Source organism: Neobacillus terrae (assembly GCF_011393025.1).
GTDB lineage: Bacteria > Bacillota > Bacilli > Bacillales > Cytobacillaceae > Neobacillus_A > Neobacillus_A terrae.
The window spans coordinates 1-115,343 of the sequence record NZ_JAAOEO010000009.1 but is presented as its reverse complement, the minus strand read 5'-3'; the positions used below and the strand labels follow the sequence as shown (position 1 = coordinate 115,343).

Sequence of the window (115,343 nt, the reverse complement as noted above, 5' to 3'; positions counted from 1 at the left end):
TATAAAATTGGGTTTGAGGTTCTGTCTGAAGAAGGTGAGCCTGTAAGAGGTGAAAATTTACACGGCGGGATGGATCAAATTTTAACATTGGATATTGTTTGTGCTCTTTAATGTACTGGTCGACTGCTTGCTGGATAATATCCATTTCACGAGGAATATGTTTTTCTTCTTCCTCGAAAATATCATAGGTTTCCCTTGACATATAAAAATTTTTAGAAGGGATTCCGCCAAGCAAATGGCCAAGCAGTTTAAAATCAATGCTGTGATCATCTTGAATATTAAAGTGGTACAAAACTGTTCCATGATATTAATCACGAATAAAAATTTAAATGGCCTAAAATAACCAAGTATATAATGCTTAAATCCATGAAGGCGAATATCGATAAAATGAGTGTAAGCCATGATTATGATCTCAAGTGTCATAGTGACATGAGCATCAGCTGTGGGGGACTTCCACCATGAAATAGGATGCTCAATCCGGGTTACAAAGGTAAAAGGAAGACCTAGCAGTAGTATGTTGGAAATGAAGATAAACATTAGAAGTGCAATACCAGTGGATAAAATAAATAGGTTATCTGCCTTGCCTATGGCGCTTTTCATAATATCCTGCACATACTCTACAATCCACTCCATAAAATTTTGCCATTTTGCAGGTGTTTTAGAGAAAGATTTCTTACCGAAAGTAATGGTATGAGGAAAACAGCGCATGAAGCAAATGTGCTTGTGAGGATGATTGAAATGTCAAAGGTATGATTGAACCAGGTGAATAAGGGTCTTGAGTAATCCATCATATCCTTCCCCCTTCTATTAAAAGATGGGAAACAATTAATAAAGTGATTAAGCTGTAAATTGGTTTAAAAGTATTATTTGAATCCTATTTTCGTAATATAATATGTCTCTTCAATTATATTGTAACTAATTTCACAATTATTTACTATTTTTTGGAAAAAGATAGATTAGCACGATATAAACATTTAAAAGAAGCAAAAAGACTGGGCTTTTCATTTGCCTTTTGGCATATTCTTTATCGATTTTTATTTCCTCTGCATAACTATTGGAACATGATAAAATGGTAGTAAACATGGATGCAATTTAATAATGATAGCTATAATTGAGATAGATGTTAGTATAATCCGAAGGCAGGTTGCGTATATGAATATTTTAGTCATTGAGGATAATGAAAGTGTTTGTTCGATGCTGGAAATGTTTTTTATGAAAGAGGGATATAAAGGAGAGTTTGTCCATAATGGGCTCATGGGCTATGATCGATTTCGGGCAGGAAATTGGGATTTGCTGATTGTTGACTGGATGCTTCCAGGGATGGATGGGGTAAATCTTATTAAAAAGATAAGAGAGACCAGCAATGTACCAATTATTTTATTGACTGCTAAAGATAGTGAATCGGACCAGGTCCTTGGTTTAGAGATGGGAGCAGATGATTATGTAACGAAACCTTTCAGTCCCCTGACTTTGCTGGCCAGAATAAAAGCAGTTTCCCGCAGGTTTCAGCAGGATGTAAGGAATCAGGAGAACCATTATATCGAAACTGAGCATTTTAAAATCAGCAAGGAAACAAGGGAAGTTTATTTTAATGGGGAGAAAATGCCAAATCTCACTCCAAAGGAATTTGATTTGCTTTATTTTTTTATCCAGAATCCCCGCCAGGTTTTTTCGAGGGAACAGCTTCTCGATAAAGTATGGGGTTATCAATTTTACGGAGATGAAAGAACAGTAGACGTTCATGTGAAACGATTAAGAAAGAAAATTGGAAGCCCAACCCAGCCATTCATTCATACCATTTGGGGAATAGGCTATAAATTTGATGAATCGGTGATTGAAAATGAGGTTTAAATACCTGTATCAATTACTACTTAGCCATATCAGCGTATTGCTTATTGCGATTTTGCTACTGTGGCTTTTGTTTTCCAGCTTTGTCGAGCGTTTTATTTATGAAAATAAAGTGGACGAGCTAAATTCATTTGGGGTACAGATACTCCATGATCTTTCCGACCCTGCTCAGGCAAGTCCACAATTTTTAAAGCATTATAGTAATTTGCTGCAGGCAAGGAATATCAGGTTTTATTTATTTGATGCCAATAGCCGGGTAGTGAATTATAAAAATCAATCAACTCTGCTTGTAAAATTAACGGATAAAGAATGGGCACAAATTGAAAAAGGCCAGAGGATTATGGTCAAACGTGATTTGAAGAGGTTTGGACAGGAGGTCACTCTTGTAGCAATTCCTTATATGCAAGAAAAAATTTTTATAGGTGGGGTATTGCTTGTTTCTCCCATAAGTGGAACAAAGGAAACAATTGATGAAATTATTCAGTTTTTCTTCTATGCTGTTTTGGCAGCTCTGGCTGTGACTATACTGCTTAGCTGGTTTTTATCAAAGTTCCATGTAAAACGAATTGACAGGATTCGTCACGCTACATCCCTTATTGCGAGTGGGAATTACGATATTAATATTCCATCGAGTGAATTGGACGAAATAGGGGACCTTGCAAAGGACTTCAATGGAATGGCGGGCAGATTACTTTCATCTCAGGAAGAAATTGAAATGCTTGAAAATAGAAGAAGGCAGTTTATTGCAGATGTATCCCACGAGCTTAAAACACCCCTTACTACAATAGGAGGGCTTGTAACAGGCCTAAAAAATGATTTGATCCCATCGGGGGAAAAGGAAAGATGCCTCGAGCTTATTGAAAAGGAAACAAAACGTCTTTCAAGGCTGGTAAATGAAAATCTGGACTACGAAAAAATCCGTTCAAATCAGATTGTTTTAAATATTGAACCCATCCAAATTTCAGAGGTCTTTGAGATTATCAAGGAGCAGCTAGAAATGCAGGCTGATGAGAAAGGCAACAGTCTTAAAACAGAATCAGCTGAAGACTTGGTCGTTTACGCAGATTACGACAGACTTTTTCAAATTCTAATTAATATCACCAAGAATAGTATTCAGTTTACAGCAAATGGAGAAATCTATTTAAGGGCGCGTGAAGATGGTCCAAATACTATTATTGAAATAGAAGATACGGGTATTGGGATAAAACCGGAGGAAATCGAGTCGATCTGGGTGCGGTTTTATAAAGCAGATATTTCTCGAACAAGCAATCCTTACGGGGAATTTGGGCTTGGCCTTTCGATTGTCAAAAAACTAGTGGAGCTTCATAAAGGGACAATTGAAGTTTCAAGCGGAATCGGGCAGGGGACAAGATTCAAGATTAAGTTTCCACGCCATACACAGAATAATTGAAGAAGAAGGAGGCCCTTGAAGAAAGGCCCTCCTTTTATTTAAATTGATAGGAAACTATAAAGTTTTACCTTTTAAATTGTCTAGCGCCAGCGCCCAGCGGTTTTCAACCTTGAAAATCGTCTTAGAATATCTTGCATCAAGTATGACCGTAGGTGATACTTGGTGCAGCTAGTGTCCATCCCGCTTCTCCCTACGATAGGTCAACATCGAACTCAAGTGCTCCTGCGCCAAAGCTTTTTCAAAGAAGCTTATGTTCAGATCGTCGCAAAGCGGCATGATGTCTATCAGAGAAGCATTAACAGGAAGTTACTCATGGAGTTGCTTCGCTGAACGGGCGCTTGCGCTTTCCTTAATGAACTCCCTCATATTTTACTAGAAGCTCTTTTATTCTCTCATCATAGGATAAAGATGTATTGGTATCTTCAAAAAACCAGGTATCACTTCCCTCTATGTAAAAGGTAATGCCGTTCTGTTCGTGAATAAAGCATGCATTGGCAGGTACTTCAGCAGAAAAGGCCAGACTGTATCCTTTATGCTTTTCTCCAAAGCCGGCGTATTGCGGAAACATACGAATATAAAATGGTCTATTTATTCCAAACTCATCAGTAAACCAAACCAATGCCTTTTCATCAATGGAAATCAACATAGTGCGCACCAACCTTTATTAATTTTGAATTTCAAAAAAAACAATTCATCCTATAACCAAATGGTATAAGCAAACAAGTTTTTTCACTATGATTTTTTTCACACTTTCTGGTTGATTCCGAATAAGTAATAAAATGTTCAAATATAAAACGAAGTTCCTACACAAGTTGTGCTGATTTTGTAACATCTTCATAGTGTTTAAGATGTTAAAATTGGTTTAAAGAAAACACTATGCTATAAGGAGAATGCCATCATGGATCAAAAAGTTAATCAGCTGTGGGACAGCGTTCACGATATAAAAAGCTTAATAGAATCTTTTCATGCTACTTTAGAAAATATTGAAAACAGGCTTGCACGGCTTGAGAAGGTTGACAGTATCGAACACCGGGTTGCAGTAAACCAGATCGATTTATCAGATATTAAAGACTCTCTTCAAAGGATTGAAGAATTCCAGGCGAATGTTTCCAAAAGAGTTATAGAATCCGATGAGGAAGTTGGGGCAGGTGGTCCTGATGACGTTAGATATGCACACCGCCGTCTGGATTCTCATCTTGTTAAGATAGCAAAACTTGAAGAAGAAATTCTTATATTAAAATCTAAATAAAGAAAACTTGGCGATTGCCGGGCCTTTAGGTGAGAGGAGAGCCGTAATTGCGCTTATCTCTCTTAAAACGGTATATCTGTTCAAAATTTATGAATATAAATATTCTGATTAGCAAAAAAAAATCTTCCCCTTATTTAAAGGGGAAGACAGCATGCCAAGTTACTTTTTGAGCAGAGCTCTAATACCTAGATAAAGTATGGCAAATGCAAAAACTACGACAGCAACAATAGCTATAATGGAAATAAGATGGCCTAAACCGGAAACCAAACCAATGCCGCCGGCAACTTTTAATAGTGCAAGACCTGCAAGGATACAAGCCAAGTATAAATATGCCAGTTGATTCATTTTTATCCCCTCCTTGTGAATAAACTATTCATTCGTAGTGAAAAATGACTGGTCTTTTGACTATTCATAAAAAGTTCATTTATAAATAGATAAAAACCCAGACCGATTTCTTTGGTCTGGGTTTTAGTTAGAAGAGAACCTCTGATTCTGTCAGGGGAATCTTCTGGGCGGAAGGCTCGCCGCCTTCTGCCATTTTTGATACTTCCAAATATTTTATATGGTGTTCTTCCATTTCAAGAATTTTAAAGGTGTAGGATTCATGCTGAATGTTGTCGCCTTCCTTAGCCTCGTAATTCTCTGTCAGAATCCACCCGCCTATTGTATCAATATCTTCATCATTAATTTCAATCCCTAGCAAGTCATTGATTTCGGTTACTAAAACTTTTGAATCGATAATGTAATGGTTGTCTTTAATTTTCCTAATCATTGGAATCTCATCCATATCAAACTCATCGCGAATTTCTCCAACAATCTCTTCTAGGATATCCTCTACTGTTACTAGACCGGAGGTTCCGCCATATTCATCCATTAAAATAGCCATATGGACTCTGTCCTTCTGCATTTTTACAAGAAGGTCATGAATAGGAATAGTTTCAATTACCCTTATTATCGGCCGTGTATAGCTTTCAAGTGTCTGGGATGACAGATTCTCATTACCAATAAGATCTGTCATCATTTCCTTAATATTTACAAGGCCAATAATATGGTCCTTATCTCCATCAATAATTGGATAACGTGTGAATTTCTCTTCTCTCAGCACTTTGAGGAAGGTTTCGAGCGTATCATCCTTTGATAAAGAAACCATTTCAGTTCTCGGAACCATTATTTCTTTAGCTATTCTGTTATCGAATTCAAAAATTTTATTTACATACTTAAACTCTGATTGGTTAATTTCACCACTTTTATAGCTTTCAGACAAAATGATTCGAAGTTCTTCTTCACTGTGTGCCAATTCATTCTCTGATACCGGCTTTAACCCGAAAATACCTGCTGTAAGGCGGGCTGAACCGTTCAGTGCCCAAATAAATGGGTACATCACTTTGTAAAATAGAATAAGAGGCTTTGACATGTAAAGAGTAATTGATTCTGCTTTCTGGATGGCCAATGTTTTAGGAGCTAATTCCCCGACAACTACATGGAGAAAGGTAATAGCAGCAAAAGCAATTGTAAATGATAGCACCTTAGCTACACCTTCCGGAATATTCACCCCGCTAAACAGGGGGTGAAGCATATCCTCGATGGTTGGTTCTCCAAGCCAGCCGAGGCCAAGAGCAGTAAGGGTAATACCTAATTGGCATGCCGATAGATATTCATCCAAATTGGTTACTACTTTTTTCGCAGAAATAGCAGATGTCCTGCCTTCCTCAATCAGCTGATCAATTCTAGAACTTCTCACCTTAACAATCGCAAATTCGGATGCGACAAAAAAAGCTGTTAAAGCAATTAAAATGGCTATTAAAACCAAGTTAAATATGTCCAATAAGTTTCCTTATCCCGCTAAAAGTCGGGTAAGGAGTCACCTCCCAGTGTAATCAAAAGTTAACCGTGAGATTCAAAAGAGATTTTATCAGGGCAGTTCCCTGCAGGTTTATGGTTTTTTCAAAATCTTCCTTTAGCTGTTGATCCATCTTTTCGATCAATGGTAATAATACAGATAAATCTTCGTGCAGCTGTTTCATCTGCTGGCTGACAGCACTGATATGTTTTTCCACTTCGGATTCACGGATTTTCTTTGCTCTCTTTATATCTAACTTTCTCTTAATCTCGTCCAATGGATAATGCAATACCTTGCAGTCCTCAATAAACTTTAAATCGGCTAATGCCTCTTCAGAATATACACGGTAATTGGACTTGGACCGCTCTGCATTCAGCAAACCAATCGATGTATAATAATCAATTGTGCGCTTTGAAACACTTGCGATACACGCTAATTCGCCGATACGATAGAATACCCCATCATATCACCTCTATATTAAAATTAAGAATAATTATAAAGAAATAAAAGTATACAGTCAAACGTTGCAGTTAGAAACTGTGTTATTTAAAACATTTTATGGAAATGCATAAAAACTTATGTAGGCTGAATAAAAAATATTTTTAAGGAGTATGCAAAAAAAGTATATGTTAACTTTTACCAAACAACCGATAGCACAAGATAAGCATCCATGAATTTCACTGCACGAAGTTATGCCATGCCATAATTGAGGATAATGGGGCATTTCCCAGGATTCTCCTGTCTTCCGCTCCGATCAACAAATACAAAGGTTTCACACGGCTAAGCCAAAAGAAGGAGAGTATGCGGATAAAAAAGCTGATCCCAAAACCGCAAATCAATGGTTTTTAGGATCAGCTTAACGGTTAACTATTGATCTTTAATTTGCTGGTGCACTGCTGGAATTTTCTTTACTTCAACATAAAGAATATGATGGCCTTCAATTTCTTTAATTTGAAAAATAAACCCATCCCGCTCAAGCGATTCTCCTTCTTGAACATCAAATTTCTGTGTCAAAATCCAGCCGGCAATTGTATCCACTTCTTCTTCTTCAAGGGATATTCCTAATAAATCATTCACTTCGGTTATCAATACTTTTCCCTCGAGAATGTAGTGCCCTTCACCCTTTTTTTGAATTAAAGGGAGCTCATCAAGATCAAACTCATCACGAATTTCGCCTACTATTTCTTCCAGGATGTCCTCAACTGTAACTAGTCCTGCGGTACCGCCGTACTCATCAGATAGGATAGCCATATGTGACCTGCTTTTTTGCAAACGTACAAGTAATTCCTGGATGGGAATATTCTCAATAACGTGGATGACAGGTTTTATATATGGTACAAGAGGCTGATCACCTTCACACTTTTGCTGCATACAGTCTGTTAGTACCTCTTTTACATTCACAATACCGAGAATATTATCCTTGTCACCTTCAATAACTGGATATCTTGTATATCTTTCTTCCTTGATGATGTCGAAAATTTCTTCCATGGTCATGTCTTTTGTCAGAGCGATAATCTCTGTGCGCGGGACCATAATTTCCTTGGCAATCCGGTTATCGAATTCGAAGATCTTATTCACATAGCTGAATTCGGACTGGTTGATTTCTCCGCTTTTATAACTCTCAGATAAGATCATCCTTAATTCCTCTTCAGTATGGGACACATCAAGCTCTGAAGAGGGCTTTAATCCAAAAATTCCCGTTACCGCTCTCGACGAATGGTTCAGTATCCAGATAAAAGGATACATGATTCTGTAAAACCAAATAAGTGGAGGAGCAAATGAAAGAATAATCTGTTCAGCTTTCTGAATCGCAAAAGTTTTCGGAGAAAGCTCACCAATAACAACATTAAAAAAAGTAATGATCGCAAAAGCTAAGATAAAAGATATGATATGTTTTATTGATCCCTGAAGTTCAATTTTATTAAACAAGGGGTTTAGCATTTTCTGAATCGTAGGTTCACCTAGCCACCCTAAGATTAGTGATGTAATGGTTATGCCTACTTGAGTAGCAGATAAATATCCATCCAGATTCATTAGTATTTTTTTTGCTTTTGTAGCTTTTCTGTTTCCTTCCGAAATTAATTGTTCAATTCTTGTAGTCCGGACTCTAATCATTGCAAATTCTGAGGAAACAAAAAAAGCAGTCAATGCTATTAAAATTGCGATAATCATAATATTTGTTAATATCATCCAATACCTTACAAAATCCTGTAAGGACGCACCTCCATTCCCAAAACCTCGATTTCCACTATTATACCCCTAAGTTACATTTTCTACTTTTTTGGGGCTTTGAAACATTTTTAGAGAAATTTCTTCTTTTTATATCTCATATTTGTCTCCCTTTACCGGGTAAAAGGTTAGAACAAGGAAATAATAATCAAAAAAATAAAAGGATGCAGACCTCATGACTGTATTTATTTTTACTTTATTTGCCTTAATACTGGGTGCTGTATACAATTATCAAAAAAAGAACATTCCTCTTATAGGAAATTTAATTGTTTTTTTCATTGTATCTATGCTTTTGATGAACGGAAGCACGATTCTTTGGCTGAATCTAAATTTTATAAAGGTTTCGGTATCAATCGAGAAATATATTGCATTTGTTATATCCAGAAACATTGTTTTACCGTTATTGTCTTTGATATGGCTTAATTTAAATGAAATCGCTAAGACCTTTCAAAGGAAAGTCATTATATTTATTATGACTCTTTTGGTTTCGATGGGAATTGAAATTCTTCAGAAGCTCTTAGGAATGTTAATTTATAATAAATGGAATCCAATCCTTTCAGTCATGCTGTTCTGTGTAAATTTAATTATATCGTTTTATGTATGGAAAATAGTAAAAAGGCAAGAAAGGGTGAAGGGTGTTGGTTCTGTATGACCAGTCATTTGATGCAAACGAAATTTTTGTTCTGCTGGTAACAGTCATTGGCTATTTGGCCGTCTATTTGGCCAGAATACAATTCTCCTTCAATATGCTGCTATTATCCCTGCTATTCGGGATATACACAGGCTTCTTTTTTGACCATACTATCAGCTTGTATCCCATGAACTATTATGATGTAAATGAGGTCTCGAAGTTTGAGGTTTTTGATTTTATTTCGTATATAATGTATGGACCATTTTCATACTTTTTTATATATTTATGGGAAAAGCTTCAACTGCAAACACGCCACACTGTTGCATATATACTTTGTTGGTCTTTATTTGGAATTTTGACGGAAAATGGAGCCCATAGATTGGGGCTTTATCATTACAAAGGTGGGTATTCTATTCTTTATTCTTTTACTTTTTATCCAATTGTCCAGCTAATATGGCTGAATGTATATTGGAAACTAAAAAAAGAGCCGGCCGCAAATTAATGCAGCCAATCTCTTGATAACATTCCGTATATAACCAGATTATGATAGCGCCCATACAGCTGTTCTCCATCTCGAATCAGGCCTTCTGTTTTAAATCCCAGCCTTTCAGGAATGGCACGGCTTTTAATGTTATTTTCGCCGCAGCGGATTTCCACCCGGTTTAGTCCAAGATCATAAAATATATAGTTTAACACTCCATGTACAGCTCTTGTCATAATTCCATGACCCTGAAACTTTTGACCAAGGTAATAACCAATGCTGGTTTGCCGGTTATGCCAATCAATTTGGTGGAGGCCCAAAGAGCCTGCCAGTTCTCCTTTATATACAATCCCAGCGTTAAACCCATTATTTTCGGCGAATTGTTTAAGCCACATTGGGATAATTCCGTGATATTGGAATGAGGAGGTCATACCATCCACCCAAGGCAGCCAATCCCTTAGATAGGTTCTATTTTCATCTACAAGTCTATACAATTTTTGTGAATCATGAATTTGAAATAATTGAAGTTCAATGTCCTGATCAATTTTCAAGGTAAACATTACAGAATAACTCCTTTAATCAAGTATCTAGTGCTATCGGAAGGATAATAGAAAAAGCTGTATTCTTCGGCAAGGATTTGCAGTAAAGTTCACCCTTATGTTTTTCGATAATTTCTTTGCACACAAATAGTCCGAGCCCCGTCCCCAACTTTTTTGTTGTGAAGAATGGTTCAAAAATTGTTTTTTGTATTTCCTCGGGTATCATTGGACCATTATTTGAGACCGTTATTTTGACGCTTGTCTCATCAAATGATTCCGATACAATTCCAATTAAGGGATTTTCACTGCCCTGGTGGCCGAGTACATCAATGGCATTAAAGATAATATTAATGAATACTTGCCTTATTTCATCCGCATATCCATATAGCTGAGGGTCACCAGCCAACTTTTTATCAATTTTAACTTTCCCATCCAGGATACTTGGATATAGAAAATTTAAAACTTCCTCAATTAAGGTATTCAGACTGAAATAACTCTTTTCTTTGCCAATCAGTTCCTTTTTTGATAGAAGAAGAAACTGTGAAATGCGGAAATTCAATTGTCCCAATTCATTCGAAATGATATCCAGATATTTCATATCAGGAAAGTCTGATTTTAACAGCTGAATGAATCCCTGAATGGATGTAAGTGGATTACGAAATTCATGAATGAAACTGGATGTCATTTGACCAAGGAGGGTAAGCCTGTCCTGATGTGTAGAGTCAATATACTTGGTTTTTTCCTCTATTATTTTATTTTTTTCCTCGGTATAGTGGGAAACGGCAAAGTAAAGGAATTTGTCAAAGCAGAAATTGATTAAATTAATTGCTTCCTGCATGTCGCTCCAGTCCAGTTCAGCTTTGGAAAGATAGCTGTACAGTACACTTCTGCCAAGATTAACGTTATAAACAAATTCCCCGATATTGATATTAGCTTCTGCACGCTCTAAAGATACGCTTGTAGCCAGATATTCTATGTATTCCAACAGTTCTTCCTGGGTCATTTTAAAAACCATTAACACCAAATTGAAAAGGGACTCGCCATTAGCGAGTATTTTGTCCCTAAAAGGATCCTCATCCGAAACAATAATAGATTTGTCCCAATCGTATAAAAGCTGTTTTTTCTGGCTTTTAAAAAAATTGAGTAAAGCCTCTTTTTTTTGAGTTAGCATGTTGGTCCTCCTATCGGGATAAATGAAAGCGGGCTTTAGATGAAATAATTCGATAGGATGGAGCAGAATTCCTTCAAAATAAAATCGTCCAATTTGCATGTTTTGCATAATCCATGTTTTTCCTTGTCGGAGATGATAAAAAGTAGTATAGTCGAAAAAGAATTAAATTTAATATTTCCACAGGGGGAGCTGCAAAAGCGGCTGAGAGTGAATGTTCGAGTTCTGACCCTATGAACCTGTTAGTTAACGCTAGCGTAGGGATGTGGTTTGAGGATATAGGCAATGCAGGGTCCCCAACCGTCCTGGATTGCTTTTTGCATTCCACTTTTATGCGGAGCAATAGCCAATAGGGAAAGACACTCTCCAAATTAAAAGGGGGAAAAGGTTTTGAATCAAAAAAGCAAAACATTGTTTTTAGTGGAGGTTGCAGTTTTTACAGCACTTGCTTATTTACTGGACCTGGCATCAGGATTTATTTTTTCTAGAATTTGGCCGCAGGGAGGATCTGTATCAATTGCAATGGTTCCTATTTTTCTAATGGCCTACCGCTGGGGAACCAAAGGCGGGGTGTTGACTGGCTTTTTATTAGGGCTGCTTCAATTAATTTTAGGGTTTTCGACCGTTGTTCATCCTATACAGGGATTCCTTGATTATATCCTGGCTTTTGCAACAGTTGGCCTTGCTGGATTAGTTGCTGCTGGCTTAAAGCAGTCATTGGCACAGAATCGAAAAGGGCAGTGGATGACGCTTGCAGTTGTCGGTGCGTTTATCGGAAGCTTGTTAAGATTTATCTGCCATTTTATTTCAGGTATCGTGTTTTTCGGCTCCTATGCACCAAAAGGCCAGCCGGTAGCACTTTATTCATTAATATATAACGGCACCTATATGCTGGCAAGCTTTGTTATCAGCGCAATTCTAGTAATTCTTGTTATTAGCGCAGCACCAAGAACCATGCTCTATCGTTCAGCTAAGAAAGAGTTTTAATAAGCTGAAAAAAGCCCTCATTCCATATGGAAGAGGGCTTTTTTATACTTATTTAAAAGAATAATTTAAACAGCGATGTCCGCCTGATGTGGCTGTTCCTTGGATTTTAATAAGAAAACAGCTGCTGAAAGCACCATAAATAATACAAAGAAGCCGAGCAGAATCGCAATGTTTCCAAAAGCTGCCCCTGAGTCATTAAGTGAAATAATCGACTTAAATCCTTCTATTGTATAAGTAAATGGAAGGTACGAGCTCAGGTTACGGAGATTTTCAGGCAGCATATCGATTGGGAGGTTAGCCCCAGTTGTAGAAAGCTGCAACACTACGAATGCAAGAGCAATGAATCTTCCGGCATTCCCCAACGATGCAAAGAATAAAATAATTCCTGAAAATATGATACTTACAATTACAGCAAATAAAACAAAAGCCACAGGGTTATCTACATTCATTCCTAAAAAGCCAAGGACAACTAGTGATAATAGAAGGGCTTGTCCTACCGCAAGAACCGAAAGATTTAAGAATTTAGCTCCAAACCAGCTGAGTGCGGAAACTTCTTCAGGCCTTCTGAAATTAATAAATAATGATAAAACCAGAATTCCAACAAATAAAGCTAAAGATAAAACATAAGGTGCAGTTGAATCCCGGTAGTGCGGATACTTATGAACCGTGCTTCCAGCCAGTTTAACAGGTGACGCAAACATTTTTATATTTTGATCATCTGCTTTAATGGCACTAGTTTTTTGCGCACCATCCTTCAGTCCGGAGGCGAGCTGGTTTGACCCATCATCAAGCTTGGCAGCTCCATCATTTAACTGTGTAACACCTGTTGTCATGTCACCCCAGCCTTTATTAACAGAGGCATTTCCATCGCTAACCTGAACCATGCCATCATGGATTTGTATAGCCCCAGCCGACAGGTCATGCCATCCCTTATCAACAGAAGCGTTTCCAGCAGAAATCTGAGCGGCTCCAATATCAAGCTTTGTTACTCCAACAGTCATATCACCCCAGCCTGTTTGGACGGCCTTTGTTCCATCGGCGATTTGAGTAGTGCCACCGTGAAGAAGTGTAACTTGATCAATCATTGTATTCCAGCCTGTCGCAAGGTCCGCTGTGCCTTTTTGAAGGGCAGGGGCGCTTGCTACCAGTAATGTAGCTCCATCATCAATATTTTTTTGTCCTGCAGCCATAAGATTAATTCCATCGATAAGGGAATTTTTGGGATCTGGTACTTTGTTTTCTGTGAATGCAGCAGATATTAATGCTGCCCCTGTTTTTAATTCCACAAGTTTAGGGGCGTTGTTGTTTGCCTCGTTAATCATAGTATTGACCGCACCAATAATCTGAATATAGTCTGTGTCACTTTCCAATTTATTCGAGGTTTTATAAGCCTCCAACAGTTGCAAAAGTCCCTGTAATCCGCCCCTTAACTTTTCTGACTTTTCTGCTACTTCGCTTGCTCCTTTCGACACCCCTAATGTTCCAGGACCAATTTTCTTTTTAATTGAATCCTGGGCAGCTGTAAGGCCTGCCAGTATTGTTGAAGTGCCAGCTTTTAGAATTGGTGCATTTTCTGCTAGGCTCTTCCCGCCTGCAGCAAGCTGCTGAACGCCAGGCTGTCCAGCTTTTAGAGCAGCAAGCAATTTTCCTGTACCATCATTAGCAGCAGCTGATCCTTGAGCTAAACGGGTAATGTCGCCGGATTTACTGTTTAAAGAGGAAAGGAGAAGTCCAGTTCCACTTTTTAATTCTTTGGAACCGCTTGCAAGTTTGGTTATATCACTTTGCTTGGAGGATAAAGAACTCGCCATCTCCGCAGTTCCTGCCTCAAGCTCTTTTGAACCGTCTGCAAGTTTTTTAATATCAGCTGATTTTTCTGTCAGTGAATCCAGCATCTGGCCAGTTCCATCATGAAGCTGAACGGTACCGTCATGCAGTTGAGCAGAGCCATCCGCAGCTGTTTTAAACCCATTTGCTACATCACCAAGATTTGCAAAAATATTCTTTACGTATTTCTCAGTAATTTTATTAGCAAGCTGTTCGCGGATACTTTCTGTTGCACTTTTAGTTACCTGTGCAGCCATGAAATTAAGACCTTCATTTTGAGTGAATTTAAGCTCCAGGTTTTTTGGGTTTGGTTCAAGTACAGTGGTTACTCTCTTAGAAAAATCCTTTGGAATTTCAATAATCATATAATACTTAAAATTATCAAGTCCGGATCGAGCTTCGTCTGAATCAACAAATTCCCAGCGCAAATCCTTGCCTTTTTTCAGATCAGCGACCAGGTCATTTCCTACATTAATTTTCTCATCGCCTGACATAGCACCTTCATCGTTGTTTACTACTGCTACTGGCAGGTTGGAAAGATTGTCATACGGACTCCATGTGGGAGAGAGAAGAATTCCGCCGTACACAACAGGGATCAGCAGAGCAGCTATAACAGACAGTAACACCCCTTTTTTTACTGCAAGTTTAGCTAATTCACTCCAAAATAAGCTAAAAACATTCAATTCATAATACCCCCTTTGTTTTTTGTTGAGAAAAAATGAATGACTATTCATTTTTCGCTCGATTTATATAATTCTACAAAAATGGTAAAAAATCCTTTAATTTACAGAAAATAAAAAATATTATAAATATTATTTTAGAATAATACTATTTACCTATGTATTGGATTGAGAATGGAAGTAGCTTTTTCTTAAACTTAGGCTTCGTTAAAAAGCAGTTTTGATTTTTATATGTGTTGATTGTAGAGCAAGATCACGAGACTCCTGCGGGAAGCGAGTGGCTTGGAGAAAATCCACAAGTAAGATTAACAGCGACTGAATTTAAAAGCCAAAAAAAACGAGTAAGAAAGTAAATATGTCAAACTTATAAACTTTTATCCTTTCTCAGCATATTCAAAGGAATTTCCCTTAATATTGCTTTTACATTTTTTTAGTTTTAGTGTTAAAATAACTACATAGTAAAGATAATCATTCTCAATTAAAGGGTGATAAACATGTTTGGTCATTTGAAAGCTGGAGAAAAAGCAAAGATCATTAATATCTCTCATGTAGGTCACCTTGTTAAAAGGCGTTTACTTGATTTAGGTATCACAGAGGGAACAGAGGTCTGTGTAAAATGTGTCATGCCTTTTGGGGGCCCCATCATGATTGAATCCTGCGGGCAGTGTGTTGGCATACGCCGTAAAGAAGCAGATTGTATTGAAGTGGAGCGGTTATAATGGAAGTTGCTTTAATAGGAAACCCCAATACTGGTAAAACTTCATTGTTTAATAACTTAACAGGGTCCTATGAATATGTCGGCAACTGGAGCGGCGTAACTGTAGAAAAAAAAGTAGGACTTTTTAAAAATAATATTGGCAAATTAATTGATTTACCGGGAGTTTATACTTTAAATCCCCTTTCAAAGGATGAAGGTGTGGTTACATCCTTCTTTTTAAATGAAAAGTTTGATCGATTATTAAATATATTGGATGCCTCGCAGCTCGAGCGTAATTTGCATTTAACTCTGCAATTGCTTGAATATGGAAAGCCTGCTCTAATTGGGCTTAATATGGTCGATGTAGCGGCAAGCCGAGGAATTAATATAGATATAGATAAGTTTTCCCATCTGGTTGGCGTAAAAGTGGTGCCGGTTGTAGCCAGAAGCGGTAAAGGCTGTGACCAGCTGGTTAATGTCATTTCCGATGAGAAGGAGACTTTAGAACGAAAAATCCTTGTTTACTATGGAAAAGATGTGGAGGACACCATTTTATTAACAGCAGGTGAATTAGAGGGGAAAACCAATCATTCACCAAGATGGCTGGCGCTTCAATGGTTTGAAGGTAACAAATATGTAGAAGAATATCTTCGTACTATCATTAATCCGCAAAAAATGGAAGCTCTCCTTAATGATGTTACAGAAAAAGTAAAAGTTAAAGAAGGCGGAAAGTCACTGCCTCATTTTATCTATTTAAAGAGAAAAATGGTTATTGAAAATATTTTGACTGAATCGGTCAGTAAGAAAAAAGCTGGAACTCCACTAACCGAAAAGATAGATAGCCTGGTAACAAACCGTTATCTTGGAATGCCTATTTTTCTGGCCTTAATGTATGTGATGTTTATGCTCACTTTTGACTGGCTTGGAACTCCTTTGGCTGATCTGCTAGATAAATTGCTCACAGGTCCTGTAACAAATGCAATTGAAAAATCACTGTCAGTTGTGGGAGCTTCTCCTTTTATCCATGACCTAATTATCCAGGGGCTTGTTGCTGGTGTAGGAGGAGTACTAGTCTTTGTACCGCAAATATTTATCCTATTCTTCTTCATATCACTTTTAGAAGACTCAGGTTATATGGCAAGGGTTGCTCTCGTTATGGACAGGATTATGGAATCTGTCGGATTAAACGGTAAAGCCTTTATTCCAATGATGATTGGCTTTGGCTGTAATGTACCGGGGATTATGGCTGCAAGGACGATCGAGACACCAAGGGAACGGCTGTTAACCATATTGCTCACTCCGCTCATGTCCTGTTCTGCTAGACTTCCGGTTTATGCCTTATTTGTCGGAGCCTTTTTTCAGGGACAAAAAGCTCTAGTGGTTTTAAGCTTATATGTACTGGGAATTGTCGTAGCTCTTATTCTAGCTAAAGTTTTTTCTTCAACTATCTTAAAGTCAGAAACATCTTTGTTTGTGATCGAGCTTCCGCCGTACAGACTGCCACAGTTTCAGGCACTTAGAAGAAGTACTTGGGATAAAGGGAAAGGCTTTGTTAGGAAAGCCGGAACATTTATTTTTGCAGGTTCTGTTTTTATCTGGGTGTTATCGTATGCCGGTCCTGGCGGATTAAAAGTGGATATGGATCATAGCTTCCTTGCAGCTATTGGTGGAGTGCTTGCGCCTCTGCTCGCACCGCTTGGCTTTGGTACTTGGCAGGCAGGCGCGTCTCTATTAACAGGCTTTTTGGCAAAAGAATCTATTATCTCCACAATGAATATCATTTATTTTGTTCCTAAGGGTGAAAACCTTCAGGGATTATTATCAAACTACTATACACCTCTAGCGGCTTATAGCTTTATGGTATTCATTCTTCTGTATATTCCATGTTTGGCAACAACAGCGACTATATACAAAGAAACATCATCCAAGAAATGGACTGCTTTCTCCATTTTATATGCCCTGGCAATAGCCTATTTACTGGCAGGAATTGTTTATCAGGGCGGAAAAATGTTTGGACTTGTGTAAGGGTAATTTCCCAAAAGCAGTCATTGATAAGAGAAAGGTGTGGTATTTATGATAGCGAATATTATAATTGGCGGTGCCATCTTTAGTTATGCCAGCTGGGCTTTTGTCCGGTTTATCAATAAATCTAAAAAAGGCAAATGCGCGGCTTGCTCTCTTTCGAAAAATTGCTCTAGCCAGTGCAGTTCCTTTGAAAGTAAATAAATTAGTAAACAGCTGTTTCTTGTGAACAGCTGTTTTTCTTTTAAAAAAGTTTATTTTTGTGTAAAATTTCACTATACCACCATTGAAGGAAGGGTTCTTAGTGACCAGGGATGAAATTATCAAGAAGATGTCTGAAAAACTTCGCCTTATTCGTTTGGAAGCTGGATATACCCAGGATAGGATGGCGGAAATTATAGGCGTTTCAAAAAAGACTCTCGTACAAATTGAGAAAGGGAGAGTTCTGGCTGGGTGGTCTACGGTAGTCTCCGCCTGTGCCCTGTTTAGGGAGTCCGATACCGTTCAATTCCTTTTTGGAAATGAACCAATTGAGGTCCTTGAAACAGTCGCACGTGAAGGTATTGATGTAAAAAAACAAAAGACAATGGGCGGAAGAGTATGGTGGAAGGAAGTAACCAGAGAAAATGGATATGTCCTTCAGCAAAATATTTTAAGTAAACATTTTAGAATTCTTGATGAGGGTCACTACAGAATATTCAGCAGTTTTGATGAAGAATATTCTAAAGTGCGTTTGCAGGAGCTCGCTGGAAAAAACAACATGCTGTAAACGGGAAGAACATCTATCCTTTTTTTATTGGATGGAGTAGCCCTTAACATAAACCCCCACAAAACCAATGTGATTTACGAATTTTTTTCTATAGAACAGAAGGTAAAGACATTCTAACATCTAGCAGGCAGCCAGGATTTCAGCAACAAAATAAATGACTTAAGACCTTTGAATCAATGGGATGAGTTTCCGGTTCAAAGGTTTTTATTTTTGTGGCGGCGGCATAAACTATCCCGAGTGTAAAGTCCACGAAGTATGGGTAAATAGTACATCTTAGAAAAATTAGGCAGATTTTTGTTTCAGGGGGAAGAAATGAGGACATTAATGTTTGGCGGATTAATTAAGAATTGGAAAAAATGGCATATGAACCAGGTTATGATACTATTGCTTGCAACGATTATCCTAGCCTTTTTATGGTTTTTGCATGGCTTTTCTAAGGATACAGATATTACTGCATTAAAGAATGAACTATCTCAGCCTACCGTGCTGTATGATGTAAATGGAAAAAAGGCCAGTATTATCTCAGGATCAAAGCATGAAGGAGTATCAATCCGGCAGGTGCCAAAGTCCATGAAGGATGCGGTAGTAGCGATTGAGGACCACCGTTTTTATGAGCATGGCGGAGTAGACTACAAGGGGATTTTTAGAGCCTTCTTTAAAAATGCCGTGGCAGGAGAAGTGGTGGAAGGGGGAAGCACCCTTACCCAGCAGCTCGCCAAAAATACATTGCTTACGTCGAATAGAACTTATAAACGCAAACTTGAGGAATTCTTTTTAGCAAAAAAAATAGAAGGAAAATACAGCAAGGATGAGATCCTTCAAATGTACTTTAACAAAATTTATTTTGGCAAAGGTGCATGGGGGCTAAAAAATGCCTCCCTAAAATATTTTGGCAAAGAGGTTAAAGATTTATCCATTAGCGAATCTGCTTTGCTTGCAGGTATTATCAAAGCTCCATCTGCTTTAAATCCATACGACCATTTGCATCAAGCCATTGACCGAAGAAATGTTGTTCTTGCTGCAATGAAAAACCAAGGCTTTATTACTAGCGGTCAATTTAAAAAGGCGGAGGCTGAAAAGGTAGTTCTGAAGGATGGCGGAGCAGACCCTTATTGGGGAAGATATCCATATTATGTTGACCAGGTTTTTGAGGAGGCTATTAAAGAGTATGGATTATCACAAAAGAAGCTGTTAGAAGGCGGATACGAGATTTATACTGAAATGGATCCTGGGATGCAGGCTTCAGCAGAAGAAACCTATAAAAATGATTCCTTATTTCCACAAGGAAATGGCCGTCTTGTTCAAAGCGGATCGGTAATTATGGACCCTCATTCTGGAGGAGTAAGGGCTCTTGTTGGGGGGAGGGGGGAACACACCTTTAGAGGTTATAATAGGGCAACCCAGTTACAAGCGCAGCCAGGATCCTCCTTTAAACCGATTGCTGTTTACTCTCCAGCTCTGGAAGAAGGCTGGAATATTACGGATAGGCTAAAAGATGAACCTATGAAATTTGGAAACTATGAACCAAAGAATTATAACCATCAGAATCTTGGTGAGGTACCGATGTACGATGCTGTCAAAGAATCCATGAATGTACCAGCGGTCTGGCTTTTAAATGAAATTGGGATCAAAAAAGGCCTGGATTCAATTAAACGTTTCGGAATTCCCCTTGATAAAGAAGACCGTAATTTATCGATTGCACTAGGGGGACTTCATAGGGGCGTATCACCAATGATAATGGCAGAGGCTTTTTCCGTTTTTCCGAATCAGGGAGAACGAATTCCTGCGCATTTAATAAGAAAAATTGTAGATTCAAATGGTAATAAAGTAGCAGTTTGGAAAAAGAAAGAGATAAAGGTAACATCGAAATCCGTGACGGACAAAATGAATACCCTTCTTCTGGGTGTGGTTGAAGAAGGTACAGGAAAAGGTGCTCAGGTTCCGGGTTATGAAATTGCCGGCAAAACAGGTTCCACCCAAGTTCCGATCAAAGGAATCAATGGTGTAAAGGACCAATGGTTTGTGGGGTATTCTCCCAATCTAGTAGGAGCTGTTTGGGTGGGGTATGATAAAACAGACAGCACGCACTATCTTACCACAACAAGCAGTGAGGGAGCAGCAAAGGTTTTCCAGCAGGTTATGTCCGAGGCTCTAAAAAATACTAATCCAGAAAGCTTTAATGTTCAGCACATTGGAACATTAATGGAACAAAAGAGACAGGAAGAATTGTTAAAGCAGCAGCAGGTCCAGCAAAATAGCCTGCAGGAGCAGTTTAATGAGGCTGAGAAAAAGTGGGAAGATAAAATAAGGAAACAACAAGAGAAATGGCAAAAGAAAGGGAAAGGCCATGGAAAAGGTAAAGGTCATGGCCATTAAGAAAAAGGGAGTATCTTAAAGGATACTCCCTTTTTAGTGTACCTATATGGGTATTAAGAAAGGCACAGGTCCTGAATGATGTTCTATTTCTAAAAAAATCATAGTTTTATAGCTGTCTTTTGTAAATTAAGGGGTAAAACTAACTAAAAAACCTACCTCAAGCATAAATCTCCTCTTTTTTTAACTAAAGTACCCCCGCTCCCAGTATAAAACGCTTTCGTTTATCCATCTAATGCACGATTTCAAGGAAGAAATGCACGAAATTTAGAAAAGAATGCACGATTTCAAGGAAGAAATGCACGAAATTTAGATAAGAATGCACGATTATAACCAAGGAATGCACGTCTTTCATTTGCATATGCCCGGTTCTTTAGTGAAATGCCCGAATTCATCGGTATATGCCCGTCTTTATGCTGAAGTGCCTAGATAAACCATGAACTGCCAATGACCCAACAAACATAATAAAAGCCCCGGAATTCCTACCCGAGGCTTACTTTACAATCTATACCTGAAACGTTTCTGTAGTATTTAAGAATCGCTTTTGAGAAATTTTAAGAACAGAAACATGACCCATACAAATGCTGCTAATAAGATCAAGGTGTTCCTGAACATTTTCACCTTCAACGATAATTTTCAATGTAGATTTTGTTTTGCAAGTTAATAAGAACGAAACAAGCTTTGTGAGATTTGTGGCATCCACTGCTTTATGGTTACTATATAGAAAGGTAGATCCATTATATTGTTTGGAAGCTTGAAAGATTTCAAGCATTTTCTTCATAGTGAACTTGTTTCGAACGATGACATTAGTTGAAATAATTTCTTTCATCATTCTATTCTCCTTTGTCCTATTAGACTAGATATTTTGTTGTTTGATGCTATTTATTTACCCAGCAGGAGAATGATTAAACCCTTTTAAAGTAAAACGGGTATTTATCTAAAGAGTTAGGATTTTCAAATTATGTTAATTGACTTATATTAATTGTATATTGAATTGAAAAATTATTTGGTGAAAGGGTGTCTCCTCCTTGTTAACACTTATTCTGAATGGTGAAATTTACGCTCCTCATTATCTTGGGAAAAAGGATTTATTAATCGTTGATGAGAAAATAGGGTATATCTCAGACCAAATTAATTTACCTGAAAACTTTGTAGACATTAAAGTGGTTAATGCAGAAGGCAAATTAATTGTGCCCGGCTTTATTGATTCACATGTTCATATTACGGGTGGCGGCGGTGAAGGAAGCTTTCGCACACGTACACCTGAAATCCAACTGACAGATGCCACTCTTGCAGGAATTACCACATTAGTTGGAGTTCTTGGTACAGATGGTACAACCAGAACAATGACAAATCTGATTGCAAAAGCCCGAGGTCTTGAAGAAGAAGGAATTACTTGTTATGTACATACAGGCTCCTATCAGGTGCCACTAAAAACACTTACTGGAAAAATTGAAGACGATATCATCCTTGTTGATAAAATAATTGGCGCTGGTGAGGTAGCCATTGCTGATCATCGTTCTTCTCAGCCTACTGCTGAGGAAATGGCGAAGATTGCATCAGCCGCAAGGATTGGCGGACTTCTTTCTGGAAAAGCAGGGATCGTGAATGTGCATGTAGGAGATAGTTTTGATCACTTAAAGGTAATCGAAGAGGTAGTTGAGAAAACTGATATCCCTATCCGTCAATTTCATCCTACCCATATAAACCGTAATCCGCATCTTTTTGAAGAAGGGATCCGCTTTGCAAAAAAAGGGGGCTATGTTGATTTTACAACCAGTTCCATTCCCAATTTTTTTGAAGAGGGCGAAATTAAGTGCAGTATAGGACTAAGAAGAATGCTTGATATGCATATTGATATATCCCAAATAACCTTTACTTCAGACGGACAGGCAAGCCTTCCCGACTTTGATGAATTCGGAGAACTTATTGGACTGAAGGTAGGAAGTGTTGCTACTCTCTTTCAGGAGGTAAGGGACGCGGTCCTTGAAGAGTCTATTCCACTTGAAATAGCATTACGAGTTATTACACAAAATCCAGCAACTATCTTAAAGTTAAACCAAAAGGGAATGATTGTGGAAGGTAAGAATGCAGATCTTGTATTTCTAAATAAAGAAGACTACTCCATTCATTCCGTATTGGCCCGGGGAAAATTAATGGTTGAAGACGGAAAAGCAATTGTAAAGGGAACATTTGAAAAGTAAAGGGCTGCTCCATACGCAACTCTTTCTTTCTATAAGGACCTTATGTGTTAAAAAATCAGTTATGTGCTTTAAAATAGCCAGAACTCTATCGGAAGGCAAAGAATCGACGGAGCCAAGACGCGAGACTCCTCGGAAATCCTCAATTATCCTTTAGCAAATTTTCGTGCGATGTGAATTCCTGGGATGCTTTCCTAGTGATATCGCATTTCCATCGTGCATGGTCGATTTCAAGGGTGCTATTCAAGGTCCTGAGGAAAAAGCGGTTCAAGGGAGACCCCGCAGCACCTTTAGCTGAACTCAATATACCTTTTTTTAAAAAAACTGAACGAAATTAATTTTAATCCGTCTTATTAATAGAGAGAAAAAGGAAGCGGGATACAGGGGAAAGTGAGGATTTAAAATCGAATGGACGACATTATAAAAAGTGCCAAGCAGGGTGACCATATTGCTTTTGCCATCCTGTTTAAAGAGAATTATCCATTCCTGGTGAAATACTTAATGAAAATCACTATGAATCCCGATGCAGCAGAAGAACTTGCCCAGGAAACAATGACAAAATGTGTTCAAAAACTACAGCTTTATAACGGGGAATCTAAATTTTCCACCTGGCTGATATCCATTGCCACGAACACATATATAGACCATTGCCGGAAGAAAAAGAGGGAGAAGGAGTGGCATCTTCAGGAAGAATCCTTCAGGAAACTAAAGTGGCATTTTGAAAGCAGGAATGAGGAATGGAACGACACCCTGTCCGCCTTGGGAAAATTGCCGGAGGAAGTGAGAATACCTATTATTTTAAAGCACTATTACGGATATCCTTATGAGGAAATAGGGAAAATGCTTAGAATTTCTGCAGGAACAGTGAAGTCAAGAGTTCATAACGGCATTATGTCAGTCAGAAGGGAGTTAAAAATCGATGAAGAAGCAGAAAATCGTAGCAATAGAGAACGAGCATCTAAACAAGGCAGATTCTAGAACGATTGATGAAATTATACAGGCCTTGGATAAAATTGATCATATACCGGTATATTCCCCTGACCTTCATTGGTTTGAACAAATGATTCTTAATGAAAAGCAGCAATATCAGAAAAAATTGATTAGGGATTTGAGTCTCTTTTTTATCATTGCCGCTTTTATCCTTACAGGAATTATTGTGTCCTTATCTCATAAGCCCATTGTTTTTATTGTCCTTCAGGCAGCAGGAATCATTTTTACTGCATCTTACACCGGCCTTCGCTTTAGCAGGAAGGTGAATGATATATGAATAAAGAAATGACACCTGGCCTAATCGTACTAGTTGCGATTATCTTATTATCTCAAAGCATCTTTTTGTTTTTGGATGCAAGAAAACGAAGCTATAACTACTGGCTCTGGGGCATAGTAGGGCTTATCCAGGCACCAATGCCTGTCCTGTTTTATTTAATCTTTGTTAGAAAAATTTTTACGAGAAAAGATGAATAATAGGGGGACACGTAAATGATTATTGTAACCACAGAATCTATTCCGGGGCTGGAAATTAAAAAGTGTCTGGGTCTCGTCAAGGGCAGCACGGTTCAGTCAAAGCACATTGGAAATGATATTATGGCAGGGTTAAAAACGATCATTGGCGGAGAAATAAAGGAATACACAGATATGCTGAATGAGGCGAGAGAAAAGGCTATCAGAAGAATGGAAGAAGAAGCGGAAAGCCTGGGGGCGAATGCTATTGTTGCAATGAGGGTTGCAACCAGTTCGGTTATGCAGGGGGCCTCAGAAATTATTGCATACGGGACAGCAGTGGCAGCAGAACAAAAAATTTAAAAGTTTCTGAAAATGGGAATTGACTTTCATTTATTCTGGTGTTAATCTTACAAAGGAAGAAAATTAAGGAAATGGAGGGGTTGCAAAATGTTGATGATCCAGGCTTTTCACTCATTAACTGAATATGAAATTATGAATGTAACCTGTCCATATAAGCTCCTTTTTTAATTTTAAAAAAGTATTCTTATGGCACGGGCTGCGTTCTTATACGCTTCCTGTGCCATTTTTAGTTTAATTTGTAATTTTGGTTTAACAAGGCATAGCGTACGTTAATTGCGTTATGCCTTTTTTGTTTTTTTGGGGAAACTATAGATTTTAATCTTGTGGATAATCTTAACTTAGTTAGTATAATCCAGCTTCAGCGCCCAGCCCCTCGGGTCATAAGCCACTTCACTCCAGAAATCAGGATTTCCTGCGTGATTCGTCTTATGCCTGTCGGGGCTGAACAGGGCGTTTGCGCGTTTTGTTTTGGAGACAATTGGTTAATTCCAGTTCTCAATAAATTTTTAGGAGGAAACGTTATGTATAATTTTACGGAAGTTCGGCTTGCTCATCTCGAGGGAAATCTCGATGGCGGATAGTTAAGGACACCTAAGGAGGAGATATTAATATGTTTTCAGTTTTAAAGAAGTTAGGCTGGTTTTTTAAAGAAAATTGGAAAAGATACGTTTTAGCTGTTTCCTTATTAATTCTGGTTGGAATTCTGGATGTTATTCCCCCAAAATTGATCGGAGCAGCAATTGATGATATACACTTTGGCAGGATGTCCGTTGGTAAAATCATTCATTATCTTGAGTTCTTGTTTTTAATAATGGTTTTTTCGTACGGAATTACTTATGTATGGATGTATAACCTATTTGGCGGTGCTTTTCTGGTAGAAAGAAAGCTTCGATCACAATTCATGGGGCACTTATTAAAAATGACTCCCTCCTTTTATGAAAAAAACAGGACGGGAGATTTAATGGCCAGGGCAACAAACGATTTAAAAGCCATTTCTAATACAGCAGGGTTCGGGATTCTGACCTTAATTGATTCCTCCGTTTGGATGATGACATTACTGTTTACGATGGGGTTTTTTATCAGCTGGAAATTGACCATAGCTTCAATTCTTCCTTTGCCAATAATGGCGTTGCTGATGAAAGTTTATGGGAATAGAATTCACACCCGTTTTATGGAGGCACAAGATGCTTTTGGTGACCTGAACGACCGGGTGCTTGAATCAGTTGCAGGTGTGAGGGTAGTAAGGGCATATGTACAGGAAAAGGCTGAAGAACAAACGTTTCATGAACTAACAGAGGATGTTTTTAATAAAAATATTAAAGTTGCAAGAATTGACTCTTTGTTTGACCCGACCGTTAAGATACTTGTCGGCCTAAGCTATTTAATCGGACTTGGATATGGTGCGTATCTAGTTTTTCATCAGGATATAACCCTTGGGGGACTTGTGTCTTTTAATGTATATCTAGGAATGCTGATTTGGCCTATGTTTGCAATTGGTGAGTTAATCAATGTTATGCAGCGCGGTAATGCATCTCTTGACAGGGTTCAAGAAACCCTTAATTACAAAGAAGATGTGAAAAGTCCGGAGCAGCCGGTAATGGTTTCTTCACCAGATAATATTAACTTTAATGAGGTTACCTTCCGTTATCCTTCCTCAGCATGGGATAATTTGCAAAAAATTAATATTCATCTTAATAAAGGTGAAACATTAGGGATTGTCGGGAAAACGGGCAGTGGCAAAACCACTTTTATAAAACAGCTTTTGAGAGAATATCCGCATGGAAAAGGTGCGGTTTCTATTTCAGATATACCCATTCAGGACCAGGAGCTGAATCAGGTTCGCGGCTGGGTTGGATATGTACCTCAGGATCATGTTCTTTTTTCAAAAAGTGTAAAAGAGAACATCTTATTTGGCAATAAGAATGCCACAGAGGAAGAACTCCAAAGAGCCATTGATTTATCTGCCTTTCGTAAGGATTTAGAGATGCTGCCTGAAGGTCTCGAGACACTCGTAGGAGAAAAAGGAGTTGCACTTTCAGGTGGGCAAAAGCAAAGGATTTCAATCGCCAGGGCGCTAATTAAGGATCCTGAAATCCTGATTTTAGATGATTCCCTCTCAGCGGTGGATGCAAAGACCGAAAAAAGGATCATTGATAATATCAGGGAGGTTCGTCAGGAAAAGACTACTATAATTGTTACACACCGGATGTCTGCAGTACAGCATGCCAGCCAGATTATTGTGCTGGATGAGGGCAGAATAATTGAAGAGGGAACACATGAGGAACTGATAGCGAAAAATGGCTGGTATAAAGAACAATTCATGCGTCAGCAAATTGAAGCAAACCAGGAAGAGGAGGTTTCAGCATGAGTACAGGAAAACAATTATTAAGCTACGCATTAACTTTTAAAAGAATTATAATTGCGGCCTTAATCATGCTGACCATTTCTGTGGCTGCAGACCTTGCAGGGCCGTTTATTGCCAAAACGGTAATTGATCAGCATATACTTGGTCTTGAATCTGTGTGGTATGAAGCGGGAAAAGGGGATAGTACCGTAAAGTTCCACGGAAGCTATTATAAGCGTGAAAAGTATTTTTCGGATAATGAAGAAAAAGGCAAGAGTGCAAGGATACTGCAGGCGGGAAGAAGCTTTGTCTTCATTAATAGCGATTTAAAGTTTGATGGCAAACGAAGCTTTAAGGATGGAAAACTGACCGTTCGGCAGGGAAAAAAAACAGCTGTTTATCAGGCGTTCCTATTATCCCCAGGTGAGGTGCTTGCTTTCTCGAGACCTGAAATACCAATGATTATTAAGCTTTTGGCTATTTATTTTGGACTGTTAGTTGTCTCTTCCATTTTTCAATACGGGGAAAAACTCTGGCTGCAGACATCTGCCAACCGAATTATTCAAAAAATGAGGGAGGACATCTTTAGCCATATTCAGAGGCTCCCAATAAAATATTTTGATAATCTTCCGGCAGGTAAAGTTGTTTCCAGGATAACAAATGATACAGAGGCCATTCGAGAGCTATACGTTACGGTACTGGCAACCTTTTTTACAAGTGCTATTTATATAGCCGGAATCTATATTGCCCTTTTTATCCTTAATGCTAAATTGGCAGCCATTTGCCTTCTCCTTCTGCCGATTCTGTATGGCTGGATGATTGTATACAGGAAGTATGCATCTAAGTATAATCAGGTCATTCGTTCGCGTGTAAGTGATATAAACGCTACTGTAAACGAATCCATTCAGGGTATGAATATTATTCAAGCATTCGGCAGAGAGAAAGAAACGCAGCAGGAGTTTGAAAAACTTAACAAGGAGCATTTTGTGTACCAAAATAAGATGCTGAATCTAAATTCAATGACCTCACATAACCTTGTCGGTGTATTGAGGAATCTTATTTTCCTAGCGTTTATTTGGTATTTTGGTGCTCAATCGCTTCAAGCAGATGCAGCTATTTCACTAGGTATGCTGTATGCTTTTATTGACTATATCAACCGATTGTTTCAGCCCGTCCAGGGAATTGTTAATCAGCTTGCAAATCTTGAGCAGGCTATTGTAGCAGGCGAAAGGGTATTTAAGCTCATGAATGAAGCTGGAGAGGATGTAAGTGAAGAAACCATTCCTCGGTATAAAGGCAATGTTGTTTTTAACGATGTATCCTTCGGCTACAAAGCTGATGAATATGTTTTAAAGAATATTAATTTTGAAGCGAATCATGGTCAAACCGTTGCCCTTGTTGGACACACGGGCTCCGGAAAAAGCTCAATTATGAATTTACTGTTCCGCTTTTACGACAGCAATAAAGGAAAAATAACCATTGACGGAAAAGATATTACAAGTTTGCCCCGCCAAGTGATACGGAAGCATATGGGGATTGTTTTGCAGGACCCGTATTTATTCACTGGAACCATTGCTTCGAATGTGAGCCTGAACGATCCTTTTGTCACACGAGAAAAGGTAGAAAAAGCACTGAAGGACGTTGGAGCTGAAAAAGTATTCAGGAATTTGGAGAATGGGTACGATGAGCCCGTCATAGAAAAAGGCAGCACTCTTTCAAGCGGCCAGCGACAGCTCATTTCCTTTGCCAGGGCGCTTGCCTTTGATCCAGCTATTCTAATTCTGGATGAAGCAACCTCCAACATTGATACAGAAACAGAGGCTATTATTCAAAAGGCTATGGATGTTCTTAAAAAGGGCAGAACCACCTTCATTATTGCTCACCGCTTGTCGACCATAAGAAATGCTGACCTTATTCTCGTTCTTGATCGCGGAAAAATAGTGGAGCAGGGAAACCATGAACAATTGATGGAACATCGCGGCCGATATTACCAAATGTATCAATTACAGCATAAAGCAGGATAAATAGAAGCCGGCCCCGAGATCAAGGAGGCCGGCTTTTTAGCTATTGGATTTGGATCAATTAAGCACGTTTCAATACGTCAAACCCACCCTGCAATTCAAAAATTCATTAGAAAAAAGCTGGCAGTATGTAAAGTCAGCTGTATCAAAAATAGAAATGGAAGAAGGATTATCTGGCAGCATGTTTTTTTCGAAGCGGTAAGTGCCTATTCTTTCCCCCACTGGTAAATAAGTAGGGCAAACAACAGTCCATATTAATCCCGAATCCTTTAAGAGTAGATATGCAAGTAAATGGTCTTCAGCATCTCTGGTGCTTGTCCTTCTTGATTCAGAGGATTGAAAACGATAGAGAGCAGGCTCAGACCGTGCCTGTAAAATTCCTGCTGTTCCAAGGGTAATGATTCTCTTGATGCCCTGATCTTTCATTGATTTGATAATAAAAGGCATTGACTGGGACAGAGTTTGATTCCCTCCGGTATTTAGAGCACTAATTACAACATCAGTATTAGCCATAGCATCGGACAAATCTTCAGCATTTAGGACAGAACCGTGCAGTACTTTTAAATTCCTTTCCGACCCTGTGATTTTAGTTAGGTCACGTACAAGGGCTTGAACAGAATGGTTCTCTTTTAACGCATTTTCTAAAATAATCGAGCCAACCCGCCCTGTGGCTCCTAAAAGGCAAATGTTCAATTAATATTCACTTCCTTGTCACTAAATTGAAACAATCTAGGCTGAGGGGAATTTTATTTGTATGGTACGTTGGTTAGTGTGTCACTAGTTAAATAAAACAGGGGGAGAGTGCGATGACAGATTTTTCTGTTACACTTGGTATTGGAAGCATCATGATACTTGTTTATTATATCGGATATATGGTCGCGAAACACTAAACTGTAAACAATCGTTTGCAGTTTTTTTCATAATATATACATTAAAAGAGGTTGAAAAGGGAAAAGGAAAAAGTGGATATTTACAAGTCTGTACATATTAAGGAGGATTTTTATGGCAGAGTTTAGAATCGAAAGGGATACTCTTGGAGAAGTCCAGGTACCTTCTGAAAAGTTTTGGGGAGCTCAGACTCAGAGGAGCAAGGAAAACTTTAAAATTGGGATTGAAAAAATGCCAAGAGAAGTAGTTTATTCTTTGGCATATATTAAAAAGGCCGCGGCAATTGTCAATCATCGTTCAGGCAAGCTGAAAGAAGTGAAAATGAAAGTAATCAGGGAAGTTTGTGATGAGATTATTGCGGGCAGATATGACGAACATTTTCCGCTGGCTGTTTGGCAAACCGGAAGCGGAACCCAAACAAATATGAATGTAAATGAAGTGGTTGCCAATCGGGCAAATGAAATCTTAAAAGGCCAGGGAAGTTCGGAAATCATACACCCAAATGATGATGTAAATATGTCGCAAAGCTCAAATGATACATTTCCTTCTGCCATGCATATTGCAGCGTATAAACTAGTAGTTGAAGATCTTATTCCTGCATTAAATGATTTAAAGAAAACCTTCACTGTAAAAGAAAAAGCCTATGATAAAGTAATAAAAATAGGCAGAACACATCTGCAGGATGCCACTCCTTTAACACTGGGACAGGAAATCAGTGGATGGAAGGCTATGCTCGAAAAAAATGAAAAAATGATTGGGGAAGCTGTATGTCATCTTCTTGATCTGGCCCTTGGCGGTACAGCGGTTGGTACAGGAATTAATGCGAGTCCTGTTTTTGGAAATGAAGCGGCATCAGTCATTGCGGAAAACACTGGACATCCTTTCCGTACCTCCCAAAATAAATTCCAGGCACTTACCAGTCATGATGAGATCGTCCATGTCCATGGCGCGTTAAAAGCACTAGCAGCCGATCTAATGAAGATTGCAAACGATATTCGGTGGCTTTCCAGCGGCCCCCGCAGTGGAATAGGAGAGTTGAAGATTCCGTCAAATGAACCTGGAAGTTCAATAATGCCAGGAAAGGTCAATCCGACGCAGAGTGAAGCCATGACGATGATTGCCTGTCAGGTATTTGGTAATGATGCAACGATTGCTTTTGCTGCTAGCCAGGGGAATTTTGAGTTAAACGTATTTAAACCTGTGATCATTTATAATTTAATCCAATCTATTAGGCTTTTGGCAGATGGGATGAAATCATTTAATGAAAACTGCGCCGTAGGAATTGAGGCAAACGAAGAGGTTATTAAGGCACATGTTAATCGATCCCTGATGCTTGTGACAGCCTTAAATCCACATATCGGTTATGAAAAAGCTGCTGAAATTGCTAAGCTGGCCTTTAATGATAATTCAACCTTAAAGGAAGCGGCTATCAAAACCGGATACTTAACACCAGAAGAATTTGACCAATGGGTTAACCCGGAAAGAATGGTATAGAGCCTTTTTGAAAAACTGAAAGCCCCCTCCATAATAGAAGGGGGCTTAGCCATATTATTTAGTTGGTGAAAATTTTCCTAGTCTTAGCGGAATCCGCCGCCAAGCTGTTGTTCAGCCATGCTTACAAGACGCTTAGTAATTTCTCCACCTACAGAACCGTTTGCGCGAGAAGTAGTTTCAGCACCCAATTGAACTCCAAATTCTTGAGCAATTTCCATTTTCATGGATTGAAGTGCTTGTTCTGCTCCTGGTACTAGTAATTGATTAGAATTTGAGGAATTGCTTCTAGTTGATTGATTAGCCATCTTGATTCATTCCCTCGTTTCATTTTTTTTTTTATGGCTGGGTTAGCTGGAATTGAACCAGCAGGCAAGAATATTTCTTGCTTACCAAAACCTGGTTTAACCCACCGATAGTAGGGGGTGGCCCTTGAGCCATCTGTAAAATCTGTGAATGCGTTTCTTTGTTAATCCTATTTTGTTTAATTCTTCTATGGATATACAAAAATATTTTAGGTAATTAATTCCTTTTTTAAATTACCTTATGTTTATGACTGAAAGATTTACATATAGGTAAGTTTAAGATATACACTAACGGCATTAAGAAGTGAAAGGAGATCTCTTATGGATGTTTGTCATTTATGTAATGGATTGAGAGAAGTACATGTTTCTTGCGGAATTTGCGGAAATGAAATGGCCGATAAGGGGAAAGAAATGGATTACTATGATGATTATAGTCCTTACATGCCTACTGATCTTATGAAAATGGAGGATGGTTTCCCCGATACCTATTCGGCCCATAAATGTCCGCACTTATTTACCTGCAGCAAATGCGGTAAAAATGAAACGATTTTAATAAAAGAATAACCCTGCCGATTTTGGCAGGATGATATATATTTATGCTTTTTTATATCTAGCTATAGTGCCCAGCGAGTTTTCATCTCTGATAGGCGTCCGCGAGTATCTTGCATAAGTGGAGCACGCAGGATAAGGAAAGCTTTGTCAGCTTTTTTGAGGAAGCAAGTCAGAAAGGCGTTGCCACAGGAAGTGGCAACGCCTTTCATCATAAACCTTAAGCCGCTTAACGGGCACTTTTGCATTTCTTATTATTTCTCATTAGTTGGACGAAGACGAAGTTCAGATTCAGCGTCGAAGAAATGAGCTTTATTCATATCAAATGCAAGCTCCATTTTATCTCCAGGCTGGATATCTGTGCGGGAATCTACGCGAGCTACAAAGTCCTGGCCGCCAAAGTTAGAATAAATCATAGTTTCAGCACCAGTCAGTTCAGAAACATCAATGTTAGCTAGGATTTTGGAACCTGAAGAAGCATCAATGAAGATTGGCTCGTCATGGATATCTTCAGGACGTACGCCAAGAACAATTGGTTTGCCTACATAACCTTGCTCGCGAAGGTATTTCATTTTCCCTTCTGGAACAGCTACAGAATCATTGCCGATAACAAATTTGCTGTCCTGAAGAGTTCCGCTAAAGAAGTTCATTGCAGGCGAGCCGATGAATCCGCCAACGAATACGTTTTCTGGTTTCTCATAAACTTCTTTAGGTGAACCAACCTGCTGGATAATACCATCTTTCATAACAACAAGGCGAGTAGCCATTGTCATAGCTTCAGTCTGGTCGTGTGTTACATAGATAGTAGTAGTTTGAAGGCGTCTGTGTAATTTTGCAATTTCAGCACGCATTTGTACACGAAGCTTAGCATCAAGGTTGGAAAGCGGCTCGTCCATTAAGAATACTTTTGCATCACGTACGATTGCACGTCCAAGGGCAACACGCTGGCGCTGACCACCAGATAGAGCCTTAGGCTTACGGTCAAGATATGGTTCCAAACCAAGAATTTTAGCAGCATTTTTTACACGTTCGTCAATTTCAGCTTTAGGGAACTTACGAAGCTTTAAACCAAAAGCCATGTTATCATAAACGCTCATATGAGGATAGAGTGCATAGTTTTGGAATACCATTGCGATATCACGATCTTTTGGAGCTACATCGTTAACGCGTTTTCCATCAATGGAAAAATCACCTTTTGAAATTTCTTCTAAGCCAGCGATCATACGAAGAGTTGTAGATTTACCACATCCTGAAGGACCAACGAAAACGATAAATTCTTTGTCTTCGATGTGAAGATTAAAATCACTAACTGCTGTTACTTTATTATCATAAATTTTATAAATGTGATCGAGTTTTAATTCAGCCATTTATAACAGCCTCCAATATTTTTCTATATTTATAGTGTATAAAAAAAAGCCCATTAACGTAATGGACAACATGCACAAAAATGTAAGGGCTTTTTTATGCACTATGTTTTATAGGCTTTCGGAAATGGCTGAAAGCTGACAGGCTAGATAAACCGTAAAAGCACCATTAAAGTCCTTTAATTGTATCCCTGTCTTTTCAGTGAATTTCTCCAATCGGTATTGGAGGGTATTCCGGTGAATGTACAATTTTTTAGCAGTCAGACTTGCATTTGAATTATTCTCAAGAAAAACCAGAATGGTTGTGAACATTTCAGGGTCTTCATTAAAAACTCCACAAATGGTGGTGAACAATTCCTGCTTAATCTTTTCAGGTAAATGGAAAGCCACGTAGGATGGACAAATACGTTCATAGGTGAAAGTAGATAATCTGCCGGGTATATAACGTGAATAGGAAAAATATTCTTTTTCCTCTTGTAGTAAAACCCGGAGTTGGGAATCCATTTCATGGTACTTACCTAAATAGAAGGCGGTTTTCACGTAAAAATCCGTTTCAAGCGTTTCTGACATTGCCTCGAATTCTTTTTCCGTCATGCTGATTTTTCCTTTGTTTTCAATGATAATTCCTGAATGATCATTTTCCCAAAGAACAATAACATCTTCAGAACAAAATCCTTTAATTGCTGATTCCAATTCAGGCTGGTCAAATACCTCACCGCTAATTTGAAACTGGATAAAGCGGATTTTAGAACCGCTAGGAAGTGCCGGTGGCTCGCCGCCTAAAAACAAATACTCGTTCCAGCTTTTTGTTATAGGAGGAAGGGTGGCATCATCACTAAAAGTATATAGTGTTTTAAGAAGCAAAAGTTCTTTTTTTCCTATTTCCTGTCTTGGAATAGCAACCCACTCTTTATGTTCTTCATCATAGAACAAATAATGATCATTAAAGGAAACGTCAGGGGGAGCTGCTGAGAATAATGCATTGGGATATAAGGATAGGATTTTTTTTAACATGATTAGTTCCTCATTTATAGCCGTATAGTATTTCAAAAGGCATTGAAAGAGTTTATGTTATTATTGTTAAACCTTTCTTGTCTATTATAACAGTTGAAACATAGGGAAAAAAATAATAGCATAAAGCATTATGCACAGTTAAAGTTAGGAAAACGGGCCTGATAAATGTATAATTAAAAGGATAAGGAGGTCGTGTTCGTGGCAGAGATTCAGCATTTGGAATATTCACAGGAAATGAAGAACAGGTTGAAGCGCATTGAAGGACAGGTACGCGGAGTTATCAGAATGATGGAAGAAGATAAACATTGCAAGGATGTTGTAACGCAATTGTCGGCCGTCCGTTCAGCTGTTGATCGTGCTATTGGATATATTGTGGCCAAAAACCTGGAGTCTTGTATCATAGAAGCAAAAAGTGAAGGTGTTTCCGCAGAAGATGCTATTCAGGAAGCAGTAAATATGATTGTAAAAAGCCGCTAACCAGGCTTTCCATTAAACAGTTCAAAAGCTGGCCTAAGGGACCAGCTTTTTATTTTTAGGCTTTGTTAATTATGCCTGTTGATTTCCGCTCCCGGCGCTATGCACCTGTGGGGTCTCCCTTGGACCGCTTTTCCCGCAGGACATTGAATAGCTTCCTTGAAATCGCCCACGCACGAGGAAATGCGATAGCGTTTCCGAGGAGTCTAGCGCCTCTGCTTCATTCAAAATAAGGAAAAATCAACAATAAGCTTTAACAGAGCCTATTTTTAAAGAAGTACCCATGATTCTTCGAGGAACCCTGGCATATGCCCTTTGGCGATCATCTTTGGTTATCATAGACGTGGAACAGCATTAACTCATGAAGCTGTTTGATTAAATCAGTTTCGTCCTCTTTTTCTGGATTAACTCCGGCCCATTCCACACTTCCATCTTGATGATAAATACCTGAAAATTTTTGTCTTTTAAAGTAAAAAGAAAATTGCCAGCCTGGCATATTTTTGTTTTCAAATAAAGATTTAAATTGAAAATGTGACAGCATGATTATCATCTCCCTGTAACCATTTTACCTTTTCTGCCGCCACACGTGAACTTTTTTCTGCTAATTAAGACATTTCAACCATTTAGCGATTGAGAAAACAATCTGCATAAATTCTTTATTCTTTTATTCTCGATTTCCTGTTCATCAAAGCTCATCGGTTTAGAATTTATTTCAAATAAATAATATTTCCCCTTACTGCTTACTCCTGCGTCTATTGAAAACTCACCAAAAAATCCCCAATGATCTGACAGCCATTTGCCTGCTTCTTCAACCACAGTTTTTATAAAGTGGTCATGTTCCTTTGTCCTAATTTCTTCATAAGGCCTTATACTGCCTCCGTGTGGTACATGGGTGGTGATGGCCTGAATGGCCGATTGCCTGATTCCCACACCAGTTACTTCATAACCAGAAAAATTAGCATGAGCTAGTATTCTGAAGTCGTTACGATATCCACCAAGAGACAAAGGCTTGATAGCCTCCTGAGCAAAGTACTTTCGAGATTGCAGAAGAGAACCCCATTGATCCCAAAACTCTTCAATATTCAGGAAAGTTTCCCTATGGCTGCAGCTTCGGAAAAGGAGGCATTCCTTGCTGTATTCAAGTTTATAAAGTCCTTTTCCACTTGCTGATTCAGGTGACTTTAAATATATGGAATTATATTTGTTCAAAAAGGTTGCAATACTGTTTTTATTCTCTATTGGTTTAGTGTCAGGAAGGAAAGCCTTTAGAATGGGATGTTCCTGGAGAAGGAGGTAAAGCTGGAATTTATTAATAAACCCTGGATTAAAAAATGGAATGTTTTTGTCCTTTAGAAGATCGAGAAGTTGTTTATAATCACTTTCCTTTTCATTTCGGCGGAAAGGTATCCGGTTGTAGACAACGTCGGGATACGGAACAATCATCTGTTCCCATGCCTTTTGATCAGGTGAATAGATGAACCCTTTTATCTGGTTATTACTGATATCGCCTGCCGTAAATACAAAACTGCAGCCTTTTAACCGCAAAAGCTCCTCTTGTATTCTAATAAAGAGAGAGCCATTTCCCGCCAGAGTATTGTCCTTCTTTCTTCCTGTCAAAATACCAACTAAAGGACCAGCATGCTGATCCTTTACATTTAAATCAAGACAGAAGGAGCCAGGGTTTATGAAATTTCGCTGAGCCAATAACTCTCTCGTTCCCCCAAATGAAATAGCTTCCTCGTTTGTGTGGAACCAGCTAGACTCGCTATTACTATAATAAATTTTCATTTGAAAATTTCCTCAGGATAATAAATGGCTTGTTCGGTTAGATAGATAGCAAAAGCAATTGATAGCTTCCTAGTCAGCAAGTCAAATCCTTTAAGCTCTGGATGGCTAAAAATAGATCTTCCAGGTTTTGAATTTGCTTCAAAAAGCCAAACCTTTCCGTCACGGCCCACTCCCAGGTCAAAGCCAATTTCACCGATGATTCCTGCCATGTTTTTTTCAAGAGACCTGCTTAAAAGCAGAGCAGCTTCGGATAGACTTTTGCATAAATCCCGGCTTTCGGCTGGAGGGAAGATTTCCTCCGGGGTTTTAATGACTCCTCCATTTTTTAAATGAGTGGTCACACTTCCTGGCCCGGCAATTTTAGCCGCTATCGCTGTTACTTTCCAAAAGCCCTTATCATCTTTGTTTGTATGAACCCTGAAATCAATTTTTCTCTGTTCATTTTTAATAAGGCTGATTCCTTGTTGAACAAGAATGCTGTTCAGGCGTTTACTTCCAAAAACAGTATTAAAAAGGCCATCAAGAGTTGCAAACTTTCTTAGCCTGTTTACGCCGTCACTGTCACAATACCTGCAATAGTAGGCGGCATCCTGCTCATCAAAGATAATTTGATGAATGCCCAGGCCAAGGCTTCCATTTATAGGCTTCAAGTAGACGTGACTGTGCCTGGCCAGCAGTTCTCTTACTTGTGATACTGAGGAAAAAGCCTGGGTTTCAGGTAAATACTCCCTTACAGTTCGATCCTGAATAAGGCCATTGAATACATCCAGTTTATTAAAGAACCCAGGATTATACCACGGAATAAGATAGTCGTTTTGAAGTCTTTCTTTTACTTTACGGAGGATCGAGTTATTCTCCGTTTTTCGATTAGGCAAGCGGTCGTAAATAACATTTGGGAAGGGAATTTCATGGATTTCCCATCCGTTTTCGTGATAAAAGAATCCCTTTATAAGGCCGCGATCCCAATCGATATGCTGTTCTCCAAACATAAAAGGCAGTGCGCCCACCATTTGTTTTACAGAAAGAAGCTTTGAAAAGAAAAGGGATCTTTCACCAATAGGTCTAATGGAAAATGGGGTAAATCCAGCTGTAAAAATTCCAACAAGCGGGCCAATAAACAGGGTTTGGTTTTCAATAAAAACATGAAGAGGAATTTTATAGTCAGGAAAATAAATCATCTCGGCTACTTTTTTTCCAAAAACAAATTTCTCTTTCCTTTCAGGATGAGGAATAAAGTTTACTTCTATTGATTGTGATCCGAATGTCAGTTTTTTAATATTACGTCCTTCTAAAAGAGAAGGAGGACAATAGACAGTTGTCTGATTGGAATCCGAGATTTCAATGAGATAACGTTTTCGCATGATAGTGCTTCCTTTCCTTAAGGCCGCTGCCAGAAATGTAACTGCCATATAATAAAGGAGCCTGATAAAGTGTCTCCTTCAATTCCTCATGTAATTTTAAAATAACTTTCCTTCCCGGTTTTGAGTTCACATCAAGGATCCAAACAGAACCATTTTTTGCTACTCCAATATCAATGCCTAATTCAAATAGTGGCAAGAACTCTTTTTCAAGCAAATGGGGAAGGTGCTGGATAATATAATCTATTTCAGTACTAATATATTCCCAGCCATGGGCAGGAAGTGTTCCAATCCAGTGATTATAATCTACGAGCCGTCCGCCGGCACTTAAATTGGACAATAATCCTCCGGTGTTCCCTATCCTAATCCCGCGTCCCCGTTCAGACCAATTACCATTCTCATCCTTTTGCAGAAACACCCTAACATCAAAGGGCTCCAAATCTTTATTGGAAAGCTCCAAATATGGCTGAAGCAGATATTTTCGGCTTTCAAGCAGCTGATCAAGCCAATGTACGAGCTTAGTTTCGTTAGGGAATATCCGGGAAATGATCTTTTTTTGTTTTTCGGTTTTGACATGGAAGTTCCTGTCGTTTTTCTTCACATAATAAATTCCATAACCTTGAGCCCCATTTATTGGCTTTAAGATAAGCTTTTCCTGCCTTTTCAGTTTCTCCAATACCATTTCTGAATTTGTTGCCTCTATAGAAGGGGGCAGATATGGCGCTAAAAGGGTATTTGATAGAGCGCTGTTAAGTTCAAGTTTATTGGGAAGGCCATATCCCAGAAAGGTAATATCGCTTCTGCTTTTTAGCCATGCAACGATTGGAATACACTGTTTGGAATGTTCATCATCTCCGTAAAAACAGCGATCATAGAGGAGTTCAGGTAAAGGGAATTCGCACTCCTTCCAGGATTGGATTTCCGATTCATACTTAAGTCCATTTACCTGGTGTGTCACGGGATTTATTTGGGAAGGTATAAAACGGAAGCAATCGATTCCGTTTAATGCTGCCCGGCTGGCTATCTGATTAATATAGTCCGCCTCACTTACAAGATTTAATGAAATAATACCAAAGGCTGATTTTTTCATTAATTACTCCTCCTATTCGGACAAAGCTTCAAAAGCCAGCTTTGTGCAATATTTAATGATAGATCTCGCCGAGGGGCGAATCTTTTTCTCGGGTTCTTCAAAATTTTTCGAGGGCTTTGAATTGACCTCGATGAGCCACAGGTTCCCCGCCTTATCAACCCCGATATCTACACCTAATTCCCCTGTTAATCCCGCAGATTTGCTGCTTAAGATACCTGCTATTTCGATAGATAACTCCTTCATTAATGATATAATTTCCCGCGCAGTGTCCCGGGGGAAAATATGGGAAAGTGCAGCCAAAGGTTTCATTATTTCTCCGCCCCGGGCAATGTTGGAGACAAATTGCTTTTCACCGGAGATTCTGGCAACAAGAGAAGTGACCTCCCATAGTTCCTGAAAGTTCTTATGGCACAGTACCCTGAAATCCATTGTTCGTGAATGGAAAGAGGTAAGTGAAATTCCTTGCTGTACTATATAAATTTTATTATTAATAATTTGTTTTAAGTGATCATAGACAGCTTCCGGTGATTCTTTTTTAATAAACTTGTCTGTCATGGAGGTTAGAGAGCTTTGTATGTTAAAAATCTCATCTTCCTTTGAAATCTTTAGAATTCTCCTGCCCTGGCTACCATGAACTGGTTTAACGAAAACAGTATCGTGCTGGCTGATCATGTTAACCAGGTTTTCATTTGAAAATATTTTGGTTTCAGGCAGGTAAGGATGTATAAAATCTTCCTGTAAGAGGAGGTTATAAACTTCCCATTTTGGGAGAAAACGGTCATTAAAAAAAGGGATTTTCAAGGAATTTATACATTTATAAAAAGAGAGAAAGATTTTATGATATTCTAGTTTCCGGGAATGTATTCTGTTATAGATCACATCCGGAAGAGGGAAATTTCCTGCGATCCATTTTCCGTCTTTATGGTAATAACCTTGAATTCCTGTTTCTGAAAAGCCCTGAAGGGAAAAGACATAGAAAAATCCCCCTGTTTCCGCGATGCCATGATGGAGTTCTTCGCAAAAGGCGTGGATAGACCGAAAGTTAGGTTCTTTATTCTCATTAATTTCAAAATCTGTTAAAAGCCCGATTACGGGCCCAACAAGGATGGTATTATTTTTTGCTGTATATTTGGCGAGATATCTTCCGTCTGGTTCAGGCAGGGTAAAGGTTTCCAAAAGTTTTTTGGGGATTTGGATCCCCCCCGGAATCAGGTCAGCTGATTGGACCAAAACTTCACTTGAGCAGGAGCCAATCTTGAATTGGATAACAGAATTGGACTTGAGATTCCATTTTCTTAAAACCTTGCGGCATATTTTGACGTATGCTTCCTCTTCAGGGGTATGGCCAGTTTCAACAATTGTTACAGAAGTTAATGATAAAACCATAAACACTCCCCATTTGCCCGCTGCCAAGGCACAATTTTCACTTAAAAGATGTCCCGGCTAAAAATGGGCTAAAGCTGATATAGCATCCTATGAAACATATGTAAAATTCGTGAGTTAAACTTCGGAAAGGCAGATGGATAGGAGTAATTTTTTATTCATGGCGGCAATCGGAGCTCTCCTAACCACCAAGTGATAAGCCATGATTTTTGGCATTATCAGCAGTGATTTAAAAATGCTTACGCTGTTCGAAGCTTTATTGGGAGGATTAATCGGCATTTTCCGAGGGAGCTTTGCTGTTTTTTTTTAGCTGAGGTAGGCACCCGCTCGCTTTTGAGTGCATAGTTTGTTATAGTTGAAAGGAATTGCCTATAAAAAGGAGTGTTTATAATGGCAGTAAACCTATATGATGCAGCACATGAATTAGAAAACCTCATCCGTCAAAGCGATGAATATAAAAGTCTAAAAAATATGTATGATGCAGTAAATGCAGATCCACAGGCAAGGATTATGTTTGATAACTTCCGACAAATTCAAATGAATCTGCAGCAAAAACAAATGATGGGACAGGAAATCAGCCCTCAGGAAGTCGACCAGGCCCAAAAGACAGTGACGCTTGTTCAGCAAAATCCAAAAATTGCTGGTCTTATGCAGGCTGAGCAAAGGATGGGAATGGTTATTGGCGAACTGAACCAACTCATTATGAAACCCCTCGAGGAATTATACGGAGTTCAGCAAAGATAAGTTTGAATAAAGAGAAGATCTGGCCGAGAGCCAGATCTTTTTTTGTCTCTACTATAAAACTGATGATTGTAAGGGGAACTGTGAACTTCCCGAAAATGCAATCGCCTTTCCTTTGGGGGTGCTTATTCAAGGATGCTAATTCAATGATCTGTGGAAAAACGGACTGGCAAGGCACCACAGCGAGGTATGAGTGAAGGCTTGTCAGTTCGTCCGCGGAAAGAGTTAGGATTCCCTAAAAATAAGCAATATTTATTTTGTTTTAATAAGGAGTGGACTGCTGTTCTATTACAAAAGAAATCGTCATACAAGTGATATAGGGACATTTCACCATGAATAGGGGGCAGCCTAATGATTTATCGCATGCTTGCTTTAAATATTGACGGAACGCTGCTGCAAAGCAATGGAAAACTTCATAAATCAACTAAGGAAGCCATTGAATATGTGCAGCAAAAGGGTATATATGTTACCCTTGTTACCTCAAGGAGTTTTCCTTCTGCAAGAAAAGTTGCCAGGGCATTAAAGCTAAGGTCCCTGCTGGTCTCCCATCAGGGAGCCTATATTGCAAGTGCCCAGGAAAAACCTTTCTTTGTTAAAAGAATTTCTGAGGATATCACATATGATACGGTCCGCTTTCTTGAAGGCTTTCCTTGCCAGATACGTTTAGTGCATGAGCAATTTTCGCTTGCAAACAAGCAAAAGATCAATAACGATCTGCTGGTAAAAACAGTCTTTACAACAGGTGACCCTGCTTTTTATTCACAGCAATTTGTTGATTCAGTAAGCGAATCATTGACCGAAAACCCAGTATCACCACCAAAAATAGAAGTGTATTTTGAAGAGGAAGAAGACCTTCACGATTCAGTAAAAGCATTAAAAAGTATGTTTACAGAAATAGAGTTAATTGAAATTAATCCGGTTAGGCTTGATATTGTTCCCGCTGGCATTTCAAAATTAAGCGGGCTCATATTTCTTTGTGACCATCTTGGTATCAGCCAAAGTGAAATGGTTGTTATCGGAGACAGCAAGGATGATATAACCATGATTGAAGCTGCAGGTTTGGGAGTAGCCATGGGAAATGCCCCTTATGAGGTTAAGAAGGCGGCTGACTGGATAACAAGATCAGAAAATGAACATGGTGTAACCTATATGGTAAAAGAACATTTCCGAAAGCAACAGCCTATAGATTTTTTAAAGAAAATGAAGATTATAAAAAAGTGATCAAGTGGAAAGCATCCTGATTCTCTCTGGATGCTTTTTGGTATTTTATGAATTGAAATGACATTTAAGATAATTTTGATCAGGTTAATCTTTATTTCAGATTTCTTTAGAAGTATTTCCTTTTCGCAATATATTCCAGGTTATTGACCCGACATTCAGGTTTTTGTACACTAAAGAAAGTATCTTTTTAAAGGTGGTCGGCACATTGAAAATAAAGATTTTGGGTATTGAGGACGAGCGGTTCGAACGTCCGCTTCGGTTAATTGCCAATTTGTTTTTCGAAGAAACGGAAATTTATATAAATCAAAACACCGAGGCTGACCTAGTTGTTGAATTTGAATTAAAGCAGGAAGATGACATTAAGGTAAAAGCCAAAATGGAAAATGAACAAGGACAGGTCTTTGAGGCTTCTTATAAAAAGGAACAGAATTATTCGGCCTCCTCAAAAGATCAATTTAAACAGGTGAAAAATGCTGTTTCACATGCTTACCTAACAATTTTGCAGGATTATACCGGCATTGTTCAAAAGTGGGGAATTTTAACGGGTGTACGCCCCACAAAGCTTCTTCACCGACAGGTACAGCAGGGTGTTCAAATAGATATCGCCCATCAAAGGCTTAAGGAAGAATATCTTATTACAGATGAAAAGATTAATTTGATGCAGGAAATCGTAAATAGGCAGCTTGCTATTGTACCTGATTTATACGATTTAAAAAAGGAAGTAAGCATCTATATCGGTATCCCATTTTGTCCAACAAAATGTGCCTACTGCACTTTTCCTGCTTACGCTATTAATGGCAGACAGGGTTCAGTGAACTCCTTCCTTGGAGGCTTGCACTTTGAAATGCGGCATGTTGGGGAGTGGCTGAAGAAAAAAGGGATAAGAATTACCACCGTTTATTATGGAGGGGGTACTCCGACCAGCATCACAGCTGAAGAAATGGACATGCTTTATGAGGAAATGTATGAGTCCTTCCCGGATGTAAAAAACATACGAGAAGTCACAGTTGAAGCGGGCAGACCCGATACAATTACTCCTGAAAAACTGGATGTGCTTAAAAAATGGAATATTGACCGGATTAGCATTAATCCGCAATCCTACATCCAGGAAACATTGAAGGCTATCGGCAGGCACCACACGGTTGAAGAAACAATTGATAAATTCAATCTTGCACGTAAAATGCATATGAACAATATTAATATGGACCTGATTATAGGACTCCCTGGCGAAGGGGTTCCGGAATTTACGCACACACTTAATGAAACGGAAAAACTAATGCCTGAATCGGTGACAGTGCATACCCTATCATTCAAACGTGCTTCGGAAATGACAAGGAATAAAGACAAATATAAAGTGGCTGACAGAAATGAAGCAGAAAAGATGATGCTGCTTGCAGAAGATTGGACCAAAAGCCATGGCTATTCCCCTTATTACTTGTACCGCCAGAAGAATATTCTTGGAAACCTTGAAAATGTTGGCTATGCTCTTCCTAATCAGGAAAGTATTTATAATATAATGATTATGGAAGAACTCCAAACCATTATTGGTCTAGGCTGCGGTGCATCAAGCAAATTCATACATCCGGTAACAGGTGAAATCACCCATTTTGCCAATCCGAAAGACCCTAAATCTTATAACGATAGTTTTGAGGATTATACCTCTAAAAAGCTGGCGATTTTAGAAGAACTATTTAGTGAAGAAAGCTCCCCCGTTTAAACGGGGGCTTTTTAGATTGAGCCTTGGTTTTTATGGCTTCCTGAATTTCAGCCCAATTTCCTTGGGAAGTTCTGAGGCAAGGAGAGGTTATCATCATTCTTATTGTTCTCAAACCTTTCACATAGTAAACTCAATTGGTTTATAACATCTTAATAGAATAAAAGTACAGCTTTTCTTGTTTGAAAGTTTTCTATATTATAATAATTAAGAAGAAAGTAATGGGAGGCGTTGGGGTGAGCGTTAATTTTGAAACAGAAAAAGTAAATGTCACTGTGAATGGGCGAGTTGCAAATGTAGAATTGAACAGGCCGGAGACTTTAAACGCAATGGATAAAGAAATGATTAAAGGGCTGGTATGTGCTCTTAAAGAAATTAGCGACTCGGATGACATTGATATTGTTGTTTTAACAGGAAGGGGAAAGGCTTTCTCATCCGGCGGGGATATTAAGTCCATGATTACGATGAAGGATGAAAGCGATTTCTTCCCTATAATGGAATGTATTAGTGATTTAATAATTACCCTTTACAACATGCCAAAACTCACTTTAAGTGCGATTAATGGTCCTGCAGCAGGACTTGGTTTTAGTTTGGCTTTGGCAACAGACCATATTATTATGCATGGGCAGAGCAAAGTTGCAATGAATTTTATTGGCATTGGGCTTATTCCAGATGGTGGTGCCCACTTCTTTTTGGAAAAAAGATTAGGGGAAGTCAAAGCTAAACAGCTTATTTGGGAAGGTAAATCTTTAACCGCCGAAGAGGCCTTCACTCAGGGTCTTATTCAAGAGATAGCTGAAAATGATTTAAAGGAAGCGGTGGAACTGCGTATCCGGGAATGGCTAAGCAAACCTGTCCAGGCAATGATAAAAACCAAGAAGATTCTTGCGGAAAAGAATCGTCCTCAATTATTAAAAATGCTCGAGCTTGAAAAATATGGGCAGTTTAAAATGAGGCAAACACAGGATCACTTGGAAGGAATCCAGGCTTTTGCAGAGAAGAGAAAACCTAATTTTATTGGGAAATAAGAGAAGCAAAGAGTCCAACACAGATAGGATGCTGTGGGCTGTAGAAGCCAAGTACAAAAACCCGCCTGTCTGGCGGGTTTTTGTATGATTAGGTTTTAAGAGTGAAAAAGCAAAAGTTTACCTGCAGGTGAAGTGCAGCGGTGGGTTTTGTCATGGTAGCCTTTTTCATCTAAAAGACGACCGCCGATTTCTTTTGCAGAATCATCATTTTCTGCCTGGAATGATTCCTCCATAATTTTCTCTCCATCTTGTTCAAAAACAGTTAATTTGTATGTCTTCATTTAAAAACCCCCTAATTATAAGCTATGTAACTATTATTTTTGCATAATTTAAAAAAATGTGCAAAATATAAAATTAATTACCAAATTATACCTTTAAATATGCTATATTTGTATAGATGTGTAAAGGGGGAAAAAGACTTGGCGTTAAAGCTGGAACATGTTACTAAAAGATACGGAGAGTTTTCTGCAGTAAATAATTTGTCCATTTCTATACCGGAAAAGGAGATGTTTGGTTTTTTAGGAGCTAACGGTGCCGGTAAAACTACTACCTTTAGAATGATACTTGGCTTAATTGATCCGAGCGAAGGAAATATAACCTGGAAGGATAGAGTATTAGATTATTCTACCAGCCATTTAATTGGATATCTGCCCGAGGAAAGAGGTTTATATCCAAAACTGAAAGTCCGCGAACAAATTGTATACTTAGCGAGATTGAGAGGAATGGAAAAGTTTGCAGCCCAAAAGGAATTAAAATACTGGCTGGAAAGGTTTAATGTCCCTGAATACGAAAATAAAAAGGTAGAGGAGCTTTCTAAGGGCAACCAGCAGAAGATACAATTTATTGCTTCTGTTATCCATAAACCGGAATTATTAATTCTCGATGAACCATTTAGCGGGCTGGATCCTGTTAATGTGGAATTATTGAAGGAAGCAGTTTTGGGCTTAAAAGAAAGCGGTACTACGATAGTATTTTCAAGCCACCGGATGGAACATGTTGAAGAGATGTGTGAACACCTTTGTATTATGCATCACGGTAAGCCTGTTGTTCATGGCGCTTTAAGAAATATAAAACGATCTTTTGGAAAGAAAAATTTAATTGTTCATGCTGATTTTTCACTTGATTTCTTAAAAGGATTTCCTGGTGTAGCCAAAATGAAAATAACTGCTGAAGGTATCACTTTGCAGATAGAAAATGAGCAAGTTGCGGAAAGAATATTTTCAGAAGTAGCAGGAAAAGGTTTTGTTAGAAAGTTTGCTTTGGAAGAACCTTCTTTAAATGATATTTTTATAGAGAAAGTCGGTGCCTCCTATGAATAATTTCTGGATAATCCTGTCTCATACCTATCTTACAAAATTAAAGACTAAATCTTTTATCGTAACCACAATTGTCATGCTAGTTCTTATGCTTGCTATAACAAATTTAAACCGAATCATGGATTTGTTTAATAAAAATGGCGTGGCTGACAGAATTGCTGTATTGGATAAAACAGGACAGCTTTATACTCCTTTTAAAGGACAGGTAAAGTTAATTAATAAGAATTTAAAGCTGAGTGCTTTTACAGGGACAGAAAAAGAAGCTGAAAAAAAGGTCGAAAATGGTGCCCTGCGAGGATATTTGATACTAAGCCTTGATAAGGATAATCTTCCCGAAGGCTCATATAATGCGTTGACGATTGCAGATTCAGCTATATATACAGATCTCCAAAATGGGCTGCAGCAGTTAAAAACCATGCTCGCTGCAAGACAAATTCAGCTCACTGATGCACAGCTTCAAAAGCTTTATAAGCCAGTACTATTTAAAAAAGCAGCTTTGGAGAGAAATGCCAAAACGGAAGCTGAACTTAATCAAGCCAGGGGAATTGTGTATATTTTGCTTTTTATCATTTACTTTGCAGTTCTCATGTATGCTAATATGATCGCCATGGAAGTTGCCATCGAAAAGTCATCACGTGTAATGGAAATACTTATTTCAAGTGTATCACCTATCAGGCAGATGTTTGCCAAAATTTTAGGCGTAGGACTCCTGAGTATTACCCAGCTTGTTTTTTTGCTTTCAGCCGGTTATTACTCTATGCAAAAAAATATGGAGGAGTTAAAAGGAAGTTTCTCTGATTTCTTTGGATTCAGTGAATTACCTATCGGCACTATTATTTTTGCTGTTATTTTCTTCCTGCTCGGTTATTTTCTTTATGCAACACTTGCAGCTTTTTTAGGATCTCTTGTCAGCCGTATAGAGGATGTCCAGCAGATGATTTCTCCAATGTCAATGTTAGTTGTTGCAGGCTTTGTTATTGCAGCTTTTGGTCTGAGTAAGCCAGATTCCCCGTTCATTACAGTTACCTCTTTTATTCCCTTTTTTGCTCCTATGATTATGTTTCTTCGTGTTGGGATGCTGAATATTCCACTATGGGAATCGATTTTAAGTATGGCTATTTTGACGGCAACAATAATTTCCCTAGCAATTTTCGGAGCAAAAGTTTACAGAGGCGGAGTATTAATGTATGGCCGATCAAGCTCTTTTAAAGATATTAAGAAAGCCCTTCAGCTTACTAAAAATAAATAATAATCCTAAAAAGAGTTCTCTCCTTAGAGAATTCTCAGTTTGTCGACAAAAGGGGGTTCGGAATGCTTTTTTCCGAACTCCCTTTTTGATTTTATTAAGATTTCCTCCTTTTATTCTTATAAGCAGAGTCTGCTGTAGCCGCCTTAGGCTTTCCCACTTTTTTAATCACATGGTCTACCAAAGGCTCGAGAATGAGGGTGACAGGTGTATTGCAATGAGACACAATCTTCCCGAGGACAAATCCGTTATAGTACGATGCCTCATGAAGGAAGAGGCAAACGTGTTTCCGCTGCCACACCAAATTTCTAAACCCAGTTGATTGAAGTGGCGCGAGACTCCAGCGGGAAAAGCGTGTCATGGGAGACCCCACAGGAGCGAAGTGACGAGGAGAAAGAAGAACGGAAGTGCCTCGTTCAGCTCTGACAAGCGCTGGAGGGCCTGACGATGAAGTCGTTCTTTTACTTCAACGTCAGGACTGAAGCGACCTCGAGGGGCTTGGCTCTGAAGTTTGACAGGCTCCCGACCTGCCCGCGGAAAGCGAGTGCCTGGGACCGGAAATCAACTGGCCCCTCTACAAATTTGTTTGCAAGCTATTTTGTTTTATTTTTCCTCTAAAAAACAAATCGAACGTGCATTCGTTTTTTGCAAATGATAAAATGTTATTAAAAGGCCATGAAAGGGTTTGGACTATGAAACAAGTGACTTTTATACACGCGGCCGACCTGCATCTGGATAGCCCAATGACAGGTTTAAAGCATATTCCGGAAAAAATTGCAAAGAGGTTGAGGGAAAGTACCTTTCGTTCACTGAATAAAATTGTAAATGCAGCCATTCAATATAATGTGGATTTTCTTATTGTGGCCGGGGATTTATATGACGGCGAGGACAGAAGCCTTAGGGCTCAATCAATATTTCGTAAGGAAATGAAGAGGCTTGCTGATAAAGGTATTCCCGTTTATGCAGTACATGGCAATCACGATCATTTAAACGGCACATGGGTTCAAATCGAAATGCCGAAGGATTTCCATACGTTCTCAACAGAGGTAGAAGTAAAACAAATACAGGTTAAAAGCGGAGCAAAAGTAAATATATACGGATTTAGCTACCCAGTAAGGCACGTGACTGAAAAGAAAATTGATGATTATAAAAGAGAAGATAGCGCCGATTACCATATTGGAATTTTACACGGGCATGATGGAGGCAGCAGTGAGCATGGAAAATATGCCCCTTTTCTGTTAACTGATTTGATCAGCAAAAACTTTGATTACTGGGCCTTGGGCCATATACATAAAAGGTCAATATTGAATCAGGAACCGCCCATAATTTATTCAGGTAATATTCAAGGAAGAAACCGAAAAGAAACAGGCGAAAAAGGATGTTATCTAGTAACCCTTGGAGATACGGGAGCCACCTATGAATTTATGAATACGGCGGATATAATCTGGGATTCAGTAATTATAGATGGAAGTGAAGCAATTACAGTAGAGGAGATTCTTACGTTATGCTATTCGGAGATTGAAAAACATCGGGTGGATGGAAGGGGATCTATTATTTCTTTGCGATTGGTAAATATTCAGCTTGAAGAAATAGATATAGTGAATCACAATTTGTATTCCGAGATTTTAGATCTGCTTCAAGAGGGAGAAGATGATGAGGAATCCTTTGTTTGGATTACAGACATTGTGATTGATGACCAAATTCAAACAAGCCGGGAGGAACTGCGAAAAAAAGCAGGTTTTTATGGGGATTTATTTCAGACTATTGATCAGTATGATGAAATCCATCAGACTCTTTCTCCTTTGTATGAACACAACCAGGCAAGAAAATTTCTGGAGGGGCTCAGCAAGCTTGAAGAAGAGGAACTTCTCCAAAAAGCAGAAACCACTTTGCTGAGGCTGTTGTCTGCTCCTTAATCAAAAAGGCGGTGTAAGACTTGAAGATTTTAGAACTAAATATTTACGGCTATGGCCAGCTTGAAAATCTTAAGCTGTCAATAACGGATTCTCTGCAGGTCTTCTATGGTGAAAATGAGGCTGGGAAATCTACGATAATGGCATTTATACATGGAATTCTTTTTGGCTTTCCAACAAAACAGCAGAATGAGTTAAGGTACGAGCCAAAGCAGCATTCCAGGTATGGCGGAAATATTAGAGTATTCCATGAGCAATATGGATTCGCTGTTATTGAACGGGTAAAAGGTAAAGCTGTTGGGGATGTTACTGTTTCTATGGAAAACGGGGAAATTGGTGATGAAGAGCTACTAAAAAAATTGTTGTCAAGTATGGATAAGGGTTTATACCAGGCGATTTTTTCCTTTAATCTTCAAGGCCTCCAAAATATTCATCAGATGAAAAATGAGGAAATCGGAAAATTTCTCTTTTCAGCTGGAACTTTCGGAACAGAAAAACTCGCGCTTGCAGAGGCAGGAATAAAAAAAGAACTGGAACTGAGATTTAAGCCTGGTGGGAAAAATCCTGTTTTAAATATGAAATTAAAAGAACTAAATGAACTTCGGACCGAATTAAAAAAGGCTTCATCCAAAACAATGCAATATGAGTCATTAATTAATGAAGGGGAAAGCCTTCAAAAGGAAATAGCGGATTTGAAAGAAGAATTATTACTAGTTGTGAAAGAAAAATCCCACCTTCAGGAGTGGAAGCGGATTGAACCTTTAACCAGGGAAGAAAAATTGTTAGCACATGAATTGAAGGATTTAGGAGATGTATCCTTTCCTCCTAACGGTATTGAAAGGTTTGAAAGGATAAAGCAGTCCATAAAGCCTCTCATTGCTAGGATTAAAATTTTGGAGGAGCGCTTCGAGCTGCTGACTGATCAAGTAAATGAGCTTAAGCCAGATTTAAAACTGCTGGAGGATGAGCCAAATGTAAGTGCATCAATTGAAATAATCCCTCTTTATGATCAGCTAAAGCTTGAAGAGAGACAAACTCAAGAAAGGCTGTTTGAAATTAAGGAGACCCTGGAGGGATTAAAGGAAAAACTGCATCTTTCTATATCTGAGGAAGAGCTTCAAGGAATTAATACAAATATTTATATGAAAAAACAAGTAGAGAATCTCCACAAGGAACAGCAGAGGCTTCACAATGCTAAACAGGATTTGGATGTTCGTTTTCATGAGGAAAAGGAGAAGCTTGAAGAGCTTGAGGAGGAACTCAGGTTAGCCAGCAGAAAAATTCTATCAGCAGAAAGCAGATCGGAGCTTGAGGAACAATTAAGAAGCCTGGCAGATATCAGAGGTTTAGAAGCAGAATTAAGAACAGTGCAAGAACAGAAGGAATACTTTGAAGATGCTGCACAAAAAGAAAAGGTAACGTTAAAACGGCAAAGAAAAAATCTCCACATACAATATACTGCCTATAGTGTGTTTATTGTTTTAGTTTTATTTTATGCAATCATTAATAAGCAATGGACCTTTTTAATTATTGCAGCAGCTGCGGCTGCAGGACTAGGATTCACTTATTATTTCAACAGCCAGCAAAAGCCAGCAGTGCCAGCTGGACAGGCATTGGAAAGACTGGATCAAAAGAGGCAGGATTTAGAGGGGAAATTGCGTTCTTCAGATACGCTTAAGTATTCTGCTCTTCAGGAAAAGCTGGAACTTGACCAAACCAGAAGAGAACAAGTCAAGATTCTTCAATTAAGATGGGAACAGCAAAACGCTCAATACGAAAGAATTATTGGCCAATATGAGAAATGGGAAGAAAGTGCTGCCGAAAACAATAGGAACCTTCGTTTCATCAGCTCAGAGCTCAAGATTCCCCTAAAATTGGCAGAATCCTATTTAATGGATGCGTTTGACTTACTAGAGCAGCTTAAAGTTAATTTCAGGGAAAAACAAAGATTAGAAGAAAAGCGGGATACCCTGGGTAAAGAAATAGAACAATTATCGATAGCCATTAAAAAGAATGGAAAAAAATATCTGGGAATGGAAGACACGGATTTACAACGAATTGCTTTACGCTTAAAAGAGAAAATGCGGACAGAATTGGATAAGCAGATCCAGTACAGTGAAAAAATAGCCAAGCTGGCTGAAATTAAAGAGGAGATTCAACAAACATTCAATGAAAAAGTACTACTTGATAATGAAATGAATCAACTGCTTAAAACGGCAAATGCCGAGACTGGGGACCAATTTTATTTGGCAGGAAATAAGGCTAATCAGATTGAGAGTATTAGTCAAAAGATAAAAGAAATTAGAATACAGCTTGCGGGATCCTCCTTAAGCAAAGATGACAGGGATCAATGGCTTCAATTGAATCCTGGTAATGAAAGACTATTAGAGCTAACTAACAGGGAGGAAGAAGCTCATTCAGAAGTTGAGAAACTTCTCGAGAGACAGGCTGAAGTAAAATATGAAATTCAGGTTTTGGAGGATGGAGGAGTATATTCTGAATTGCTTCATCGCTACAAACAGAAAAGGTCTGAATTCGATGAAGAAGCAAAGGAATGGGCCGTTTATTCCATTGCACAGGATTTGTTAGCCAGGACGGTAGAAAAGTATAAAAACAGCCATCTTCCCCGAATGCTGGGGAAAGCGGAGGAGTATCTGCATTTCCTTACTGATGGAAGGTATAGAAGAATCCAGCTTAAGCCAACAGGTACTGGCTTTTTAATTGAACGGAACGATCATATATTGTTTGAAGCGAATGAGCTGAGCCAAGCTACTGCAGAACAAGTCTATGTTTCTTTAAGATTGGCATTAGCAATTACTTTATATGGGGATTTTCAGATGCCAATCATTATTGATGATAGCTTTGTAAACTTTGACATACACCGAACCCGAAAGGTAATAGACTTATTAAAGGCCATGAAAGGGCATCAGGTGCTTTTTTTTACCTGCCACAAGCATATGCTTGATTTTTTTAACACCGAAAGCGTTATAAGCCTTCAGGAAGGGAAAGTAATGAATATTTCATAATATCATAGACCAAATGTTATACTTGTCGTAATTTGAAAGGAGCGTAGGTATAGGTATGAGCAGAGGGATTCTTAACTTTGATGTAGGAGAAACGGTAGATTTATTTATGTTAATTAAAAATGCATCTAAAGGGATTGCAAGCAATGGGAAGCCATTTTTAACTCTCATCCTTCAGGACCAGAGCGGAGAGATAGAAGCTAAGCTTTGGGATGCCAGTGACGAAGATGAAAAAAATTATGCTCCTCAAAATATAGTTAAAATAAATGGTGACATTCAAAATTACCGGGGCAAAAGCCAGTTAAAGATTCGCCAAATCCGTCCCGCAGGCCCATTAGACGGTGTTAAGCTTGGTGATTTCCTTGAGACCGCGCCTCTGAGCCGGGAAGAAATGACCAGCAGACTGACTCAATATATTTTCGAAATGAAAAACCCAAATATACAGAGGATTACACGTCATCTTATAAAGAAGCATCAGCAGGCATTTCTAGACTACCCTGCGGCAACTAAAAATCATCACGAATTTGTATCAGGCCTCGCCTACCATGTTGTGAGTATGCTGGACCTGGCAAAGGTGATAGCAGGTCTTTATCCAAGCCTGGACAAGGACCTGCTGTATGCTGGAGTAATTCTGCATGATATGGGAAAAGTTTTGGAGCTTTCAGGCCCGGTTTCTACTGTATACACCGTACAAGGAAACCTGCTTGGCCATATCACCATTATGGTTAATGAAATTGGCAAGGCAGCAGATGAACTGGGGATTTCCGGAGAGGAAGTGCTTATTCTTCAGCATCTTGTTCTTAGCCATCATGGTAAAGCGGAGTGGGGAAGCCCGAAGCCGCCACTTATTAAAGAAGCAGAAATTCTTCATTATATTGATAACCTGGATGCAAAGATGAATATGCTCGACCGTGCGCTGGAACGGGTAAAGCCAGGAGAATTTTCAGAGCGGATTTATGCTCTGGATAACAGGTCTTTCTACAAGCCTTTTTTTCATAAGTAAAACTAGAAAAATCCTTTCATTCAATTTGAAAGGATTTTTACTTGATAAGAATAAAGTTTTACCTTTTAAATTCTCTAACTCCAGCGCCGAGCGCCTAGTGTCCATCCCGCTTCCGAAATGCATTGCATTTCGTGTATCCTTTATCTCGGTCGAAGTTGAGGCCCGCAGGACGCGGGTCAGAAAGGAGTTGCCACAGGACGTGGCGACCTTAGCCTTTCTTCAAATGGCCATACGTCGCTGAACGGGCGCTTGCGCTTTTCTTAGTAGAATTCATCAAAGTGGTATATTGCTATACTTACCTTTTGACTTTCGACTTAAGCGCTCGTTTTCCGCGGATGGTCCGGGAGCCTGCCAAACCTGAGCGCCAAGCACATCAATGTCGCTTCAGTCCTAACATTGAAGTAAAAGAATGAGGCCCTTCGACGCACAGGAAGTGCTAGTCCCGGCGTTGCCAAAGGACGTGGCGATTTTAAGCCAGCCTCCGCTTGTCGAAGCTGATGAACAAGGCTCTTCCGTTCTTCTATCTTAATGAAAACTTTACACAACCGGATATGGTGAAGAGCACTTTATTTTGGTTTTGGTGAAATGATGATGATGCAGAGTCCCTTTCTTATTAGTAAAAAACAGTCATATTAACCGGAAATTCCGAATATGCTTTTAAAAAAGCGGACAACCACTCATAACAAAGGAGCATCTAATATGATTATTCCTATTTGGGTATATGCAGTTGTAATTGGAATTATAATAAGTGCTTTTATGGCATTGAAAACAGCAAGGGAAGACAGAGAAATTGAGAAGGAAATCATTGAACGAGAAGGGGAAATCTATATAACCCGTCTTAACGAGGAGAAAGAAAAAAGAGGCTTAATAGCAGCATCTGATGCTAATTCCTAAGAAATTCAGAAGTGAAACAATAAGAAAAGCTGACTCGAATGATCATTTGATCCTTCGGGCCAGCTTTTTTTGTTTGTTAAGAATACACACTCCCTAAGAATGGGAAAGTTATGTGATCCTGCTCTAAATCCAATTCGAGGAAGCTTATGCTAAGCACAGCTTCTATTTACCTTTTATTCTTATTGCTGAGGAGCTGTATTTGTATTAAGGGCGCCTTTTAAGTCCTTGTCCTTAATTTTTACATCAGCAGCCTTTAATTCACGCTGAAGGGCTTTGTTAATTACATCGCCGCTCATTTTAGAAGATTTGATTTCATCTTCCATCTGTGGCTTCATTTGCTCAAAAGATTTTTTCTCTTTTTTATCGGTTACCTGGATAATGTGATAGCCATATTCAGACTTAACAGGTGCGCTAATTTCATTAACCTTTAAAGCAAAAGCAGCTTTATCAAATTCAGGTACCATTTTTCCAGGGCCAAAATAGCCTAGGTCGCCACCGCTCTGTGCTGACGCAGTATCAGTTGAATACTTTTTAGCAAGGTCTTCAAACTTCTCGCCTGCATCCAGCTTTTTCTTTACTTCAATAGCTGTCTTTTCATCCTTGACAAGGATATGGCGGGCTTTGATTTCTGGTTTATAGTTTGCATAGTAATCCTTTAATTCTTTATCTGTTACTTTTACATCTTTTGAAGCGGCTTTTTGAACTAAAAGCTGGCTTTTTAGGACTTTCTTCAGTTCTTTTTCATCTTTAATATTGTTTTGGGCCAATAGCATTTCAAAATTTGCACCAGCTTGTCCCTTAATTTCATCAACTTTCTTGTTCACTTCTGCATCGGAAACTTTGTATTTTTTAGAAAGTATTCTGTCATTAAGAAGCTCCTGCAGAGTCTGATTTCCGTATTTGTTCTTCATAGCTTGATAAAGCTCGTCCTTAGTAACATCTCCAGATTTAGATGTTGCAACCGTTTCCGAACCATTCCCTTGGTTGTTGCAGGCACTTAAAGCTAAAACCCCGCCGGTTAAAGTGAGGGCTAGTATCCATTTTTTCATGCTGAACCTCTCCTAAACAGTGAATTATTGTGTCATTCCACAAACCTTACTATAACACATATGGGATTTTGTGCAAAAAAAAACATAAAAAAAGGTAAAAAGGACGGAAAAAAATTGGTCATAATCACTTCCATTAAAGATAGTCAAACATATGATAAGAGGAACAAAAAGAAAGGAAAAACCAGGCGCAAATCTTAACTTAGCCCTTGTTTGAAACTCCCAAAAATTACCTTTACCTAAACCTCAAAAAAAGAAGGAGATATAGATAAAAGCCTAATCGAAATAATCTGTTTCTGAATAATATGAGGTAGAACAAAAAGGGAGTGGTGTTACTGTTGGGTTACAATTACGGAAATGGATTTGCCCTGATTGTAATCTCTTTCCTTTTGTTAATCATTATCGGTACTTCCTGGATTTAAAGGATTACCGGAAAATTAGGTATTGCCGATGATGAGAAGTAACATCAGAATTCTCTTATTCTGATATCTAAAAGTCTGGAGAAAGTATTGTTCTCCGGAGAATGAGGAAGGAGGAAAATGTATGTCTGGCGGATATGGTTTTGGCGGAGGTTTTGCGTTAATCGTAGTCCTCTTTATCCTTTTAATAATCATTGGTGCTTCCTGGGTTTACTAATTTAATCGAGAAAAAGCGATGAGATGCCTCATCGCTTCCCTTATTACCTATAGGAAAGTATCAACAGCGCAGAGGTCCTTTTGGAGCTCTGCGCTTTTTTAATGATAAATCACTCGTTTAAGTAAATAATATTTCTATATAGGAAGAAATAAGCAAAATGGTTACAAGGACATTTATTGTTCTAAAAACCTTCCGTTGGCTTTCTTCGGGGATCTCCTTCTGAAGGCAAAGCGAATTGGTCATTTTATTTACATAAAACAAAATAAAAACGGAGAACAAAATAAAAATGGAGATCATTAATGACCCTCCCTTTATGCTAGATTCATAATATTAATTTATTACGTTTTATACAATAGCAAAACTTGCAAAAAAAAGATAGTAAAAAAGCGCTCCAACTTGATTCTCGTATTTTCAAAAACGGCCATTTAAAAAGGTGTTTACCAAATCACTTTATAGGTCAATAATATAATTAAGGATTTTAGAAGAGTGGGACGGGGAATTGTAATGGACACAAAGGAACTTTTGGAGAGAATCAAGGTACTGGAGTACTATCAAAAATTAATGTTTAGTATGCTTGGCAATAATACATACCCCTTTTATAGGATGATAATAGAAAAAGGCCTTAGGGAAGAGCAGGTAACGGCATTTTTTCGAGTTTGTGATGAACTGAACAAAATATGGGAAGAACAAAAAGCGGAAGGATTTATCCATTTTCATCCGCTTTTTCAAAAGTTTGCTGAAAGCGTTCCTGGCAGCCTAAAGGCAAAAGAAGTGGTAGAGGCATGTATTCAACAGCACCTCTTTAGACCGTTTATGCAGGAAATGGAAAAGTATTTATCTTAGACCATTTCAGGATTTTTTGACTTTTGCAGTTTGCCTTCCTTTTCAACAAATTCACTCTCAATATTATGGAATGAACGTTCAAAGATTTCCATGAAATCATCGCCATAAATATTGCGGACAATAGCCATCATTTCAATAATTTCTGGAAACTTGCCATAAAGGTCTCTTAACGGCAGGGCGCCTGTATAGACAGCATTGTTGCCAGGATCATAAGATTCCATTAAAGTAAGCAGGATATGTTCACCCTCAGGAGTAAGGCAGACATATGTATTCCTTTTGTCGTTCTCTTTTTTTGAAAATTTAAGCAGGCCTCTTTCTTCTAATTTTTTCGAAAAATTAAAAGCTGTAGATACATGCATAACACCGAATTTTGCCACATCAGAAATGGAAGCGCCGTTTAAGTGGTAGGCAATCCAAAGAATATGATGTTCATTGATGTTTAAATCAAATGGTTTTATCCACTGCTGCCAATCCTTTTCAATCGACTTCCACAAGGCTTTACTTAATTGGGCTACCCGTTGGCTAAATAACATAGCTTCTTTCATTGAATATTGTTTTTCCGTCATCCCCATCTTCACCTACTTTTTTATTTCTCTATTAACATTATGCCAATAAAATAAAAATTAATAAAGATATAAATTTGCAAAATTTTTAGAAATTAACAAGAATATTTATTTAATACAATATTTTACAGTATTATACTATCTTTTAACATGAAAATCCTTCTTTTTTTAATAAAAAGAAGGATTTTATAGTGAGAAACCAATTTTTCTTAAAAAAGCAATCTTAATTTGAGATTAGCTCTTTTGTTTATTGGTATCTGCCAGACTAGCTTCTAATTGCTGAATAGTCGTTTCGATTTCTGTAATTTCCTCTTTAAGCTCCTCCTGATGAGGATAAATATCTTCTTTCCATGTGTTAATCGAATTTTTTGTTTCTTGCAGGAAAATTGAAGTTTGGGCTTTAGCTTCTCTGGAAGCAACCACGGAAACAGCCTTTAGCTCGGTAAGACTTTTCTTGAGATCAGCAAGCTGGCTTTTCCACAGATCTTTGTTTTCCTTTATAGATGATCTAACTTCTTTACCCGATTGAGGAGCAGTCAATAAGGTGCTTACACCTGCTGCAATTCCCCCTAGTACAAGGCCGTAAAAAAATTGTTTTATTTTCATAAATATCCCACCCCCACATTGAAATTTCCATATACATCTTTTCTTCATCAAGGGAAGAATACCCTTTAAACAATCAAAAAATGCATGTACTCTTTTTTATCACAAACAGTATACTCTTAAACCATACAAGCTCATACCGTGTTTTTGTATGACATATATATAATGTAAACAGTTATATAGGAGGGAGGGGAAGAGGTGAAAGGTGCAGCATTCATTTTATTCTCTCTAAGTGCAGTTTTCTTTTATGGGGCGATTCGGTTTTTCTTTCATTTTCTAAAGCGGGGAGTTTATCCACCTAAACAGATATTAAAAAAAAGAATTGCGGTCTTTTCTGGAGGAGGGCTCCTGCTTCTGCTGACAGGATGGCTGATTTATGTACTCTAAGTTAATAGGCAAGAACAAAAGGCGCAAGCGCCCTGTTCAGATGATGAAAGGCTAAATTACGACACCTCCTGTGGCAACGCCTTTCTAACCCACGTCCTTTGGGCCTCCAACAGGCATAAGTCGAATCACGTAGTCATCCTCGGAAAAGCTAAAGCTTTTCCTTAGTGCGATGCGGATGCTTCCGAAGCATTCCTTGTCCTGATTTCTGAAGTGATTTGGCTTATGACCCCGAGCTGTTCGAATCATCACCTATCGGTCATGATCCTCACAAGATATTCAAAGAAGCATATTCCCGAGGAAAACTGGCTGGGCGCTAGAGCTGGATTACAATAGCCTAGTTCGGAGTTATCAACAAGGTAAAAATTTTAATTTCCCAAACGAAAAAACAGGCCTGCACTATGCAGGCCTGTCTTTCAGCTTATTTATTAACTTGTGCTGGGCGTGAGGTCATATTGGTTCTTCTGACTACCGAGCTTGCAATTGGGTACAGGATTACCATTGCTACAGTGTTTAAAGCGGCTGCCGGAAGGACAACCCCTGCAAAAAGAGCGGCAAATGGACCAGGAAGCCCAACTATAAAGTAAGCGGATGTCAGGAAGGCAATACCGGAAATAATGGTTCCAACAGCTGTTAGAACACCAACGGCAACAAGGTTTGTCTGATATTTCTTGAATAATGTGAACAGTAATAAAAACAACGCTGCTGTAACAGGCTTATCAATGATATTTGGGATCAATCCGCCAGGAAAAGTGGATGTGATTCCGGAAACAACTCCACTAACAATGGCAAGAAGCATTACGCTTTTCTTCTCAGGAAAAAGGATAATACCCAGGAACATCATAGTTAAAAGCATGTCTGGCTTCATTCCAAGTACTATGTTTGGAATAACTGCATGCAGCACGGCACCCATTCCCACTAAAAGTGAAAGGGCCACAAGGTTTTTTGTATTCATTTCTCATCTCTCCTCTGCTCAACTAAGCATTTTGGTTCCTCCTGCAGTGCACTCTTTGCCTGCAGCGAAAAACTTATAATCATTATATAACAGAAAAGCAAATAAATGAAAGGAAATTTTTCTCTTGTTTTTTAAATATTCTATTAAATGTGTTTCTTAATGCCTGTTGCCATTTCCTGAAGATCCTGTGAAGAATAATCACTTTGATTATTTTTCCATACTGCTCCAAATCCATCGCCAGTACCGTAACGGGGGATTAAATGAAGGTGGAAGTGAAATACTGACTGGCCTGCGTGTTCTCCATTATTGTTTACTGTATTTAATCCAATGGGATTAAACGTTTCCTTCAAAGCATTAGCAATGCCAGGAACGACTTCGTAAAGATTCCTTGCCATTTCAGGTGTTAGCTCGTAAATGTTTTCTTTATGTATTTTGGGAATTATTAAGGTATGGCCCTTTGTTACCTGACTGATATCAAGGAACGCCATTACATGTTCATTTTCAAAAACCTTTGCAGCCGGAATTTCACCGCGAATTATTTTGCAAAAAATACAATCATCCATCTTTATATCACTCCTATTATAATGTTAGCTAGTCAGAATATAAATTAATGTATCCTGAACGCATTATTGGGACTTCGGTTCGTTTTTCACCGAGTTTTCTTTACCGTATTTTACCACACTTATACCCTATATAAAAAAACAAAAGCAGGATCCGCATAGGAATCCTGCCCTGTGAAGGGGGAAATGCTTCTTATTGGGACGTTCTTTCAGGATTTCTCTTTGATAAACACCTCATTTATTAAAATGATGGTTCGTGTTCATATAAAGAGTTTACTTCGTTCAAGCTGACCATCCCCTTGTATCTTTATAGGTTTCTCAACGTATAAAGCGGTTGATAGGTCTTTTGTAAACACCTCATTTTTCAGTTTTAATAACTGCCGTTAGACGGTGCGGTGCTTTCTGAACGTTAAATGGTTTATAGTTACAACGTGCATAACAACCATCCCCTTATTAAACGTATGAAGCGGTTAAATTGAATGATATATGTCTGCGACAGACACCTCATTTTCAATTCGATTGTTTTCCCCTTCAATAATTATGATGTCCCTAATTTTTTAAAAAATGCACTTAAATTTTCAAATCAGCGGATTTCTATTTTTATGAAGGATATTTTGTTAAAATGAAACATTATAGGCAACACAATTTTGTACTCAGGATAATAAAGAGGAAGGACGTTTTGCAATGTCGTTATTGGAGATTCAAAACCTGACAGGCGGCTATACAAGGAATCCTGTCCTAAAAGACGTTTCGTTTGATGTAAAGGAAAAAGAAATTATTGGCTTAATTGGATTGAACGGTGCCGGGAAAAGTACAACAATAAAGCATATTATAGGTCTAATGGAGCCTCATAGCGGTCAGATTAAATTGAATGGCCACACCTTTATGGAGGATAAAGAAGCATATCGAAAGAAATTCACCTTTATTCCTGAAACACCTATTTTATATGAAGAATTAACGCTGGAAGAACACTTAAGGCTTACAGCCATGGCATATGGGCTTAATCCATCGGACTATGAAGAGCGGACAGCCAGACTGTTAAAGGAATTCCGAATGGAAAAGCGATTAAAATGGTTTCCAGCGCATTTTTCAAAGGGAATGAAGCAAAAAGTAATGATTATGTGTGCTTTTTTGGTGCAGCCTTCCCTATACATAGTAGATGAGCCATTTGTTGGTCTCGATCCGCTTGGAATCCAATCATTATTGGATTTAATGAAGAAAATGAAAGAAAATGGGGCAGGAATTCTGATGTCCACTCATATACTTGCAACAGCGGAAAGATACTGCGACCGGTTTGTTATTTTACATGAAGGAAAGATCAGGGCAAAGGGAACACTGGAAGAATTAAGGGAGCAATTTTCCATGCATGGTGCGACCCTTGATGATTTGTATATCCAGCTGACAAAGGAAGAAAATTATGTTTGATGAAAATAAGCTATGGAAAGACCGTTCCGGACAGCGGATGAAGGACATCGGAAAATATCTTCGCTATATTTTCAATGGTCATCTTATGATCGTGCTGTTATTTCTTATTGGTTCGGCCGCCTTTTATTATCAAAAGTGGGTCAAAACTTTGCCGGAAGACTTTCCTGCTGCGTCTATTATGGCACTGGTGCTGGGATTTTTGCTGACCTACAGTCCTGTTTATAATTTTTTATTGGAAGCGGATAAAGTGTTCCTCCTGCCCCTGGAAAATAAACTGAATAAGTTTTTTTTCCGTGCTGGTATAGTCAGCCTTATTTTTCAGGGGTATATTCTCCTGATGATTCAGGCTGTACTCATGCCAATTTTTGCACAAGTAAGCGGAAAAGGGTTTGGACTTTTTATTCCATTCTTTGTTGTTTTATTGGTCATAAAAGCATGGAACCTGGCTGTTGGCTGGAAGGTTCAATACGAGGTAAATCAATCTGTTCATGTTCGGGACTTCATTGTTCGTTTTTTTGTCAATGCGGTTTTTGTATATCTCCTCTTCAAACAGGCAAATTTCCTGTTGCTCGGGATTATGGTCTTAATTATGGTTTTATATTACCTTTATTTTAAAAAGAAATCGGAACAAAAAGGATTAAAATGGGATGCCCTTATTACCCAGGAAGAAAAAAGAATGGCTTCCTTTTACAGGCTGGCTAATATGTTTACGGATGTGCCAAAATTAAAGGATTCTGTAAAGAGGCGAATATGGCTGGATATTTTCCTTCGTTCCATCTCTTTCTCATCTGAAAAAACATTTCATTATTTATTTTCCAGAACCTTTCTTCGGACGGGGGATTATTTGGGATTATTCCTACGGCTTACTGTAATTGGAGGTCTGGCGGTTTACTATTTATCCTTCGGATGGGGACAGGTGCTTCTGTCTGTTTTGTTTCTTTATTTAACAGGATTTCAGCTGCTGCCACTATGGAATCATCACCAAAATAAGCTTTGGGTTGATTTATACCCGGTTAAGGAGAAATATAAGGCAGCTGCCTTTTTCTTCATCCTTACCGTGGTCCTTTGTATACAGGCCATTCTCTTTGCTTTATTAATTCTGGTAAAGGGAGAATTTGCAGAAGCACTTGTTTCACTTGCAGCTAGTCTCCTTTTTACGTATTATTTTGTTTATATTTACAGCAACAAGAGAATAAAGAAACCAGGGTCCTCTTTCTGATGAAAGGGGATTTTTTTGAAACACTATACGATATTTAACGTACTAACTTGTATGAATAATTTGTAAAGGTTGGGAAATTATGAATGAATATGAATTAAAGCTTTGCGATGAATTACAGGAATGGACGCAGGAGGTTAAAAAACGATCAGGGATCATGAATCGTTTATCGAAAAAGGCTCAGACAAAAATAAATGGTATGATTCCCGAAAAGGTTCACTCTGTTGTTACTGAGGGGATAAAAGGGATGGTAAAAGCTACATTGGTCGGTTCTCAATATACTAATTTCAGAAAACAACCTCCTGCCAGTACATTGGAGGAGCGGGATGAGCTTGCTCGAAAAAAAATAGCTGCATATCAAAAGGCAGCCGTAATTGAGGGTGCGGGAACAGGAGCGGGAGGAATTCTTCTGGGGCTCGCTGACTTTCCATTGCTTTTAGCCATTAAAATGAAAGCACTATTTGAATTGGCGGCCGTATATGGATACGATACAAGCGAATATTCAGAACGGCTGTTTATCCTTCATGTTTTTAAGCTTGCCTTTTCAAGCGATGAAGCCAGGAGGGAAGCTTTTGAAATCATTGATAATTGGGACCAAAGGAAGGAAGAAATAATCGAAATAGACTGGAAAGAGTTTCAGCAGGAGTATCGTGATTATCTGGACCTTGCAAAATTGCTTCAGCTTGTTCCGGGAATTGGTGCCTTTGTGGGAGCCTATGCAAACAACAACCTTTTAAAGCACCTCGGAGATACAGCGATGAATGCCTACAGGCTCAGAATATTAAAAGAAAGCCCCCATGCCGATTAAATAGCAGGGGGCTGGTCTCTTATTTTAAATTTAAACTTGTACAGCTTCTTGCGCTTTTAAACTATATTGGATGGCCGCAGTGCCTAGTGTTTTTGCTGCTATAAGCATTGCCCGCTCATCTATATCAAATCTTGGATGATGGTGAGGAAAGACTGCTTCTTCATTTGCCGGGCTGGCTCCTGTAAAAAAGAAATTCCCTGGAACCTTTTGAAGATAATAGGCAAAATCCTCACCTCCCATATGAGGCTCAGTTTCTTCAATAATATTTACTTCTGGAACATTTTTTGCGCAGGAAATTAGGAATTCTGTTTCCGCAGAAGGATTTACCACTGCCGGATATCCTCTCACAAAATCATACTTATAAGTACTTTCTGTGGAATAGCAGGTGCCATAAGTAACCCTTTCTATTTCTTCCTCTATGAAAGTCCGTGTATCTTCATTAAAGGTTCTGACTGTACCAATCAGCTTTGCTTTATCCGCGATAACATTAAAAGCATTTTCAGCGGTAAAGGAACCGACAGTAACAACGGCAGAATCCACTGGATTGACCCTCCTGCTCACAATCTGCTGGAGATTGATAACAAGCTGAGAGGCTGTAACGATTGCATCTTTTGTATTATGAGGCTGGGCTCCATGACCGCCTTTTCCCTGAATATTTATTTCAAACCTGTCTGCTGCGGCCATAATAGGTCCTGTGCGGTACTGAATTTTGCCCAATGGCTCCAACGCCCAAAGATGCGTTCCAAAGATTGCGTCTACACCGTCAAGACAGCCAGCCTCTATCATAGATGCCGCGCCTCCCGGGGCATATTCCTCCGCATGCTGATGAATAAAAACGAACGTTCCTGCCAATTCGTTTCTGTTTTCATGAATCGTTTTGGCAAGTATTAAAAGAGTCGCCGTATGCCCATCATGCCCGCATGCATGCATGACACCTGGTACGAGGGAGCGGTAAGGTACATCTTTTTCGTCCTGGATCGGCAGCGCATCAAAGTCTGCACGCAATGCTACTGTTTTACCCGGTTTTCCTCCATAAACCTTTGCCACGACTCCGTTGCCGCCTACATTTCCTCTTACTTCAATTCCAAGCTCATCATAAAAGGACTTTATGTATTTTGCAGTATTTACTTCTTTAAAAGACAGTTCTGGATTCTGATGTAAATAGCGTCGGATAGAAACCATTTCATCGTACCGGCTTTCCAATGAGTCAAAGATTTCCTTTAGCAAAGTAAACTCCTCCGTTGTTTGTATTTTCTAACTATTTTAACATTCTTCTATTAAATAAAGTGGATTTTCTTTAAAAATTTTCATATACTTTTTAATGTTTGCAGATATACTCTCAGAAACAGTCAAATAAAGTCACAATAAGGGTTTATATATATAGGGAGAAACTGTAAACGGGTTAAGGGGAGAAAAATGGAGAGAAGAAATGGTTATAAGCCGTCTTTTATTATGTTTTGTTTATCTATCGTTGTATCAGTTCTAATCATCATGGAGGTCCAAAAGGATAAAAATTTATGGCTGGATGAAAAAATGACTGCGTTATTTTTAAATGTTCCAGAAGCACTTCATTCTTTTTTTATTCTGCTAACAGCAATGGGGGATAAAAAGGGAATAGGGGTAGTTGCATTACTCGTGCTTGCCTATCTTTTTAATCCGAAAAAAAGATTTTACAGGGATGGGTGCTTTTGCGCTGGCTATTGCACTGGGGAATGAAGTAAGCAAATGGATAAAGGATTCAGTAGCCCGTCCCAGACCGGACCTGGAACATCTTGTTCCTGTTAGCAGCTACAGCTTTCCAAGCGGCCATGCAATGGTTGAAATGATTTTATATTTTTTTACTGTTTATTTCATTATTAGGGATCTTAAAAGTAAAACTGCCAAATCGATTACGGCTGCAATATTTATTATATTTATTCTGTTATTAGGTGCTAGCAGAATCATACTGCAGGTCCATTTCCCAACAGATGTAATTGGAGGCTATGCCCTAGGGTATGCTTGGGTTTATTTATGGATTCTCTTATACAACTACTCTAAAAAATAGCTTTTAAAAAATAGGCTTTATAAAATGGGGAATCTGCTCCATTTCCGCGGACGAACTGGCAAGCCTCCTGAATCGTACCTCATTGCGGGGTCTTGCCAGCCCGTTTTTTCGCTGGAGTGCAGCAGATTCCCTTACTATTTAACAATATTGTTTGCCAGGGCACGAAAATAAGAAGCCGGCCCTATTACTCTTCATTTCGAAGGGGGTATGGGGGCCAGCTTTTTTTAGATAAGGAACATTGCTACAATAGTCGTTACGACGAGGCCGATTGTAACAGGAAGCAGATTTCTTCTTGCCAGTTCAAATGGATCCACGTTACAAATTGCGGCAGCCGGAATAAGCGCCCATGGGACAAGTGTTCCTCCGCCAACCCATATGGCTGCAATCTGTCCAAGCGCAGTAAGAGTGGCTGCGCCCTTTCCAATCGAAATGGCAAATAAGTGGGCAATAGATCCTGCAAGGGAAATGCCGGAGAAGCCTGATCCATCCAAACCGGTAATGGCACCGACTGCGGTTAGTGTTATAGCCCCAACCTCCTTGCTCAAAGGAACAATTGAAGCAAGTGCCACACCTAAATCATTCACAATTCCCTGAGAACCCTTAGGCAAAAAATCGCCAATAATTTTAGTAAAGCCAGCATCGCCTAAGTAGAAGAAGGCTGCAATGGGAATGACCGGTCCGAAGACTCTGAAACCAAATTGAAATCCCTCAATCAAGTATTCTGTGGTTTGTTCAAGACCTTTATTTTTATAGGCCGCAAGTGTTATAGCCAGGAGGATAAAGATGGACGTTCCGCCGATAAGAGCTGTAGCATCTCCGCCCTGTAAATGCAGAAAATACATGGCAGCTACATCTATTAGAAATAAAACAGGTACAAATATCGCAAAGAAGCGCTTTTTTCCCTCTGTTAATAACTCGGGCTGGACTTGCGAATCTTCCTTTTTTTCTTCAGAAATCACCTCGGACTGAAGCTTTCCCTTTTTCATATCTCTTTTTAAGAAATAAAAAGCGGTTACTGTTGTGACAAGTCCCATAACAAATACTAAGGGAATACTAGCCTGAACAACATCGCTGACCTTGAGGCTTGCCGCGTCAGCAGTTAGTTTCGGAGCAGCCTGGATAATGAAGTCACCGGATAGGGCTATCCCATGTCCAAATAAGTTCATTGCCATTGCTACGCCAAGTGCAGGTAAACCAGCTCTTAAGGCTACTGGCAGAAGGACAGCCCCTAATAAAGCTACAGCTGGGGATGGCCAGAAGAACCAGGAAATAACCATCATGAGAATTCCGATTATCCAATAAGCGAGTGAAGAATTTTTTATAAGTTTTGAAAAAGGAGAAATCATTACATCATTGATTCCGGTTACTGTCAGAGTTCTGCTCATTCCTACAATAATAGAGATAACGAGAATAGTGGACAACAATTCCGTAATAGCATAAATGAAGCTATTAAAGATACTGCTCACTGAGCTGCTTAAAGACCCGGTCGCGGTGAATGCAATTAAAAATATCCCTGCGATACAGACCAGGGTAGTATCTCTTCTCATTACCATAAATCCAATAATGAGTGCGATAAAAAGTACATATATCCAGTGGAGAGCGGTAAGCTCTACAACCATAAAAAGGCCTCCTTCCTTTCATCTCCGGATGGGTATGGGTGATAGCCCGGGGGATGTAATACAGGATATGAAGGACCTATCAAGTGGTGAGCAATCCCGATAAATTTTGTGAAATTCGCTAATAAAAAAGGAACAGGGAAGGCCTGTTCCTTTTAAATCTTGTATTATTCCTCGACAATGGTGTATTTAGTAACGTAGGAGCTGCCGGAAAAAATATTAGGTACAGTATCGATCCCCTTTTCGGTTCCTCTTTTTTCGTGCGCCTTGTCGTAAGACTTCGAGGACTGCCAGCTTAGAAAATCGTCAGCGGCATCCCAAACAGTCAGGATAATATAGGTATCGCTTGATAATGGCCGCAGAACCCGGATCGCCTGGAATCCTGGTACATTTTCAACCATTCTTGCCCTGTTGTTAAAACGATATTCAAATAATGGCCTGCCCTCCTCCGTTACAGGGATATTATTCATAACTACGTAAGCAGTGCTTTTAAACTCACCTGCAGAATCTACCACCTCATAGCTTCTTGGTGTACTAAAAACAGTATCGCCATTTGTCTCATGAAGAAGAAGAGCTCCTTCGGCATTTTGCATAATGGACATTTTCTCATTCGCATGTTTTTTTCGAATGCTATTAAGAAAGTCATACGTTCCTGTGGTCATGTAAATATTCAATACTATCCACCCCTGTTTTTATATAAGATTTAAGGCATTCTTTTTTCTAAAAGTACCCTATTATGTTTGTATATCCATTCTTTACAGTCAGGAAAACAAAAAAACGACTATTTTTTGACACTTATCCTTGGCGCCTATACATAAACCAGCTAAATCCTATATAGTGAAGACAGTTATGAAAAGGAAAACATGGACAATTAGTTTCTATTTTTAAGTTGGATATATTAAAATGAAAAAAGATATGCTCCAGAAAGGTGGCTCCCTTAATGACAAGGAAGATTAACGAAACATTTTTAAAAGCCGCAAGAGGTGAAAAAACAAATTATACACCAGTATGGTATATGAGGCAGGCTGGAAGGTCGCAGCCTGAGTATAGAGCCATTAAAGAGAAATATTCTTTATTTGAAATAACCCATCAGCCTGAGCTTTGTGCATATGTGACGCGCTTGCCCGTGGAACAATATAACGTAGACGCCGCAATACTTTATAAAGATATTATGACTCCACTGCCGGCTATTGGTGTGGATGTTGAAATAAAATCAGGAATTGGCCCGGTTATTGGAAATCCTGTAAAGTCACTTGAAGATGTTGAAAAGCTTGGAGAAATCAATCCAGAAGAGGATGTTCCGTATGTCCTTAATACAATTAAACTATTAACAGAGGAACAATTATCTGTACCACTAATCGGATTTTCGGGTGCTCCCTTTACATTAGCGAGTTATATGATTGAAGGCGGGCCATCAAGAAATTACAACAAAACAAAAGCGTTTATGTATGCGGAGCCGAAAGCCTGGTTTGCATTAATGGATAAGCTGGGGGATATGATTATTACATATGTTAAATCCCAGATAAAAGCAGGGGCAAAGGCTATTCAAATTTTTGACTCATGGGTCGGTGCCTTGAATACAGTAGATTACCGCTATTATATTAAACCAGTAATGCAGCGGATATTTTCTTCTTTAAAAGAAGAAAACGTACCATTAATTATGTTTGGTGTAGGAGCAAGCCACCTTGCTATGGAATGGAACGATCTGCCGCTTGATGTAGTTGGGCTGGATTGGCGATTATCAATCAGAGAAGCAAGGGAATTAGGGATTACTAAAACTGTTCAGGGAAATCTTGATCCTGCCATTTTGCTGGCACCATGGGAAGTTATTGAACAAAAAGCGAAGGAAGTGCTGGACCAGGGATTGGCAGAGCCTGGACATATATTTAACCTGGGGCATGGAGTATTTCCTGAGGTAAATCCTGAAATGCTGAAAAGATTAGCAGCCTTTATTCATGAATATTCAGCATCAAAATAAAGAAAAAAGTTCTTTATTTATGAATTTGGATGAAGCTTAAAAAGACATCGGCAGGGGAATCCTCTGCCGATGCAAGTGTTCCCGGGGATGGCGGGGAAATTTACAAACGAGGTGCAGGAATGACGAAAAAGAAAATGGGCTTATTGGTAATGGCGTATGGTACGCCTTATAAAATAGAAGATCTTGAAAGATATTACACACATATCAGACGCGGAAGAAAGCCGTCTCCCGAGATGATCGACGAGCTTCGGGGCAGATATGAAGCAATTGGCGGAATATCCCCACTTGCAAAGATCACACAGGAACAGGCTGAAAAATTAGAGAAGCATTTGAACAGTGTTCAAGACGAGATAGAATTTAAAATGTATCTGGGATTAAAGCATATTAACCCGTTCATTGAGGACGCAGTTCAGCAAATGCATGAGGATGGAATTGAAGAAGCAGTTAGTCTTGTTCTTGCTCCTCATTTTTCTACCTTTAGCGTAAAGTCCTACAATGGAAGAGCTGCTGAGGAAGCAGAAAAATTGGGAGGGCCGCGTATCACCTCCATTGAAAGCTGGTATGATGAGCCTAAATTTATAGCTTACTGGGCAGAAAAGTTGAAGAACGTATATGCGCAGATGCCTCAGGAAGAAAGAGAGCATTCTATGTTAATTGTTTCAGCACACAGCCTTCCTGAAAAGATCCTCCAATTTGGGGACCCCTACCCTGAGCAGCTGCGTGAAACGGCAGAATTAATAGCAAAAGAAGCGGGTGTAGAAAGATATACTATTGGGTGGCAGAGCGCTGGAAACACACCAGAACCTTGGCTGGGTCCTGATGTTCAGGATCTCACCCGAGAGCTGTATCAGGAAAGTCAATATAAGGCTTTTGTCTACGCTCCTGTCGGTTTTGTATGTGACCATTTGGAAGTTCTTTATGATAATGACTATGAATGTAAAGCCGTAACGCAGGAGGTAGGAGCAAGCTATTACCGCCCTGAAATGCCGAATGCAAAGGATGAATTTATAGAGGCTCTATCGAATGTAGTTATGAATAAGATCATTAATAGGTAAAAACAAAAGGCGGTGTTTTTATGACGGAAGAAAAACAGAAGATTGCCATTATAGGTGGAGGAATAGCAGGACTAACAGCTGCATTTTATCTCCAAAAAACAATACTCGAACATAATCTTCCGGCCAAGATTAAAATCATAGAAGCTTCACACCGTCTTGGAGGAAAAATGCAAACCGTTATAAGGGACGGCTTTATCATTGAGCGTGGACCGGATTCATTTCTCGCAAGGAAATCGAGTATATCAAAACTTGCAAAAGAAGTGGGAATGGAAGATGAGCTTGTTCATAATTCCACTGGAAAATCATATGTCCTGGTCAATGAAAAGCTCTATCCAATGCCGGGTGGTTCCATTATGGGCATTCCTACAGAATTAGCGCCTTTTGTAACTACTGGTTTATTTTCACTTCAAGGAAAGATTAGGGCTGCTGCTGACTTTATACTGCCAAGGTCTCAAAAGGAACAGGATAAATCTCTCGGTGAATTTTTTAGAAGAAGAATGGGAGATGAAGTGGTAGAAAATTTAATCGAACCACTTCTTTCAGGTATTTATGCAGGAGATATCGACCAATTAAGCCTGATGTCAACCTTCCCTCAATTTTATCAAGTAGAGCAAAAGTACAGAAGCCTTATTATAGGCATGAAAAAGACCACTCCTGCACCGGCAAAACAATCTGACACAACTGGCAGGAAGCAGGGGGCATTTTTAACCTTCAAATCCGGCCTGCAGTCATTTGCCGATGCTATTGCGGACAAATTGGATCCGGAATGTATTTTAACGGGACATAAAGTGACCAAAATTAACAAAACAGATAATTATTATGAAATCTACTTAAATAATGGTGAGACTCTTTATGCAGATAGTATTATTGCTGCAATTCCCCATAAAGTAACACAGTCTATGTTTTCGCAATATGAGTTTTTTGACAATTTTAAGCTTATGCCATCAACATCAGTCGCTACTGTAGCACTTGCTTTTCCTAAGGAAGCTATAAAAAGTGATATTGACGGGACTGGTTTTGTGGTTTCTCGGAACAGTGATTATACGATTACAGCCTGTACCTGGACACACAAAAAGTGGGAGCATTCCACCCCTGAGGGAAAAGTGCTGCTCCGTTGTTATGTTGGCAGAGCGGGTGAGGAAACAATCGTTGATCTTTCTGATGATCAGATTGTTAAAATTGTTTTGGATGACTTGAATAAAACAATGGATATTACAATGGAACCAGAGTTCTTCGTGGTTTCCCGATGGAAAAATGCTATGCCTCAATACACAGTTGGACACAAGCAGCGAATCGGGGAAATTAAGGAGCATATGTTAACAGAACTGCCGGGCGTTTTTCTTGCGGGAGCCTCATACGAAGGAATTGGCCTGCCTGATTGTATCGACCAGGGAGAGGCAGCTGCAGTAAAAGTGCTTGAGTATTTAAACTTAAACAAGGAAGCTGTTAAAAGGTAACGGCTTCTTTGTGTTTATTCCGATATTTAAGTGTATACTTTTATGGAACGTTGGTGTTTTTTTACTAGTAACATAAGGGCCAATCCTAGATAAACTAGCTGTCAGACAGGCGGCTGGTTTTTTTATCTGAGATATGTTTTGATTGGATTATCCAGAGTGTTTAAGGGAGGAAATAAGTTGAAATTAACTGTTATTGGACCATGGGGTGGCTACCCGAAAAAGAATGAAGCAAGTTCCGGCTATCTGCTTGAACATAAAGATTTTAGATTGTTAATCGATTGTGGAAGCGGAGTACTTTCGAAACTGCAAAATCTTATTCAGCCTGAACAGCTTGACGCCGTTCTTATTTCTCACTATCATCCCGACCATATTGCCGATATCGGAGTACTTCAGCATGCTCGTTTAATCCAGGGATTTCTTGGAGCGGAGATGTCAAGCCTGCCTGTTTATGGCCATAAATTAGACAAGCCTGAGTTTGAAAAATTAACATATAAAAATATTACATTAGGGACTCCATACGATCCGGATTCCAAAATAAAGATCGGTCCCTTTGAGGTGTCTTTCCTTCGTACTGTTCATCCAGTTCCCTGTTTTGCCATGCGCATCGAAGCAGAGGGGAAAGTAATGGTCTATACAGCTGACACCTCATTTAAAGAAGAATTTATTCCTTTTAGCCAGGATGCAGATTTATTGGTTTGCGAATGTAATTTTTATGCAAACCAGAACGGAAGCGGGGCAGGGCATATGACAAGCACCCAGGCAGGGAATCTGGCGGAAAGTGCCGGCGTTAAACAGCTGATTCTGACCCACTTGCCTCATTATGGAAGACTTTCAGATTTAATCTTAGAAGCAGGTGAAGAATATGAGGGAGATATTCATCTGGCTGAGCAATTTTTGACAGTGGAAATATAAAAGGAGGAAATAAGATGTTATTTATAGATAACAAAGGGATAACCGATCCAAGGATCAACCTGGCCATCGAGGAATATGCCCTTAAAAGCTTGGATATTAATGAAACATATTTGCTTTTTTATATAAATAAACCTTCAATTATTATTGGGAAAAATCAAAATACGATTGAGGAAATTAACACTGATTATGTAGAAAGCCAAGGAATTCAGGTTGTTCGGCGATTATCCGGAGGCGGGGCTGTTTACCATGACCTGGGTAATTTGAATTTTAGCTTTATTACAAAGGATGACGGCGATAGTTTTCATAATTTCAGGAAGTTTACAGAGCCAGTGATAGCTGCACTTCAAAAGCTTGGGGTAAATGCTGAGCTAAGTGGGCGGAATGATATTCTTGCGGAAGGGCGGAAAATTTCCGGAAACGCCCAATTCTCTACAAGAGGAAGAATGTTTAGCCATGGAACACTGTTGTTTAATTCTGAAATGGATCATGTAGTTTCCGCCTTAAAAGTCAGAAAGGATAAAATTGAATCGAAGGGCATCAAATCTATACGAAGCCGGGTTGCGAATATTTCAGAATTCCTTACCGAAAAAATTGATATTGAAACCTTTCGTTCGCTCCTTCTAAAAAATATATTTGATGGGTCGGATGAGATCCCTGAATACGTTCTTACAGAAGAAGACTGGGACAAAATCAATGAGTTATCCAAAGAAAGATATCAAAACTGGGATTGGAATTATGGACGGTCACCTAAATTCAATCTTCAGCGCTCCCACCGTTTCCCAGTTGGACAAGTGGATGTAAGACTTGAAGTGGATAAAGGAATTATAGAGAACTGTAAAATTTATGGCGACTTTTTTGGAGTCGGTGATGTTTCCGATATCGAAAAACTCCTGAAGGATACCAGGTATGAAAAATCAGATATTGAGGGAGCGCTAGCGGGCATTGATATCAAACATTATTTTGGAAATATAACAAAAGAAGAATTTGTTGATCTTGTTTACTAATATGGAGGGGGAGCGTGGCTTTGTACCACGCTTTCTTTTTTAAAGGCTTTGTTGAAGCATATTATTGAAATTTCACTATGCTGATTCGAGCGGAAATCAACAGGCAAGATTAACAAAGTCTTTTTTAAAAGACACTTATTCCTAATAAGTAACCTAAAGTGACGTAGTTTTAAAGCAAAAGTAATGAAGAATTAGCTTTCATACCATACAGAGTATCTGCTAATACTTAATTTTTCCTATTCTTAAATAATAGAAAACTTGTATACATAAATTTCTTGCAATATAATATATTTAGAAAATTGTTTATATTATTATGAATGGCTATTCATTCATATTGGGAGGGGCAGGGAGAAATGAACTTATCGTCACAGCTTCACGAAACTGCGAAACTTTTTTCGGCTAAAACAGCGTATCACTTCATGGGTCAGTCAACTACATATGCCGAACTTGACGGTGCGGTAACAAAATTTGCTTCAGGATTAGAAAAACTAGGTGTAAAGCAGGGGGACCATATTGGATTATTGCTTGGGAATTCCCCGCATTTTGTCATTGGTTTGTATGGTGCATTAAGACTAGGAGCAACCGTGATTCCCATCAATCCTATCTATACGCCTGATGAAATTGGTTATATCTTAAACAACGGTGATGTAAAAGTGGTAGTAGCATTGGATTTGCTTTTGCCTCTTGCTGAAAAAATGCACCAGTTTCTTCCTAAAGTGGAGAATTTCATTATATGTGAAACCCTGCCTGGCAGTGATAGCAGCCAATTTGAAAAAGTTTTATCGCCAATCACAAAAATGAAATCGTTTACAAGTGTTTTGCAATCTGGAGACTTAAGCTTTAAAGGACCAGAACTGCTAGAAGACGATACGGCGCTTATCCTTTATACTTCCGGAACTACAGGAAAGCCTAAAGGTGCTATGCTTAGCCACAAAAACCTTTACAGTAATGCAAAAGATTCAGGAGATTATTTACACATTAATGACAAGGACCGGATCATTACCACTCTTCCAATGTTTCATGTTTTCTGTCTGACTGTTGCCTTGAATGCCCCTCTTATGAATGGGGCAACATTGCTGATAGTCCCTAAATTCAGCCCAAAAGAAATTTTCCGACTTGGAAAAGAATATGAACCAACCGTTTTTGCCGGTGTTCCAACTATGTACAATTTCATATATCAGTACCCAGAAGGAGATCCGGATGATCTGAAATCATTACGGCTATGTATTTCAGGAGGATCAGCTATGCCAGTAGCACTCCTGAATAATTTCGAGAAGAAATTCAATGTAGTAGTTTCTGAAGGTTATGGTCTTTCGGAATCATCACCAGTAACTTGTTTTAACCCACTTGATCGTCCCCGTAAAGCAGGATCAATTGGAAAGTCAATCCTCAATGTTGAAAATAAGGTTGTAGATGAACTTGGTGAGGAAGTTCCGGTTGGCGTTGTAGGCGAACTAATTGTACGCGGCCCAAATGTAATGAAGGGCTACTACAAGATGCCGGAAGAAACTGCTGCCACTCTTCGCGATGGATGGCTATACACTGGAGATCTAGCAAAAAAGGATGAGGATGGTTATTTTTATATAGTAGATCGCAAAAAGGATATGGTTATCGTTGGCGGTTACAATGTATATCCGAGAGAAGTAGAAGAAATTCTTTATGACCACCCTGATGTTGTGGAGGCGGCGGTTCTTGGAGTGCCAGATCTGAATTTTGGCGAAGCAGTAAAATGCTATGTGGTTAGCAAAAACCCTAATTTGACTGAGAAGGATCTTCTTGATTATTGCTCTCAACACCTTGCGAAGTACAAGGTTCCATCATCAATTGAGTTTTTAGAAGAGCTTCCAAAGAACACTACAGGAAAAATTTTAAGACGTGCCTTGAAGGAACAGGTAAAGCAAACATCGAAATGATTTTAAAAGGGACAGGCGCTTAGCCTGTCTTTTTTCCAAAGCTCTGTTAAAGCAGATTATTGTTTTTATCAATATTGTTGATTGGTGTTGTAGGCATGAGACTTCTTGATATTTCTTAATTATCCTAACGCAAATTTTCGTGCAAAGTAGTTCAAGGCTGCTTTCCTTGTGCTAACGCATAATTTCGTGGATTCGCAGATGTAATTTCAATATTGCTCCTGCGCCATAGAGTATTCGAAGAGGCCAACCCTCAGCTCGTCGCAAAGCCGCAAGTAGCAGGTCACAGATGCTTCTCACGAAGTTACCTTCCGGCAGTAGCTTGACTGTTCGCGGAAAGTGAGTTCCTCGTGTCAGGCAAAAGGCAGCCTGTCCCTGCGATGATTCTTCAAGGCAGCTTCCCTTTGTGGAGCAGAAATCAACATGCTAATTTTACAAACCTTTTTAAAAAGGGGATAAGGATATGGATTCAATTTTACTGGAGATCATGAATTATATTGCGATTGTTACCATTAACCGGAAGGAAGCATTGAACGCCTTTAATTATGAGACATTGGCATCACTGCACAAAGTGGTAGAGGATATAAGGGTTAATCCGGATATCCGGGCGGTCATCTTTACTGGAGCAGGTGAGAAGGCATTCAGCGTTGGCGCTGATTTGAAAGAACGGCGCACGCTTTCTGACGAACAGGTAAAAAGAAACTTAAATAAAATTAATGATGTATTTAATGCTATCGATCAGCTGCCACAGCCGACCATCGCGGCAATGAACGGTTTTGCCTTTGGCGGCGGCATGGAGCTTGCATTAGCCTGTGATTTCCGAATTGCAGCTAAAGGAACAAAAATGGGACTTACCGAAACAAGTCTCGCTATTATTCCTGGAGCAGGTGGAACACAAAGGCTTCCAAGGCTGATAGGGCAGGCAAAGGCTTTGGAATTAATCCTGACTGCCCGAAGGCTCACTTCAGAGGAAGCGCTCGGATATGGATTGGTAACAAGAGTAACGGATAATGTGGAAGTTCTTGCAGATAGCCAGGCTTTTGCTGAAACAATCCTTCAAAACGGTCCAATTGCCCTTCAGCAAGCAAAATTTTCCGTTAAAAATGGAATGAATACAGACCTGCAAACTGGCCTTCAGATTGAGCGAAAGGCTTATGAAATTACTATTCCAACAGAAGATAGGATTGAGGCACTCCAGGCATTTGCCGAAAAGAGAAAGCCTCAATTTAAAGGAAGATAGCATGGCATTCCAGCCATGCTTTTCGCTTGTTAAGATTTATTCTAGCTTTTCCACCGAAGTTTTTTAAAAATAATAATTTATTATAAACAGAAAATTTGTTAAAATATATTCTTAATTACATAGACGAGAGGAGAAGGTGAGAAGATTGTCTGATCTGGCGATAGGGAAACAGGCATCAGAATTTAGAAAAGGGCTTCAGGCTGGCATCAGTATCGGAGTGGGATATTTTCCTATAGCTTTGACATTTGGCCTGCTGGCTAAAGGGTCAGGGTTAAGTCTATATGAGACACTACTAATGAGCCTTCTGGTATTTGCGGGGGCAGCCCAATACATATCTTTAAGTTTATTATCATTTGGAACTGGGATTTTCGAAATCATTTTAACAACTTTTATCGTTAATATTCGTCATTTTTTAATGTCGGCATCCTTAAATGAAAAGGTAGAGGAAGATCGTCTCCTTTATAAAATTTTCTATTCATTTGGCATAACAGACGAAACATTCTCTGTAGCCGCCACCAAGGAAGGGACAGTCACAACAGGATTTATGTTTGGAGTTATTTTAGTCTCCTATTCTAGCTGGGTAGTAAATTCAGGACTGGGACACCTCATTGGAGCAAGCCTTCCGCAAACCCTTCAGGACAGCATGGGTGTTGCCCTTTATGCCATGTTTATCGGGCTGTTGGTTCCTTCTATGAGGAAAAATATAAAGGTAGTAATGCTTGCGATATTAGCTGCAGCTTTCAATTCGATTTTTACATTAGAAAAATTAATGGCACCTGGCTGGGCGATCGTATCCGCAACTTTGCTGTCTGCAATTATTGTAGAGAGCGTCGTAATGCTTGCTAAGAAAAGGGGGCACTTCAATGAAGAATGAGATTTTATGGATGATTCTTGGAATGTCCATCGTTACGTATATTCCAAGGATGCTGCCATTTGTTTTGTTTAAAGGGAAGGAATTGCCCTCTTTTTTACAGGGAATTCTGAAAAATGTTCCCTTTGCTACGCTGGGTGCGCTCATTTTTCCCGGTATTTTATTAATACAAAAGGATATCTGGTATGGGCTGATTGGCGCGGTCGCTGCTTTCATTGCTGCTTTCCTGGGTGCAAATGTGATTGTTACTGTCCTGGGATCGATTGCCGTTCTTGCTCTCTATTCGTCAATTCTTTAAGGGATTACGATAAAATAGATGTATTTAAAAAAAGCCGATTAAATCTAATTGGCTTTTATTTTGTGGATTGGTTCTAAAACAGGCCGTTTTAACTAAACTAGGTAGAGAGGCTGTACAAAAAGGGGGACAATTCATGGCAAGGAAAATGGGAGTATATGCGGTACTGGCCTATGTAATATATGGGTTGTTTTTTTATTGGTATCTTTTCTATTTTGCAGATACCAGCCTCCCGTTTGAATATCAGGGAACCAAGGCGGATCCAGCGACATTTTTAAATGGCAGGGAATTAATGCTGAGCGAAGAATACTCCAAAACAAGGAATTTGCTATTTTTCTTATCTACTCCTCTTGAATGGCTTTTTTACTTTTTGGTTCTGTTACTTGGGCTTTCAAAGGCCTTTAAGCGCTGGGCTGACAAATCAGCTAAATTTAAAGCTGCCCATATGCCAATATATCTGATTTGGCTTTCATTCTTTGCTTTTCTAGCAACCTTCCCACTAAGCTATATCGGTTACTCACTTTCAAAAACCTATAATATCTCCACTCAAACCTTTGCTTCCTGGATGAAGGATGAACTAATAGACTTTTGGATTAATTACGCTACACTGCTGATCATTGTCCCAGTATTGTACTGGCTGATAAAAAGAAGCAGAAAACGCTGGTGGCTTTATGCATGGCTGCTTTCAATTCCACTCACTCTGTTTATGATGTTTTTGCAGCCGGTAGTGATTGACCCCTTATATAATGATTTTTATCCGCTTAAAAATAAAGCTTTAGAAACAAAAATCCTGACTATGGCTGACAAGGCTCACATACCCGCAGAGCATGTTTTTGAGGTAAACATGGCTGAAAAAACCAATTCACTTAATGCGTATGTTACCGGAATTGGTTCTAATTCAAGAATCGTTTTATGGGATACCACTTTAAATAGGCTGAGTGAAGATCAGATTTTGTTTATAATGGCACATGAAATGGCCCACTATGTGGAAAAACATATTTACTACGGGATTGCAGGCTATCTGCTATTATCTTTGTTTGGACTTTATCTGGCTTACAGGCTTTTAAACTGGTCAATAAGTAAATGGGGAATAGAGCTAAAAGTGGAGGATGCTGCCGATATCCGTTCGCTTCCGCTCATTTTAATGATATTATCCATATTAATGTTTATTTCTAGTCCCATATCCAATTTAGGAGCCCGCTATGAAGAAAGCAGGGCTGACAGATATGCTATTAATATGACAAAAGATCCGGAAGCAGCAATAACCTCCTTTCAGGAGCTTACTCGGTCAGGACTTAGTGAGGTAAAGCCACCGTTCCTGGTGAAAATTTTCCGTTATACCCATCCTTCCATGCTCGAGCGTATCTCCATGGTCGAGGATTACGAAGTTAAACATAGAGATCAATTGAATAAGTAAGTCTGCGACCGGGGAGCTTTCTCCGGTTATTTTTTAGAAAAGATAATTAAAGTTAATTTTAAAGTGACATACGCTAAAATAAGGGTAAAAAGAGTATAAATGAAGCAGGAGGGGGAGTTTTAATGTGCGGACGTTTTTCACTTTTATCCACGAGAGAAACATTGGAAGAAGAATTTCAATTTGAATATTCGGATGAGTTTCCATCTAGATATAATATAGCGCCAGGACAGGAGATTCTTGCTATTATTTCTCAAAATCAGCATAGAGCAGGAAAGCTTTTTCACTGGGGGCTGATTCCTTTTTGGGCTTCAGATGAAAAGATCGGCTACAAAATGATTAATGCTCGTGCTGAAACACTAAATGAAAAATCAAGTTTTAAGCACCCATTGAAAAAGAAAAGATGTATTATACCTGCAGATGGCTATTTTGAATGGAAAAGGGAAGGGAAATTAAAACAGCCATACCGATTCGTTAAAAAGGATGGAAAGCCATTAGCTTTTGCGGGATTATGGGAGGTATGGGAGAAAGAAGGAAGAAGAGTAGAGTCCTGTACAATAATAACAACAAAAGCAAATGAAATGGCAGCAGAAGTCCATGAGCGGATGCCAGTTATTTTAACACCGGAAAAACAGAATATCTGGCTAGACCAGAGAATGGAGGATTCCCTGCTATTACAATCCCTTCTTAAGCCTTATGAATCAGAGAAAATGGAAATGTATGAGGTTTCAACACTTGTTAATTCTGTTAAGAATGAGTCCGATGAAATAATTAAGCCGTTCAATAGTAAATAACTTTAGGGCCTCCAAAACGGAGGCCCTTTTGTATTTAATACATTAGTATAGTTTGTTAGCCCAATTACTGTTTTTCAAGTTCCAAATCGCTTGGTAATATCGACAAGCTGTTTTGATAATTTCATAAATTGATTCTTGTCGTTTGTATCGATTGCCTGATCAATTTTTTTCATGAGCCTCTCTTTTTCGGTTGTCAGTTGAATTTCGGCCAGCAGCATTTCTATATACAGGTCCTGAACAAAAGCTTCTTTTTCCTGCTGCCGGTTCATGGCACCAATTTTCATTAAATCTGTATACTTATCATTCATCGAAATCACCCCTGTGGCTTTTTACTATTATATGGAGTTTTATAGATAAAATCAATAAATGTTTTAAATTTTCAGAAAATTTTTTTTTAGATTATGAATAATTTCGTAACTATTTCAAAAAAACAAAATTCCGACAAGATTCCATGGTATGATAGGGTAAATATTACAATTACCGGCAAATTTAGGCAATTGTACAGGAGGCTTTTCCATAATTATAGAGGAGTGGAAATATTGGAGTCTAAATTGATTGAGATGTATGAGGTAAATCCATTTACTATGTTCATCCAGCCAGAGGAGTATGGCAGAAAAGTTTATTCGAAAATTGTAGAATTGGAAGATGAATTTATATCTCCTTACAAACCAACGGATTTAATTAAACGGAGCTGTGAATTTTTCGGGAGTACTTTGGAAGGCAGGCAAAAAGGCAGCAGCCTGTTAATGGGAATTACACATAAAGTGCCCATTGCAATAGACCCATCAAATTTTATTTACTTTTTTCCAACAACATCTCCAGTCAGAGCGGAATGTATATGGATCTCTCATGAGCATGTCATTAGTCATCGCCGCTATTCTACCGGCCAGACTCTTGTTACCTTTGAAAACAAAGAATCGTACTTGTTTCCCATCTCTTATAGTTCATTTGAAAATCAGCTGCTCCGGACTGCTCTTTTAAAGACAAAGCTGATGCAGAGGATGGAACATATGGAAAGAAAAACCTTTTATTTGCATCATCGGCCTAAGTTCATGGAGGCTTCTGAGGCAGAGCGCAAATATGGCTCAAAAACTATTTTATAATTTTATTGCAGTTTTTTAGTCTGCTTTCGGGACTGATGCCTTTTAAAAAAATAATACTCCATTATTTCCTGTACTTTGTTTCGGATCCTCGGATTGAAATAATTGTGATGTTCCTCAAATCCGTTATAGACGAACATAAACATCGTAAAGGTGTCGTCCCTTTTTGTCTCCAATACTTTTAGTTTTTTTGCGATCATATATTTTTTAGCTTTAGCCAAATCAGCATGAACATCCCTCATTGTTTCTTCAATTAACTCCAGATAAGGCTTCTTGAGCTTAAAAGGACTTTTTTCGACCACAGCTAAATCCCTGTTTAATATGGTTAAGACCATAGGCAAATATATGGCTTTCTCCATGACGTTCCGTTCTTCCTCAGGTATTCTTGTCATCGTTCTATACTCCTTCCAACTCCAAAAAAGAACATTTGTTCGTAAATTAATGATACAAAATAGTCCGCCGAAAGGCAATATTCATTTTTAGCTTATGTAAATTGGCAGATTACTATGAAAAATCCAGAAGGAATATTATTTCTGTTGTCGAAATAATAAGTTGGTTCAAAAATAATTAAGAAACTGGGGGTTGCAGAATTGAAAAGAGGAATGAGCGCTGAAGACTTGTATGAATTAAACTCGGTTTCAGATCCGCGTTTTTCTCCGGATAATAACAAATGCGTTTTTGTCCAGACAGGGATAAACAAGGAAACGGATGATTATTTTTCCCATCTTTTTATTTTGGATATGGAAAAAGAGGGAGAGGCTATCCAGTTGACCTATGGCAAGAGTAAAAATCACTCTCCACGCTGGTCATTAGATGGAAAAAGTGTTGCTTTTGTTTCAAATAGAGAAGGCGGAAAGAATCAGATTTTTGTTCTTTCGATAAACGGGGGAGAGGCACGCCAGGTAACCGAACTGGAGAATGGGGCTTCTAATCCTGTCTGGTCCCCGGATGGAAAGAGAATTGCTTTTCTATCAACAGTAAACAACCAGAAGGAACCTGGTGAGAAAGAATCAGATAAAAAACTATTGCCGCTTGAAGTAGGTAAAATGAAATACAAATCCGATGCTTCAGGTTTCTGGAAAGGAACCTTCCACCATGTATCTGTTGTTGACGTTGTTACGGGTGAGGTTTCTCAATTGACAGAGGGAGAGAACGACTTTACTCTATACAGTTGGTCGCCAGATGGAAAAAATATAGCTGTTGGGGCAGATTTGGAGACAAACAAGGATCAGTCCTTTATCCATGATATTTATTTACTTGACCCGGAATCTAAAGGCCTCTCTAAGATTACTAATGGAACAGGTTCTTTTGGGAATGTGACCTGGTCGCCAGATGGTAAGTTTCTTGCTGCTATTGGCCAGGATATGAAATATTATAATGCTACTCTTTCAAGATTGTGGATTTATGACCTGGAAGCAAAGAAGTTTACTTGTTTTACAGAGGGTCTGGATTTGCCGGTTGGAGATTTCATGGCAGGAGACTTTCAGCAGGGTGCTGTTTTGCCTGGAGCCCAATGGACCGAAGATAGTTCAAGCTTTTACTTTGTGGGCACAGACAATGGGAACACAGTTTTATATTATGGGAATTTAGATGGTGAAATTTATCCTGCCCTTCTGGACCAGCAGCATATTTTCGGATTTACTTTGGATAGTAAGAATCAGCGCGCTGTTTTGGCAATCAGCAGGCCATCCAAGCCATCTGATTTATTCCTGCTTAATATCACAGAGGGAACTACCAAGCAGCTAACGGATGTTAACAAAGAAATTTTATCGAAAGTTGAACTTTCTGAAGCAAAGTCCTTTGAATTCGAGGCTAGTGATGGATGGAAGGTTCAGGGCTGGCTTATGCTGCCAATCGGCTATGAAGAAGGAAAGCAATACCCGATGGTCCTTGAAATTCATGGTGGGCCGCATGCTATGTATGGAAATACCTATATGCATGAGTTCCAGCTGCTTGCATCCAAAGGTTATGCCGTATTGTTTATCAATCCAAGAGGCAGCCACGGTTATGGGCAGAAATTTGTTAATGCTGTAAGAGGAGATTATGGCGGAAAAGATTATCAGGATATTATGGATGCAGTCGATTATGTCCTAGATCAGCATGACTTTATAGATGATCAGCAGCTTTTTGTTACTGGAGGCAGCTATGGCGGCTTCATGACCAATTGGATTGTCGGACATACAAATAGATTTAAGGCTGCAGTTACACAAAGGTCGATATCCAACTGGATAAGCTTTTACGGGGTGAGCGACATTGGCTATTACTTTACGGAATGGCAAATCGAGTCTGACTTAAGCGACATAGAAAAGCTTTGGAAGCATTCTCCTCTTGCATATGTTAAAAATGTTGAAACACCATTATTAATTTTGCATAGTGAAAAAGATTACCGCTGCCCGATTGAACAAGGGGAGCAGCTTTTTATTGCCTTAAAGAGACTTGAGAAGCCAGCGAAAATGATCCGATTTCCAGAAGAAAACCATGAGCTTTCAAGAAGCGGCAAACCATCCTTAAGAATTTATCGTCTTAACTATATTGCAGACTGGTTTGGTGAGTATACTCATATACATTAATAATCTCTATGGGGAAAAATAAATGAGTTGCAAAAAACACGCAGGGATTAAACCTCTGCGTGTTTCTTTTGTTTTAAACCTTTTAACTCTATTGGTCTTGGGACACCCATCTGCGACTAAATAGGGACTTACATCCTATTTTAATTTTTGGTTTTCACAGATTCACTTAGACATTTTTCATATTTTTATATCTTTTATAAATTTTCTGAAAAAAATATACTAAAATAGTTGATTTCTGAAAATTCCTTTTATATAATAATTCCTAATTCAGATAATAAATTTTAATATAAATATCGTAATCTATTATTTGTTTAGGATTAATTCCTATTTAGGGAACTATAATAGAAAAATAGTTCCGAAAGGAGGAAATGCTTTGAAGTACGAAATAGATGATATGGATCGTGGGATCATTAAGCATCTCTCTATTGATGGCCGCATGTCCTTTACAGAAATAGCTTCTAATCTAAATGTTACAGAAAAAACAATTCGGCTTCGCTACAAAAACTTACTGGATAATGGAATCCTCAGTGTGGTAGGAGTGGTTAATCCGGTAGCTCTCGGGGTAAAATCGGGTGCAATCATTCAATTAAAGGTAAAACCGCAGTCCATTATAGAGGCAGTGGAGGAGTTAAAGAAGTTTCGTGAAATTCGCTATATCACCATGACCTCCGGCCCTTATTCCATCCTGGTGCAGATTGCCGTTCCCGGTCCGGACGAGATTACTGAAACACTTCTCCGGATCAATGAACTTGATTACATAACTGAAATGAACACCATTGTACAGCTGGCTGTATATAAAAATACATACGACTATTTTTAAAAAGGGATGATGAGGATGATTGAAATATTAAAAAAATTAACAAGCTTGTCAGGACCATGCGGCTATGAGCATTCCGTGTCATACTTTCTCAAAGACTATTTGGAAAGTATGGTGGATGAAGTAAGAATTGATCCAATAGGCAATGTTATTGCGACGAAAAAAGGGGAAAAGCCAGGCCCGACGGTGATTTTAACAGCCCATATTGATGAAATTGGCTTCATTGTTAAGAAAATAGAAGCAAAGGGCCTATTAAGATTTGAAAAACTGGGAGGAAATGACGATAGGATTCTTTTAGCACAACCGGTAACGGTAATGGGGAATAAGGGTGAAATTTCCGGTGTGATTGGAACAATGTCAGCTCATTATGTAAAGTTTGATGATCCCTCTAAGGTTCGCAAACATTCTCAACTTTATATTGATATTGGTGCCTCTTCGATAGAGGAAGCAGAGGAATTGGGTATTGAGGTGGGTACTCCTATTACTTGGGGGACTCCATTCCAGCAATTTGGGCCTGCTTCTTCTCCTAAAATAAGGTCAAAATCTTTGGATGACCGAGCAGGCTGCGCTGTACTGCTTCAAGCACTTGAGGAATTACAGGGGACTAATTTTTCCGGAGAGTTGATATTCCTCTTTGCAGTTCAGGAAGAAGTGGGATTAAGAGGAGCTAAAACAGCTTCAGAGCATATTGAGGCAGATGCAGCAATTGCAGTGGATACTACTGCAGTGAGCGATACGCCAGAGGAAACAATGGACCAAAGTTTGTCACTCGGTAAGGGAACTGGTATCAAGGTAATGGATTTTAGCTTAATAGTACATAAGACGATGAAGGAAATGCTAATTAAGTTGGCTAAAGAACAAAATATTCCGTACCAGCTGGAGGTTTTTCCGGGTATTGGAACTGACGGCGGGGCAGTAAATTATGCCAGTAAAGGAATCCCAACAGGAGTATTGTCGATTCCATCCCGATATGCCCATTCACCTGTTGAAGTTGTAGATGTTGGAGATCTGATTGCAACTAAGGACTTGGTTAAAGCGTTTATTCTTAACTTGAGTGAGGGGCAGAGATTCCCATTTTAATCAACAAATAGAGAGTGTTTAATCAGCTCTCTTTATAAAAAAATTATCTAAATATTTGAATAACCTTTAGGAGGAAAAAGCGATGAAGTTATTTATTTCAGCAGATATGGAAGGTATTTCAGGTGTAGCTACGAACCAGCAGCTAAAGACAAATTCAGAGTATCAGCGTTTCCGAAAACTCATGACTGCCGATGTAAATGCAGCAATTGAAGGTGCATTTACCGGTGGGGCAACCGAGATAGTAGTGGCCGATGGTCACGGAAATATGTCCAATATTCTCATAGAAGAATTGGACTCCCGAGCGAGGCTCGTATCAGGGAATAACCGTGTTATGTGCCAATTGGAGGGGCTGGATGAATCCTTTGATGGAATTATGTTTGTCGGGCATCATGGACGGGAAGGCGGGTCTGATGTTGCTGTCATTAGCCATACCTTGGCAGGGATTTGTGTAAATGAGATGAAGATAAATGGCAAGATCGTTGGAGAAACAGAGATGAACTCATTAGTTGCTGGCTCTTTTAGTGTTCCTGCCATTTTTATTAGCGGGGATGATGCTTATGTACGAGAAGTAAAAGAAACGCTTCCAGATGTCGAAGCTGCAGTAACGAAAAGAGCTGTTGATCGTTTTGCAGCAGAATTAATTCATCCAGAAGTGGCAAGGGAAGAAATCCGAGCGAAAGCAGAAGCAGCGGTTAAAAAGGCTAAAACTATTAAACCCATTACTTTTGAGGGACCAATTACTTTTGATTTAGAACTAAAAGGTTCCCAGCAGGCAAAAATGACCACAACTATTCCAACAGTAGAATTAACTGGCCCAAAAAGTATCAGGTTTACCTGTAATGACATGGTAACAGCCTATAAGCATATGTGGGGTTGTGTCATTATCGCCATTACAGCAACCAACGGTGTCCTTGGTTCCGTAAATGCATAAAAAATTAAACGGAGGTGAATGAAGGAATGTACATCGTGAAAAGGGTACTAACGATGTTTCTTACCCTATGGGTAATTATCACTTTAACGTTTGTCATTATGAAATGTATTCCGGGTGATCCATTTGCATCGGATGCTGATGTTCTTCCAAAGGAAGTGCTTCAAAACATGAGGGCTAAATATAACTTGGACAAGCCGCTTCCAGTCCAGTATGTCCTCTATATGAAAAACCTGGCCACTTTTGATATGGGACCGTCTATTAAATCAGAAACACGTTCAGTCAACAGTATTATTGCTGATGGAATTCCGGCTTCTTCAAGGCTGGGGCTGCAGGCTCTGGTGATTGCCTTGTTCTTTGGTTTATTGCTGGGCATTGTTGCGGCTCTTAATCATAATAAACCATTGGATTTTGCAGCTATGCTGTTTGCGATTATTGGAATCTCCATTCCAAGCTTTATCCTCGCGCCCTTATTAATTAAGTATTTTGCTGTAAATTGGCATTTGCTTCCGGTAGCCTCTTGGGGAACCTGGCAGCATACGGTTTTGCCTTCGATAGCTCTTGCGGCTTCACCACTTGCAGTAATCGCTCGCTTTATGAGGTCCAGTATGCTGGAGGTTATGAACCAGAACTACATTAAAACTGCAAATGCAAAAGGATTGTCTACTATGCAGCTAGTGATAAAGCATGGTATCCGAAATGCCATTTTGCCTGTTATAACCTTTATTGGCCCTTTATTTGTAGTTTTAATTACTGGAACATTTGTTATTGAAAAAATATTTGCCATACCTGGTCTGGGAAAATATTTTGTTGACAGCATTTTTAACCGTGATTATCCGGTCATTATGGGAACAACCATCTTTTTCAGTACTATCCTTGTTTTCACCTTATTTTTAATTGATATTTCCTATCGCCTGATTGATCCAAGAATTAAGCTAACAAGCGGAGGAAACTAATATGCAGACAAATACAGCGGAAACTAACTTATTTACACCCGTATCTGAAGAAAGAAAAAGGCAGGCACCCGTTGAGAGACCTTCCTTAAGTGTTTGGAAAGAAACTGTAATTAATATTTTTAAGAATAAGCTGGCTGTTTTTGGTTTGACGTTATTACTTGCCATTTTAGTTTTAGCCCTTTTTGGCCCATTACTTGTTAAGTTTAGTCCTTCCGACCAGGACTTGATGAAAGCAAATTTACAGCCTGGCGGAAAGCACTGGTTTGGTACTGATGACCTTGGCAGGGATATGTGGTCGAGAACCTGGTACGGAGCAAGGGTTTCACTAACAATCGGTTTCGCAGCTGCATTAATTGACCTTATTTTAGGGGTAACCGTTGGCGGGATTTCCGGCTATATGGCTGGAAGAAGCAAGCTTGGTGACCGTATTGATAATGCGATTATGAGGATTGTCGAAATCCTGTATGGTATCCCTTATCTTTTAGTAGTTATTTTATTAATGGTGATTATGGATCCTGGCATTACAACTATCATTATTGCCCTGTCTGTAACGGGGTGGGTCGGAATGGCAAGGATTACTCGTGGTCAGATTCTTCAATTGAAATCTCAGGAATATGTAATGGCAGCAGAGAAGCTTGGTACATCCCACAGGAAAATCATCCTTCGCCATTTACTGCCAAACACACTTGGGATAATTATTGTAAATTTAACATTTACGATTCCTCAGGCTATTTTTGCCGAATCGTTCCTAAGTTTCCTGGGTCTTGGGGTGCAGGCCCCATTTGCAAGCTGGGGAACAATGGCAAATGATGCGCTTGGAGTTATATTGAGTGGCCAGTGGTGGCGCCTATTCTTTCCTGGCTTCATGATCTCTCTTACGATGTTTGCTTTCAATGCATTTGGAGACGGACTTCAGGATGCATTAGACCCACGAAATCGTGGCTAGGAGGAACAGCAGTGACTAATTTACTTGAAGTGAAGAATTTAGAAGTGAGCTTTAAAACCTTTGGCGGCGAAGTCCAAGCAGTTCGCAATGTTTCCTTCCATGTTGATAAGGGAGAAATAGTCGCAATTGTAGGGGAAAGCGGAAGCGGAAAAAGCGTAACAGTACAAACAATAATGGGCCTTATTCCAACACCGCCTGGAAAAGTAAAAAACGGAGAAATCCTTTTTCAAAATAAAGACCTTTTAAAACTATCAAAAAGAGAAATGCAGAAAATAAAAGGTTCAAAGATAAGTATGGTTTTTCAGGATCCAATGACATCTCTTAATCCGACAATGAGGATAGGAAAGCAGATTGAAGAAGGGCTCATCGTACACCAGAAGCTCTCTAAAACGGAAGCGAGACGCAGGGCAGTGGAGATGATTCGCCTTGTTGGGATTCCAAACGCAGAGGAACGTTATAACCAATATCCACATGAATTCAGCGGAGGAATGAGACAAAGGGCAATGATAGCGATCGCTCTTTCATGCAATCCAGAATTACTAATTGCCGATGAACCTACAACAGCATTGGACGTAACCATTCAGGCCCAAGTGCTGGATTTAATGAAAGACTTAAAGGAAAAAACCAATACTGCGATTATCTTAATAACCCATGATTTGGGGGTGGTCGCGGAAACAGCCGAGCGGGTCATCGTTATGTATGCAGGAATGATGGTAGAAAGCGGACGTGTAAACGAACTTTTTGAAAATCCAAGACATCCATATACATGGGGTTTAATGGAGTCCATCCCTGATACAAATGCAGCACATAAATCCCGGCTGGTTCCAATTGAGGGATCACCGCCCGATTTATTTTCCCCGCCCAAGGGTTGTCCTTTCGCACCAAGATGCAAATATGCTATGGAAATTTGTTTAAGTGAAATGCCTCCTGCTTTTGAAATTGGTGAGGGACACCATTCAAGGTGCTGGCTTAATGATCCGCGAGCTCCAAAGGTCGAGAACGAGGTTGCAGCAGGGAGGGAAAAGCAGTGAGTGAAGCTCTTCTTCAGGTAGAAGGTATGAAGAAATATTTTAAAATCAAAAAAGACCAAACTGTTAAATCGGTTGATGATATTTCCATTGAAATTAAAAAAGGTGAAACATTTGGCCTTGTAGGAGAGAGCGGCAGCGGTAAGTCTACACTCGGCAAAACAATAGTAGGACTTCAAAGCCCAACTGCCGGCAGGATTATTTACAATGGAGTAGATGTTGAGACCCTTGATAAAAAGTCAAAAATCAATGTAAATCGTGAAATGCAAATCATTTTCCAGGATCCATACGCTTCACTAAATCCGAGGATGCGTGTAGGCGACATTATTGCAGAGGGAATTGATGCTCATAACCTTGCAAAAGGAAAGGCCAGGCAAGACCGTATATTTGAACTGCTTGACCGTGTAGGTCTTCGTCCAGAGCATGCTAGAAGATATCCTCACGAATTCAGCGGCGGGCAGCGGCAGAGGATCGGTATTGCACGTGCTCTTGCTGTAAATCCGAAATTTATCGTAGCAGACGAACCTATATCAGCACTTGACGTCTCCATTCAGGCTCAAGTCATCAACTTAATGGAAGACCTTAAAAAGCAGGAAGAACTAACCTATTTGTTTATTGCCCATGACCTTGGTATGGTCAAGCATATCAGCGATCGAATTGGAGTAATGTACCTTGGCAAGATGATGGAGCTTGCCAACAGTTACGACCTGTTCGCAGAGCCTCTTCACCCGTATACACAGGCTCTTTTATCTGCGATACCAGTTGCCAACCCAAAGGCAGCTAAAAGGGAAAGAATAGTTTTGGCTGGAGATCCGCCAAGCCCGGTAAATCCGCCAAGCGGCTGCAGGTTCCGTACAAGATGCCCGCATGCAATGTCCATATGCGCCGAGGTTGTTCCTGCCTGGAAAGAAGTGAAGCCAAATCACTGGACAGCATGCCATCTATATAATTAATAGATTAAAAGGAGGAAGTTAAATAGTGAAAAAATGGACTTGGATTTTAGCTGTAGTTCTTTTATTAAGCTCTTCGTTAGCAGGTTGCAGCAGCAGTGGGGATAAAAAAGCATCCTCAAGTTCTTCAAATGGAAACACTAAAGGGGTAAAGCAGGAAATTACAGTAAACGCGATGAGTGAACCGCCATCTCTTGATCCTGCACTCGCAACCGATACGACCTCTGGATGGATTATAGACCATACTTTTGAAGGATTATATACAAAGGATAAAGATGGCAAGCCTGTAGAAGGTGTTGCAAAGGACGTTCAAACCTCTGCAGATGGAAAAACTTATACATTTACCATTAAAGACGATGCCAAATGGTCTGATGGATCTCCAGTAACAGCAAAAGATTTTGAATTCGAATGGAAGCGCGTATTAAATCCACAAACAGGAAGCGCCTTTGCGTTTTATCTTTACTATATTAAAGGTGCAGAGGAGTATAACAAAGGAAAAGGGCCAGTTGAAAATGTGGGGATTACTGCCAAGGACGACAAAACTTTAGTTGTAGAACTTACAAATCCTCTAGGCTATTTCAAGGAACTTTTAACAATGTGGACCTTTTATCCAGTAAAAAAGGAACTGGTTGAAGGAAATAAAAACTGGGCTGCAAACACTGACGGATACGTGAGTAATGGACCTTTTAAGTTAACAGAATGGAAGCATGACAGCCAGGTTGTAGCAGAAAAGAACGAAAATTACTGGGGTAATAAAGATGTTAGTTTGAATAAAATTACCTGGAAAATGGTAAATGATGCAACAACCTATTATCAAATGTATAAAACAAACGAGCTTGATTTAATTCAAACCCTGCCATCAGATGTTGTTGCTCAGGAAAAATCAAATAAAGAATTCAAAAATACTCCTTATTTTGGAACATATATGTATATGTTCAATGTTAAAAAGGAGCCATTCACCAATGCTAAAATCCGACGTGCCTTTGCAATGGCAATCGACCGTGAAGCAATTACCAAGAATGTTACAAAAGCTGGTGAAACCCCGGCATATGCATTCGTTCCTCCTGGTGTAAAAACAAAGGATGGAGATTTCCGTAAGGATGGAGGAAAAATGATCAAGGAAGATCCAAAGGAAGCTAAAAAATTACTTGAGGAAGGTATGGCTGAAGAAGGCTGGAAAGAACTTCCACAGGTAACGCTTTTGTATAATACTTTGGAGAGTAACAAAAAGATTTCTGAAGCTGTTCAAGAAATGATAAAGAAAAATTTGGGTGTTAACATTAAGCTGGCAAACCAGGAATGGAAAACTTACCTTGATACAACCAAACAGCACAACTTCCAAATGGCTCGAATGGGATGGATTGGAGTATTACTTGATCCTGCCGTTATTCTTGACTATTATTTGGGAGATAGCCCTAACAACCGTACACAATGGGTTAATCCTAAATATGACAGTCTGATTGCACAGGCGAAAGCGGAACAGGATCCAGCCAAGCACTTCCAATTAGAGCATGAAGCAGAAAAAATATTAATGGAAGATTTGCCGTTTATGCCAGTATACCACTATACAAATACGTATCTTACTTCATCAAAATTTAATGGTGTCGTTTACCCGATGAATCGTTATCCTAACCTTAAATGGACTAAAAAGGTATCTGATTAATCGGCTTTAAAAGAATAAGGCAGGCGCTACTTATAGAGCACCTGCTTTCTTTTTAATGAATGGACTTAAACAAGGCTTATTTAAAATCGCATTTATTAAAAAATACTCCTCATTAAATCATAATTGAGGGAGGGGAATATGATTATAAAAAAGGTCGTTTGTTTTCTCCTATTACTTATTTTCTGGTTTTATATAAAAGCAGCAGGATATGTTACTCTATTGGAATGGATCAACCAATCCTTTCTGGTAGGTATTGCAGCCTTAATGGCAGGGGCTTGCATGGTTATTTTTAAAAGCGGTTTTTTAACATTGTTTTTTCAAGGCTTTAGAACAATAGGTTCTTTTATCACTCCAAAGTCAAATGCGATGGAGCGAGCCGAAGCTTTATTGAATGAAGATGAGTTAATAATCGATTTTAAAAAAAGCTTCGCCAGTAAAGCAGCCTTTTTTGCATTCTTGCTGGGAGCAAGTTCCATCACAGTCTCGATTATAGGTTTGATTTTTTATAATTAGAGGCCATAACTTGTTACGATTTTTGTTTTTCCATCATTGTGGAAGCCATTTTGCTGCATAGTAAGTCAGATTCCTTTTTTATACCTTGCTGTTGAAGCATAGGCAGTCACAAAAATTTAATAATAAAATTGCCCGCAAAGTCTTAATTGTTTGCGGGTTTTTCTTGTCAAAACAGATGCAGGTATGAGAAAGTTTTGATAGAAGGAAATTCACTGGAGAAAATACGATTAGCACAAACTTTTTTTTGCTCTTTTCTAAGAGATTGTTGCTATTTGAAGGAGCTGTGAGAAAAAATAGGCGAGACTCCTCGGAAATGCATTCGCATTTCCTTCGTGCGTAGGTTAACTCCAAGGTGCCAATTCAACATCCTGCGGGAAAAGCAAGCTAGGCGAGGAGGCGTGCTCCTGCGCCATAGTATATTCAAAGAAGCTCGCCTTCAGTTCGTCGCAAAGCTGCAAGTAGTTGCACAAAGATGTTTATCATGAAGTATTTACAGGCAGAAGCTTGATTGCCCGCGGAAAGCGAGTCTATTTTTACTATTATCAACAACAAAGTTTACGAAAAGAGCTTTTTTTTAGATAAAGGGAGTCAAAATAAGAAAAAAGATGATGGAAGGACTAAAAACATGAGATCTGAACGGCATGAGAATAAGGGAAAAAAGAAGAGAAAAGCCTGGAAAGTTATCTTACTGCTTTTGCTGCTAATTATTGGGTGTGTATTGGCTTATGCTTATTATCAATATAAACAAGGAATAAACCAATCGATGAAGAAAATTGGAGGCACCACTAAGCTGGAGACCTATAAGTTTGAAGGGCAAAAAGACCAATATGGAAATACAAATATTTTATTAATGGGGAGCGACGCCCGAGGTAAAGAAAGATCCAGGTCTGATACCATTATGATTGCTTCTTATAATCAGGACAAAGGGACATACAAATTAACCTCTATCATGAGGGATTCCTATGTCGAGATTCCTGGATATGGGAAGCATAAGATTAATTCTGCATTTGCATCAGGCGGACCAGAATTAATGAGGCAGACAATTAAAGAAAATTTTGATATAGACCTGCAATACTATGCAATCCTTGATTTTGAAGGCTTCGTACAAGTAATCGATGAAGCTTTTCCAAATGGTGTTGAAATTAACGTAGAGAAAAAAATGGCAGCATATGTGGATCCTCCGCTCGAACCGGGACTGCAAAAACTTGATGGAAGGCATTTGCTAAGTTATGTCCGCTTCCGTCATGACCGTATTGGCGACTTTGGCAGGGTACAGCGTCAGCAGGAGGTTATCCAGAAACTAGGAGAGCAAATGACTAGCTTTACAGTTATTCCAAAACTGCCAAAGTTAATTGGTATTATTTCACCATATATCAATACCAACATGCAATCGACTGATATTTTATTTATGGCAAAAAATTATTTTACTCAAGGTAAAGAAAATATCCCAACACTCCGAATTCCTGTCGATAACAGTTTCACCGAGCCAAGGATTAGTGGCGAAGGAGCTGTCTTAAAAATAGACGTTGAAAAAAATAAGGAAGCACTTCACCAATTTATATCAAATTAAAAGTATTTATAAAAATATTTTTGGCAACAATTGTAGGGGATGACAGATGGAATTTGAAGCTATTTTGAATGACTGTTTGAAATAGATCATATAATGAATTTTATTCGCAAATATCGGTCCCTCGGCCCCTTTTTTTGCATCATGCTGACATAGGCAGAAGCATTTCTGCCTTTCCTCCCATTATTCTTATTTGTGGTGGTTAATGCCATCGCCTTTGGGTTATGGGCTGGATTTTTCTATTCATGGATAGGTGCCTGCGCAGGAGCATTAATTATATTTCTGCTGGCAAGAAGGTTTGGACAAAAGAAAACGCTGTCCTTTCTTCAGAAGCAATCAAAAGTTGAAAAATAATTAATGGGTTGGCTGGATCATCATGGATTTGGTCCGATTTTTCTTCTTCTGTGCTTTCCGTTTACCCCTTCAGCTGTGGTAAACATTGTAGCCGGGCTTTCAAAGGTTAGTATAGCGAGGTATATGCTGGCTGTACTGGCAGGTAAGGTCGTTATGATTTTTTCAGTTAGTTTTATTGGGCATAATCTACATTCATTTTTTACTAAGCCTGAACGGACGGTTCTTGTTTTTTAGCTATTTTTATTCTTTGGTATGCAGGTAAAAAGGTGGAAGTACAATTGAATAAGACCAAAGTGAAGGGGACTGAAGGGAATTCTAAATAGGCGGAGGGCGGTACATGAAAGAGGTTTGGAAAAAAGAAGGCTTTGAATGGGTTAAGGCATTAGCTATTGGTGTGCTTGTTTTTGTTTTTATCAAATCTTTTTTCTTCTCCAATTATGTAGTAGAAGGCCGGTCCATGATGCCAACCCTTCAAGAAGGAAATAAACTGGTGGTCAATAAACTTGGTTTTGAAACAGGAGATTTACATAGGTTTGATGTGATAGTGTTCCATGCCAATCCAAAAGAAGACTTTGTTAAAAGAATTATTGGATTGCCGGGAGACAGAATTGAGTACAGAGATGATCATCTATATATAAATGGCCATAAGTATGCTGAACCTTTTTTGGATGTTTACCGAAAAAAAAATCCTGGGAGCCGACTGACAGGAAACTTTACTCTAAAAGAAATTACCGGAAGAGTTAAAGTTCCTAAAGGAAAGTTGTTTGTACTTGGCGACAATCGTCTAGGGAGCTGGGACAGCCGCCATTTTGGTTTTATTTCAGCCAGCAAGGTTGTGGGTAAAGTTAATTTGCGATACTGGCCTATAAATGAAGTAGCAACCTCCTTTTAATAGAACTCACTATTTGTGAGCTCTTCAGATTGTAGACAAAAGGTCTCGAGTGTACCCTTTCTCGAGACCTTTTGTCACTTTATTGATCTTAATGTAGGAAAAAAGGTTGATCTCCGCTCTAGGCGCTTGCTTTCCGGGGGGGCGTTCGCCGAGCCTCCTCGTCGCTAGCTCCTGCGGGGTCTCGCCTGTTACGCTGATCCCCCAGGAGTCAAGTGCCTTCCGCTCCAATCAACTCGTTGAATGAGGTATTGATGATTTTTGCTTTCTGTTCATTGTGATAGAAATGGACAGATTGCAAATAGAAAGTTCGTATTCCAGAAGTTTTATATGCTGCATAGGCTGTAACAGTTAGTGGCTTCTGTACTTTTGCATCATCTTCTCAATAAGTGGTTGTAAAATATGAAGATCATGTACATTTCCAGGCGTCACAATAGTACCTAAAAATGAATCCTTTTTCATCAGTCGCTGTGTCATCTTAAATAAAACCACTGATCAATAATTGTACGTACGTTTTGGAATATTTACTTTTCACCATTGGATAAATAAAAGAAAAATCATTAGCCTTCTCAAGCTTTCGTACTAAATGATCTACAGAACTAATGTATTAATGGTCTGCATTTCTAACTGTTTCCGTTCATTTCATCTTGTTTCTAGTCATCATTGTTCTACCACCTCAGAGAGTCTTACTTTGTATATTGTAAGAATTTAGTAAATTATGTAACTTGATAGGAGCGAAGGAAGCGGCTCGGCCCCGCCCGCGGAAAGCGTCGGACTGTTCAGCTTTATTATTGTAATAGAAAAAGGCTGTAGAACTCACTATTTGTAGGTTCTTTTGTTATTCTGTAATTAATAAGAAAAAGTGGGGAGGATTGTAAATGGGTGAAGCTCGAAATTTATTTTTTAGGGCAAAAGGTATATTTGGACAGGTTAGCCGAAACGTACATTCCGCTATTATTCAGGTTGCAGAAAAAGCCTGAAGTTATAGCCTAGAGGAAATAGAATCTGTATGTGAAATTTGCCCTCTGCTAAAGGCGAAATGTTCTTGTTTAACTATAGATACTTGCGCTATTCTTTCCTGAATCTGGAGGTCACTAATACAAACATTTGTGCCCCTTTTGTGGTAAAATAGATTAATAGAATTGATGATGATTTAACAGGAAGCGGGGAAAATATATGTCGCTAAGATTATTAATAGGGCGTTCCGGCAGCGGTAAAACGGCTTTATGCCTGAATGAGATAAAAGAAAGGCTTCTGGTAAATCCGGAGGGGACCCCTATTATTTATCTGGTTCCTGAACAGATGACCTTTTTATCTGAATATCGCCTCGCTACAGACAAAGATTTAGGCGGAATGATACGGGCACAGGTCTATAGCTTTTCGCGTCTTGCCTGGAGAATTCTTCAGGAAACAGGCGGCTTTAGCAGGTATCATCTGGACAGTGTGGGACTCAGTATGTTAATCCGAAAGATTATTGAGGACCAGAAGGAAAATTTAAAACTGTTCCAAAGAGCAGCTGATAAAAATGGCTTCATAGACCAGGTTGAACAAATGATAATTGAATTTAAAAGATATTGCGTCAAGCCGGAGGAATTAACCGGCATTGGGATGGGAAAATCACTTCAGGATAAATTGCATGACCTTGAAGTTATTTATAAACACTTTGAGGAAGCCACCTTTGGCAAATATATTGATTCCGAAGATTATTTTCGCCTTCTCTCGGAAAAAGCAGCGGCATCTGAATATTTAAAGGGTGCTGAAATTTATATTGACGGTTTTTACAGCTTTACTCCACAGGAGCTCAATGTAATTGCGGAACTGTTGAAAAATTGCAGCCGGATCACGGTGGCTGTTACGGCGGATGGAGAAGAAAGTCATCTTGCCGATGACCTTAACATGTTCCGAATGTCAGGAGAGACATATCGTTCTGTATATGAATTAGCTAAAGCCAACACAATTGAAATTGAGCCCAATGTTCATCTTAGAGGGCAAAAACGGTGGAACACAGATTCACTGAGGCATCTTGAGAAGCATTTTGAGTCCATGCCTGCAGTGCGATTTGAGGAAGTTAATTCTTCCGTCCATATTTGCCATGCTGCCAACAGAAGAGCTGAAGTGGAAGGGATTGCGAGGGAAATACGCCTGTTGATAAGAGAGCAGGACTACAGATATAAGGATATTGCCCTGCTAATCAGGAACGGCAAGGATTACCATGAAATCATTGAACCGGTTTTCAATGATTACTCGATCCCTTACTTTATTGATCAAAAAAGAACCATGCTTAATCATCCATTGATCGAGCTCATCCGTTCATCTATGGAGATAATTAATGGGAATTGGCGCTACGAGCCTGTTTTTCGCGCGGTAAAAACCGAGCTTCTATTTCCGCTTCAGGAAAATCCGAACAGGATTCGAAAGCAAATGGATCAGCTTGAAAACTATGTATTGGCTTATGGAATTAAAGGCGACAAATGGACTAAAAAAGAGCGCTGGATTTATAAGAGATTCCGTGGACTTGATTTAGAAACTAACATACAGACAGATGCAGAAAAACAATTCGAACAGCAGCTAAACGAGCTGCGCCTTTTGATAACAGCCCCCATTCTTCGGCTTTCAAGACGCCTAAAAAGGGCTGACAGCGGGAGAAGGTTTTGCGAGGCAGTCTACTTATTTCTAGAGGAACTCGATGTACCAGCTAAACTGGAAAAGTGGAAAGATGAAGCGGAAAGCAGCGGAAATCTTGTAAAATCCCGTGAGCATGACCAAGTGTGGAATGCGGTTATTAATCTATTGGATCAATATGTGGAAATACTGGGCGACAAACCTGTCTCATTAAAGCAGTTTGCGTCTATTATGGAGGCTGGTATTGACTCAATGGAATTTTCCCTTATACCGCCTGCCATTGACCAGGTCTTGATTGCTAATCTGGAAAAATCGAGACTTTCAGAAATTAAGGTTGCTTTTGTAATCGGTGCAAATGAAGGAGTTCTGCCTGCAAAGATTCAGGAAGGTGGGATTTTGGGTGATGAAGACCGGGAGAAGCTTGAACTATCTGGTGTGAAAATTGGCCCGGGGAGCCGTACTCGGCTGCTGGATGAAAGCTTTCTTGCGTATAAAGCATTTGTTACCCCATCTGATCTCCTTTATGTTACTTACCCAATGGCAAACACAGAAGGAAAAGCTCTTTTGCCATCATCCTATATAAATAGAATGCAAGAATTATTTCCTGGCTGTGGGGAACACTTTTTTGCACCGGATCCAACAGAACTTTCGGAAAAGGAACAGTTATCATTTGTATCGAGCACCCGTACGGCTATTTCCTATTTAACTGTTCAGCTTCAGCAGAAAAAACGTAATTATCCTATTTCTGATCTTTGGTGGGATGTTTACAATTTCTATATGAATAGCCGTTGGAAGGAAGGGGCACAAAAGGTTTTATCGAGTCTCTTTTATACCAACAGAACAGTACAGCTTTCTAAAGATTCCGCAGAAGAGCTTTACGGAGAAGATATTCATGCAAGTGTGTCAAGAATGGAACTGTTTAACAGCTGTCCATTTTCCCATTATGTACAGCATGGCTTGAAGCTTAGGGACAGGCAGGTTTATCGGCTTGAAGCTCCTGATATAGGTGAATTGTTCCATGCCGCTTTAAAACAAATCTCCGATATGGTGAATGAGCAAAATATCACTTGGGCTAGCCTGACAAGGGAACAATGTGAGAGGCTCGCCAAGCAGGCGGTCCAATCTCTGGCACCAAGACTTCAAAATGAGATTTTGTTGAGTTCTGAACGCAATCACTATATCAGAAGGAAACTGGAGCAAATCATTACCAGGGCTTCTTTTGTATTAAGCGAACATGCTAAAGCAAGCGGGTTTTCTCCAATCGGTCTGGAACTTGGTTTTGGTCCACAGGGCAAACTTCCTCCGCTTCAATTCTCTCTTCGAAATGGCCGGAAAATGGAGCTTATTGGGCGGATTGACCGTGTGGATAGAGCAGAAGATGATGGAAATGTGTTCTTGCGTGTTGTCGATTATAAGTCTAGTGAAAAAGACTTGAATTTAAATGAAGTTTATTATGGCTTGGCTTTGCAGATGCTGACATACTTGGATATTGTACTAGCTAATTCCAAGGATCTAGTTGGCATGGAAGCAACACCGGCTGGAGTTCTTTATTTCCATGTCCACAATCCAATGATCAATTCCGCGAAGATGCTGTCTGTTGATCAAATTGAACATGAAATTCTTAAGAAATTTAAAATGAACGGCCTAATGCTCGAAGATCAAACGGTTCTTCGGCTGATGGATAAAACAATTGATACCGGTGACTCGCAAATTATTGCTGCAGGTATCAAAAAGGATGGAACACTTAAAAAGTATTCAAAGGTAGCCAGCAGGCACGACTTTGATGATTTAAGACATTATGTAAGAGAAGTGTATAAAAAAACAGGAAATGAAATTATTGACGGGATAGTAGATATTGCCCCGTATAAAATGAAGGATAAAAAACCATGCAGTTTTTGTTCCTTTAAATCAGTTTGCCAATTTGATGAATCAATCACTGACAACCACTTCCGTATACTGCCTGCAAAGTCGAATGACGAAGTGCTTGAGTTAATAAGAAAGGAGGCAGATACGAATGGCTGACCTTCAGATTCCTATAAAACCCAATAATGTAACATGGACAGACGATCAATGGAAGGCAATAATGGCCAAAAACCGGGATATCCTGGTAGCAGCTGCAGCAGGATCTGGAAAAACAGCTGTCCTTGTAGAAAGAATCATTCAAAAGGTTCTGTCGGCAGATGACCCGGTCAATGTGGATGAACTGCTGGTTGTAACCTTTACAAATGCTTCTGCGGCAGAGATGCGCCACAGAATTGGAGAGGCACTGGAAAAGGCAATACAAAGTGACCCTCAATCAAGGCATCTTAGAATGCAGCTAAGTCTATTAAATAAAGCGTCTATTTCTACCCTCCATTCTTTTTGTCTGGAAGTCATCCGCAGATATTATTATTTGATCGACATAGATCCCGGATTCAGGATAGCTGATGAAACGGAGGCACAGCTTTTAAGAGATGAGGTTATGGATGAACTTTTCGAAGAGGAGTATGGAAAAAAGGACAATGATGCTTTCTTTAGGCTTGTAGATGCTTTTACAAGTGACCGCAGTGACGCTTCTCTTATGGAAATTGTCCGTTTTATATATGACTTTTCAATGTCCAATCCTCTTCCAGAAAAGTATTTGCAATCCATTGTTGAAATGTATGAGACAAGTCCGGAAGAGGGAGTAGAGGATCTGCCTTTTGTTTCTGCCTTACTTTATGATATAGAACTGCAGCTTATCAATGCCAGCGAGTTAATTGAAAAGGCTTTGGAAATGTCTAAACTTCCTGGCGGACCGGCTCCGCGTGCCCTGAATTATATGGATGATTTACAGCTGATCAATACTCTTTCTGCAGCTAAAAAGGATTCCTGGCAAACGCTGTACAATGCAATGCAGACGATTTCCTTTTCAACTGCCAAGCAATGCCGCGGCGACGATTTTAATAAGGAATTAGTTGAAGAGGCAGGAAAACTTCGGGATAAAGCCAAAAAAATTATAAATGGATTGAAGGATGAACTTTTTACCCGGAGGCCGGAAAGCTTCCTTCGCGATATGACTGAAATGCTCCCTCTTATCGAAACACTTGTCTCTCTCGTAAAGTCTTTTGCCTCACGTTTTAGTGAAGCGAAAAGGGAAAGAGGCCTTGTGGATTTCGCTGATTTGGAACACTATTGTCTTGCCATTTTAGCCGAAAATGTAACTGATAGCGGAGAGTTTCTTCCTTCGGAAGCAGCTGTCTCCTATCGGAACCATTTTAAAGAAGTCTTGGTTGATGAATATCAGGATACGAATATGGTGCAGGAAACAGTTCTCAAACTAGTGGCCAAAGGACAGGATGAACCAGGCAACCGGTTTATGGTTGGTGATGTAAAACAATCCATTTACCGCTTTAGGCTTGCTGAACCTAACTTGTTTCTCGGAAAATACAACAAGTTTGATTCTTATGGAAATACGTCCGGATTAAGAATTGACTTATCCCGGAATTTCCGAAGCAGAAAAGAAGTTTTGGATGGAACAAACTATATTTTCAAACAAATAATGGGCGTAAACGTTGGAGAAATAGAATATGATGAATCAGCAGAATTAAAGCTGGGTGCTCCGTATCCTGAAGAAAATATTCCTGTTGAATTGATGCTGATCGAGCGGAATGATGCAGGGGAAGACTTGGCTTCACAGGGGGAGGACTCTGCCTATGAATCTGAGTTTGACCGAGGAGAACTTGAACAATCCCAGCTGGAAGCAAAAGCAATGGCTCAAAAAATAAAAGAGCTGATTGAAAATAAAACACCTGTATTCAATGCAAAAACAAAAACTAACCGTCCCTTAAAGTATAAAGATGTTGTTATCCTCCTAAGATCAATGACATGGGCCCCTCAAATCATGGAGGAATTTAAGCAACAGGGTATTCCAATATATGCGAACTTATCTACCGGATACTTTGAAGCGACTGAAATTGCCATCATGATGTCCTTGTTAAGAGTTATTGATAACCCGTACCAGGATATTCCTCTTGCCTCAGTTTTAAGGTCCCCCATTGTAGGGCTTAACGAGGAAGAATTGGCTCAGCTCCGGATTTACAATAAAAGAGGGAGCTATTGGGAAGCTGTTGAAGCTTATACGAGAAGCAGTTCACCTGATATAAATTCTGATCTTCAGGACAGGTTAGCCCTATTTTCTCAAATGCTTGGGAATTGGAGAGCAATGGCAAGACAAGGTTCACTCTCCGAGTTAGTTTGGCAGTTATATAGAGATACACAGTTTTATGATTTCGCTGGTGGTCTGCCAGGAGGGAAACAGCGGCAGGCGAACCTTCGTGCATTATATGACAGGGCACGCCAATATGAAGAAACATCCTTCAGAGGCTTATTCCGCTTTTTAAGATTCATAGAAAGAATGATGGAGCGCGGTGATGATCTTGGTGCTGCCAGAGCATTGGGTGAACAGGAAGATGTTGTCCGGCTAATGACCATTCATAGCAGCAAAGGCCTGGAGTTTCCGGTTGTCTTTATAGCCGGTTTATCCCGTCAATTTAATCAAATGGATATTCGAAAGTCATATTTAATAGATAAAGATTTTGGGTTTGCTGCGAAGTATGTTGACCCTATCAAACGAATTTCCTATCCATCGCTTCCTCAGATAGCTTTTAAAAGGAAAAAGAGAATGGAAATGCTGGCAGAGGAAATGCGTGTTCTTTATGTTGCCCTGACACGTGCAAAAGAGAGGTTATATATGATTGCCTCTATAAAGGATACAGAAAAGAAGCTGGAACAATGGAAGACAGTGAGCTCTCATCCTGATTGGCTATTAAAGGATTATGAAAGGGCATCTGCAAACAGTTATCTTGATTGGGTAGGACCAACACTCTTCCGTCATCAGGACTGTGTGGAAGATTTGACTAATTTAATTCCGGAGGAAATCTCGGCTCATCCATCTCTTTGGAAAATCAACAGGTTAAATGCTGAAGAGTTAGTTTCAAGAGAAGATCTTGAAGAAGAGGAACAGGATACATTTCTTGAGTTGGTGGAGCAAGGAAAAGTTGTACCGATAGAATCAACGGAAGCGCAGCAGGTTTTTAACATGCTATCCTGGGAGTATAGCTTTCAGGACGCTGCTACACACCGTTCGAAGCAATCAGTTTCAGAAATGAAACGGCATCGGGAAATTGCAGACGAAAACAGTGGAACTGATTTACTAAGGAAGTTTAAAAAGACTAACTTAAATAGGCCGAGGTTTATGCAGGAGAAGACTATTACTCCGGCTGAGCGGGGAACGGCACTCCATATGGTCATGCAGCATGTGGACTTCAGCAAGCCTGTTACGGTTCCCGTCCTTCAGGAACTGCTCTCCTCTATGGTTAAGGATGAACTTCTTACAGATGAACAGCTGCAGGTAATCGAACCGGAATTAATCGTTCAATTTTTTAATTCTGAGCTTGGCCACCGCCTGCATAAGGCAAAATATATTAAACGGGAAATTCCATTTACTATGTCCTTGCCGGCCAAAGAAGTATACATGGACTGGAAAGAAGAAAATGAGTCTATTTTTGTACAAGGTGTTATAGATTGTGTATTCGAGGATGAACTGGGACTTGTACTACTGGATTATAAATCTGATACGATACATGGGCGCTACAAGGGAGGATTTGAACAGGCAAGGCCTCTCATTGAAAATCGTTATAAAATGCAAATAGATTTATATACAAAAGCGCTTGAACAAATCTGGAAAAGAAAAGTGGACGAAAGATATCTATTCCTATTTGACGGTGCACATATCATGAATATTTAAAAGTTAAAAAGCGGAGACTCCTGTTCAGGCGTCTCCGCTTTATTATGCTTATCAGAATGTATTGTATAAATTTCTCAACGCGCGACTGACAGGACAAGGAAAGTTCCATCAGCTTTACCCCGTACGGAGAAAATGCAAAGCTTTTCCGAGAATGTCTTAGGCCGGTGAGAGGCAAAGGACAAGGAAAGTGTCATCAACTTTGCGCCGCACGAAGAAAAAGCAAAGCTTTTTCGAGGAAGAACCGTTTGTTTTGAGAATGATAAGCGCAAATACGGCTCTGCCCTTGCCTAATGGCTCGGCTAGCGCCGGGTTTTCTAATTATTCCCGGCAATAGGCTGGTCAATCAAGTTTGTATCGAGAACACCGGTTGAGCTTAAGCCGTTATTTGCAATGATAAACGCGCCGGTATTTAACGAACCTGAACCGGCAAACGTTTTTCCGGTACTTTTTGGGGAAATAAAAGCAGCATCGCCAAATTGAACAACTCCCCCGCTAACAGTAACGATTTGCACTGGACCAATTATAGCAGGCATCAGAATCCCCCTTTTCTTTAAGTTTGTGTGTTTTCTCTTTCCCTAAGCTGACGGATATGTTTAATTCTTGACTCAAGATGTATATGGCACGTGCTTCCAATATGAATTACCGATGCTGCTGCATTACCGATAACCCGAATGCAGGAAACATTGATGACAGGATTGATATTTTGGCGGTTAATCCTTACATTTTCTATTAATGGGGGAATGCGAATCGGTTCTTTAAACACAGGATAGTTATAGTTACCCTCCGACCCATAAAAAAATTCTTCCTCCCTTTGAACGGCAAGAGCTCTGGAAAAACTATTAACAAAGGTTGAATCCCCAATCTCTATAACGGAAGAAAAGGAATTAATATTAACCCGAAGATGCTGGACGGAAGATAATCGGCTCAGCATTGCTTTATCCCTGAGGAGTAATAGGAACAAAAGGACCTATGATTAACGATTCAGCAGGGGTATCAAAAGTGGAAGACAATTGGATGGTTTCCGTATCCCCTACCAGGATCATGGAGGAGCTTGCAACCCCGGTAACCTTAATGGTTCCTACACACAACTCTCTATTATAAACATGGTATTCCATTTTTATATCATCCCTTTCTTGTATCAGGAAGATTGCGGACGAAGGCAGTAATCCCTTTTTCGATGTCAATTTTTAGCTGCTGGATAATTTTATCTTTATTTTCAACCTCATATTCGGGCTGGCGTTTTTGCATCGGGATTTGATTTAAATAATGTTCAATACGGCCTGGGAGCTGTTTTTTTATATCCTCCTTGATAAAACTATAATAGGAGGAATCAACTGTCTTGGAAAATTCCTTTTCGCAGGCAGAAATAATATTTTCAGAATCAGAATCAACATAGTTTAATATTTCATCCTCAACATCAATTGTCTGTCTCATTTGTTCTGCAGGTGAGAAAGGGGTTGATAGGGTTTGATTTCCTACTGCAAAATCTTCAATTCCCTGCATATCGGATGGATTCAGCCCTATGTTTAAGGTACCCTCCAGTGTTTCGACCTTCAGCTGGTCGAATTTATACTCAATCCGACCAACACTGATTGGCGGTTTGGCCTTTAATTCCTGTATTTCCTTCTGCATTTCATTTAAGCTGTATTCCAGTTGGCGGATACGCTGTTCCTGTGATTCAACAAAGAGGTGAAGCTTACGAATATATTCATAAAAATCCTGATACATTCCATTCACCTCCGTATCAAACTAGGTATTTTCTCGTGATCCTGCATGCAAGGGAACAGATGGAGCCAGGATTAGCTGACCTTGACCTATCGCTTGCTGCTTGGCAGGCTGGGGGGCGGGCCCTGTGAAGCCGCCTGTATTGAATAAGTTGGAAGCGGGTTTAATGATACCTGCACTTCCAATTTGGAAGACACTCGAATTCGTTATCCCACCGATTTTGATAAAATTTATATGAATCGACTGTTGAATATAATAATTCAAAGGTATCACCTGCGCTTTTTAGTCTTATACGTTCAGCACAATCCCTGCATCCATACCGTCCTGGTCCGATGTATTGGTTGAACTCAGTTCGTTTCTTATCCTTAAGGAATCCCCAGTATTAAACGAGCCAGCCCCAGAGAAAGTCTTTGCATTGGAAAGAGGCATAATTTTGTAAACATCCCCAATATTAAATACGGCGCTGCTTCCGATTGAGATAACTTGTGCAACTCCCACAATTGCTGGCATAAAGTACACCCTTTTTTCAAATTTAAATCAATACCCAAACACAGAAATTTCCTCCAAAAAGTAGGCAAATGCCCTTTTCTTAAATATGCTATGTGATATTTTCTAGAAGGTGATTCAAATGCCTATAAGTACGCCTGAATGTTCCAGTTATTAAGAATTTCTTCCTGAGTTTTTTAAGTTGTAATTCATATTAAGCTATAATGTATAAAGGAAGGGAGGACATATAATGCCGAAAAATAGGATACTTTATTTGGATGTTTTGCGGGGATTTTCTCTTCTGGGTATACTTTTGGTTAATATGCTTTCCTTTCATTCTCCATATTTATATATAGATCCCTATAAATATTGGTCCCGGCCGGCCGACCGTTTCCAGTATGCTGTAATCGATATATTTTTTCAGGCAAGCTTTTATCCTTTATTTTCATTCCTATTTGGATATAGCTTAGCCACAATGAGGGAAAAAACGGTTGATCTTGGAAAAAGCTTTGCAGGGATTGCTGTCCGCAGGCTTCTTTTTCTAATGGTGCTAGGAGCACTGCATGTGATGCTGATTTGGCATGGGGATATCCTTTTAATTTACTCGATTGTTGGTTTTCTTTCACTTTCAGTTCTTACACTGCCAAAAAATGCCCTGTTTACAGCAGGTGTATTCCTTTATCTTATTCCTAATGCTTTCTTGTCAATTTTTGGCCTGTTTATACATACTTCAGGTATAAGTTCCAATTCCAGGCAAGCGTCCTATTCCCTTAGCAACTATTCTAGAGGGGATTTCCTGGATATTTTCTGGCAGAGATTTCACGACTGGGGAGCTGCCAACAGCGGACTTTCTCTCCTTTTAATTTTTACATCCATTTTTCCATTTTTCCTGATCGGTGCATCCATTGCAAAGGGAAGAAAACTGCCAAACAAAAAACATTTGCCTCGGTTATTTTGGGCTTTCTTTATCCCTGGCCTTGTCATTAAATGCCTTCCTTATATTACGAAGAGGGGTTTTGAGGCATTATTTGTTCAAGATGTTTTTGGAGGACCGCTTCTTTCTGTTTCCTATGCTATTGCTATATTTATGTTACTGAAAAACAAAAATACGAAAAAAATATTTTCCATTTTTTCTCACGCAGGCCGTATGTCACTGACTAACTATCTAATGCAGTCCATTTTAGGTACTTTCCTCTTTTACAGCTATGGTCTGGGCCTTTACGGTAAAGTATCTATATGGGTAGGAACTATACAGGCTGCAGCCATTTTTCTTTTTCAGATACTTTTCAGCCGATACTTGTTAAAAAAGTTTGATGCAGGTCCTGTTGAATTCGTTTGGAGAAAGTTTACTTATTCGAAAAATCGTTATATTAAATAATGTTTTATAAGGAATCTCCGATTTCTTCAAAGAAGTTCCAGCCTTATTGACATAAGTTTTTGAAAAGTAATACTGTTTCTTTTTCAACATTCTATATAAATTGATAAAATAAAAGGCAGCAGCCATGTATAAGGTTGCTGCCTTTATATGACATTCTAATCAATGGAGGGAAAAGGATGAAATTTGTTACAGCTGAGATAAAAGGAATTACAACAGTCGGGGTTCTGGACTCAACCGGTGAAAATGTTTTACCTTTAAATGCCGCAGAACAATGCAGATCAGGGGAGAAAATATTTCCTGATACATTGCTGGAGTGTATTCAGATGGGAGATTCCTTTTTGGAAAAAGTAAATAGTCTCATTGATTGGGAGGATGTTAATTCTTTCTATATTCCAATGAGTGATGTCAGGCTTCTTGCACCTATTCCACGGCCAGCTAAGAATATTTTCTGTGTTGGAAAAAACTATGCTGACCATGCAATTGAATTGGGCAGCGCTGCGGATATACCTGAACATGTGATGGTTTTTACAAAGGCACCTACTACGGTTACTGGACCAGATACAGAGGTACAAAATCACAGCGGAATTACCAATCAGCTTGATTATGAAGGTGAACTTGCTGTTGTCATTGGAAAAGAGGGCCAGGGGATTAGCCGGGAAAATGCATTGGAGTATGTCTTCGGCTATACCATTATTAATGATATTACTGCACGTGATCTGCAGGAAAGACACAAGCAATACTTTATAGGGAAAAGCCTTGATACAAGCTGTCCAATGGGCCCATGGCTGGTACATAAAAATGAACTTGAGAATCCTGGAAACCTTAAAATTCAGACCCGGGTTAATGGAGAAATCAGACAGGAATCAAGCACCAATAAATTTATTTTTCCTATTGAAGAGATTATTTCTGTCCTTTCCAAGGGAATGACGCTTGAGCCCGGTGATATTATAGCTACTGGGACACCGGCCGGAGTAGGAAAAGGCTTTAAACCGCCAAAATACCTTTCTGGTGGAGATGTAATCGAAATTACTGTGGAAGGTGTAGGGATTTTAAGAAATACAATCTCGAAATAATCCTAAAAGCCGCTCTTTAAGCCGCCTTAAATTTCGTTTTTTGAGATATGCTGTGATATGATAGGAACATCAAAAAAAGAATTGGCATAGGAGGAAAGTGGATGACACACGTCCATATTACGACTTGGGCTTTAGGAATAATTTTATTCTTCGTTGCTTTGTCGCTTCATAAAAGCGGCAAGCGAAAAGGCTCCAGAATCGTTCAAATGATTTTAAGGGTTTTCTATTTACTTATAATTGGTACAGGCATAGAGCTGATAATGAGGTACCATATACCTGTTACCATGCTTTATATTCTCAAAATGGCTGTAGGTCTATGGATCATTGTGATTATGGAATTCATCCTAATGAGGACAACCAAAGACCGCAGGACTTCCGTACTCTGGATTCAGTTTGTAATTGCTATTCTGCTCGTTTTATATCTTGGTTTAAAATTGCCGCTTGGATTCCATCCGTTTGCATAAGTAAAGAGGGCCGTTTTCTTATTGGTCATCTCTTCCTGGTGGTTCGCTCTAGATATAATATAACAGTAAAAAACCTGCAATCTCATGCAAGACCCAAAAGCAAAAATATTGTCTAAAAGCTGCCAGAAATGGCGGCTTTTTGTATTTATTGCATATCCTTGCTGAAATAAATATGTTATTTTTATAGTAAGAATAGTTTCGTAATTTGAAGGTGAATGGTGATATTTTGATCAAAACTCTTAACTATACATATGAAAATCATCAGAAACTTCAGCTCTTTATCCACCGTAATCAGCTGGATACATTTCCTGCTTTACTGGTTCAAATATTTTCAGGAGAGCAGGAAAATAAATTAAAAACAATCCAGCAGCAGCTAAAACTTTTAGTACCTGAGGCCACAATTATAGGATGTACGACAGCTGGTGAAATAATTGGGAGCAGCCTTCAGGAAAAGTCCATCGTTATTTCCTTTACAGGGTTTGATAAAACCTCCATTGATTCCTGTATTGTAGAGCAAAGAGATTTTCCTGATTGCTTTATGATGGGGAAAAGAGTCTCGGAAATGCTAATAGACCCTCAAACCAAAGCAATGATTATCATGATAGGAAGTGTGGACATAGATACACAGCAGTTCCTGGATGGGATTTTTTCATCAAAGCCAGACATTTTGATAACTGGAGGCATTGCTGGAAACAATGGGAGCCTGGAGGGAACTTATGTTTTTAATGGTGATACTTCTGTTTCACAGGGGGCTGTTGCAATTGCCTTAAAAAGCGATAGTTTGATAGCAGAAGCGGGAGCAGATTTTAAATGGCGGGAAATAGGAAGAAAGCTGACTGTAACTAAAGCTGAAGGCCGCGTAATATATACGATTGAAAACAAGAAGCCAATCCAAATATTAAAGCATTACCTTGGAGCAGACTTTGTAAGAAGTCTCCCTCGTTCAGGTGCAGAATTTCCTTTTATTTCAGAGAAAAAGGGAGAAAAGTTCCCTCTGTACATCACCAAATTATATGATAGCGGAGCAGTGGAAATGAATAGGCCTCTTTTAACAGGTGACCTCCTGACCATTGCATATCCTGATATTGCATTAGTTATTGAAGAATCGCTGGTTAACATGAAACGCCTATCAAAAAAACCGATCGAAACATTATTTGTTTTTCACAGTACTGCACGTAAATATTTTCTGAATGACTATGTTAAGGCTGAATTGAGAATGCTTCAGCAGATTGCTCCGGTTGCGGGATTTTGCTCGTACGGGGAAATTAGCTCTCAAAAAAAGAAAACTGCTCAGCTGACGGGATATTCCTTTTCATACCTTGCGCTTAGTGAATCTGCAGAGCTGCCTCAAAAAGAAAACAGTCTTTTTGAATACCAGCCTCCTCAGCATTTGAATTCAATTATGATCCTTACTCATTTAATGCAGGCAGCTGAGAATGATACTCGAAAACTTAATGAGCATTTGTCGGTATCAAGCCAATATTATCGTTCTCTATTTAATAACAATGCGGACTTTGTATATTCAACAGATTTGAAGGGCAATTTTACTAGCGTGAACAGATCTTTTGAAAAGACGTTTGGTTATATGGAAAATGAGGTGGTCGGAAAATCTGCTTTGAAGTTTATTAAAAAAGAGGATGCTGCCAGGGCAGCTGCCCACTTTTTAAAAGCCCTCCAAGGGAAAGAACAATTTTACAATTTGAGAATTCCAGATGTAAATGGCGATGTTCAGCTTTTCCAAATGAAAAATATCCCAATTAAAGTAGATGGGGCTGCGATTGGAATTTATGGCATAGGAAGGAATATATCTGACATCGTTAAAAGTGAAGAAAAAATTGCCAAGCTTGCCTATGTCGATCCTCAGACTGGATTGCCCAACAGGCAAAAAATCACCGAGCAGCTCGGAGATTTAATTAAAAGAGCAAGCAAGAAAAAACGGAAGCTTGCTGTTTTGTTTATAGATATAGACAGGTTCAAAATTATTAATGACAGTCTTGGCCATTATGCAGGAGATTTGATTTTAAAAGATTTAGCGGAGAGAGTGCAGGAGGAATTTCCAGCCGGGGCTTATTTGGGAAGATTTAGCGGGGATAAGTTTACTCTGATTTTAACGAAGAATGTTAATAGCGATGAGGTTATGAATACTGCTAAAAAGATTACCAGATGTATATCAGAACCCATTCACTTTGATCAAAAAGAATTTTTTGTAACAGCAAGTATAGGTGCGAGCCTGTTTCCCGAAGACGGATCAGATGAGAAGGAATTACTCAAAAATGCTGATATCGCTATTAATATCTCTAAAAAATCTGGCGGAAACCGGATTACCTTCTTCTCCACAGAGATGAATGAGCAAGCTTTAAAGCGACTTGAACTGGAAAGCTATTTAAGGAAAGCGCTTCAAAAGGAAGAGTTTTACTTATGCTATCAGCCTCTGATTGATCTGGCATCAGGAAAGGTTTATGGAAGCGAAGCGCTTCTGCGCTGGAACCATCCGAAATTGGGGCTTGTATCACCTGGAGAATTTATTCCTCTTGCAGAAGAAACAGGATTGATAGATGATATAGGGAACTGGGTATTAAGGACTGCTTGTATACAAAATAAAAAGTGGCAGGAATTAGGCATCGAGAAGCTAACCATTTCCATTAATGTTTCTGCCTATCAATTTCAAAAAGACAGTTTTTTAATGGATGTTAAACTGGCATTAGAGGAAGCTGGCCTTGAACCAAAGTATCTAAATTTGGAATTGACCGAAAGTGCGACGCTGCAAAATATTGATTACAGCATTTTAACAATGAAAGCCCTCCAGGATTTAGGCGTAAAGGTATCTATTGATGATTTTGGAACCGGCTATTCGTCATTAAGCTATTTACGAAATCTTCCGATTAATACACTTAAAATTGACCGATCCTTTATTAACAATCTAATGATGGATACTTCCGACATTGCTATTGTTAAAGCCATTATTACAATGGGACAGGGACTATCGGTTAAAGTGGTTGCAGAAGGGGTAGAAACGAAGGAACAAATTGATTTGCTAAAAGAATTAGATTGCCACTTTGCCCAGGGATTTTATCTATATAAACCCTTAATGGCCAGTGACTTTGAAAAATATTTTTCACCTAAAGAAATTCATATGTAAAAAGGGATTCAGACAAAATCTGAGTCCCTTTTTTTACTTCAAACTAAGAAATCAATTTTTCTATCACGAGTCTTTTCCCGGTATTAACTGTAAATTCAAAGCGGTCGTTCACTTTTTCAAAATAACAGAAATGATGCTGGACATTACAAATTTGCTCCTGGTTGTCAAAGACCATGAAATTTACGCCGGCCTTCCTGTCTTCCTCCGCCAGGAACGATAAATGGTTATAACAATACAAACAGTCATATATCGAAAAATCCATGGAATTAAGTGTGGTAACAAACTGAATAAAGGCTTCGTCATTCAGCTCTTCCAGCAGCCGGTCAAGTGAGTAAATCAGATGTTTTCTGATCCTGACCATATCCTGATCACGTAAAACAATGGATTCATCCTGAAGGCAGACTTTTCCCGCCTCTATTAAAATCCCTCTATTCCAGCGATTATAGCGGAAAATCTCAATCTCTTGATGAAGGGATTCGTCGAGGAGAGCTGCTTCCTCGGTTTCTTTGTCAAAAAAAATCCATTGGTCATTAATTAATTCTACTGTACCTTCATTGTATGCCCTTGATTGGAATTCAAAAAGTTTATTTCGCTGCTGTCGATTCATCACTTATCCTCCGTGAGTGTTGCTTACACTTACCTTTGTAGACATCTTATAATAAAAATATAACTTTTTTAACTAAGTATATTGGACAATTAACCAGAATTCACCGCCGGCATAGTATAGGAACACGTCTTTTAATCATATTTTTGGGCGCCCGATGTGGAGGAGGTATTGCTATGTGCGGAATTACAGGTTGGATTAATTATAAAAAACAGATGAAGAAGGAACGGGATATTCTAGAAAAAATGACAGAAACCCTTGAAAAAAGAGGTCCGGATGATACAAATATATGGACAGAGGGATTCGTCGGCCTTGGGCACAAAAGGCTAATTGTAGTAGATCCTGAAGGCGGACGCCAGCCAATGCAGAAAGCTGGAAAGGGAGCCACCTATACCATTTGTTATAATGGTGAATTATATAATACCGAAGATATTCGGAAAGAACTCCTATCAAAAGGATATTCGTTCAGGGGCCATTCTGATACTGAAGTACTGTTAACAGCCTATATAGAATGGGCTGAGGAATGTGTAACACACTTTAATGGGATCTATGCATTTGCTGTCTGGGATGAAAAAAAGGACCATCTATTCATAGCACGTGATCGGCTGGGAGTTAAACCATTATTTTTCTCGGAGGTTTCTGGAGGACTCATTTTTGGATCGGAATTGAAAGCTGTTCTTGCCCATCCTGAAATAAGGCCTGCATTAAACCGAGAAGGTATTGCTGATGTATTAGGTCTTGGACCTTCGAGGCCGCCTGGTTCAGGTGTATTTCAGGGAGTCCGTGAGCTTAAGCCTGGCCACGCCCTAACTTTTTCAAGAAACGGATTGAAGATATGGCGTTACTGGAATGTTGAGAGCAGGAAGCATACAGACAGCCTGGAGGATACGATAGAAAATGTCAGATACCTTGTGACCGACGCTGTGAAAAGACAGCTTGTTTCGGATGTTCCTCTGTGTACCTTCCTTTCAGGCGGAGTCGATTCAAGCATAATAACAGCAATTGCGGCAAGGGATTTTCAAAAAGAGGGAAAAGGGCCGCTCAATACTTATTCGATTGACTACGAAGGAAACCAGCACTTTTTTAAAAAGAATGACTTTCAGCCTGATGCTGATTCCTATTGGATTAACTTAATGTCAGATGAATTCGAAACCAAGCATCATACCTGTATTATCAGTCAGGAAGAACTTGCGGAGAATTTGAAAGAAGCAGTAATTGTAAGAGATTTACCGGGAATGGCTGATGTAGACTCCTCTCTTCTCTGGTTTTGCCGAAAAATAAAAGAGAACTTTACTGTAAGTCTTTCAGGAGAATGTGCAGATGAGATATTTGGCGGCTATCCATGGTTCCACAGGCAGGATGATTTGACACGTGAAGGCTTCCCATGGATGCGGTCTGTAGCAGAGCGGCAAGAATTGCTCAAGCCACATTGGGGAAATAAACTGAAATTAAATGACTATGTCATCGATAACTATAATCTTTATGTTGCGGAAACTCCTGTAATGGAAGGGGAAACCAGGGAGGAAGTAAGGAGAAGGGAAATATTTTATCTAAATATGAATTGGTTTATGACTACCCTTTTAGATCGAAAGGACAGAATGAGCATGGGTGCAGGACTTGAAGTGCGTGTGCCGTTTGCAGACCACAGGCTTGTAGAGTATGCCTGGAATATTCCATGGGAAATGAAAATGCATGGGGCAAGGGAAAAAGGCATCCTTCGCAAGGCTTTTGAAGGACTGTTGCCAGAGGAAGTATTATATCGGAAAAAAAGCCCTTATCCAAAGACGCATAATCCTCATTACACAAAACTAGTGCAGGATTTGCTCAGTAATGCACTTAAAAATAAATCTTCCGTGCTCCATGAGTTATTTGATTATAAGAAATTAACGGAGATTGCTGAATCTGGCGGGGCGTCTTTCACTCAGCCATGGTTTGGCCAATTGATGACAGGCCCTCAGCTTCTTGCACACCTATACCAAATTCATGTTTGGTTTGAGGAATATGGAATTAACTTAGCTGAGTAAGAATCTAAAAAGCTCCCCTCGCAGTGAACTATACCCCATATTTCGGACAGTGATAAAAAAGAGCCTATACTGCTAATAGGTGGCCCCGGTATTGCACCGGGGTCATTTTATTTAATCCCCATTGATAACGATGATTGTTATATTCATA

General features: G+C 39.2%; 109 protein-coding genes, 3 pseudogenes and 1 riboswitch (1 of these 113 running past the window's edge). Of the genes and pseudogenes, 72 read left to right on the top strand and 40 right to left on the bottom strand.

Features of this window, described 5'->3' with window-relative positions:
* Positions 1-292 carry the 5' portion of a DUF3939 domain-containing protein gene (locus G8761_RS14545; RefSeq protein ID WP_166027889.1) on the bottom strand. Its footprint begins 59 nt before the window's first position, so the window shows 292 of its 351 coding nt (coding positions 1-292); its start codon is at positions 290-292; its stop codon lies beyond the left edge, outside the window.
* A gap of 47 nt (positions 293-339) precedes the next feature.
* Positions 340-633, bottom strand: a pseudogene (locus tag G8761_RS14540) (F0F1 ATP synthase subunit A); the annotation flags it as partial.
* Between the two features lie 519 nt (positions 634-1,152).
* On the opposite strand from G8761_RS14540, the gene G8761_RS14535 reads away from it, so the two are divergent.
* Both G8761_RS14535 and G8761_RS14530 read left to right on the top strand, forming a co-directional pair.
* Positions 1,153-1,851 carry a response regulator transcription factor gene (locus G8761_RS14535; RefSeq protein ID WP_166027887.1) on the top strand — a complete coding sequence of 233 codons (699 nt, stop codon included), beginning with the start codon at positions 1,153-1,155 and terminating at the stop codon, positions 1,849-1,851.
* Entirely contained in the window at positions 1,841-3,259 is a 1,419-nt protein-coding gene (locus G8761_RS14530) for a sensor histidine kinase (protein ID WP_166027885.1), read from the top strand. The genes G8761_RS14535 and G8761_RS14530 overlap by 11 nt, the downstream gene beginning before the upstream one ends.
* 349 nt (positions 3,260-3,608) lie before the next feature.
* Here G8761_RS14530 and G8761_RS14525 read toward each other — a convergent pair whose 3' ends face one another.
* Entirely contained in the window at positions 3,609-3,905 is a 297-nt protein-coding gene (locus G8761_RS14525) for a HesB/YadR/YfhF family protein (protein ID WP_166027883.1), read from the bottom strand.
* A 252-nt stretch (positions 3,906-4,157) separates the two neighbouring features.
* Between G8761_RS14525 and G8761_RS14520 the strand changes: the two genes are divergently transcribed.
* Positions 4,158-4,508 (top strand): hypothetical protein, encoded by a 351-nt coding sequence (locus tag G8761_RS14520; protein WP_166027881.1) that lies wholly within the window; start codon positions 4,158-4,160, stop codon positions 4,506-4,508.
* A 159-nt stretch (positions 4,509-4,667) separates the two neighbouring features.
* Here the strand turns inward: G8761_RS14520 and G8761_RS14515 are convergent, their stop codons facing one another.
* The 4 genes from G8761_RS14515 to G8761_RS14500 form a co-directional block, all read right to left on the bottom strand.
* Positions 4,668-4,853 (bottom strand): hypothetical protein, encoded by a 186-nt coding sequence (locus G8761_RS14515; protein ID WP_166027879.1) that lies wholly within the window; start codon positions 4,851-4,853, stop codon positions 4,668-4,670.
* 127 nt (positions 4,854-4,980) lie between these two features.
* Entirely contained in the window at positions 4,981-6,333 is a 1,353-nt protein-coding gene (locus G8761_RS14510) for a hemolysin family protein (protein ID WP_166027877.1), read from the bottom strand.
* Between the two features lie 52 nt (positions 6,334-6,385).
* Positions 6,386-6,751 (bottom strand): MerR family transcriptional regulator, encoded by a 366-nt coding sequence (locus G8761_RS14505; protein WP_420800256.1) that lies wholly within the window; start codon positions 6,749-6,751, stop codon positions 6,386-6,388.
* Between the two features lie 464 nt (positions 6,752-7,215).
* Positions 7,216-8,538 (bottom strand): hemolysin family protein, encoded by a 1,323-nt coding sequence (locus G8761_RS14500; RefSeq protein ID WP_166027875.1) that lies wholly within the window; start codon positions 8,536-8,538, stop codon positions 7,216-7,218.
* A gap of 214 nt (positions 8,539-8,752) precedes the next feature.
* On the opposite strand from G8761_RS14500, the gene G8761_RS14495 reads away from it, so the two are divergent.
* Together G8761_RS14495 and G8761_RS14490 are read left to right on the top strand one after the other, a co-directional pair.
* Complete coding sequence (locus G8761_RS14495; RefSeq protein WP_166027873.1) at positions 8,753-9,229, top strand: hypothetical protein; 477 nt, start codon at positions 8,753-8,755, stop codon at positions 9,227-9,229.
* Positions 9,216-9,710 (top strand): hypothetical protein, encoded by a 495-nt coding sequence (locus tag G8761_RS14490; protein WP_166027871.1) that lies wholly within the window; start codon positions 9,216-9,218, stop codon positions 9,708-9,710. The genes G8761_RS14495 and G8761_RS14490 overlap by 14 nt, the downstream gene beginning before the upstream one ends.
* Here G8761_RS14490 and G8761_RS14485 read toward each other — a convergent pair.
* A complete protein-coding gene (locus tag G8761_RS14485) occupies positions 9,707-10,249 on the bottom strand; it encodes a GNAT family N-acetyltransferase (RefSeq protein WP_166027869.1) in 543 nt (180 codons plus the stop codon). The genes G8761_RS14490 and G8761_RS14485 overlap by 4 nt on opposite strands.
* Before the next feature lie 19 nt (positions 10,250-10,268).
* Positions 10,269-11,399 (bottom strand): histidine kinase N-terminal domain-containing protein, encoded by a 1,131-nt coding sequence (locus G8761_RS14480; RefSeq protein WP_166027867.1) that lies wholly within the window; start codon positions 11,397-11,399, stop codon positions 10,269-10,271.
* Between the two features lie 172 nt (positions 11,400-11,571).
* Positions 11,572-11,677, top strand: a riboswitch (TPP riboswitch).
* Positions 11,678-11,786: 109 nt separating this feature from the next.
* On the opposite strand from G8761_RS14480, the gene thiT reads away from it, so the two are divergent.
* Positions 11,787-12,383, top strand: a complete 597-nt coding sequence (gene thiT, locus G8761_RS14475) for an energy-coupled thiamine transporter ThiT (RefSeq protein WP_166027865.1) — start codon at positions 11,787-11,789, stop codon at positions 12,381-12,383.
* 65 nt (positions 12,384-12,448) lie between these two features.
* Here the strand turns inward: thiT and G8761_RS14470 are convergent, their stop codons facing one another.
* Positions 12,449-14,893: a YhgE/Pip family protein gene (locus G8761_RS14470; RefSeq protein WP_166027863.1), complete on the bottom strand. Its 2,445-nt coding sequence runs from the start codon at positions 14,891-14,893 to the stop codon at positions 12,449-12,451.
* A gap of 491 nt (positions 14,894-15,384) precedes the next feature.
* On the opposite strand from G8761_RS14470, the gene G8761_RS14465 reads away from it, so the two are divergent.
* From G8761_RS14465 to G8761_RS14445, 5 genes are all read left to right on the top strand, one after another.
* Positions 15,385-15,609, top strand: coding sequence for a FeoA family protein (locus G8761_RS14465; RefSeq protein ID WP_166027861.1), 225 nt, complete (start codon positions 15,385-15,387; stop codon positions 15,607-15,609).
* Entirely contained in the window at positions 15,609-17,612 is a 2,004-nt protein-coding gene (feoB, locus tag G8761_RS14460) for a ferrous iron transport protein B (protein ID WP_166027859.1), read from the top strand. The genes G8761_RS14465 and feoB overlap by 1 nt, the downstream gene beginning before the upstream one ends.
* 48 nt (positions 17,613-17,660) lie before the next feature.
* A complete protein-coding gene (locus tag G8761_RS14455; protein ID WP_166027857.1) occupies positions 17,661-17,813 on the top strand; it encodes a FeoB-associated Cys-rich membrane protein in 153 nt (50 codons plus the stop codon).
* Between the two features lie 100 nt (positions 17,814-17,913).
* On the top strand, positions 17,914-18,378 hold the full coding sequence (locus G8761_RS14450) for a helix-turn-helix domain-containing protein (RefSeq protein ID WP_166027855.1): 465 nt from the start codon (positions 17,914-17,916) through the stop codon (positions 18,376-18,378).
* A gap of 312 nt (positions 18,379-18,690) precedes the next feature.
* Complete coding sequence (locus tag G8761_RS14445) at positions 18,691-20,754, top strand: transglycosylase domain-containing protein (protein ID WP_207789221.1); 2,064 nt, start codon at positions 18,691-18,693, stop codon at positions 20,752-20,754.
* Between the two features lie 502 nt (positions 20,755-21,256).
* On the opposite strand, the gene G8761_RS14440 is transcribed toward G8761_RS14445, so the two are convergent.
* The gene (locus G8761_RS14440) at positions 21,257-21,583 is read right to left on the bottom strand and encodes an HPr family phosphocarrier protein (RefSeq protein WP_243450026.1); all 327 of its coding nucleotides are present in this window, start codon (positions 21,581-21,583) and stop codon (positions 21,257-21,259) included.
* A 196-nt stretch (positions 21,584-21,779) separates the two neighbouring features.
* Between G8761_RS14440 and iadA the strand changes: the two genes are divergently transcribed.
* The 7 genes from iadA (at position 21,780) to G8761_RS14405 (ending at position 29,123) form a co-directional block, all read left to right on the top strand.
* Complete coding sequence (gene iadA, locus G8761_RS14435) at positions 21,780-22,955, top strand: beta-aspartyl-peptidase (protein ID WP_166027853.1); 1,176 nt, start codon at positions 21,780-21,782, stop codon at positions 22,953-22,955.
* Between the two features lie 405 nt (positions 22,956-23,360).
* On the top strand, positions 23,361-23,930 hold the full coding sequence (sigY, locus tag G8761_RS14430) for an RNA polymerase sigma factor SigY (protein WP_166027851.1): 570 nt from the start codon (positions 23,361-23,363) through the stop codon (positions 23,928-23,930).
* Positions 23,872-24,219 (top strand): YxlC family protein, encoded by a 348-nt coding sequence (locus G8761_RS14425; RefSeq protein ID WP_166027849.1) that lies wholly within the window; start codon positions 23,872-23,874, stop codon positions 24,217-24,219. The genes sigY and G8761_RS14425 overlap by 59 nt, the downstream gene beginning before the upstream one ends.
* Positions 24,216-24,416 (top strand): sigma-Y antisigma factor component, encoded by a 201-nt coding sequence (locus G8761_RS14420; RefSeq protein WP_166027847.1) that lies wholly within the window; start codon positions 24,216-24,218, stop codon positions 24,414-24,416. Before G8761_RS14425 ends, G8761_RS14420 begins: the two co-directional genes overlap by 4 nt.
* 15 nt (positions 24,417-24,431) lie before the next feature.
* The gene (locus tag G8761_RS14415; RefSeq protein WP_166027845.1) at positions 24,432-24,755 is read left to right on the top strand and encodes a YbjQ family protein; all 324 of its coding nucleotides are present in this window, start codon (positions 24,432-24,434) and stop codon (positions 24,753-24,755) included.
* Positions 24,756-25,365: 610 nt separating this feature from the next.
* Positions 25,366-27,123, top strand: coding sequence for an ABC transporter ATP-binding protein (locus G8761_RS14410; protein ID WP_166027843.1), 1,758 nt, complete (start codon positions 25,366-25,368; stop codon positions 27,121-27,123).
* Positions 27,120-29,123, top strand: coding sequence for an ABC transporter ATP-binding protein (locus G8761_RS14405; protein WP_166027841.1), 2,004 nt, complete (start codon positions 27,120-27,122; stop codon positions 29,121-29,123). The genes G8761_RS14410 and G8761_RS14405 overlap by 4 nt, the downstream gene beginning before the upstream one ends.
* Positions 29,124-29,192: 69 nt before the next feature.
* Here G8761_RS14405 and G8761_RS14400 read toward each other — a convergent pair whose 3' ends face one another.
* Positions 29,193-29,813 carry an NAD(P)-dependent oxidoreductase gene (locus tag G8761_RS14400; RefSeq protein ID WP_166027839.1) on the bottom strand — a complete coding sequence of 207 codons (621 nt, stop codon included), beginning with the start codon at positions 29,811-29,813 and terminating at the stop codon, positions 29,193-29,195.
* A 309-nt stretch (positions 29,814-30,122) separates the two neighbouring features.
* Between G8761_RS14400 and fumC the strand changes: the two genes are divergently transcribed.
* The gene (gene fumC / locus G8761_RS14395; RefSeq protein ID WP_166027837.1) at positions 30,123-31,502 is read left to right on the top strand and encodes a class II fumarate hydratase; all 1,380 of its coding nucleotides are present in this window, start codon (positions 30,123-30,125) and stop codon (positions 31,500-31,502) included.
* Between the two features lie 83 nt (positions 31,503-31,585).
* Here the strand turns inward: fumC and G8761_RS14390 are convergent, their stop codons facing one another.
* Positions 31,586-31,807, bottom strand: coding sequence for an alpha/beta-type small acid-soluble spore protein (locus tag G8761_RS14390; protein WP_166027835.1), 222 nt, complete (start codon positions 31,805-31,807; stop codon positions 31,586-31,588).
* Positions 31,808-32,125: 318 nt separating this feature from the next.
* Between G8761_RS14390 and G8761_RS14385 the strand changes: the two genes are divergently transcribed.
* Positions 32,126-32,368 (top strand): hypothetical protein, encoded by a 243-nt coding sequence (locus G8761_RS14385; protein ID WP_166027833.1) that lies wholly within the window; start codon positions 32,126-32,128, stop codon positions 32,366-32,368.
* Positions 32,369-32,607: 239 nt separating this feature from the next.
* On the opposite strand, the gene G8761_RS14380 is transcribed toward G8761_RS14385, so the two are convergent.
* The gene (locus G8761_RS14380; protein WP_166027831.1) at positions 32,608-33,720 is read right to left on the bottom strand and encodes an ABC transporter ATP-binding protein; all 1,113 of its coding nucleotides are present in this window, start codon (positions 33,718-33,720) and stop codon (positions 32,608-32,610) included.
* A 108-nt stretch (positions 33,721-33,828) separates the two neighbouring features.
* Positions 33,829-34,731 carry a PucR family transcriptional regulator gene (locus tag G8761_RS14375; protein ID WP_166027829.1) on the bottom strand — a complete coding sequence of 301 codons (903 nt, stop codon included), beginning with the start codon at positions 34,729-34,731 and terminating at the stop codon, positions 33,829-33,831.
* Positions 34,732-34,947: 216 nt separating this feature from the next.
* On the opposite strand from G8761_RS14375, the gene G8761_RS14370 reads away from it, so the two are divergent.
* Entirely contained in the window at positions 34,948-35,208 is a 261-nt protein-coding gene (locus tag G8761_RS14370) for a metal-sensitive transcriptional regulator (protein ID WP_166028054.1), read from the top strand.
* Between the two features lie 319 nt (positions 35,209-35,527).
* On the opposite strand, the gene G8761_RS14365 is transcribed toward G8761_RS14370, so the two are convergent.
* The 5 genes from G8761_RS14365 to G8761_RS14345 all read right to left on the bottom strand — a co-directional run bounded on the left by G8761_RS14365 (position 35,528) and on the right by G8761_RS14345 (position 40,827).
* On the bottom strand, positions 35,528-35,746 hold the full coding sequence (locus tag G8761_RS14365) for a YheE family protein (RefSeq protein ID WP_166027827.1): 219 nt from the start codon (positions 35,744-35,746) through the stop codon (positions 35,528-35,530).
* Between the two features lie 74 nt (positions 35,747-35,820).
* A complete protein-coding gene (locus G8761_RS14360; RefSeq protein WP_166027825.1) occupies positions 35,821-36,993 on the bottom strand; it encodes a YheC/YheD family endospore coat-associated protein in 1,173 nt (390 codons plus the stop codon).
* Positions 36,990-38,354 (bottom strand): YheC/YheD family endospore coat-associated protein, encoded by a 1,365-nt coding sequence (locus G8761_RS14355; protein WP_166027823.1) that lies wholly within the window; start codon positions 38,352-38,354, stop codon positions 36,990-36,992. Before G8761_RS14355 ends, G8761_RS14360 begins: the two co-directional genes overlap by 4 nt.
* The gene (locus tag G8761_RS14350) at positions 38,332-39,441 is read right to left on the bottom strand and encodes a YheC/YheD family endospore coat-associated protein (protein WP_166027821.1); all 1,110 of its coding nucleotides are present in this window, start codon (positions 39,439-39,441) and stop codon (positions 38,332-38,334) included. The genes G8761_RS14355 and G8761_RS14350 overlap by 23 nt, the downstream gene beginning before the upstream one ends.
* A 12-nt stretch (positions 39,442-39,453) precedes the next feature.
* Positions 39,454-40,827 (bottom strand): YheC/YheD family endospore coat-associated protein, encoded by a 1,374-nt coding sequence (locus G8761_RS14345; RefSeq protein WP_166027819.1) that lies wholly within the window; start codon positions 40,825-40,827, stop codon positions 39,454-39,456.
* Positions 40,828-41,214: 387 nt separating this feature from the next.
* Between G8761_RS14345 and G8761_RS14340 the strand changes: the two genes are divergently transcribed.
* The 4 genes from G8761_RS14340 to G8761_RS14325 all read left to right on the top strand — a co-directional run bounded on the left by G8761_RS14340 (position 41,215) and on the right by G8761_RS14325 (position 45,528).
* Positions 41,215-41,568, top strand: a complete 354-nt coding sequence (locus G8761_RS14340) for a YlbF/YmcA family competence regulator (RefSeq protein WP_166027817.1) — start codon at positions 41,215-41,217, stop codon at positions 41,566-41,568.
* Positions 41,569-41,916: 348 nt separating this feature from the next.
* Entirely contained in the window at positions 41,917-42,786 is an 870-nt protein-coding gene (locus G8761_RS14335; RefSeq protein ID WP_166027815.1) for a Cof-type HAD-IIB family hydrolase, read from the top strand.
* A 205-nt stretch (positions 42,787-42,991) separates the two neighbouring features.
* Positions 42,992-44,503: a coproporphyrinogen III oxidase gene (locus tag G8761_RS14330; protein ID WP_166027813.1), complete on the top strand. Its 1,512-nt coding sequence runs from the start codon at positions 42,992-42,994 to the stop codon at positions 44,501-44,503.
* A gap of 233 nt (positions 44,504-44,736) precedes the next feature.
* Positions 44,737-45,528, top strand: a complete 792-nt coding sequence (locus tag G8761_RS14325) for an enoyl-CoA hydratase (RefSeq protein ID WP_166027811.1) — start codon at positions 44,737-44,739, stop codon at positions 45,526-45,528.
* A gap of 95 nt (positions 45,529-45,623) precedes the next feature.
* Here the strand turns inward: G8761_RS14325 and G8761_RS14320 are convergent, their stop codons facing one another.
* Positions 45,624-45,809, bottom strand: coding sequence for a YhzD family protein (locus tag G8761_RS14320; RefSeq protein WP_166027809.1), 186 nt, complete (start codon positions 45,807-45,809; stop codon positions 45,624-45,626).
* A gap of 138 nt (positions 45,810-45,947) precedes the next feature.
* Between G8761_RS14320 and G8761_RS14315 the strand changes: the two genes are divergently transcribed.
* The 6 genes from G8761_RS14315 to G8761_RS14290 all read left to right on the top strand — a co-directional run bounded on the left by G8761_RS14315 (position 45,948) and on the right by G8761_RS14290 (position 54,923).
* Entirely contained in the window at positions 45,948-46,847 is a 900-nt protein-coding gene (locus G8761_RS14315) for an ABC transporter ATP-binding protein (protein ID WP_166027807.1), read from the top strand.
* A complete protein-coding gene (locus G8761_RS14310; protein ID WP_166027805.1) occupies positions 46,840-48,093 on the top strand; it encodes an ABC transporter permease in 1,254 nt (417 codons plus the stop codon). Before G8761_RS14315 ends, G8761_RS14310 begins: the two co-directional genes overlap by 8 nt.
* A 689-nt stretch (positions 48,094-48,782) precedes the next feature.
* Entirely contained in the window at positions 48,783-50,006 is a 1,224-nt protein-coding gene (locus G8761_RS14305) for a metallophosphoesterase family protein (protein ID WP_166027803.1), read from the top strand.
* 20 nt (positions 50,007-50,026) lie between these two features.
* Positions 50,027-53,029, top strand: coding sequence for an ATP-binding protein (locus G8761_RS14300; protein WP_166027801.1), 3,003 nt, complete (start codon positions 50,027-50,029; stop codon positions 53,027-53,029).
* Between the two features lie 55 nt (positions 53,030-53,084).
* Positions 53,085-54,029, top strand: a complete 945-nt coding sequence (yhaM, locus tag G8761_RS14295; protein WP_166027799.1) for a 3'-5' exoribonuclease YhaM — start codon at positions 53,085-53,087, stop codon at positions 54,027-54,029.
* A gap of 699 nt (positions 54,030-54,728) precedes the next feature.
* Entirely contained in the window at positions 54,729-54,923 is a 195-nt protein-coding gene (locus G8761_RS14290; RefSeq protein ID WP_166027797.1) for a sporulation YhaL family protein, read from the top strand.
* Positions 54,924-55,102: 179 nt separating this feature from the next.
* Here G8761_RS14290 and G8761_RS14285 read toward each other — a convergent pair whose 3' ends face one another.
* Complete coding sequence (locus G8761_RS14285) at positions 55,103-55,972, bottom strand: peptidylprolyl isomerase (RefSeq protein ID WP_166027795.1); 870 nt, start codon at positions 55,970-55,972, stop codon at positions 55,103-55,105.
* Positions 55,973-56,295: 323 nt separating this feature from the next.
* On the opposite strand from G8761_RS14285, the gene G8761_RS14280 reads away from it, so the two are divergent.
* Together G8761_RS14280 and G8761_RS14275 are read left to right on the top strand one after the other, a co-directional pair.
* The gene (locus G8761_RS14280; RefSeq protein WP_420800254.1) at positions 56,296-56,391 is read left to right on the top strand and encodes a YjcZ family sporulation protein; all 96 of its coding nucleotides are present in this window, start codon (positions 56,296-56,298) and stop codon (positions 56,389-56,391) included.
* A 121-nt stretch (positions 56,392-56,512) separates the two neighbouring features.
* Complete coding sequence (locus tag G8761_RS14275; RefSeq protein WP_081680155.1) at positions 56,513-56,605, top strand: YjcZ family sporulation protein; 93 nt, start codon at positions 56,513-56,515, stop codon at positions 56,603-56,605.
* A gap of 117 nt (positions 56,606-56,722) precedes the next feature.
* Here G8761_RS14275 and G8761_RS27225 read toward each other — a convergent pair whose 3' ends face one another.
* Complete coding sequence (locus G8761_RS27225) at positions 56,723-56,902, bottom strand: hypothetical protein (RefSeq protein ID WP_166027791.1); 180 nt, start codon at positions 56,900-56,902, stop codon at positions 56,723-56,725.
* A 207-nt stretch (positions 56,903-57,109) separates the two neighbouring features.
* On the opposite strand from G8761_RS27225, the gene G8761_RS14265 reads away from it, so the two are divergent.
* Complete coding sequence (locus G8761_RS14265; RefSeq protein WP_166027789.1) at positions 57,110-57,448, top strand: DUF1878 family protein; 339 nt, start codon at positions 57,110-57,112, stop codon at positions 57,446-57,448.
* Here the strand turns inward: G8761_RS14265 and G8761_RS14260 are convergent.
* Positions 57,445-58,014, bottom strand: coding sequence for an HTH-type transcriptional regulator Hpr (locus tag G8761_RS14260; RefSeq protein ID WP_166027787.1), 570 nt, complete (start codon positions 58,012-58,014; stop codon positions 57,445-57,447). The two genes, G8761_RS14265 and G8761_RS14260, sit on opposite strands and share 4 nt — an antisense overlap.
* Before the next feature lie 231 nt (positions 58,015-58,245).
* A complete protein-coding gene (locus G8761_RS14255) occupies positions 58,246-58,617 on the bottom strand; it encodes a YtxH domain-containing protein (protein WP_166027785.1) in 372 nt (123 codons plus the stop codon).
* Between the two features lie 195 nt (positions 58,618-58,812).
* Here G8761_RS14255 and yhzF point away from each other — a divergent pair, with 195 nt between their 5' ends.
* Positions 58,813-59,001, top strand: coding sequence for a membrane protein YhzF (yhzF, locus tag G8761_RS14250; RefSeq protein ID WP_166027783.1), 189 nt, complete (start codon positions 58,813-58,815; stop codon positions 58,999-59,001).
* Positions 59,002-59,419: 418 nt separating this feature from the next.
* On the opposite strand, the gene G8761_RS14245 is transcribed toward yhzF, so the two are convergent.
* Together G8761_RS14245 and G8761_RS14240 are read right to left on the bottom strand one after the other, a co-directional pair.
* Positions 59,420-59,953 (bottom strand): tryptophan transporter, encoded by a 534-nt coding sequence (locus tag G8761_RS14245; RefSeq protein WP_166027781.1) that lies wholly within the window; start codon positions 59,951-59,953, stop codon positions 59,420-59,422.
* Between the two features lie 143 nt (positions 59,954-60,096).
* Entirely contained in the window at positions 60,097-60,516 is a 420-nt protein-coding gene (locus G8761_RS14240; protein ID WP_166027779.1) for an HIT family protein, read from the bottom strand.
* 681 nt (positions 60,517-61,197) lie between these two features.
* On the opposite strand from G8761_RS14240, the gene G8761_RS14235 reads away from it, so the two are divergent.
* From G8761_RS14235 to G8761_RS14225, 3 genes are all read left to right on the top strand, one after another.
* Positions 61,198-61,938 carry an ABC transporter ATP-binding protein gene (locus G8761_RS14235; RefSeq protein WP_166027777.1) on the top strand — a complete coding sequence of 247 codons (741 nt, stop codon included), beginning with the start codon at positions 61,198-61,200 and terminating at the stop codon, positions 61,936-61,938.
* Complete coding sequence (locus G8761_RS14230) at positions 61,931-63,157, top strand: ABC transporter permease (protein WP_166027775.1); 1,227 nt, start codon at positions 61,931-61,933, stop codon at positions 63,155-63,157. Before G8761_RS14235 ends, G8761_RS14230 begins: the two co-directional genes overlap by 8 nt.
* A 79-nt stretch (positions 63,158-63,236) precedes the next feature.
* Positions 63,237-63,962, top strand: coding sequence for an EcsC family protein (locus G8761_RS14225; RefSeq protein ID WP_166027773.1), 726 nt, complete (start codon positions 63,237-63,239; stop codon positions 63,960-63,962).
* A 30-nt stretch (positions 63,963-63,992) separates the two neighbouring features.
* Here G8761_RS14225 and G8761_RS14220 read toward each other — a convergent pair whose 3' ends face one another.
* Positions 63,993-65,189 carry a M20 family metallopeptidase gene (locus G8761_RS14220; RefSeq protein WP_275940707.1) on the bottom strand — a complete coding sequence of 399 codons (1,197 nt, stop codon included), beginning with the start codon at positions 65,187-65,189 and terminating at the stop codon, positions 63,993-63,995.
* Between the two features lie 189 nt (positions 65,190-65,378).
* Between G8761_RS14220 and G8761_RS14215 the strand changes: the two genes are divergently transcribed.
* A complete protein-coding gene (locus tag G8761_RS14215) occupies positions 65,379-65,678 on the top strand; it encodes a hypothetical protein (RefSeq protein WP_166027771.1) in 300 nt (99 codons plus the stop codon).
* The gene (locus tag G8761_RS14210) at positions 65,641-66,006 is read left to right on the top strand and encodes a phosphatase PAP2 family protein (RefSeq protein ID WP_166027769.1); all 366 of its coding nucleotides are present in this window, start codon (positions 65,641-65,643) and stop codon (positions 66,004-66,006) included. Before G8761_RS14215 ends, G8761_RS14210 begins: the two co-directional genes overlap by 38 nt.
* Positions 66,007-66,230: 224 nt before the next feature.
* Here the strand turns inward: G8761_RS14210 and G8761_RS14205 are convergent, their stop codons facing one another.
* Both G8761_RS14205 and G8761_RS14200 read right to left on the bottom strand, forming a co-directional pair.
* A complete protein-coding gene (locus G8761_RS14205) occupies positions 66,231-67,625 on the bottom strand; it encodes a hypothetical protein (RefSeq protein ID WP_166027767.1) in 1,395 nt (464 codons plus the stop codon).
* Positions 67,626-67,789: 164 nt separating this feature from the next.
* Entirely contained in the window at positions 67,790-68,296 is a 507-nt protein-coding gene (locus G8761_RS14200) for an antibiotic biosynthesis monooxygenase family protein (RefSeq protein ID WP_166027765.1), read from the bottom strand.
* A gap of 266 nt (positions 68,297-68,562) precedes the next feature.
* Between G8761_RS14200 and hemE the strand changes: the two genes are divergently transcribed.
* The 11 genes from hemE to G8761_RS14145 all read left to right on the top strand — a co-directional run bounded on the left by hemE (position 68,563) and on the right by G8761_RS14145 (position 80,552).
* Positions 68,563-69,600: a uroporphyrinogen decarboxylase gene (gene hemE, locus G8761_RS14195; RefSeq protein ID WP_166027763.1), complete on the top strand. Its 1,038-nt coding sequence runs from the start codon at positions 68,563-68,565 to the stop codon at positions 69,598-69,600.
* 119 nt (positions 69,601-69,719) lie between these two features.
* Positions 69,720-70,655, top strand: a complete 936-nt coding sequence (hemH, locus tag G8761_RS14190; protein ID WP_166027761.1) for a ferrochelatase — start codon at positions 69,720-69,722, stop codon at positions 70,653-70,655.
* A gap of 20 nt (positions 70,656-70,675) precedes the next feature.
* Positions 70,676-72,112 carry a protoporphyrinogen oxidase gene (hemY, locus tag G8761_RS14185; RefSeq protein ID WP_166027759.1) on the top strand — a complete coding sequence of 479 codons (1,437 nt, stop codon included), beginning with the start codon at positions 70,676-70,678 and terminating at the stop codon, positions 72,110-72,112.
* Between the two features lie 177 nt (positions 72,113-72,289).
* The gene (locus G8761_RS14180; protein ID WP_166027757.1) at positions 72,290-73,024 is read left to right on the top strand and encodes an MBL fold metallo-hydrolase; all 735 of its coding nucleotides are present in this window, start codon (positions 72,290-72,292) and stop codon (positions 73,022-73,024) included.
* 14 nt (positions 73,025-73,038) lie between these two features.
* The gene (locus G8761_RS14175) at positions 73,039-74,028 is read left to right on the top strand and encodes a lipoate--protein ligase (protein ID WP_166027755.1); all 990 of its coding nucleotides are present in this window, start codon (positions 73,039-73,041) and stop codon (positions 74,026-74,028) included.
* A gap of 353 nt (positions 74,029-74,381) precedes the next feature.
* Positions 74,382-75,941, top strand: coding sequence for a fatty acid--CoA ligase family protein (locus G8761_RS14170; protein ID WP_166027753.1), 1,560 nt, complete (start codon positions 74,382-74,384; stop codon positions 75,939-75,941).
* Between the two features lie 460 nt (positions 75,942-76,401).
* Positions 76,402-77,178 carry an enoyl-CoA hydratase-related protein gene (locus G8761_RS14165; protein ID WP_166027751.1) on the top strand — a complete coding sequence of 259 codons (777 nt, stop codon included), beginning with the start codon at positions 76,402-76,404 and terminating at the stop codon, positions 77,176-77,178.
* A 145-nt stretch (positions 77,179-77,323) separates the two neighbouring features.
* Positions 77,324-78,052, top strand: coding sequence for an AzlC family ABC transporter permease (locus tag G8761_RS14160; protein ID WP_166027749.1), 729 nt, complete (start codon positions 77,324-77,326; stop codon positions 78,050-78,052).
* Positions 78,042-78,347 carry an AzlD domain-containing protein gene (locus G8761_RS14155; RefSeq protein WP_166027747.1) on the top strand — a complete coding sequence of 102 codons (306 nt, stop codon included), beginning with the start codon at positions 78,042-78,044 and terminating at the stop codon, positions 78,345-78,347. Before G8761_RS14160 ends, G8761_RS14155 begins: the two co-directional genes overlap by 11 nt.
* Before the next feature lie 133 nt (positions 78,348-78,480).
* Entirely contained in the window at positions 78,481-79,761 is a 1,281-nt protein-coding gene (locus G8761_RS14150; RefSeq protein WP_166027745.1) for a M48 family metallopeptidase, read from the top strand.
* Between the two features lie 122 nt (positions 79,762-79,883).
* Complete coding sequence (locus G8761_RS14145; protein ID WP_166027743.1) at positions 79,884-80,552, top strand: SOS response-associated peptidase; 669 nt, start codon at positions 79,884-79,886, stop codon at positions 80,550-80,552.
* Positions 80,553-80,626: 74 nt separating this feature from the next.
* Here the strand turns inward: G8761_RS14145 and G8761_RS14140 are convergent, their stop codons facing one another.
* Entirely contained in the window at positions 80,627-80,860 is a 234-nt protein-coding gene (locus G8761_RS14140) for an IDEAL domain-containing protein (RefSeq protein ID WP_166027741.1), read from the bottom strand.
* A gap of 222 nt (positions 80,861-81,082) precedes the next feature.
* Here G8761_RS14140 and G8761_RS14135 point away from each other — a divergent pair, with 222 nt between their 5' ends.
* On the top strand, positions 81,083-81,655 hold the full coding sequence (locus G8761_RS14135; RefSeq protein WP_338000962.1) for a competence protein ComK: 573 nt from the start codon (positions 81,083-81,085) through the stop codon (positions 81,653-81,655).
* 2 nt (positions 81,656-81,657) lie between these two features.
* Here the strand turns inward: G8761_RS14135 and G8761_RS14130 are convergent, their stop codons facing one another.
* Entirely contained in the window at positions 81,658-82,044 is a 387-nt protein-coding gene (locus G8761_RS14130) for a YhjD family protein (RefSeq protein WP_166027739.1), read from the bottom strand.
* A gap of 210 nt (positions 82,045-82,254) precedes the next feature.
* Here G8761_RS14130 and G8761_RS14125 point away from each other — a divergent pair, with 210 nt between their 5' ends.
* From G8761_RS14125 to lepB, 13 genes and pseudogenes are all read left to right on the top strand, one after another.
* Complete coding sequence (locus tag G8761_RS14125) at positions 82,255-84,222, top strand: S9 family peptidase (protein WP_166028048.1); 1,968 nt, start codon at positions 82,255-82,257, stop codon at positions 84,220-84,222.
* A 373-nt stretch (positions 84,223-84,595) separates the two neighbouring features.
* Entirely contained in the window at positions 84,596-85,042 is a 447-nt protein-coding gene (locus G8761_RS14120; protein ID WP_166027737.1) for an Lrp/AsnC family transcriptional regulator, read from the top strand.
* A gap of 15 nt (positions 85,043-85,057) precedes the next feature.
* Positions 85,058-86,119, top strand: coding sequence for a M42 family metallopeptidase (locus tag G8761_RS14115; protein WP_166027736.1), 1,062 nt, complete (start codon positions 85,058-85,060; stop codon positions 86,117-86,119).
* Positions 86,120-86,201: 82 nt separating this feature from the next.
* Entirely contained in the window at positions 86,202-87,050 is an 849-nt protein-coding gene (locus tag G8761_RS14110; RefSeq protein WP_166027734.1) for a M55 family metallopeptidase, read from the top strand.
* A 26-nt stretch (positions 87,051-87,076) separates the two neighbouring features.
* Positions 87,077-88,003 (top strand): ABC transporter permease, encoded by a 927-nt coding sequence (locus tag G8761_RS14105; RefSeq protein ID WP_166027732.1) that lies wholly within the window; start codon positions 87,077-87,079, stop codon positions 88,001-88,003.
* Position 88,004: 1 nt separating this feature from the next.
* Positions 88,005-88,949 carry an ABC transporter permease gene (locus G8761_RS14100; RefSeq protein ID WP_166027730.1) on the top strand — a complete coding sequence of 315 codons (945 nt, stop codon included), beginning with the start codon at positions 88,005-88,007 and terminating at the stop codon, positions 88,947-88,949.
* Between the two features lie 11 nt (positions 88,950-88,960).
* Positions 88,961-89,980: an oligopeptide/dipeptide ABC transporter ATP-binding protein gene (locus G8761_RS14095; RefSeq protein ID WP_166027727.1), complete on the top strand. Its 1,020-nt coding sequence runs from the start codon at positions 88,961-88,963 to the stop codon at positions 89,978-89,980.
* Positions 89,977-90,930, top strand: coding sequence for an oligopeptide/dipeptide ABC transporter ATP-binding protein (locus G8761_RS14090; protein WP_166027725.1), 954 nt, complete (start codon positions 89,977-89,979; stop codon positions 90,928-90,930). The genes G8761_RS14095 and G8761_RS14090 overlap by 4 nt, the downstream gene beginning before the upstream one ends.
* A gap of 25 nt (positions 90,931-90,955) precedes the next feature.
* Positions 90,956-92,590 carry an ABC transporter substrate-binding protein gene (locus G8761_RS14085; protein WP_166027723.1) on the top strand — a complete coding sequence of 545 codons (1,635 nt, stop codon included), beginning with the start codon at positions 90,956-90,958 and terminating at the stop codon, positions 92,588-92,590.
* A 138-nt stretch (positions 92,591-92,728) separates the two neighbouring features.
* Positions 92,729-93,103: a DUF3899 domain-containing protein gene (locus G8761_RS14080; RefSeq protein WP_166027721.1), complete on the top strand. Its 375-nt coding sequence runs from the start codon at positions 92,729-92,731 to the stop codon at positions 93,101-93,103.
* 625 nt (positions 93,104-93,728) lie between these two features.
* The gene (locus G8761_RS14075) at positions 93,729-94,673 is read left to right on the top strand and encodes an LCP family protein (protein ID WP_166027719.1); all 945 of its coding nucleotides are present in this window, start codon (positions 93,729-93,731) and stop codon (positions 94,671-94,673) included.
* 192 nt (positions 94,674-94,865) lie between these two features.
* A pseudogene (locus G8761_RS14070) lies at positions 94,866-95,258 on the top strand (TVP38/TMEM64 family protein).
* A gap of 103 nt (positions 95,259-95,361) precedes the next feature.
* On the top strand, positions 95,362-95,916 hold the full coding sequence (gene lepB, locus G8761_RS14065) for a signal peptidase I (protein ID WP_166027717.1): 555 nt from the start codon (positions 95,362-95,364) through the stop codon (positions 95,914-95,916).
* Positions 95,917-96,205: 289 nt separating this feature from the next.
* Here lepB and G8761_RS14060 read toward each other — a convergent pair.
* Positions 96,206-96,382 (bottom strand): annotated as a pseudogene (locus G8761_RS14060) (IS5/IS1182 family transposase); the annotation flags it as partial.
* Between the two features lie 707 nt (positions 96,383-97,089).
* On the opposite strand from G8761_RS14060, the gene addB reads away from it, so the two are divergent.
* Together addB and addA are read left to right on the top strand one after the other, a co-directional pair.
* Positions 97,090-100,557 carry a helicase-exonuclease AddAB subunit AddB gene (gene addB, locus G8761_RS14055; RefSeq protein ID WP_166027715.1) on the top strand — a complete coding sequence of 1,156 codons (3,468 nt, stop codon included), beginning with the start codon at positions 97,090-97,092 and terminating at the stop codon, positions 100,555-100,557.
* Positions 100,550-104,302 (top strand): helicase-exonuclease AddAB subunit AddA, encoded by a 3,753-nt coding sequence (gene addA, locus G8761_RS14050; RefSeq protein ID WP_166027713.1) that lies wholly within the window; start codon positions 100,550-100,552, stop codon positions 104,300-104,302. The genes addB and addA overlap by 8 nt, the downstream gene beginning before the upstream one ends.
* A gap of 314 nt (positions 104,303-104,616) precedes the next feature.
* Here the strand turns inward: addA and G8761_RS14045 are convergent, their stop codons facing one another.
* From G8761_RS14045 to G8761_RS14020, 6 genes are read right to left on the bottom strand one after another with little or no spacing between them, the layout of a single operon-like run.
* The gene (locus tag G8761_RS14045) at positions 104,617-104,835 is read right to left on the bottom strand and encodes a spore germination protein (protein ID WP_027322719.1); all 219 of its coding nucleotides are present in this window, start codon (positions 104,833-104,835) and stop codon (positions 104,617-104,619) included.
* 17 nt (positions 104,836-104,852) lie between these two features.
* Positions 104,853-105,233, bottom strand: coding sequence for a spore germination protein GerPE (locus G8761_RS14040; RefSeq protein ID WP_027322720.1), 381 nt, complete (start codon positions 105,231-105,233; stop codon positions 104,853-104,855).
* 4 nt (positions 105,234-105,237) lie between these two features.
* Positions 105,238-105,417, bottom strand: coding sequence for a lipocalin/fatty acid-binding family protein (locus G8761_RS14035; protein ID WP_027322721.1), 180 nt, complete (start codon positions 105,415-105,417; stop codon positions 105,238-105,240).
* 7 nt (positions 105,418-105,424) lie between these two features.
* Positions 105,425-106,030, bottom strand: a complete 606-nt coding sequence (gene gerPC / locus G8761_RS14030; RefSeq protein ID WP_166027711.1) for a spore germination protein GerPC — start codon at positions 106,028-106,030, stop codon at positions 105,425-105,427.
* Between the two features lie 21 nt (positions 106,031-106,051).
* On the bottom strand, positions 106,052-106,291 hold the full coding sequence (locus tag G8761_RS14025) for a spore germination protein GerPB (protein ID WP_166027709.1): 240 nt from the start codon (positions 106,289-106,291) through the stop codon (positions 106,052-106,054).
* A gap of 24 nt (positions 106,292-106,315) precedes the next feature.
* Entirely contained in the window at positions 106,316-106,537 is a 222-nt protein-coding gene (locus tag G8761_RS14020; protein WP_027322724.1) for a spore germination protein, read from the bottom strand.
* 226 nt (positions 106,538-106,763) lie between these two features.
* Here G8761_RS14020 and G8761_RS14015 point away from each other — a divergent pair, with 226 nt between their 5' ends.
* From G8761_RS14015 to G8761_RS14000, 4 genes are all read left to right on the top strand, one after another.
* A complete protein-coding gene (locus G8761_RS14015; RefSeq protein WP_166027707.1) occupies positions 106,764-107,891 on the top strand; it encodes a DUF418 domain-containing protein in 1,128 nt (375 codons plus the stop codon).
* Positions 107,892-108,067: 176 nt separating this feature from the next.
* Positions 108,068-108,964 carry a fumarylacetoacetate hydrolase family protein gene (locus G8761_RS14010; protein WP_166027705.1) on the top strand — a complete coding sequence of 299 codons (897 nt, stop codon included), beginning with the start codon at positions 108,068-108,070 and terminating at the stop codon, positions 108,962-108,964.
* 101 nt (positions 108,965-109,065) lie between these two features.
* Positions 109,066-109,428 carry a YisL family protein gene (locus tag G8761_RS14005; RefSeq protein ID WP_166027703.1) on the top strand — a complete coding sequence of 121 codons (363 nt, stop codon included), beginning with the start codon at positions 109,066-109,068 and terminating at the stop codon, positions 109,426-109,428.
* Positions 109,429-109,654: 226 nt separating this feature from the next.
* A complete protein-coding gene (locus tag G8761_RS14000; protein WP_166027701.1) occupies positions 109,655-112,567 on the top strand; it encodes a bifunctional diguanylate cyclase/phosphodiesterase in 2,913 nt (970 codons plus the stop codon).
* 43 nt (positions 112,568-112,610) lie between these two features.
* Here the strand turns inward: G8761_RS14000 and G8761_RS13995 are convergent, their stop codons facing one another.
* Positions 112,611-113,174: a DUF2777 domain-containing protein gene (locus tag G8761_RS13995; protein ID WP_166027699.1), complete on the bottom strand. Its 564-nt coding sequence runs from the start codon at positions 113,172-113,174 to the stop codon at positions 112,611-112,613.
* A 173-nt stretch (positions 113,175-113,347) separates the two neighbouring features.
* Here G8761_RS13995 and asnB point away from each other — a divergent pair, with 173 nt between their 5' ends.
* On the top strand, positions 113,348-115,195 hold the full coding sequence (asnB, locus tag G8761_RS13990; protein ID WP_166027697.1) for an asparagine synthase (glutamine-hydrolyzing): 1,848 nt from the start codon (positions 113,348-113,350) through the stop codon (positions 115,193-115,195).
* The last annotated feature ends 148 nt before the right edge of the window (positions 115,196-115,343 follow it).

Coding starts and splice junctions, on each gene's coding strand:
- G8761_RS14005 (WP_166027703.1), top strand. CDS start 109,066: ATGACACACGTCCATATTACGACTTGGGCTTTAGGAATAATTTTATTC.
- G8761_RS14445 (WP_207789221.1), top strand. CDS start 18,691: ATGAGGACATTAATGTTTGGCGGATTAATTAAGAATTGGAAAAAATGG.
- G8761_RS14215 (WP_166027771.1), top strand. CDS start 65,379: ATGGAGAGAAGAAATGGTTATAAGCCGTCTTTTATTATGTTTTGTTTA.
- G8761_RS14305 (WP_166027803.1), top strand. CDS start 48,783: ATGAAACAAGTGACTTTTATACACGCGGCCGACCTGCATCTGGATAGC.
- feoB (WP_166027859.1), top strand. CDS start 15,609: ATGGAAGTTGCTTTAATAGGAAACCCCAATACTGGTAAAACTTCATTG.
- G8761_RS13995 (WP_166027699.1), bottom strand. CDS start 113,174: ATGAATCGACAGCAGCGAAATAAACTTTTTGAATTCCAATCAAGGGCA.
- G8761_RS14345 (WP_166027819.1), bottom strand. CDS start 40,827: ATGGTTTTATCATTAACTTCTGTAACAATTGTTGAAACTGGCCATACC.
- G8761_RS14155 (WP_166027747.1), top strand. CDS start 78,042: ATGAAGAATGAGATTTTATGGATGATTCTTGGAATGTCCATCGTTACG.
- addA (WP_166027713.1), top strand. CDS start 100,550: ATGGCTGACCTTCAGATTCCTATAAAACCCAATAATGTAACATGGACA.
- G8761_RS14495 (WP_166027873.1), top strand. CDS start 8,753: ATGACTGTATTTATTTTTACTTTATTTGCCTTAATACTGGGTGCTGTA.
- G8761_RS14265 (WP_166027789.1), top strand. CDS start 57,110: ATGGACACAAAGGAACTTTTGGAGAGAATCAAGGTACTGGAGTACTAT.
- G8761_RS14230 (WP_166027775.1), top strand. CDS start 61,931: ATGTTTGATGAAAATAAGCTATGGAAAGACCGTTCCGGACAGCGGATG.
- G8761_RS14110 (WP_166027734.1), top strand. CDS start 86,202: ATGAAGTTATTTATTTCAGCAGATATGGAAGGTATTTCAGGTGTAGCT.
- G8761_RS14310 (WP_166027805.1), top strand. CDS start 46,840: ATGAATAATTTCTGGATAATCCTGTCTCATACCTATCTTACAAAATTA.
- G8761_RS14010 (WP_166027705.1), top strand. CDS start 108,068: ATGAAATTTGTTACAGCTGAGATAAAAGGAATTACAACAGTCGGGGTT.
- G8761_RS14115 (WP_166027736.1), top strand. CDS start 85,058: ATGATTGAAATATTAAAAAAATTAACAAGCTTGTCAGGACCATGCGGC.
- G8761_RS14480 (WP_166027867.1), bottom strand. CDS start 11,399: ATGCTAACTCAAAAAAAAGAGGCTTTACTCAATTTTTTTAAAAGCCAG.
- G8761_RS14100 (WP_166027730.1), top strand. CDS start 88,005: ATGCAGACAAATACAGCGGAAACTAACTTATTTACACCCGTATCTGAA.
- G8761_RS14410 (WP_166027843.1), top strand. CDS start 25,366: ATGTTTTCAGTTTTAAAGAAGTTAGGCTGGTTTTTTAAAGAAAATTGG.
- G8761_RS14405 (WP_166027841.1), top strand. CDS start 27,120: ATGAGTACAGGAAAACAATTATTAAGCTACGCATTAACTTTTAAAAGA.
- G8761_RS14380 (WP_166027831.1), bottom strand. CDS start 33,720: ATGGCTGAATTAAAACTCGATCACATTTATAAAATTTATGATAATAAA.
- G8761_RS14415 (WP_166027845.1), top strand. CDS start 24,432: ATGATTATTGTAACCACAGAATCTATTCCGGGGCTGGAAATTAAAAAG.
- G8761_RS14240 (WP_166027779.1), bottom strand. CDS start 60,516: ATGGATGATTGTATTTTTTGCAAAATAATTCGCGGTGAAATTCCGGCT.
- G8761_RS14290 (WP_166027797.1), top strand. CDS start 54,729: ATGATTATTCCTATTTGGGTATATGCAGTTGTAATTGGAATTATAATA.
- G8761_RS14535 (WP_166027887.1), top strand. CDS start 1,153: ATGAATATTTTAGTCATTGAGGATAATGAAAGTGTTTGTTCGATGCTG.
- G8761_RS14145 (WP_166027743.1), top strand. CDS start 79,884: ATGTGCGGACGTTTTTCACTTTTATCCACGAGAGAAACATTGGAAGAA.
- G8761_RS14350 (WP_166027821.1), bottom strand. CDS start 39,441: ATGAAAAAATCAGCCTTTGGTATTATTTCATTAAATCTTGTAAGTGAG.
- G8761_RS27225 (WP_166027791.1), bottom strand. CDS start 56,902: ATGATCTCCATTTTTATTTTGTTCTCCGTTTTTATTTTGTTTTATGTA.
- G8761_RS14105 (WP_166027732.1), top strand. CDS start 87,077: ATGTACATCGTGAAAAGGGTACTAACGATGTTTCTTACCCTATGGGTA.
- G8761_RS14365 (WP_166027827.1), bottom strand. CDS start 35,746: ATGCTGTCACATTTTCAATTTAAATCTTTATTTGAAAACAAAAATATG.
- G8761_RS14355 (WP_166027823.1), bottom strand. CDS start 38,354: ATGCGAAAACGTTATCTCATTGAAATCTCGGATTCCAATCAGACAACT.
- G8761_RS14320 (WP_166027809.1), bottom strand. CDS start 45,809: ATGAAGACATACAAATTAACTGTTTTTGAACAAGATGGAGAGAAAATT.
- G8761_RS14045 (WP_027322719.1), bottom strand. CDS start 104,835: ATGCCTGCTATAATTGGTCCAGTGCAAATCGTTACTGTTAGCGGGGGA.
- G8761_RS14255 (WP_166027785.1), bottom strand. CDS start 58,617: ATGAAAATAAAACAATTTTTTTACGGCCTTGTACTAGGGGGAATTGCA.
- G8761_RS14015 (WP_166027707.1), top strand. CDS start 106,764: ATGCCGAAAAATAGGATACTTTATTTGGATGTTTTGCGGGGATTTTCT.
- G8761_RS14130 (WP_166027739.1), bottom strand. CDS start 82,044: ATGACAAGAATACCTGAGGAAGAACGGAACGTCATGGAGAAAGCCATA.
- G8761_RS14205 (WP_166027767.1), bottom strand. CDS start 67,625: ATGGTTGTAGAGCTTACCGCTCTCCACTGGATATATGTACTTTTTATC.
- G8761_RS14340 (WP_166027817.1), top strand. CDS start 41,215: ATGGCAGTAAACCTATATGATGCAGCACATGAATTAGAAAACCTCATC.
- G8761_RS14285 (WP_166027795.1), bottom strand. CDS start 55,972: ATGAAAAAATGGATACTAGCCCTCACTTTAACCGGCGGGGTTTTAGCT.
- fumC (WP_166027837.1), top strand. CDS start 30,123: ATGGCAGAGTTTAGAATCGAAAGGGATACTCTTGGAGAAGTCCAGGTA.
- G8761_RS14335 (WP_166027815.1), top strand. CDS start 41,917: ATGATTTATCGCATGCTTGCTTTAAATATTGACGGAACGCTGCTGCAA.
- G8761_RS14150 (WP_166027745.1), top strand. CDS start 78,481: ATGGCAAGGAAAATGGGAGTATATGCGGTACTGGCCTATGTAATATAT.
- G8761_RS14455 (WP_166027857.1), top strand. CDS start 17,661: ATGATAGCGAATATTATAATTGGCGGTGCCATCTTTAGTTATGCCAGC.
- G8761_RS14390 (WP_166027835.1), bottom strand. CDS start 31,807: ATGGCTAATCAATCAACTAGAAGCAATTCCTCAAATTCTAATCAATTA.
- asnB (WP_166027697.1), top strand. CDS start 113,348: ATGTGCGGAATTACAGGTTGGATTAATTATAAAAAACAGATGAAGAAG.
- G8761_RS14465 (WP_166027861.1), top strand. CDS start 15,385: ATGTTTGGTCATTTGAAAGCTGGAGAAAAAGCAAAGATCATTAATATC.
- G8761_RS14210 (WP_166027769.1), top strand. CDS start 65,641: ATGGGTGCTTTTGCGCTGGCTATTGCACTGGGGAATGAAGTAAGCAAA.
- G8761_RS14530 (WP_166027885.1), top strand. CDS start 1,841: ATGAGGTTTAAATACCTGTATCAATTACTACTTAGCCATATCAGCGTA.
- G8761_RS14360 (WP_166027825.1), bottom strand. CDS start 36,993: ATGAAAATTTATTATAGTAATAGCGAGTCTAGCTGGTTCCACACAAAC.
- G8761_RS14140 (WP_166027741.1), bottom strand. CDS start 80,860: ATGAATGATAAGTATACAGATTTAATGAAAATTGGTGCCATGAACCGG.
- G8761_RS14500 (WP_166027875.1), bottom strand. CDS start 8,538: ATGATATTAACAAATATTATGATTATCGCAATTTTAATAGCATTGACT.
- G8761_RS14175 (WP_166027755.1), top strand. CDS start 73,039: ATGTTATTTATAGATAACAAAGGGATAACCGATCCAAGGATCAACCTG.
- G8761_RS14515 (WP_166027879.1), bottom strand. CDS start 4,853: ATGAATCAACTGGCATATTTATACTTGGCTTGTATCCTTGCAGGTCTT.
- hemE (WP_166027763.1), top strand. CDS start 68,563: ATGACAAGGAAGATTAACGAAACATTTTTAAAAGCCGCAAGAGGTGAA.
- gerPC (WP_166027711.1), bottom strand. CDS start 106,030: ATGTATCAGGATTTTTATGAATATATTCGTAAGCTTCACCTCTTTGTT.
- G8761_RS14520 (WP_166027881.1), top strand. CDS start 4,158: ATGGATCAAAAAGTTAATCAGCTGTGGGACAGCGTTCACGATATAAAA.
- addB (WP_166027715.1), top strand. CDS start 97,090: ATGTCGCTAAGATTATTAATAGGGCGTTCCGGCAGCGGTAAAACGGCT.
- G8761_RS14420 (WP_166027847.1), top strand. CDS start 24,216: ATGAATAAAGAAATGACACCTGGCCTAATCGTACTAGTTGCGATTATC.
- G8761_RS14020 (WP_027322724.1), bottom strand. CDS start 106,537: ATGCCAGCAATTGTGGGAGTTGCACAAGTTATCTCAATCGGAAGCAGC.
- G8761_RS14165 (WP_166027751.1), top strand. CDS start 76,402: ATGGATTCAATTTTACTGGAGATCATGAATTATATTGCGATTGTTACC.
- G8761_RS14225 (WP_166027773.1), top strand. CDS start 63,237: ATGAATGAATATGAATTAAAGCTTTGCGATGAATTACAGGAATGGACG.
- lepB (WP_166027717.1), top strand. CDS start 95,362: ATGAAAGAGGTTTGGAAAAAAGAAGGCTTTGAATGGGTTAAGGCATTA.
- hemY (WP_166027759.1), top strand. CDS start 70,676: ATGACGGAAGAAAAACAGAAGATTGCCATTATAGGTGGAGGAATAGCA.
- G8761_RS14235 (WP_166027777.1), top strand. CDS start 61,198: ATGTCGTTATTGGAGATTCAAAACCTGACAGGCGGCTATACAAGGAAT.
- G8761_RS14170 (WP_166027753.1), top strand. CDS start 74,382: ATGAACTTATCGTCACAGCTTCACGAAACTGCGAAACTTTTTTCGGCT.
- G8761_RS14385 (WP_166027833.1), top strand. CDS start 32,126: ATGGATGTTTGTCATTTATGTAATGGATTGAGAGAAGTACATGTTTCT.
- G8761_RS14375 (WP_166027829.1), bottom strand. CDS start 34,731: ATGTTAAAAAAAATCCTATCCTTATATCCCAATGCATTATTCTCAGCA.
- G8761_RS14260 (WP_166027787.1), bottom strand. CDS start 58,014: ATGACGGAAAAACAATATTCAATGAAAGAAGCTATGTTATTTAGCCAA.
- G8761_RS14440 (WP_243450026.1), bottom strand. CDS start 21,583: ATGATGAAAGAAATTATTTCAACTAATGTCATCGTTCGAAACAAGTTC.
- G8761_RS14275 (WP_081680155.1), top strand. CDS start 56,513: ATGTCTGGCGGATATGGTTTTGGCGGAGGTTTTGCGTTAATCGTAGTC.
- G8761_RS14125 (WP_166028048.1), top strand. CDS start 82,255: ATGAGCGCTGAAGACTTGTATGAATTAAACTCGGTTTCAGATCCGCGT.
- G8761_RS14035 (WP_027322721.1), bottom strand. CDS start 105,417: ATGGAATACCATGTTTATAATAGAGAGTTGTGTGTAGGAACCATTAAG.
- G8761_RS14040 (WP_027322720.1), bottom strand. CDS start 105,233: ATGCTGAGCCGATTATCTTCCGTCCAGCATCTTCGGGTTAATATTAAT.
- G8761_RS14425 (WP_166027849.1), top strand. CDS start 23,872: ATGAAGAAGCAGAAAATCGTAGCAATAGAGAACGAGCATCTAAACAAG.
- G8761_RS14485 (WP_166027869.1), bottom strand. CDS start 10,249: ATGTTTACCTTGAAAATTGATCAGGACATTGAACTTCAATTATTTCAA.
- yhaM (WP_166027799.1), top strand. CDS start 53,085: ATGAGCAGAGGGATTCTTAACTTTGATGTAGGAGAAACGGTAGATTTA.
- sigY (WP_166027851.1), top strand. CDS start 23,361: ATGGACGACATTATAAAAAGTGCCAAGCAGGGTGACCATATTGCTTTT.
- G8761_RS14075 (WP_166027719.1), top strand. CDS start 93,729: ATGAGATCTGAACGGCATGAGAATAAGGGAAAAAAGAAGAGAAAAGCC.
- G8761_RS14245 (WP_166027781.1), bottom strand. CDS start 59,953: ATGAATACAAAAAACCTTGTGGCCCTTTCACTTTTAGTGGGAATGGGT.
- G8761_RS14080 (WP_166027721.1), top strand. CDS start 92,729: ATGATTATAAAAAAGGTCGTTTGTTTTCTCCTATTACTTATTTTCTGG.
- G8761_RS14525 (WP_166027883.1), bottom strand. CDS start 3,905: ATGTTGATTTCCATTGATGAAAAGGCATTGGTTTGGTTTACTGATGAG.
- hemH (WP_166027761.1), top strand. CDS start 69,720: ATGACGAAAAAGAAAATGGGCTTATTGGTAATGGCGTATGGTACGCCT.